At 57.6% G+C, this 115,343-nt stretch carries 79 protein-coding genes and 1 tRNA gene (2 of these 80 cut by a window edge); 42 read left to right on the top strand and 38 right to left on the bottom strand.

Annotated elements, in window-relative coordinates; all coding sequences use genetic code 11:
- Window positions 1–791: the start of a hypothetical protein gene (locus tag OHL16_RS01465; protein ID WP_263365296.1), read on the bottom strand. 1,039 nt of this gene lie to the left of the window's left edge; only the first 791 of its 1,830 coding nucleotides appear in the window; its start codon is at window positions 789–791; its stop codon lies off the left edge, out of view.
- 172 nt (window positions 792–963) lie between these two features.
- On the opposite strand from OHL16_RS01465, the gene OHL16_RS01460 reads away from it, so the two are divergent.
- Entirely contained in the window at window positions 964–3,231 is a 2,268-nt protein-coding gene (locus OHL16_RS01460) for a beta-N-acetylhexosaminidase (protein WP_263365295.1), read from the top strand.
- A 107-nt stretch (window positions 3,232–3,338) separates the two neighbouring features.
- Complete coding sequence (gene nagA, locus OHL16_RS01455; RefSeq protein ID WP_263365294.1) at window positions 3,339–4,502, top strand: N-acetylglucosamine-6-phosphate deacetylase; 1,164 nt, start codon at window positions 3,339–3,341, stop codon at window positions 4,500–4,502.
- A 19-nt stretch (window positions 4,503–4,521) separates the two neighbouring features.
- Here the strand turns inward: nagA and OHL16_RS01450 are convergent, their stop codons facing one another.
- Window positions 4,522–5,439: an N-acetylglucosamine kinase gene (locus tag OHL16_RS01450; RefSeq protein WP_263365293.1), complete on the bottom strand. Its 918-nt coding sequence runs from the start codon at window positions 5,437–5,439 to the stop codon at window positions 4,522–4,524.
- A gap of 21 nt (window positions 5,440–5,460) precedes the next feature.
- On the opposite strand from OHL16_RS01450, the gene OHL16_RS01445 reads away from it, so the two are divergent.
- From OHL16_RS01445 to OHL16_RS01415, 7 genes are all read left to right on the top strand, one after another.
- Window positions 5,461–9,804: a sodium:solute symporter family transporter gene (locus tag OHL16_RS01445; protein ID WP_317891015.1), complete on the top strand. Its 4,344-nt coding sequence runs from the start codon at window positions 5,461–5,463 to the stop codon at window positions 9,802–9,804.
- 112 nt (window positions 9,805–9,916) lie between these two features.
- Window positions 9,917–10,591: a phosphate signaling complex protein PhoU gene (gene phoU, locus OHL16_RS01440; protein ID WP_263365292.1), complete on the top strand. Its 675-nt coding sequence runs from the start codon at window positions 9,917–9,919 to the stop codon at window positions 10,589–10,591.
- Between the two features lie 345 nt (window positions 10,592–10,936).
- Window positions 10,937–12,676, top strand: a complete 1,740-nt coding sequence (locus OHL16_RS01435) for a nitrite/sulfite reductase (protein ID WP_263365291.1) — start codon at window positions 10,937–10,939, stop codon at window positions 12,674–12,676.
- Between the two features lie 12 nt (window positions 12,677–12,688).
- Window positions 12,689–13,339 carry a precorrin-2 dehydrogenase/sirohydrochlorin ferrochelatase family protein gene (locus tag OHL16_RS01430; protein WP_263365290.1) on the top strand — a complete coding sequence of 217 codons (651 nt, stop codon included), beginning with the start codon at window positions 12,689–12,691 and terminating at the stop codon, window positions 13,337–13,339.
- Entirely contained in the window at window positions 13,336–14,073 is a 738-nt protein-coding gene (cobA, locus tag OHL16_RS01425; protein WP_263365289.1) for a uroporphyrinogen-III C-methyltransferase, read from the top strand. The genes OHL16_RS01430 and cobA overlap by 4 nt, the downstream gene beginning before the upstream one ends.
- Window positions 14,074–14,089: 16 nt before the next feature.
- Window positions 14,090–14,581, top strand: coding sequence for a rhodanese-like domain-containing protein (locus OHL16_RS01420; RefSeq protein ID WP_263365288.1), 492 nt, complete (start codon window positions 14,090–14,092; stop codon window positions 14,579–14,581).
- Window positions 14,581–15,108, top strand: a complete 528-nt coding sequence (locus OHL16_RS01415) for a peroxiredoxin family protein (protein ID WP_263365287.1) — start codon at window positions 14,581–14,583, stop codon at window positions 15,106–15,108. Before OHL16_RS01420 ends, OHL16_RS01415 begins: the two co-directional genes overlap by 1 nt.
- Window positions 15,109–15,117: 9 nt before the next feature.
- On the opposite strand, the gene OHL16_RS01410 is transcribed toward OHL16_RS01415, so the two are convergent.
- Window positions 15,118–15,888, bottom strand: coding sequence for a phenylalanine 4-monooxygenase (locus OHL16_RS01410; RefSeq protein ID WP_263365286.1), 771 nt, complete (start codon window positions 15,886–15,888; stop codon window positions 15,118–15,120).
- A gap of 64 nt (window positions 15,889–15,952) precedes the next feature.
- Window positions 15,953–17,236, bottom strand: a complete 1,284-nt coding sequence (locus OHL16_RS01405; protein ID WP_263365285.1) for an MFS transporter — start codon at window positions 17,234–17,236, stop codon at window positions 15,953–15,955.
- A 221-nt stretch (window positions 17,237–17,457) separates the two neighbouring features.
- On the opposite strand from OHL16_RS01405, the gene OHL16_RS01400 reads away from it, so the two are divergent.
- The gene (locus OHL16_RS01400; RefSeq protein ID WP_263365284.1) at window positions 17,458–18,039 is read left to right on the top strand and encodes a YceI family protein; all 582 of its coding nucleotides are present in this window, start codon (window positions 17,458–17,460) and stop codon (window positions 18,037–18,039) included.
- 77 nt (window positions 18,040–18,116) lie between these two features.
- On the opposite strand, the gene OHL16_RS01395 is transcribed toward OHL16_RS01400, so the two are convergent.
- From OHL16_RS01395 to trmD, 6 genes are all read right to left on the bottom strand, one after another.
- The gene (locus OHL16_RS01395; protein ID WP_263365283.1) at window positions 18,117–18,899 is read right to left on the bottom strand and encodes a response regulator transcription factor; all 783 of its coding nucleotides are present in this window, start codon (window positions 18,897–18,899) and stop codon (window positions 18,117–18,119) included.
- Between the two features lie 2 nt (window positions 18,900–18,901).
- The gene (locus OHL16_RS01390; RefSeq protein ID WP_263365282.1) at window positions 18,902–19,228 is read right to left on the bottom strand and encodes a PilZ domain-containing protein; all 327 of its coding nucleotides are present in this window, start codon (window positions 19,226–19,228) and stop codon (window positions 18,902–18,904) included.
- Between the two features lie 423 nt (window positions 19,229–19,651).
- The gene (locus OHL16_RS01385; protein WP_263365281.1) at window positions 19,652–20,386 is read right to left on the bottom strand and encodes a PIG-L deacetylase family protein; all 735 of its coding nucleotides are present in this window, start codon (window positions 20,384–20,386) and stop codon (window positions 19,652–19,654) included.
- Window positions 20,371–21,123 carry a ribonuclease HII gene (locus OHL16_RS01380; protein ID WP_263365280.1) on the bottom strand — a complete coding sequence of 251 codons (753 nt, stop codon included), beginning with the start codon at window positions 21,121–21,123 and terminating at the stop codon, window positions 20,371–20,373. The genes OHL16_RS01385 and OHL16_RS01380 overlap by 16 nt, the downstream gene beginning before the upstream one ends.
- Window positions 21,124–21,206: 83 nt before the next feature.
- Window positions 21,207–21,563: a 50S ribosomal protein L19 gene (gene rplS / locus OHL16_RS01375; protein ID WP_396127124.1), complete on the bottom strand. Its 357-nt coding sequence runs from the start codon at window positions 21,561–21,563 to the stop codon at window positions 21,207–21,209.
- Between the two features lie 77 nt (window positions 21,564–21,640).
- Window positions 21,641–22,456 carry a tRNA (guanosine(37)-N1)-methyltransferase TrmD gene (gene trmD, locus OHL16_RS01370; protein WP_263365279.1) on the bottom strand — a complete coding sequence of 272 codons (816 nt, stop codon included), beginning with the start codon at window positions 22,454–22,456 and terminating at the stop codon, window positions 21,641–21,643.
- Window positions 22,457–22,538: 82 nt separating this feature from the next.
- Here trmD and OHL16_RS01365 point away from each other — a divergent pair, with 82 nt between their 5' ends.
- Window positions 22,539–23,405 carry a hypothetical protein gene (locus OHL16_RS01365; RefSeq protein ID WP_263365278.1) on the top strand — a complete coding sequence of 289 codons (867 nt, stop codon included), beginning with the start codon at window positions 22,539–22,541 and terminating at the stop codon, window positions 23,403–23,405.
- A 3-nt stretch (window positions 23,406–23,408) separates the two neighbouring features.
- Here OHL16_RS01365 and rimM read toward each other — a convergent pair whose 3' ends face one another.
- The 3 genes from rimM to rpsP form a co-directional block, all read right to left on the bottom strand.
- Window positions 23,409–24,011 carry a ribosome maturation factor RimM gene (gene rimM, locus OHL16_RS01360; protein ID WP_263365277.1) on the bottom strand — a complete coding sequence of 201 codons (603 nt, stop codon included), beginning with the start codon at window positions 24,009–24,011 and terminating at the stop codon, window positions 23,409–23,411.
- A 29-nt stretch (window positions 24,012–24,040) separates the two neighbouring features.
- Window positions 24,041–24,343, bottom strand: a complete 303-nt coding sequence (locus OHL16_RS01355; RefSeq protein WP_263366206.1) for a KH domain-containing protein — start codon at window positions 24,341–24,343, stop codon at window positions 24,041–24,043.
- Window positions 24,344–24,625: 282 nt separating this feature from the next.
- Entirely contained in the window at window positions 24,626–24,877 is a 252-nt protein-coding gene (gene rpsP, locus OHL16_RS01350) for a 30S ribosomal protein S16 (RefSeq protein WP_263366205.1), read from the bottom strand.
- Window positions 24,878–25,205: 328 nt separating this feature from the next.
- On the opposite strand from rpsP, the gene pdxH reads away from it, so the two are divergent.
- Window positions 25,206–25,802 (top strand): pyridoxamine 5'-phosphate oxidase, encoded by a 597-nt coding sequence (pdxH, locus tag OHL16_RS01345; RefSeq protein WP_263365276.1) that lies wholly within the window; start codon window positions 25,206–25,208, stop codon window positions 25,800–25,802.
- 105 nt (window positions 25,803–25,907) lie between these two features.
- On the top strand, window positions 25,908–27,104 hold the full coding sequence (locus OHL16_RS01340; protein WP_263365275.1) for a Gfo/Idh/MocA family protein: 1,197 nt from the start codon (window positions 25,908–25,910) through the stop codon (window positions 27,102–27,104).
- A 214-nt stretch (window positions 27,105–27,318) separates the two neighbouring features.
- Here OHL16_RS01340 and OHL16_RS01335 read toward each other — a convergent pair whose 3' ends face one another.
- From OHL16_RS01335 to msrP, 3 genes are all read right to left on the bottom strand, one after another.
- Complete coding sequence (locus tag OHL16_RS01335; RefSeq protein WP_263365274.1) at window positions 27,319–29,445, bottom strand: DUF1800 domain-containing protein; 2,127 nt, start codon at window positions 29,443–29,445, stop codon at window positions 27,319–27,321.
- Between the two features lie 61 nt (window positions 29,446–29,506).
- Window positions 29,507–30,214 (bottom strand): protein-methionine-sulfoxide reductase heme-binding subunit MsrQ, encoded by a 708-nt coding sequence (locus OHL16_RS01330; RefSeq protein ID WP_263365273.1) that lies wholly within the window; start codon window positions 30,212–30,214, stop codon window positions 29,507–29,509.
- 56 nt (window positions 30,215–30,270) lie between these two features.
- Window positions 30,271–31,260: a protein-methionine-sulfoxide reductase catalytic subunit MsrP gene (gene msrP, locus OHL16_RS01325; protein WP_263365272.1), complete on the bottom strand. Its 990-nt coding sequence runs from the start codon at window positions 31,258–31,260 to the stop codon at window positions 30,271–30,273.
- A gap of 160 nt (window positions 31,261–31,420) precedes the next feature.
- Here msrP and OHL16_RS01320 point away from each other — a divergent pair, with 160 nt between their 5' ends.
- From OHL16_RS01320 to ligD, 3 genes are all read left to right on the top strand, one after another.
- Window positions 31,421–32,206, top strand: a complete 786-nt coding sequence (locus OHL16_RS01320) for a 2-keto-4-pentenoate hydratase (RefSeq protein WP_317891014.1) — start codon at window positions 31,421–31,423, stop codon at window positions 32,204–32,206.
- A 186-nt stretch (window positions 32,207–32,392) separates the two neighbouring features.
- The gene (ku, locus tag OHL16_RS01315; protein ID WP_263365271.1) at window positions 32,393–33,334 is read left to right on the top strand and encodes a non-homologous end joining protein Ku; all 942 of its coding nucleotides are present in this window, start codon (window positions 32,393–32,395) and stop codon (window positions 33,332–33,334) included.
- A gap of 36 nt (window positions 33,335–33,370) precedes the next feature.
- A complete protein-coding gene (gene ligD / locus OHL16_RS01310; protein WP_263365270.1) occupies window positions 33,371–36,088 on the top strand; it encodes a DNA ligase D in 2,718 nt (905 codons plus the stop codon).
- Window positions 36,089–36,101: 13 nt separating this feature from the next.
- On the opposite strand, the gene OHL16_RS01305 is transcribed toward ligD, so the two are convergent.
- From OHL16_RS01305 to OHL16_RS01285, 5 genes are all read right to left on the bottom strand, one after another.
- On the bottom strand, window positions 36,102–36,974 hold the full coding sequence (locus tag OHL16_RS01305) for a dimethylarginine dimethylaminohydrolase family protein (protein ID WP_263365269.1): 873 nt from the start codon (window positions 36,972–36,974) through the stop codon (window positions 36,102–36,104).
- A gap of 128 nt (window positions 36,975–37,102) precedes the next feature.
- A complete protein-coding gene (gene hppD / locus OHL16_RS01300) occupies window positions 37,103–38,233 on the bottom strand; it encodes a 4-hydroxyphenylpyruvate dioxygenase (protein WP_263365268.1) in 1,131 nt (376 codons plus the stop codon).
- A gap of 68 nt (window positions 38,234–38,301) precedes the next feature.
- Window positions 38,302–39,600, bottom strand: coding sequence for a fumarylacetoacetase (gene fahA / locus OHL16_RS01295; protein ID WP_263365267.1), 1,299 nt, complete (start codon window positions 39,598–39,600; stop codon window positions 38,302–38,304).
- Window positions 39,601–39,703: 103 nt separating this feature from the next.
- Window positions 39,704–42,883 (bottom strand): efflux RND transporter permease subunit, encoded by a 3,180-nt coding sequence (locus tag OHL16_RS01290; protein WP_263365266.1) that lies wholly within the window; start codon window positions 42,881–42,883, stop codon window positions 39,704–39,706.
- Between the two features lie 94 nt (window positions 42,884–42,977).
- Window positions 42,978–44,072 (bottom strand): efflux RND transporter periplasmic adaptor subunit, encoded by a 1,095-nt coding sequence (locus OHL16_RS01285; RefSeq protein WP_263365265.1) that lies wholly within the window; start codon window positions 44,070–44,072, stop codon window positions 42,978–42,980.
- A gap of 601 nt (window positions 44,073–44,673) precedes the next feature.
- Between OHL16_RS01285 and OHL16_RS01280 the strand changes: the two genes are divergently transcribed.
- The 4 genes from OHL16_RS01280 (at window position 44,674) to OHL16_RS01265 (ending at window position 51,502) form a co-directional block, all read left to right on the top strand.
- A tRNA-Glu gene (locus tag OHL16_RS01280) sits at window positions 44,674–44,751 on the top strand.
- Window positions 44,752–45,856: 1,105 nt separating this feature from the next.
- Complete coding sequence (locus OHL16_RS01275; RefSeq protein ID WP_263365264.1) at window positions 45,857–46,876, top strand: efflux RND transporter periplasmic adaptor subunit; 1,020 nt, start codon at window positions 45,857–45,859, stop codon at window positions 46,874–46,876.
- A gap of 11 nt (window positions 46,877–46,887) precedes the next feature.
- Window positions 46,888–50,103, top strand: coding sequence for an efflux RND transporter permease subunit (locus OHL16_RS01270; RefSeq protein WP_263365263.1), 3,216 nt, complete (start codon window positions 46,888–46,890; stop codon window positions 50,101–50,103).
- Window positions 50,096–51,502 (top strand): efflux transporter outer membrane subunit, encoded by a 1,407-nt coding sequence (locus OHL16_RS01265; protein WP_263365262.1) that lies wholly within the window; start codon window positions 50,096–50,098, stop codon window positions 51,500–51,502. The genes OHL16_RS01270 and OHL16_RS01265 overlap by 8 nt, the downstream gene beginning before the upstream one ends.
- 300 nt (window positions 51,503–51,802) lie before the next feature.
- On the opposite strand, the gene OHL16_RS01255 is transcribed toward OHL16_RS01265, so the two are convergent.
- Entirely contained in the window at window positions 51,803–52,072 is a 270-nt protein-coding gene (locus tag OHL16_RS01255) for a hypothetical protein (RefSeq protein WP_263365261.1), read from the bottom strand.
- Between the two features lie 206 nt (window positions 52,073–52,278).
- On the opposite strand from OHL16_RS01255, the gene OHL16_RS01250 reads away from it, so the two are divergent.
- From OHL16_RS01250 to glgX, 9 genes are all read left to right on the top strand, one after another.
- Window positions 52,279–53,640: a TolC family protein gene (locus tag OHL16_RS01250; RefSeq protein ID WP_263365260.1), complete on the top strand. Its 1,362-nt coding sequence runs from the start codon at window positions 52,279–52,281 to the stop codon at window positions 53,638–53,640.
- Between the two features lie 16 nt (window positions 53,641–53,656).
- The gene (locus OHL16_RS01245) at window positions 53,657–54,718 is read left to right on the top strand and encodes an HlyD family secretion protein (RefSeq protein ID WP_317891013.1); all 1,062 of its coding nucleotides are present in this window, start codon (window positions 53,657–53,659) and stop codon (window positions 54,716–54,718) included.
- Window positions 54,718–56,619, top strand: coding sequence for an ATP-binding cassette domain-containing protein (locus OHL16_RS01240; protein WP_263365259.1), 1,902 nt, complete (start codon window positions 54,718–54,720; stop codon window positions 56,617–56,619). The genes OHL16_RS01245 and OHL16_RS01240 overlap by 1 nt, the downstream gene beginning before the upstream one ends.
- On the top strand, window positions 56,616–57,725 hold the full coding sequence (locus OHL16_RS01235) for an ABC transporter permease (protein ID WP_263365258.1): 1,110 nt from the start codon (window positions 56,616–56,618) through the stop codon (window positions 57,723–57,725). The genes OHL16_RS01240 and OHL16_RS01235 overlap by 4 nt, the downstream gene beginning before the upstream one ends.
- 8 nt (window positions 57,726–57,733) lie before the next feature.
- On the top strand, window positions 57,734–58,894 hold the full coding sequence (locus OHL16_RS01230; protein ID WP_263365257.1) for an ABC transporter permease: 1,161 nt from the start codon (window positions 57,734–57,736) through the stop codon (window positions 58,892–58,894).
- 11 nt (window positions 58,895–58,905) lie between these two features.
- Entirely contained in the window at window positions 58,906–59,718 is an 813-nt protein-coding gene (gene ppk2 / locus OHL16_RS01225) for a polyphosphate kinase 2 (RefSeq protein ID WP_263365256.1), read from the top strand.
- 20 nt (window positions 59,719–59,738) lie between these two features.
- The gene (locus OHL16_RS01220) at window positions 59,739–62,222 is read left to right on the top strand and encodes a phosphoketolase family protein (RefSeq protein ID WP_263365255.1); all 2,484 of its coding nucleotides are present in this window, start codon (window positions 59,739–59,741) and stop codon (window positions 62,220–62,222) included.
- A gap of 53 nt (window positions 62,223–62,275) precedes the next feature.
- Entirely contained in the window at window positions 62,276–64,783 is a 2,508-nt protein-coding gene (locus tag OHL16_RS01215; RefSeq protein ID WP_263365254.1) for a glycogen/starch/alpha-glucan phosphorylase, read from the top strand.
- Window positions 64,784–64,871: 88 nt separating this feature from the next.
- Window positions 64,872–67,001, top strand: a complete 2,130-nt coding sequence (gene glgX, locus OHL16_RS01210) for a glycogen debranching protein GlgX (protein ID WP_396127123.1) — start codon at window positions 64,872–64,874, stop codon at window positions 66,999–67,001.
- A gap of 253 nt (window positions 67,002–67,254) precedes the next feature.
- Here glgX and otsB read toward each other — a convergent pair whose 3' ends face one another.
- From otsB to OHL16_RS01190, 4 genes are all read right to left on the bottom strand, one after another.
- Entirely contained in the window at window positions 67,255–68,043 is a 789-nt protein-coding gene (otsB, locus tag OHL16_RS01205) for a trehalose-phosphatase (RefSeq protein WP_263365253.1), read from the bottom strand.
- A 1-nt stretch (window position 68,044) separates the two neighbouring features.
- The gene (locus tag OHL16_RS01200) at window positions 68,045–70,339 is read right to left on the bottom strand and encodes a trehalose-6-phosphate synthase (protein ID WP_263365252.1); all 2,295 of its coding nucleotides are present in this window, start codon (window positions 70,337–70,339) and stop codon (window positions 68,045–68,047) included.
- A 628-nt stretch (window positions 70,340–70,967) separates the two neighbouring features.
- Window positions 70,968–72,032: a tetratricopeptide repeat protein gene (locus tag OHL16_RS01195; RefSeq protein ID WP_263365251.1), complete on the bottom strand. Its 1,065-nt coding sequence runs from the start codon at window positions 72,030–72,032 to the stop codon at window positions 70,968–70,970.
- Between the two features lie 74 nt (window positions 72,033–72,106).
- Window positions 72,107–75,763, bottom strand: coding sequence for a TonB-dependent receptor (locus OHL16_RS01190; protein WP_263365250.1), 3,657 nt, complete (start codon window positions 75,761–75,763; stop codon window positions 72,107–72,109).
- Window positions 75,764–76,172: 409 nt separating this feature from the next.
- On the opposite strand from OHL16_RS01190, the gene OHL16_RS01185 reads away from it, so the two are divergent.
- Both OHL16_RS01185 and OHL16_RS01180 read left to right on the top strand, forming a co-directional pair.
- A complete protein-coding gene (locus OHL16_RS01185; protein ID WP_263365249.1) occupies window positions 76,173–77,369 on the top strand; it encodes a GntR family transcriptional regulator in 1,197 nt (398 codons plus the stop codon).
- A gap of 123 nt (window positions 77,370–77,492) precedes the next feature.
- Window positions 77,493–79,271 carry a glycoside hydrolase family 13 protein gene (locus tag OHL16_RS01180; RefSeq protein ID WP_263365248.1) on the top strand — a complete coding sequence of 593 codons (1,779 nt, stop codon included), beginning with the start codon at window positions 77,493–77,495 and terminating at the stop codon, window positions 79,269–79,271.
- 78 nt (window positions 79,272–79,349) lie between these two features.
- On the opposite strand, the gene OHL16_RS01175 is transcribed toward OHL16_RS01180, so the two are convergent.
- Window positions 79,350–81,836, bottom strand: a complete 2,487-nt coding sequence (locus tag OHL16_RS01175; RefSeq protein WP_263365247.1) for an amylo-alpha-1,6-glucosidase — start codon at window positions 81,834–81,836, stop codon at window positions 79,350–79,352.
- A 111-nt stretch (window positions 81,837–81,947) separates the two neighbouring features.
- On the opposite strand from OHL16_RS01175, the gene OHL16_RS01170 reads away from it, so the two are divergent.
- A complete protein-coding gene (locus OHL16_RS01170) occupies window positions 81,948–83,765 on the top strand; it encodes a tetratricopeptide repeat protein (protein WP_263365246.1) in 1,818 nt (605 codons plus the stop codon).
- An 88-nt stretch (window positions 83,766–83,853) separates the two neighbouring features.
- On the opposite strand, the gene OHL16_RS01165 is transcribed toward OHL16_RS01170, so the two are convergent.
- From OHL16_RS01165 to OHL16_RS01150, 4 genes are all read right to left on the bottom strand, one after another.
- Complete coding sequence (locus OHL16_RS01165; protein ID WP_263365245.1) at window positions 83,854–84,984, bottom strand: hypothetical protein; 1,131 nt, start codon at window positions 84,982–84,984, stop codon at window positions 83,854–83,856.
- A complete protein-coding gene (locus tag OHL16_RS01160; protein ID WP_263365244.1) occupies window positions 84,985–86,196 on the bottom strand; it encodes a septation ring formation regulator EzrA in 1,212 nt (403 codons plus the stop codon). It abuts the gene before it with no gap.
- Between the two features lie 116 nt (window positions 86,197–86,312).
- Entirely contained in the window at window positions 86,313–89,390 is a 3,078-nt protein-coding gene (locus tag OHL16_RS01155) for a DNA polymerase (RefSeq protein ID WP_263365243.1), read from the bottom strand.
- Window positions 89,391–89,912: 522 nt separating this feature from the next.
- Window positions 89,913–90,539, bottom strand: a complete 627-nt coding sequence (locus OHL16_RS01150) for a hypothetical protein (RefSeq protein WP_263365242.1) — start codon at window positions 90,537–90,539, stop codon at window positions 89,913–89,915.
- Window positions 90,540–90,742: 203 nt separating this feature from the next.
- On the opposite strand from OHL16_RS01150, the gene OHL16_RS01145 reads away from it, so the two are divergent.
- From OHL16_RS01145 to OHL16_RS01135, 3 genes are all read left to right on the top strand, one after another.
- Entirely contained in the window at window positions 90,743–91,288 is a 546-nt protein-coding gene (locus OHL16_RS01145) for a hypothetical protein (protein WP_263365241.1), read from the top strand.
- Complete coding sequence (gene cas1 / locus OHL16_RS01140; protein ID WP_263365240.1) at window positions 91,269–92,792, top strand: CRISPR-associated endonuclease Cas1; 1,524 nt, start codon at window positions 91,269–91,271, stop codon at window positions 92,790–92,792. The genes OHL16_RS01145 and cas1 overlap by 20 nt, the downstream gene beginning before the upstream one ends.
- Before the next feature lie 223 nt (window positions 92,793–93,015).
- Complete coding sequence (locus OHL16_RS01135) at window positions 93,016–96,582, top strand: N-6 DNA methylase (protein ID WP_263365239.1); 3,567 nt, start codon at window positions 93,016–93,018, stop codon at window positions 96,580–96,582.
- A 73-nt stretch (window positions 96,583–96,655) separates the two neighbouring features.
- Here OHL16_RS01135 and OHL16_RS01130 read toward each other — a convergent pair whose 3' ends face one another.
- On the bottom strand, window positions 96,656–98,590 hold the full coding sequence (locus tag OHL16_RS01130) for a DUF262 domain-containing protein (protein ID WP_263365238.1): 1,935 nt from the start codon (window positions 98,588–98,590) through the stop codon (window positions 96,656–96,658).
- Between the two features lie 390 nt (window positions 98,591–98,980).
- On the opposite strand from OHL16_RS01130, the gene OHL16_RS01125 reads away from it, so the two are divergent.
- The 6 genes from OHL16_RS01125 to OHL16_RS01100 all read left to right on the top strand — a co-directional run bounded on the left by OHL16_RS01125 (window position 98,981) and on the right by OHL16_RS01100 (window position 105,517).
- Window positions 98,981–100,831 carry a CRTAC1 family protein gene (locus OHL16_RS01125; RefSeq protein ID WP_263365237.1) on the top strand — a complete coding sequence of 617 codons (1,851 nt, stop codon included), beginning with the start codon at window positions 98,981–98,983 and terminating at the stop codon, window positions 100,829–100,831.
- 76 nt (window positions 100,832–100,907) lie between these two features.
- Entirely contained in the window at window positions 100,908–102,650 is a 1,743-nt protein-coding gene (locus OHL16_RS01120) for an alpha,alpha-trehalase (RefSeq protein ID WP_263365236.1), read from the top strand.
- Between the two features lie 86 nt (window positions 102,651–102,736).
- A complete protein-coding gene (locus OHL16_RS01115; protein WP_263365235.1) occupies window positions 102,737–103,285 on the top strand; it encodes a hypothetical protein in 549 nt (182 codons plus the stop codon).
- A gap of 193 nt (window positions 103,286–103,478) precedes the next feature.
- On the top strand, window positions 103,479–103,673 hold the full coding sequence (locus tag OHL16_RS01110) for an aroma-sacti cluster domain-containing protein (RefSeq protein ID WP_263365234.1): 195 nt from the start codon (window positions 103,479–103,481) through the stop codon (window positions 103,671–103,673).
- 131 nt (window positions 103,674–103,804) lie between these two features.
- Window positions 103,805–104,518: an iron-containing redox enzyme family protein gene (locus tag OHL16_RS01105; RefSeq protein ID WP_263365233.1), complete on the top strand. Its 714-nt coding sequence runs from the start codon at window positions 103,805–103,807 to the stop codon at window positions 104,516–104,518.
- 3 nt (window positions 104,519–104,521) lie between these two features.
- Window positions 104,522–105,517: a tetratricopeptide repeat protein gene (locus OHL16_RS01100; RefSeq protein ID WP_263365232.1), complete on the top strand. Its 996-nt coding sequence runs from the start codon at window positions 104,522–104,524 to the stop codon at window positions 105,515–105,517.
- A gap of 41 nt (window positions 105,518–105,558) precedes the next feature.
- On the opposite strand, the gene OHL16_RS01095 is transcribed toward OHL16_RS01100, so the two are convergent.
- Complete coding sequence (locus OHL16_RS01095) at window positions 105,559–106,716, bottom strand: acyl-CoA dehydrogenase (protein ID WP_263365231.1); 1,158 nt, start codon at window positions 106,714–106,716, stop codon at window positions 105,559–105,561.
- A gap of 284 nt (window positions 106,717–107,000) precedes the next feature.
- Between OHL16_RS01095 and OHL16_RS01090 the strand changes: the two genes are divergently transcribed.
- The gene (locus tag OHL16_RS01090) at window positions 107,001–109,280 is read left to right on the top strand and encodes a DUF4139 domain-containing protein (RefSeq protein ID WP_263365230.1); all 2,280 of its coding nucleotides are present in this window, start codon (window positions 107,001–107,003) and stop codon (window positions 109,278–109,280) included.
- Between the two features lie 132 nt (window positions 109,281–109,412).
- Here the strand turns inward: OHL16_RS01090 and OHL16_RS01085 are convergent, their stop codons facing one another.
- The 5 genes from OHL16_RS01085 to OHL16_RS01065 all read right to left on the bottom strand — a co-directional run.
- A complete protein-coding gene (locus OHL16_RS01085; RefSeq protein WP_263365229.1) occupies window positions 109,413–109,838 on the bottom strand; it encodes a hypothetical protein in 426 nt (141 codons plus the stop codon).
- A 701-nt stretch (window positions 109,839–110,539) separates the two neighbouring features.
- Window positions 110,540–110,806, bottom strand: a complete 267-nt coding sequence (locus OHL16_RS01080) for a hypothetical protein (protein ID WP_263365228.1) — start codon at window positions 110,804–110,806, stop codon at window positions 110,540–110,542.
- A gap of 335 nt (window positions 110,807–111,141) precedes the next feature.
- On the bottom strand, window positions 111,142–113,682 hold the full coding sequence (locus OHL16_RS01075; protein ID WP_263365227.1) for a glycoside hydrolase family 95 protein: 2,541 nt from the start codon (window positions 113,680–113,682) through the stop codon (window positions 111,142–111,144).
- Window positions 113,683–113,837: 155 nt separating this feature from the next.
- On the bottom strand, window positions 113,838–114,257 hold the full coding sequence (locus OHL16_RS01070) for a VOC family protein (protein ID WP_263365226.1): 420 nt from the start codon (window positions 114,255–114,257) through the stop codon (window positions 113,838–113,840).
- 140 nt (window positions 114,258–114,397) lie between these two features.
- On the bottom strand, window positions 114,398–115,343 hold the 3' portion of the coding sequence (locus OHL16_RS01065; RefSeq protein WP_263365225.1) for an ATP-binding protein. 518 nt of this gene lie beyond the right edge of the window; the window shows 946 of its 1,464 coding nt (coding positions 519–1,464); its start codon lies off the right edge, out of view; the stop codon is at window positions 114,398–114,400.

The following is a 115,343-nucleotide window of genomic DNA, read 5'->3' as shown; positions in this document are numbered from 1 at the left end:
ACGGTGAGCCCGCTGTTCAAAGCGACCTGAGCGAAGGCCTGGCGTTGACGAAGGGTGTAGCTGTTGCTCTGGTTGTCGTTGCTCGTGACGCCTGCGCTCTGGAAGTCAGCTTCGAGGTAGCCGAGCAGCTTGAACGGGCCCGCGTTGCCTTCAACAAGGACGGTGGGGCGAGTCGGACGCCCCGACAGGTTGAGCTCGCTTGTATGTGCCTGCCCAGCACCTTGGTAGGGGGTCGCGTTGAACGGAGTATTGATGTCTGCGTTCAGTGCGCGGGTGCGATATGCCGACTCCAACGCAAAGAATCCGCCCGGAGTGATGGTGACGCCCTTGTAATGGAGCGCTATCGGCGACTCCATAGCCGCAGTGATGTCCTTCTTGGTATCGCTGATAGTCTGGGCCAGCCCTGCATTGGAGTTCTTGAGGTCGGTAACGCTAGAGCTGAGCGCCGTAACCGCCTCGTTGTTCTGCTGCAGGCTGGAGCTGACGCTCTGGGCCTGCGCGGTTGCCGCTGCAGCCGACGCGTTGGCAGCCTGGGCATCGCTCGCAGCTGTCGCCAGCTTGGCGTCGCGGTCAGCGACCTGCTGCTTCAGCGCGTTGATCTGGCCCTGCTGGTTGAGCATCTGTTCGCGCAACTCCCGCAACTCGCGCTCTGTCGCTGATTCGACGGGCGCCTTCTTTTTGACGGCCTTCTTGGTGGTCGTCTTGGCGGGCGTTCCCGCCGTCTGAGCTTGCATCGATACGGTGCTGACAAGCAGCATCGCGGCGAGTGCCGCTTTTCGTTGGTTCGTCATGAATCCTCGCAAGTTATTTGGAAACTTAAGGCAGGCATTACCACTGGAAGGCACGAAAAGGCCTTCCACTGCGACACTTACCCTTTATCGTTTCGTAACTGATACTCCCAGAGTTGTGTGAATAGAAGAAGAATTCGCACGATCTTTTCTAGACAAAACAAGACCTTGCACGATGATGGTTAGTTTGCTCCTTGAGGTATGTAACTGGATTGGATCGCAAACTCCCCACGAAACCGCCAACTCGTTTACCGTGGTTTATATGCCATCGTTTCGTGCCGCAGGACGTGCAGCCCTTTTCCTTCCATTTGTCTCCCTCGTCTCCCTGGCCCAACCTGCTTCTCCGTCACTCAATCTGATCCCGATTCCACGCGAGGTTCGTGCCGGGGAGGTGCAGTCGCTGGCCTCCGGCGTGCGAATCAATTGCGCTGCTCCCTGTGCGGCCGAAGACGCCTTCGCCATCAACGACTTGAAGAGCTATCTCGCCTCGCAGGGCGTCGCGGCGAACACGACCTCGCCGGTGAATCTGCTGGTCGTGCGCTATGGCTCGCCGATGGCAAAGTCTATCTATAAAGAGGCAACGCCTCAGCCTGCCGACGCACCGTCAGAGTTTCCCGCGGAGATGAAGGCGGAGGGATACGTCATCCTCCCGGACGGCAAGGGCTTGGCTATTACGGCCGCGAGCGACGCGGGAATCTTCTATGCCCTGCAGACCGTCAAGCAGCTTGTGACCGGAACCGGCACAAATGCCGTGCTCCACACCGCGACGGTCCGCGATTGGCCGGCGATGCAGTATCGCGGCCTGCACGACGACCTCTCGCGGGGCCCGGTGCCAACGCTGGACTTCCAGAAGAAGCAAATTCGCATGCTGGCTGCCTACAAGCTGAACGTCTACTCGCCATACTTCGAGCACACGATGCAGTACACCGGTCACCCGCTGATGGCTCCGCCGGGGGGCACGCTGACGCAGGCGCAGGCGCGCAAGCTGGTAGCCTATGCGGCGAACTACCACGTCACCGTCATCCCGGAGCAGGAGGCCTTCGGGCACCTGCACTATCTTCTGACATGGGACAAGTATTCGCCGATCGGTGAGACGCCTCACGGACAGGTGCTTGCTCCGGGCCAGCCCGACGGACAGAAACTGACCCACGACATGTTCAACGAGCTCGCCGGAATCTATCCGGGACCGTTCCTGCATCTCGGCGCCGACGAGACCGTGGAGCTGGGCAAGGGACAGACCAAGGCGCAGGTGGATGCGGAGGGGCTCGGGCCGGTGTATCTGGGATACCTGCAGCGGATCGTCACCGATCTGAAGCCGCTGAACCGGAAGCTCCTCTTCTGGGGCGATATCGCGATGAAGGAGCCGGACCTCTTGAAGCAGCTTCCCGACAGCTTCAAGCAGGCGACCATCGCCGTGCCATGGGAGTACAACCCGCAGCCACGCGGGTTTGCGCGGTTCATCAAGCCATTCACCGACGCGGGCTTTCAGACATGGGTCTCACCCGGCGTCAACAACTGGTCGCGCGTTTATCCCAACTGGAACAACGCACTCGAAAACATCCAGCAGTTCACCCTCGAAGGCCAGCAGCTCGGAGCGACCGGACAGCTGAACACCATCTGGGACGACGACGGCGAAGCTCTCTTCAACGCGAACTGGTACGGCATCCTCTTTGGAGCTGAGGCCGCCTGGCACAAGGGCGAGGCATCGATTCCAGCCTTCCAGGCGAGCTATGGCATGAACTTCCACGGCGACGCGACCGGCAAGATCGACCAGGCCCAGAAGGAGTTGATGGCCGCGCACAAGCTCCTGAAGGACTCCCCCTACAAGACCGATGCGCAGGATCTGCTCTTCTGGCAGGACCCGTGGAACCCCGACGGGCAGCGCATGGCGGCTGAGATTCGGGCGATTCTCCCGGAGCTGCGTCTGCACACCGAGCGCGCCATCGCACTGGTCGCCGAGGCCAGGAACGCCAATCCGAACCTGCGTGAAACCGATGCTCTCGATGTGCTGGAGTTGGGAGCGCGGCGAATGGACCTGATCGGGCTGAAGTTCGAACTGACCGACGAGATCGCCACCAGCTACGCGCACGCCTTCGCTCTCCAGACCTCGACCGTCAAGGAGGACCGCGAGGACCTCGTGCGGGAGCTGGGCGGCATCAACAGCGTCAACGGCAAGCTGGAGGACCTGCGCAACAACTACTCGCTGCTGCGCGACCTGTACGAGCAGGCATGGCTCAAGAGCTACCGGCCATACTTCCTGCGCAACAACCTCGAGCGTTACGACCTGACGATTCAGTTGTGGCTCAGCCGCATGGATCGCGTAAGGATTGCGCAGCGCCAGTGGGTCAACTTGAAGACGCTGCCCCCGGCGGCAGACCTGGGGATTCCTGCTCCGCCCACTGCGACAACGGCGCCAGAGAATCAGTCTCCCGCGAGCCACTAAGATTCGTCTTCGCTTCAGCATGGCCGTGCCGACTTTCTCCACACCGGGAAGCCTCGGCACGGCTGCCAGCCATTCACCTTCTTCCCATGGACTAAACTGAACGCCTAATGCTTCAGACACTCGCAGCACGCCGTCTCATTACATCGTCGGAGACGATTGATCATCCGGTCATCCAGGTCGTCGACGGGGTGATCACGAGCATCCACTCGGACCCGCGAAATGGTGCAGCCGACACGACGCTCACCTCCACCTTCTTCGACGTCCACATGCATGGCGCGGCAAGCCACGACGTGATGGAGGGGACGCCCAAGGCCATCGGCGCGGTGAGCCGCTTTCTCGCCGCGCGCGGCGTAGGCCACTACCTCGCGACAACCGTGACAGCGCCGGTCGAGAAGACGTTGCGCTCCCTCGAAGGAATAGCGAATGCCATTGAGGCGGACGCGGCCCGGGGAGAAGCGCGGCCCATTGGGATTCACCTGGAGGGGCCATTCATCTCCCACGCCAAACGAGGCGTGCATCCGCCTGAAGATATCCATCCGCCCAGCATCGCTCTGCTCGATCGTTTCCATCAGGCGGCCCGCGGCCACATCCGCCTGATGACCGTCGCGCCGGAGATCCCCGGGTCGATCGATATGATTACGCACGCTGTTGCGCTCGGCATCAAGGTCAGCATTGGCCACACGAACGCGACCGCGCACGAGACGCAGCCCGCGATCGACGCCGGAGCCACCAGCGCCACCCACACCTACAACGCGATGCGTCCGCTCGACCATCGCGAACCGGGCGTTCTGGGCACGGTGCTTGATACCGAGCCTCTCTTCGCCGAACTGATCTGCGACGGCATTCACGTCGCTCCCGAACTGGTGCGATTGTGGCTGAAGGCCAAAGGCGAGCAGCGGGGCATCCTTATCACCGACTGCATGTCAGCGACGGGTATGCCAGACGGCATCTACATGCTCGGCAACTTCAAGGTGAAGCTCTCCGCCGGCCGCGCGCTCTCCGCCGACGATCTCGCGCATGGCAAGCAGACGCTTGCCGGCAGCGTGCTCACGCTCGACCGCGCCGTAGCTAATCTGCAACGGTTCGCCGGAGTTCCCCTGGGGACCGCAGTTCGCATGGCCTCGCACACCCCGGCCATGATGGTCGGCGTAACAGACACTGTCGCAAACATTGCTGCTGGCCAGCCGGCGAACTTTAACCTCTTCAACGCGGCAGGCGAGCTGACCCAGACGATCCTGAGCGGCAGCGTGGTTCCTGCGTTTACTTTTTGAGCGCCTGAGTCCGTCCGGATCAGGCGTTCCGTCCGCCCCCCCGCGCGCGCCACAGCGCGCCTTCAAGTGAGTCGACCGCTCCCTCCATCAACTTCACGCGCGGGGCCGACTGCTTGAGCGCACGCACCATCGATTCGCGCACGATGCCCACGTGCTCGATGACGCTGCCGGTATAGGCGAGGCCGACTTCACCGTTCGTTCCTGTTTCGAGCATCTTGACAGCGACCAGAGACACCTGTTCGGCAAGCTCTTCCCCGGCGCGTTCAAGAATCGCCTTGGCAAGGTCGTCCCCCTGCTCAGCGCACTTGACGACGACCGGAGTAAGCGCGGCGAAGTCCGGCCCGGGACGGAGATTGGCCTTCTCGACGATCTCGCCGATCGATTCCAGCTTCCAGAACTCGCTGATCTCTTCGAGCAGCACCGTCGGAATATTGCGGTCTCTCGCCCAGAAGCCCCCGCGCAGCGCCTCCTGCCCGATCCAGAAGCCCGAGCCCTCATCTCCCAGCGCCGGGCCCCAGCCTCCGGCGCTGTACCTGGTCCCGTCTGAGGCACGTCCGATGACATTGGAGCCCGTGCCGGCGATCACCAGAATGCCTTCGCCGCCCCGAAATGCGCCGTCGAGCGCGATCTCCTGGTCGCCGCACAACAGAAGCTCGCCGCCAACGACCTCGCCGATCTCCCGCTCAGCCCACTCACGTACCGCTTCGATGGAAAGGCCTGCCAGCCCGATGCACGTCCGCGTCAAATCAGCCAGGCTCACCTTCGCCTCAAGCGAGAGCTGCGACAGCAGGCCGCGCAGCCGCGATGTCGCCTCCCCCTCGCTCACTCGCATCAGCTTCACGGTTCCCGTAACGGCCCGCGCCAGGATGCGCGTCTCGTCGGCAAGCACGCCTGTCGTCTTCGTCCCACCTGCATCTATCGCCAGAAAAAAGCTCATAACCTAGCCATGATATGACACGTGAGCGCGCACAATCTGGGCAGCATTTCCCGCCTCTGCCGCTATACACTCGCTGGTATGCCCTCTGCAGTACCTTCACTTCACCTTCATACTCTGGACCTTGGCCTCATCGCCGCCTATCTGGTTGGGATTACCCTCTTCGGCCTGCGTTTTCGCAACGGCAAAAAGCCTGCCTCACGCTCGCTTGAGAGCTACTTCCTTGCCGACCGCTCCATCCCCTGGTGGGCCATCGCGCTCTCCATCGTCTCCGCCGAGACTAGCACCCTGACCATCATCAGCATTCCTGGCGTGGCCTTCGCAGGGGACTTCGGCTTTCTACAGGTTGTGCTGGGCTACCTGGTCGGACGCGTCGTCGTAGCGGCGCTGTTTCTGCCGCGATACTTCAAAGGCAGCATGCTGACGGCTTACCAACTCATCGATCAGCGCTTCGGCCACACCCTTCACAAGGTCACCGCAGGCCTGTTTCTCATCACGCGCGCCGCTGCCGAGGGAGTGCGCGTCTTCGCCGTCTCCATCGTGGTCAGCATCGCCATCGGAACCGGAGACGTCATCTCTATCGCGCTTATCTCCGCGCTCACGCTGCTCTACACCTTCGAGGGAGGCATGGCAGCCGTCATCTGGACCGACGTCGTGCAGATGTTCATCTATATCGCCGGCACAATCGTCGCCATCGCCACACTCGGCACGCACGTTCCCGGAGGATGGGGGCAGATCCACGAGGTCGCCGCAGCAGCGGGCAAGTTCCACCTCTTCAGCTTCGCCGTGAACCTCACCCAGTCCTATACCTTCTGGGCCGGGCTGCTCGGCGGAGCCTTCCTCACCATGGCGTCGCACGGTACAGACCAGCTCATGGTGCAGCGCATGCTGGCCGCGCGCAACCTGCGCGAGTCGCGCATTGCGCTGCTCAGCTCCGGCGCCGTGATCCTGCTGCAGTTCACGCTCTTCCTCTTCATCGGAGCTGGGCTATACGTCTTCTACGGCCTGCACCCTGCCAGCTTCACGAGCGCCGACCGCATCTTCCCCACCTTCATCGTGCGCGAGATGCCCGTCGGCGTAGCAGGCCTGCTCATCGCAGCGATTCTCGCGGCGGCGATGTCGAACCTCTCCGCCGCGCTCAACTCCCTCTCCTCCACTACCGTCGTAGACTTTTACATGCACTGGCGACCCAAGGCCGACGACCGCGAACGTATTATGATCTCCCGCTCCTCTACACTGCTCTGGGCGCTTGTCCTCTTTGCCATCGCCGTCTACAGCATTAAGGCCGGCGGCCACGGCCACGTCGTCGAGATCGGCCTCTCCATCGCCTCGGTCGCGTATGGCGCCCTCCTCGGAGTCTTCCTGCTGGGCACGCTCACGCGCTACGCCACGCAAGCCGGAGCGATCCTTGGCATGGTCGTGGGCTTTGCTCTGAATATGGCGCTGTGGCTGCAGCCCGCGCCCATCCACCTGGCCAACCTGCCGCTGCTTGGCGACACTACGCTCCCCCGCGTGGCCTTCACCTGGTATGTGCTCATCGGAGCAGCCGTCACCTTCGCCATCGGCTCCCTCGCCAGCCTCATCTTCCGCAAACAACCTGCCAGAAAGGCCGTCGCCGCTGCCATCATTGCCTGCCTTTCTTTGTTGTCATCCCGCACCCTGAGCGCAGCCGAAGGGGAGGAATCTGCTTCTCCCACGAGCACGCAAGTCTCCACGACGACAACGGCCCCTGATTTCACCCCCATCTCCGCGCTCATCAACGACGCCATCGAGCAGAAAAAGCTCCCCGGAGCAGTCGTGGTCGTCGGCCACGACAACCACATCGTCTTCGAAAAGGCTTACGGCAACCGCAAGCTCGCCGGCGAGCCCGGTCTCGACGGAAAGCCATCCGCTGCCGAACCCATGACCGAAGACACCATCTTCGACATGGCCTCGCTCACCAAGTGCCTCGCCACCGCGACCGCCATCATGCAGCTATACGAACAGGGCAAATTCCAGTTCGACGACCCCGTCGCCAAATACCTTCCCGAGTTCGCCGCCAACGGAAAAGAGAAGGTCACCATCCGCGAACTCCTCACCCACTATTCCGGCCTCCCGCCCGACGTCAGCCTCAAAGATTCGTGGGGCCTCGCCGCACCTGACAAGGCCGAAGGCATCAAGCGCGCGATGGAATCAACCCTCGCCAATCCCCCGGGCACGAAGTTCGTTTACTCCGACATCAACTTCATCACGCTTGGTGTGCTGGTGGAGAAGCTCAGCGGGCAGCCGCTCGATGTTTATGTAGAGCAGCAAATCTTCAAGCCCCTGGGGATGATGTCCACCTTCTACCACCCCTTCGACAAAACATGCGGTCCCGTCATTCGCACGGGGGCGGCGATACAACCCGGGCCTCATCCCCGCCTGCCGATGCACATGGTCTGCCCGCAGAATACCTGGAGCCCTACTGCCCTCGATCCTGAGACCGCCCCCACAGCGCACGACGATGAGTTGAACGCCGAGGTTAATCCCGACTTCGACCATCTCCTCCGCGGCACCGTCCACGACCCCACCACCCGCCGCATGGGCGGAGTAGCCGGCCACGCCGGAGTCTTCTCCACGGCGCACGACATCGCGCTCTACGCCGATGCCCTGCTCGAAAAATTCCTGCACAACAAGGGACCCTTCCCGCTCAAGCAGTCCACCCTACAGCTGATGGCGAAGCCTGAGCAGCCCGCAACCGCGCAGGAGGGCGCGACCATCTTCACTCCAGACGGCCAGCCCACCAAGGGCGTCGCCGCGCGTGGCTTCGGCTGGGACATCAACACTGCGTTCTCGCGCCCGCGCGGATCAGTCTTCCCAATCGGCAGCTTCGGCCACACCGGCTTCACCGGCACCACGCTCTGGATGGACCCGCAGTCCGACACCTACATCATCCTGCTCTCGAACGCTATCCACCCGCGCGGTAACCCGCCCATCTCTACTCTGCGCGGACAGGTCGCCACTGCTGCGGCGCAGGCGCTCCATCTTGAGGCTCTTTCTTTCTCTAAGCCAAATGGTGTGTGCACATGCACTCATTGCGCAGGCTGCCCGGGACTCTCCGTTGATTCGACGGTGTCTCTGATCAATTCGCATCTCAGCGCTGGCATTCAGGTCCTCACCGGTATCGACGCCCTCGAATCCACCCACTACCAGACCCTCACCGAAGTCTCCCACCGCCACGGCAACCACCTCCGCCTCGGCCTGCTCACCAATCAATCCGGCCTCGACTCCAATGGCCGCCGCACCATCGACTTGCTCGCCACCGAAGCAGCAAAACACGTTCCCGGCCTGGCCCTCACCACCCTCTTCTCCCCCGAACACGGCATCTTCGGCAAGCAGGACACCACCGACATCTCTGCCGAGACCGACCCCACCACCCACCTCCCCGTCGTCAGCCTCTACGGAGCCAAGCCCGAGCAGCGCCATCCTTCGCACGAGCAACTCAAAGACCTCGACGCTGTCGTCATCGACCTCCAGGACGCCGGCGTCCGCTTCTACACCTACGAGACCGTCACCGGCTACTTCCTCGAAGCCGCCGCGAACGAGAAAGCCCTCGGCCACTCGCTCGAAATCATCGTCCTCGACCGGCCCAACATCATCGGCGGCGAGCAGGTGCAGGGCCCCGTCTCCGACACTGGCCACGAGTCCTACACCAACTACATGCCGCTGCCCATCCGACACGGCATGACGCTCGGCGAGCTGGCCCGCTACATCAATGGCGAGCGCCGCCTCCCGTCACCGACTTCGCGCAACGTTCAGGTTCCGCTCGAAGCTCTACTCACCGTCGTTCCGCTGCAGAGTTGGTCACGCGCGCAGTATTTCGACGAGACGCATCTTCCGTGGACCAATCCCAGCCCCAACCTCCGCAACGTGACCGAGGCGACGCTCTACCCCGGCGTGGCACTGCTTGAGATGACCAACCTCTCCGTCGGCCGCGGTACCGACCACCCCTTCGAGCAGCTCGGCGCGCCCTACATCGACGCGGCCGCCCTCACCGCCTACCTCACCAGCCGCAAAATCCCCGGCGTCGCGTTCACCGCATCCACCATCACGGTCGCCGAGGACGCCAACCACTACCCCTACCACGGCCAGACCATCCCCGCGCTGCACATCACGCTCACCGACCGGCGCCAACTCGACTCCCCCGAGCTCGGCATCGAGCTTCTCACCGCGCTCAACCGCCTCTACCCTGCACAGTTCAATCTGTCTAAAGCCGAACGGCTGCTGGTCAGCGTCAACACCATGCTCGCGCTCGAGAACAAGGAAGACCCCCGCAAGATCGCGGCCTCATGGTCGGCCGAACTCGACGCATTCAAGCAGCGCCGCGAGCCTTATCTCCTTTATCACTGAGCACATCCCTTAAAGACGTACCCAGCTGGCAACCTCACAGCTACAAATTCACGCCATCGGTACGACAACTGCTGCACAATATAGAAACCCTGATCTAAGAGAGGGACTCCCCATGCCGCGCATTAACTTCCAACAGCAACTTGTCGCATTGAAAGACAAACTCCTCGCCATGGCTGCCTTGTCGCAGCAGGCCCTCTCGCTTGCGCTCGAAGCCTACCTCACCAACGACTTGAGCCTATGCGAGCACGTCAAGGAGATCGAGGCCGCCATCAACGCCGCCGAGCGCGAGGTCGATGAGATGGCCTACGACCTGCTCGCCAAAGAACAGCCCATGGCCATCGACCTGCGCTTCATCCTCTCCGTCATCAAGATCAACGGCGACCTCGAGCGTATCGGCGACCAGGCCTCCGGCATTGCGCATCGCGCCGGAGCACAGCGGGGACTGGAGCAGATCGAGCTTCCGATCGACATCCCCGACATGGGCGAGAAGGTCGGCATCATGATTCGCCGCGCCATTCAGTCTCTCCTCGAAGCTGACGCCAAGCTGGCCGAGTCGGTCCTCGCCATGGATGACGAGATCGACGACATGAACCGGATCGTCCAGGCCGAGTTGGTCGAAGTAATGCAGAAACATCCCGAGATCAGCGGCCAGGCGCTCAACGCCATCATCGTCTCGCGCAACCTCGAGCGCTCCGCCGACCACGCCACCAACATCGCCGAGGACGTCATCTTCTGGGTGCGAGGCTCCGACGTGCGCCATAAGTTCTCGCTCGCCCAGGCGGAATAAGCAGGGCAGAAAAGCGGTCCGAGACTAGTTATCTCTTTGCTTAAGAAGAGGATTAGAATTTCCTGCCGCACGGCGTTGAGTTCTTCCGCCGAAGAACACCCGGCCTTTTCCCTTGACGGCTTCCCTCCACACAAGTAACCTTCTAAGCATGGCGATTTCTCGCACGAACACCGCTATGTGTCGCATGTGTAGCTGTTGTTGCGACCTCGTGCGTTGTCGCCTTTGCTTCAGCATCTAAGACTGACTTCCCTCCACAGTCTTCCTAGATCACAGCAAAGTTACGCAGCGCCCACTTATCCAGTGGGCCTTTCTATTTTCCGGCTACTCCCAGCAAAGGAATCCATCATGTCTACTACCCCGGCGGCCCCAGCCATCAAAGAGACCAAGGCCCAGCGATCCGAGCGCCTCAAACTTGCAAAGAACCCCTGGGATGCCTGGGACGAGGTGCGTGAGTTCGCCCGTCAGGGCCGCGACTCCGTCCTGCCCGAGTGGACCGGACTCTACTTCAAGTGGTGGGGCGTCTACACCCAGGGTGACGGCAAGGGCGTCACCGGCGGGGCCAACGGCGAAGGCAAGGCCACCGACTTCTTCATGATGCGCATCGGCCTGCCCAATGGTCTGCTCACCAGTGCGCAGCTCCGCGTCATCGGCGAGATCGCGAAGAAGTACGCCCGCAACCTCGCCGACATCACCACGCGGCAGAACATCCAGCTCCACTGGCTCACGCTCTCCGGCCTCGTCGAGGTCGTTGACGCCCTCACCGCCGTCGGCCTCTCGCCCAAAGGAGCCTGCGGCGATGTCGTCCGCAACGTCACCGGCTGCCCGCTCGCAGGCCTCGATAATCACGAGATCGTCGATTCCAGCCCTTTAGCCGTTCAGATCGCACATCACCTAACCGCGAACCCAGAGTTCTACAACCTGCCGCGCAAGTTCAAGATCTCCGTCACCGGCTGCCCCATCTGGTGCACCTACCCCGAGATCAACGACCTCGCCCTGACGGCCATCAAGCGGTCTGTCATCGGAACCGATGGCAACGGAGCCGAAGAGATCGGCTACACCCTCCGCGTCGGCGGTGGCCTCTCCACCGAACCTCACATCGCCGAGCGCATCCCCGCCTTCATCCGCCAGGACCAGGCCCTCGCCGTCGTCGACGCGGCCGTCCGCATCTTCCGCGAGCAGACCGACCTCCGCGAAAACCGCACACGCGCGCGCATTAAGTACCTCTTCATGCGCCATGGCTGGACTGCCGAATCCTTCCTCGCAGCCCTCGAAGAAAAACTCGGCTACAAGCTCGACCCCAGCCCCGCAGCCGACCAGCCGCCCGCTGACATCTACCGCGACCACATCGGCATCACACCGCAGCGCCAACCCGGCCTATCGGCCGTCGGAGCCTCCGTGCTCAACGGCCGCCTCTCCGGTGACCAGCTCGTCGCTCTTGCCGACCTCGCAGACAAGTACGGCAACGGCCATCTCCGCGCCACCATCGGCCAGAATATTCTCATCGTCAACGTGCCCCACGTGCAGACCGCGGGCCTCGTCGTCGAGCTCAACACCCTCGGCCTCAACGTCGACGTCTCACCCTTCTGGCGCGGGGCCGTCGCCTGCACCGGCACCGAGTTCTGCAAGCTCGCCATCGCCGAAACCAAGGGTTTCAACACCTGGCTCGTCTCTGAGCTTGAGGAGCGCCTGCCCGGCTTCGACCAGCAGATTCGACTCCACGTCACCGGCTGCACCAACTCCTGCGGCCAGCACTGGATCGCCGACATCGGCCTTGAGGGCAAGAAGATCAAGAAAGACGGCCAGGTGGTCGACGCCTTCTTCTTCTGCGTCGGAGGCTCCGTCGGCAAGTACGCCCGTCCCGCACGCCCGCTCGGCTACCGCGCCGCCTCCGAGGACGTTCCCGCTGCCATCGAGCGCTTGCTCAATGTCTACCTCGCAGAACGCAACGAAGGCGAAGATCTGCGCTCCTACTTCGACCGCACCGACGACGACACTCTCCGCGCCCAACTCGCCGGCGAGATCATCGACCCAGTCGAGCGCGACGCTCCGCCAGTCGGAGCGGGCCGCTTCGCACCTGGAGAGTAGTAGCCTAATCGCATGTCCCTGTTCCCGATCTTCCTCAAACTCACCGGTCGGCCCTGCGTCGTCGTCGGCGCGGGGCACCTCGCCGAATCGAAGATCGAGTCGCTGCAGGCCGCCAGCGCACACATCAGCGTCATCGCGCCTGCGGCCAGCGAGCGCATTCGCAATCTCGCAGATGAGGGCGAGCTCACCTACCACGCCCGCCCCTACCAGCAAGGCGACCTCGCCGGAGCCTTCCTTGTCGTAGCCGCCACCAACGACCCCGCCGTCAACCGCGCCGTCTTCGCCGAAGCCGAATCCTCTGGCGTCCTCTGCAACGCCGTTGACGATCCTCCCTTCTGCGACTTCTACTTCCCCTCCGTCGTCCGCCGCGGCGATCTGCAGATTGCCATCTCAACCGCGGGCCACTCCCCCGCGCTCGCGCAGCAGCTTCGCAAGCAGCTCCACGAACAGCTCCCCCTCGACCTCGGCGACTGGCTCGCCGAACTCGGAAACCTCCGCCGCGAGGTCGTCGCCGCCGAGCCGCTCAACGAGGAACGCCGCCTCTTCCTGCACCAACTCGCCCAGCGCGAGGTCTGCGCCTACGACCAGTGCCCATCGCGCATCATGGCCCGCAACCACGCCCTCACCAATCCCAAGCCCGCACAAGGTGAGCCCAGCCGATGAACGGACGCGAGGCGCAACCCGGACACGTCTACCTCGCCGGAGCAGGCCCCGGCGACCCTGACCTTCTCACTCTGCGCGCCGTCCAGCTCCTTCAGACCGCCGACGTCATCCTCCCTGACGACCTCGTCACCGACGAGATCCTCGAGTTCGCCAGCCCCACTGCAAACATCATCCCCGTCGGGAAGCGCTGCGGCCAGCCGCGCATCACCCAGGCCGGGATTCACGCCCTCATGCTCGAACACGCGAGCGCGGGCAGCTCCGTATTGCGGCTCAAGTCCGGCGATCCGCTCGTCTTCGGCCGCGCCGGCGAGGAGATCGCCTTCCTCCGCGAGAACAACCTCCCCTTCGAGATCGTCCCCGGCATCACCACCGCCTTCGCCGTCGCCGCGTCGCTGCGCACGCCGCTCACCGACCGCGCCAGCTCCTCAAAGCTCATCCTCGCCACCGCACACCACGCCGCCGGCAAGGTCGAGCTGACTCCGAGCTGGCACGGCACGGTGCCTGCGGGAGCGACCCTTGTCATTTACATGCCCGGCCGCGATTTCGAAACTCTCGCCGCAGACCTCATCGCCTCAGGTGTTCCTCCCGAGACACCCTGTGCCGCCGTCTCCAAGGCCTCCACCGCCGAGGAACACATCCACACCGCCACCCTCGCCACACTCACCAGCGACCCCATCGGCCCGGCTCCCGTCATCCTGCTCATCGGCCCAGCTCTTCAGACAACCTCCAGGTAACGGATAAACTGAAGCAATGAAGCTTGTTCGCATGCAGCCGCACCGGCATCCTCTCCTCTTCGTCGCCGCCATCCTGATCGCCCTTCAGGCCCACCTCGGCCTCGCGCAAAACCAGCACATCTCGGCGTCGTCCATCCCCACGGCCGATCTCATCCAGCCCGCGGACCTCGCGGCAAGCCTGCAATCCGCCTCGCCGAAGCCGCTCATCCTCCAGGTCGGCTCGCACGTCCTCTTCGCCGAGGCCCACATCCCCGGCTCCGAATACGCCGGCCCCACCGGCCTGGACGCAGGCCTCCAGACCCTCAAAGACCGCGTCGCCAGCCTTCCCAAAAACACCGCCATCGTCCTCTACTGCGGCTGCTGCCCCTGGGAGCGCTGCCCCAACATCGCCCCCGCGTATAACCTGCTTCACTCCCAGGGCTTCACCCATCTCAAGGTCCTCTACATCGCCGACAACTTCGGCGCCAACTGGGTTAGCAAGGGCTACCCCGTCGCCAAGGGCCGCTGATGAAGATCCACCTCGCCAGTAAAGCTCTCCTCGCGGCAGCACTCCTCGCCGCTCCGTTCTCTGTGTCGGCGCAGCAGGCGCAGAAGCCCGCCACGCAGCCAGCGCTTCACAACGCCCCGGACTTCACCCGCACCAGCCTCGACGGCAAGACTATCCGCCTGAGCAGCTACCGCGGAAAGCTCGTTTTGCTCAACTTCTGGGCCACATGGTGCGGTCCCTGCATCGCGGAGATCCCACGCTTCTCCGGCTGGCAGACGAAGTACGGCCCGCAAGGCCTCGAGGTCATCGGCGTCTCGATGGACGACGACGCATCCCCAGTAAAAAAGTTCGTCGGCAAGCAACAACTCACCTATCCAGTCGTCATGGGAGACGAGCACCTCGGCGAGCTCTACGGCGGCGTCCTTGGCCTTCCCATCAGCTATCTCATCAGCCCTGAAGGCAAGATCCTCGCCCGCTACCAGGGCGAGACCGATCTGAACAAGATGGAGACGACTCTCACCAGTCTTCTGCCAAAAAAGAAGCTGTAACCGGCAGTCCTAGCCCAGCCGCTTCTCCGCCATCTTCGTCGCCTCGTAGACCTGCTCGAACGACTCGACAGCATAGAGCACAGGCTGCATCGCGCCGGTATCGAACTTCTGGTTCATCACTTCATCGAGATCGAAGTCCCTAATCTCGCACCCACCCGCGAGCACGCGAGTGCACTCGCCATGGGAGCTGATCAGCCCGCTGCCATACACCTTTAACTCGCCCTTCTGCCGGATCACCCCAAACTCCACCGTGAACCAGAACACCCGCCCCATCCGCTCCAGCGCCACAGGATCAGCCATCAACCCCGCGCAAACCTTGCCGTAGTGCTGCAGAAAGTCCCCGAAAACCGGATGCGCATGCATCGGCACGTGGCCGAAGACGTCGTGAAAGATGTCCGGCTCCGGCGTGTACTCCAGCGACTCCCTGCTCCGTAGCCAGGTCGTCGTCGGAAACATCCGCGCCGCAAGCATCTCGAAGAACGCATCCGGTGGCAGAAAACCGCTCACAGGCGTCGACTGCCACCCCGTCCTCGGGGCCAGCCGCGCGCTCACCGCCTTCAGATCGGGCAACTGATCTTCCTTGAGCCCAATCACGTCAAATCCATCCAGGTACTCCTGGCAGGCATGCTCCCTGAGCTGCGGCATCCGTCGGCTCACCAGCTCTGCCCACACCGCATGCTGCTCCGGCGTGTAGGCGTTCCAATCCTGCTCAATCAAAAACGGCGCTGCGACCGTAAGTCGTCTCTGTGCCGCAGTCAGACTCGATTCCACAATCCCCATACACCCTCGGCCAAACTACAAGCCAGCAGAAGAATACATCTTGTCCCTGTCCGCCGTCTTCTGCTCAGGCAACATGCTCCTTTTCAGCCTCATGCTGCCACGCCTCGCCGCGCGCCTCTCGCCCCAGAGCCGCCACCAGGGCCACCATGCACGCTGCCACCACCACCGTCGCCGACATCACCGCGTTCAGTGTCCCGCCCGAGAACCGGCTCGCAAGCTGCGCCTGAAAGACCCCGTTCCGCGACGAGCACAGATTCCCCAGCTGATACGCAAACCCCGGAAACACTGCCCGCACCGGCCCTGGCGACAGCTCACTCAGGTGAGCCGGAACCACGCCCCACGCTCCCTGAACCGCAAACTGCATCAGAAACCCTCCCACTGCCAGCAGTGGCGCCGAGTGCGACCACGCCCAAAGCGGGATCACCGGCATAGCTGCCAGCGCTGCGAACACAATCGCCCTCCGCCGGCCAAATCTCTCCGACGCCGCCCCACAGCAGACCCCTCCGGCAATCGCCCCAATGTTGCTGATCACTACGATCAGCCCAACCCGGCCCGGCGCCAGACCATGGTCCTTCTCGAGCAGCGTCGGATAAAGGTCCTGCGTTCCATGACTGAACGAGTTGAACGCCGTCATCAGAAGGACGAGAAACAGAAACGTCGGCAGATACGTCAGCAGAGTTCGCAGCGGAACTCCCCCTCTGCGCGTCGCACTCTCTTCGCGCCTCTTCTCAGCCTCCTTCCAGACCGGCGACTCCTCAACCTTGAATTGCATGTAAAACGCCAGCAGAGCCGGCAGCGCGCCGATCATGAACATCACCCGCCAGTTCGTCAGCATTCCCTGCCCATGCAGGTGCGGAAAGACCGCGCCGTAGAGCGCCGCCGCCAGCAGGTTGCCGAAAACATACCCCTGCTGCAGCAGACCCGAGAAGAACCCGCGCCCCGAGGCCGGCAACGACTCCAGCGCCAGCGCCGCTCCCACGCCCCATTCTCCTCCCATCGCAATCCCGAACAGCGCGCGGCACACCATGAAGCTCGTCAGCGTCGGCGCAAAGGCCGACGACAGTTCAAAGACTGAAAAGCACACGATGTTCAGCATCAGCGTCGGCCGCCTGCCGAACCGCTCCGCCATCATGCCGAAGATCAACGCCCCAAGCGGCCGCATCACCAGGGTCCAGAAGATCGCCTCGGCGATCTGTTTAATGCCGGTGTGAAAGTCCGCCGCGATCGCCTTCAGGCACACCGTCAGCAGGAAGAAATCGAACGCATCCAGCGTCCATCCAAGAAAGCATGCAGTGAAGGTACTTTTCTGGGCCGCGTTCAGCGATCGCAGTTCGCGCAGCAGTGCCATATCGCCAGATGCTAGCATCTGCCCACACTACACATAGGTTTTAAACTCGTTTTAACAAAGACATTTACCTTCTGACAAACCAGCCTTCCGTAAATTACTGTGATGATTCGAGTTAGATCGGAGCAGATTGTTTGCATCGGCTCCAGAAACAGGAGCATCCAATCCTACTGCAAACTCCCATTGCAATCTCACATCGAAATAGAAAGCACGAGGAATATCAAATGAGAAAGCTTTTGTTGGCTGTAACTGCGGCTGCCCTCTCCGTGGCCAGCGCAGGGGCCTTTGCACAGACCTCCACCTGGACCATCGATCCCGCACATTCCAGCGTCAACTTCACGACGCGTCACATGGGAGTCTCCAACGTCCACGGCTCGCTCGCCGGAGTCAAGGGAACGATCAGCCTTAACGACAAGGACATCACCAAGTCCTCCGTCACGGCTACGGTCGATACCACCACTGTCTCCACCGGCGTCGACGCCCGCGACAAGCACCTCAAGTCGCCCGACTTCTTTGAGGTCGACAAGTTCCCCACCCTCTCCTTCAAGTCCACTTCACTCACCAACAACGGTGGCAAGCTGCAGCTCAACGGTGAACTCACCCTTCACGGTGTCACGAAGCCGGTCACGCTCGATGTCGACGGCCCGGCGCCTGCGCAGACAGACGACAAGGGTCAGACACGCAGCGGCTTCTCCGCCGAGGGAATCGTCAAGCGCTCTGACTTCAACTTCGGCTCCAAGTTCGGCTCCGCTATCGTCGGCGACGACGTCAAGTTCTCCATCGACGTCGAAATCGACAAGCAGTAACAAACAACGCAAAAAAGATAAGAGCCGGAGAAGATTCTCCGGCTCTTATCATTTCGGACCTCGTTACAAGTCCACAGCTACATCTTCGCCCGCAATGGCTGCGTGGGTTCTGTATTCGGAACCATCGCCGCCTCTGTCTCCTGCCCATACTTCTTCAGCAACTCATGGTGCAGACAATAGAGCGCCAGCTCCAGGCGGTCCGAGACTCCCAGCTTGTCGTAGACCTTGCGCAGATAATTCTTGATCACCTGCTCCGTCGTGCCGATCTGGTAGGCGATCTCCTTGTTGCGCATGCCTCGAGTAATGCAGCTGATGATCGCCAGCTCCTTCTTCGAGAGCTTCGGCTGCACGCGAGGATCGGTCAGCGTCGTAGCCTGCGCCCGGTAGGCCTCAATCACCCAGTTGATCGACTTGTTGTCGATCCACGTCTCGCCCTCGGCGATCTTGCGAACGCACTTCACCAGCAGGTCCGGAGAGATCGAACGCGGAACTACGCCGCGCACGCCGCGCCGGTACATCTCCACCGTGTTCGCCTCGTCGGTCTCCGTCACCTGCACGATCAGCTTGGCGTCCGGGGCCTGCCGCACCAGCGACGGAATCGCGTCGATCGTACCGGCGATCAGCTGGCCCTCCAGCACGACAACGTCGGTCGGATAGCGCTCCAGGGCCGCGTAGAGATTGCTCAACGTCTCCACCTGCGCCACCACGCGGATGTCGTCTTCCAGCGCAAAGACCTTCTTCATTCCAACGCGGTAGATCGCCTGCGAATCCGCCAGAATCACGCGGATATTCGGCGTCGTGGAACTCTCTTCCTGCGCTTCTTCATTGCCACGAGAGTGATCGAAATGCACAACAGTCATATTCAGGCCTTTAGAAAATATTCGTCGATTACAGCAGCCGCCTTCTTCTCTCCGCCTTCCAGATAGTGCCGGACCACGCGGCCAATACAGTGGATCGTCACATCCGTCGCCGACCCCATCACTGAAGATGGCATCTCGATTGTGAACTCGATCCTGCTGTCTACAGCCGGCAGGCTATCACTTACGAACAGCAGGCCATTGGCAGAGATATTTTCCGTAACAGCCTCCAGAACGCCTTGCTCGGTCTGCAGATGAAGATTCAGTCTCATCGGAAAACGCACAGCAGTGCGAACCGGATTGTCTCCGTTCGACTTCACCACCTGGCCCACAAATCCTCCTCATGCCACCAGCCTTGGCAACCTTCAAGTTAGGCTGCTGTTACTTCACAGGAGTCTACCGCAATAAGGTAACCACTTTCCGTATATATTTTGATACTACCGGCATTGACACGACTGTTAGATTACCTTCGAGAGTTCTCCACAGAAATCCTGTCAAGCCCCCAAATGCCGTAAACTATTCAAAACAGACCAAATATAGCTGGCAGAGTAGTTTCTATCCTTTGGTAAAATGGATTCAGGCGTAACGAAAGCTCCGGACCTCCGGGGCTTTCTCTTTTCTTGGAAGATAACCCTTTTGTTTTCAATTTTTTATCTGTAAGTCATTTGAATAGAATATTTTACGAGAGAAAATCTAGCTAAATATATAAATATAAATGACTTACCGGAAATTGGAGGGGGGGGTACCCGCCTGAGTCAATCCCCGGAGAGTCCATCGAATAGGCTGTCTCTTAACACAGCTGGTTGTGGTTCCACCGCGGCCGCCAGAGCATAAAACTCCTTCGCGCCGAGCTTCTCGAAAAAGGCCCGTGTCTGATCCATCAACGGAGCTTGCGAGACATGCTGGCGGAAGGCGTCGAACTTTCTCTCGAGCACGCCGCTGATGTCCAGCTCGACCGACCACGGCATCGGCTTCGGAGCGTGTCTGCCGGGCAGAAACACACTTGTCGTCGCGTAGAACAGCCGGCTGGGCTGGTGCACGGCGCCAAGCTCAGGAAAGCGCTTCGCCTGACCGCACCAGTGGAACGCGGCCGTTGTCAGCGCAGAAACCACCATGTGGTCAGCGTGAGCATTCGCGCCGCCATCGCCCCCGAAGGTGATCACCACCTGCGGGCGAAAGCGGCGCATTCGCTCGACCAGTCGACTGGCCGCGCGAGAAAACTCGACGAACTCGAGCCTGCCATCGTCGTAATCGAGCAGTTCATGATGCGTCACGCCCAGCACCTTGCACGAGGCGGCAAACTCCTCGCGGCGCATTCTTCCCAGCTCCTCGGCTGACGCCGCGCCGCCGCGATTTCTCGCTGCCTGGCCGTCGGTCATACACACCACAGACGTCTCAACGCCGCTGTCGGCCGCCAGCGCCAGCGCGCCGCCGAACGCGTAGCACTCATCATCCGGATGCGCGATGACACACATTAGTCGCTGGCCCACTCGGCTTCCTCCTCGAGTCCTCGGCCGAATAACTCGCCGGAGACTGTCTCCTCGATCGCCGCAGCGGGATCGGCCGCACGCACTGGAGCAAACGACCGCCGGTGCAGCGTCGAAGGCCCCTGCGCAGCCAGCGCGCGTCGGTGAGCGGGCGTGGCATAGCCCTTGTGGCTGGCCAGCCCATAGCCAGGATGCACCTCATCGAGCTCTCGCATCAGAGCGTCGCGATGCACCTTGGCAACCACGGAGGCCGCCGCGATCGAGAGGCTCAGCGAGTCGCCGTAGATCAGCTTCGTCTGCGCGCAGGGATGATCGAGCCGCATCGCATCGATGAGGAGATGATCGGGCGCAATCGCAAGGCTCTGAACCGCCTCGAGCATGGCCAGTCGCGTCGCCTGGTAGATGTTGACGCGATCAATCGTCTCCGCATCGACCTCGGCCACGCTCACCGCGAGCGCCATGCGCCGAATCTTGCGATCCAACTTCTCGCGCTGCTTGCGGTCGAGTTGTTTGGAGTCCCTCAGGCCCGCACGAGCCAGGCTGTTCATCCGCTCCGGCAGAATCACCGCTGCAGCGACGACAGGCCCGAACAGCGCACCGCGCCCGACCTCGTCAACGCCGGCGATAACGCGGAAGCCGTTGTAGCGCAGCGCCTGCTCGGGAGCATCGCTGCAGACAAGCTGCTTCAGCATGCGCTGTTTGGCCGTAGCGGCAGTAACGGTTCCTGGAACGCGGGGCATACTCTCTCAAACAAGAGTGTATCGCCTCGCGGGCAGAGAAAAAGCCACAGCCGAAGCTGTGGCCTCTGTGGAAAGAAGTGTGGTTAGCTTGTGCGCTCGACCTCGCGCAGACGGGCGGCCTTGCCGCGCAGACCACGCAGGTAGAACAGCTTCGCACGACGAACCTCGTAGGAGCGAACCTTCTCGACCTTGTCGACGACCTTGGAGTTGTAAGGGAAGATGCGCTCGACGCCCTGGCCGAAGCTCATCTTGCGGACCGTGAAGGTGCCCTGCGCGCCCTTGCGCGTCGCAATAACCATACCTTCGAAGGCCTGCAAACGCTCCTTCTCGCCCTCGCGGATCTTGACCTGCACGCGGACAGTGTCGCCGGGACCGAACTCGGGAATATCAGTCCGCTGCAACTTGGCGGACAACTTCTGCATGATGGGATGAATAGACATGACTGCTTTCCTGATGATGAACTCAATTACTGATTGTACACGAAATAAGGCACTTTTGCGGCAGCAAGGCCTAAGTGCTACTCGTCGGCTACGCTCAACTCGGCGAGCACCTCGCGGTCCTCGTCGCTAAGCGCAGCCCGCTGGAGCAGATCGGGACGGTTCCGTAGCGTCTTTTCAAGGGCCATCCTGCGCCGCCACCGGCGGATCTCCTCATGGTTGCCTCCGCGAAGCGCCTCCGGGATCGGAAGCCCCAGAAACTCCGCTGGCCGCGTGTAGTGCGGGTAGTCGAGAATTCCTCCGGCCCCGTGCGTCGTTCGCGGCGGGGCATCCTCCGGCTCATGCGGCTCGGCCGTATCGTGTGAGCCAAAGCTCTCAAACCGCGAGGAGTCAGGATGCCCAAGCGCCCCCGGCAACAGGCGCACAACGGCATCCACTATGACTGCTGCAGCCAGTTCTCCGCCAGAGAGGACATAATCGCCGATTGAGATCTCGCGGTCGCAGAGCAACTCATTCACACGCTCGTCAACGCCTTCGTAGCGTCCGCAGATCAGCACAACCCGCTCGATCGTCGATAACTCCTGGGCAAGCTGCTGCGTGAAGGGCTTGCCCTGCGCCGACAGGAGAATCACTGTCTCGCGCGCGGGCACCCGTTCCGCCTTCGGAGTGACGTTCAACGCAGCGACCGCGTCATAGATCGGCTGCGCCTTGAGCACCATGCCCTCGCCACCGCCAAACGGGCGGTCATCGACGGTCCGGTGCCGGTCCGAAGTGAAGCTGCGGAGGTCGTGAGTCGCAATCTCAACCAACCCCGCGGCGCGAGCGCGGCTCAGGACACCATACTCGAAAGTGCTATGGAAGAAATCCGGAAAAATCGTAATGATATCGAAACGCATCGTTTTTATCTGATTCACGGGCCTCAGGTTAGCTCGACAAACTGAGGCCCGGCGGTTTGCCGGACGAGCGAAGGAACCCATCATGCTGTCGAAAAAACTCGTTCTTGCACAGGTAATGTTACTCCCCGCGCTCTGCTTGCCCAATTGGGCCCGGGCCCAGCAGAACCTCGCCCTGGCCGCGAACGAGGCAAATACGACAAGCGTTGCTTCCTCTTCCAGCCTCGATGGTGCCGAAGGAGCGATGCGCGAAGGATCGTACATCCGGTCTGCGATCGCGCCGACGAAGAAGACTTTCAAGATCAGGCCCTTTAGGACTTACGCCCTCGGGGTTCGATCGGACACGCGTGGCCCGGGAATCGACATCGCGACTCCCCTCTTGCGCGTGTTCAATCTGCGCGCCGGCGCCAATTTCCTCAACGTCGGCTTCGGATTCAGCATTGATCACGTCAACTATGATTCGCGGCTCCATCTTCGCTCCGGGCAACTGAACCTCGACTGGTTTCCAACCGGGAGATCGTTCCATATAAGCCCGGGTGTTCTCTATGGCGGGAACAGCCTTTCGGCCATCTCAAGCGTTCCGGCCGGGCACTATTTTGAGCTTGGGTCGCAGGGTTTCATCAACAGCGTAGACGATCCGATGAACGGAACGGCGCGGTCAGACTTCCCGAAGAAGTATGCACCGATGCTGACGATTGGCTTCGGCAACCTCATTCCCCGGAGCGGCCGGCACTTCTCCGTTCCGATCGAGATCGGAGCCGCCTACACCGGCGCCGCGCAGATCAACGTCATCCTCGACGGGACCGCGTGCACGAGCCAGGGTTGCTTTGCGTTCTCTCAGAATCCTGAAGCACAGGCGAGCCTGAAGCAGGAGATCCAGAAGTTGAACAACAAGCTGAAGGTATTCCCGGTCTATCCCATCCTCTCGACAGGCATCTCGTACCGGTTCTAGGAACTACGACTCCTCCGCTGGACGATTGACCTCTAGCAGGCCGGCGGGAAGCATCATCTCAATGCGCTTCGCCTTCGTATCGACATTCCTGAGAAACGCCTTTGCGAAGGGAATCAGAACCTCGTCGCCTTTCTCGGCCCTCACCACGAGCAAGGGCGCCGCTTCATCAAGGCGTCGGCTGCCATCCGGAGTGGCTGGGAACTGCACCTCCTCGATGAGCCCTACAGGCGAAGAGCCGTTGTAGACAACGCACCCAACAAGATCGCTGATATAGACCGATTCCTCGTCCAGGGGAAGCCGCTCTTCCAATGGCACGATGACATCGAGTCCCGCCACGGACTCAGCGTCCGTGATGGAATCGATCCCTGCGAAGTGCAGCACAACCCGTCCCTGGTTCCTGCCCACCGGAAGCCATGACGATATCACCTCAACCTCCCGCGCCTCGCTTCGGGAGCCTTTGAACCCCTGCGGCGCGAGAAAGACACTGGCCCTCTGGCTGAAGCGCTCGGGAAAGTCTGTTAGCAGATCGGCCAGGAGCTCCCCTTTGCGGCCCTGCGGCCGTAGAAGGTGCGCCAGAACGATCCATGAAGGGAGGTCATTCAGCATGGAAATTCAGCTAGGTCCCGGCCGCGAGATCATGGCTGCGAGGGAGGTTGGTTCTCTTCGACGATATCCAGCGCGAAGCGGTGCTTCATCTTCATGCTGGCTGCGGCGAGAATGGTCCGCAACGATCGGGCAGTTCTTCCCTGCTTTCCAATTACTTTGCCCACATCGCTCTGTGCAACATGAAGGCGCAGAACTGTACCTTCATTCTCATCGATCGCTTCAACTGAGACGCTCTCTGGATTGTCTACCAAGGCACAGGCGATCTCGGTTACGAGGTCCATCATGCTCTTCACGTAGTCGTTCCCGGTCGCTGCTTGCGTGGCCTGTACCATCACACATACCTCCTGGGAGTCACGATGCCGGCTCACGCTCAACCTTAGGCCTCGTCTAGAGCGAGATCTTTCAGGAGTGTGCTGAAACGAGCTTAGCAACGGTTCGGATAAAGCAGGGGCCCAAACCCGCATAGCTTTACCTATGCGACACCGAGTCTAATTCCCGATGGCGCAATATGCGAAGTTTACGTGAGCAGTTTGCAGGAAGCGATAGCTGGAATACGTCGCGTCAGTATATCTTTGGGAACCTGATGGCGTTCCCAAAGATACGCAAAGCAGTGACTAGGCGGCAGGTGCAGTCTCGACTGCGGGAGCCTTGGTGAGCAATTTGCCAACGCGCTCTGACAGCTGAGCCCCTTTGCTGGTCCAATAGTCGATCCGGTCGCGCTTCAACTCAACGGAAGCCGGGTTCGTGCGCGGGTTGTAGGTTCCCACGACCTCGACGGAACGGCCATTGCGTGCGCGATCCTTCTCAATTACGACGATACGGTAGTGGGGCTGCTTGCGCGCTCCAACGCGCGCCAAACGAATCATCAACACTTGGAATGCCTCTCAAAAACGATTTTAGATTTTCGGGGTGACATGACACGGACGTCCGCACCCGAATGGACAGGAGACCGTTGTAAGAACCCAACAACTAAGTATCGCGGAATTTGCAGGTTTTCGCAATGCAGTAGTCTGCCTTCCTGTAGAACGGGGTGAAGAAAAGGTGCAAGAAATACACGGTTACTATAGTTACCTTCTTCGAGAGCCTGGTCGATCAGAAATTGAGCTCTGTGTTACCTGGAATCTCCCCAAGACCGACGGCGAACTGGTCGCGGGTGGGACGGCAAGGAAGATCTGAACTCAGTAGACTTGTCGCATGAACGTGAAGGCGGTTGAAGCGGCAGCAGAACCGATTGCAGTGTTTCGCGATTGGCTTAAAGAGGCACGGAAGCAGGAGATCAATGATCCTAATGCCGCGGCACTGGCTACGGCGAGCCGTGACGGCGCTCCCAGCGTGCGCATGGTGCTGGTGAAGGGTGTTGATGACCGGGGGTTTAGCTTCTTCACCAATGCCCAGAGCCGTAAAGGCATTGAGCTCGCCGAAAACCCGCGGGCGGCTATGTGCTTCCATTGGAAGACGTTGCGGCGACAGGTGAGGGTTGAGGGTTCTGTGACGGAGCTGCCCCCCTCGGAGACGGACGCCTACTTCCATAGCCGATCACGGCAGAGCCAGCTTGGCGCAGCGGTCTCCAAACAGAGCCGGGTTCTGGGGAGCCCAGAGACCTTAGTGGCGATGGTGCGGGACCTGGAGGTCAGGACTCCCGGCGAGATTCAGCGTCCGGAGTGGTGGAAAGGCTACGTGCTCAAGCCCGAGCGCGTGGAGTTCTGGATCGATGGGAAGGACCGGCTTCATGACCGGATTCTGTTTGAGCGCAGCGGGACCGTGTGGATCAAGCATCGGCTGTATCCGTAGATCCTGAGGCGAGTCAACCGGCGCTTGTAACTGTTAACGAAACCCAAAAGTCACTGCAAGTTGATATAGTTCGGAGTGCAGAGAAATTGGCTGCAAGGAGAGAGCATGGCTTTTGAGACGTTTGGACGGCGGAACTTTTTGCGTGGCGTGGGTTCGGCGGGGTTGATGGCAGGGATGCCGGGGTTTGCAAGCATCGATCCCTCACGGATCGTGCATGAAGTGGCTGAGCCGGGGCAGGATGCGGACGCGAAGCCGAAGTACTCGATCAAGTTTGCCGTTTGCGGGATGAGCCATGACCACATCTATGGAATGGTGGGCGCGGTGCAGCGCGGCGGCGGAGTGTTGGTCGCGGCGTACGGAGCGGAGCCGGACAAGGTGGCCGCATTTGCAAAGAGATTTCCGGACGCAAAGATGGTGAAGTCGGAGGAAGAGATTCTGGACGATCCTTCGATTCAGCTGGTACTGAGCTCGACAGTCCCGAATGAGCGGGCTCCGCTGGGAATCAAGGTGATGAAGCGCGGCAAGGACTACCTGAGCGACAAACCAGGCGCGACGACGCTTGAGCAGATCGACGAGATTCGCAAGACGATTGCGGAGACGAAGCGGATTTACGCGATTCTCTACAGCGAGCGGCTGGAGGTGAAGGCCGCGGTGAAGGCGGGCGAGCTGGTTCAGGCAGGCGCGATCGGAAGAGTGATCCAGACAATTAACATCGCACCGCACCAGATCGTGCAGCATGGTGTGGACCCGTATGCGGGTGGCGCGGGAGGCAGGCCGGATTGGTTCTGGGAGCCGGTGAAGTATGGCGGGATTCTCTGCGATATCGGATCGCACCAGGTAGACCAGTTCCTCTTCTACACGGGCTCGAAGGAGGCCGAGGTCGTGGCCTCGCAGGTGGCGAATGTCGCGCACCCGCAGCGGCCAAAGTTCCAGGACTTTGGCGACATGATGCTAAGGGGCGACAGGGGCTTTGGCTATGTGCGGCTGGACTGGTTCACTCCTGACGGCCTCGGAACATGGGGCGATGGGAGGCTGTTCATCCTGGGGACCGAGGGCTATATCGAGGTCCGCAAGTACACCGATGTCGCGCGGTCGAAGCAGGGGAACAATCTGTTCATCGTAGACAAGAACCAGGCGCGGTATATCGACTGCAATAACGTGACGCTTCCCTTCGGTCCGCAGTTCGTCTCGGACATCGTGAACCGCACGCATACGGCTCAGGACCAGACGCAGTGTCTGCTGGCGGCTGAGCTTGTGGTGCGGGCGCAGATGAAGGCGACGCATGTGCAGTTGAAGGCATAGTTCGAAGAAGGGGCAGGACATGGTGGACGCCCAGAAGGTGTCTCTCGCGGCGGCAGGTTCTGAAGCCGCCGCGGGAGCCGCAGCACGAGCGGTTCAAGGATGACGATGCAGCGAACGCGGTGCTGCCCTGGCCGCAGCATATACGTTTGAACAGAGCAGCTGGGGTGTAGAAGGCCGAGGGGGGTGCTTCGCAGATGGGCGCGGATTCAATGCGCTAGCGGAGCTGGAATTCGGGGCTGCCCATGACGAGAGCTGTGATCAGATTGAGGATGTCGGTGGGTGGAGCGGTCGGTGTGGTGAGCTGCGTGATCTGTGCGTGGATGAGATCGTTGGTCTTTGGCGAGACGTCGCCGCCAACGAGCGAGGCCTCGAGGATGCGCAAGGCGAAGTCCTGACCGGAAGAGTTCGTGACGGGCACGGCTGAGGTGGAATCGGTGGTCAGTCGGGTCTCGGCGTAGCGAGACGCCGCGGGCGTTGTTGTGGCGGGCATCACGGTGGGTTGGCTCATCAGTCCGATGGCGAGGACGTGGGCGGAGTCAAACTTCTGATTCGCGAACTTGTTTCCCGTAAGCGCGTAGGCGAAGTTGAGGCGATCGACGAGCGCAGTGGAGTTCATCCAGTGGTCGGCCGTGATGTAGTAGCCGGTGGGCGGGAGCGCGAAATACAGCGGCATGCCCATGGTCTTGATGGTGTTGACTAGCGCGCCGGGGTTGGTGGGATCAGTCGCCGTTGTGCGGAAGGCCGAGGCGAGGAACTCCATGGGGGTTTTGACTTTGTTGCGGAAGTACTTTTTCGAGTTGAACTCGGGCGACTGAACGAGAGTGCGGAGGATAGCTTTAATCTCGCCATCGGTAGACATGTAGGTCGTGGCCATGCGATCGACGAGGGCGGGCGGCGGATCGTCGGCCACGAAGCGCTGGACGAGTTTGTAGCTGATGAAGTGCGCGGTCTTTGGGCTGGCCGCAAGGATGGTGAGGGCTTCGACGCCTTCGTCCATACCTGCGTTAGGCGATGAGAATGCCGAACCTGGGGCACCCGCAGTGGTGGCGACCCCGATGGTGTGACCGAACCATTGCTTCAGACCGGGCTCGTGGCGTTTGGCGTCGTATTGGAACGCGCCGGCAAGATTGGGGCGATCGACGGTCCAGCCAGTGAGGATGGCGGAGAGCGCGGTGACGTCGGCCTGTGTGTAGCCGCCGTTGACGCCGACGGTGTGCAGTTCCATCACTTCTCTGCCGTAGTTTTCGTTGAGGCCTCGGTTGCCCTTTTTGGAGTTCGGATTGGCCGTGTTGACGCCGTTGGCGAGCGAGTCGGGGCCGATGGAGAGCCAGTTGTCGAGGTAGACCATCATCGCCGGGCTTGTGGCGGTGGCAAGCAGCAGATCGCGAAACTTGCCGAGGGCGTGTTTACGGATAACGTCGCGCTCGTAGCTGGTGGTATACCACTGGTCGGAGTCTTTGCCGATGTAGATGTTGAAGTGATTGAACCAGAAGTCGGTCATGACCTCCTGAAGCTGGCGCTCGGAGAGGATGGATCGGAGAAACCTGGCCTGCGAGAGCTCGTTGATGATCTGGTACGAGGTTCCGACGCCGGACGACATCGCGTAGAAGGCTTCGCGCTCACGCGGGTTGAACTCGGAGAGCAGAAGATTGCGCTGGTCGCCGCTGACATACGACGTGAAGGCGACGCGGTCTTCGACGGGAAGCTTGATGAGCGCGGCCATGCGCTGATTCTTCGGCAGGCTGAAAAGATCGCCGGCGATGTGGGAGGCAGCGGTCTGGTCTAGTTTCTTCTGTTCGGCAACTTCAGCTTCGGTCAGCTGGGTGATGGCTGGAGTGCCGTCCGCGTTGATCTTTTTGCTTTCAATATCTTTCTTCAGCTTGAAGATCTGCACCTCGTAGACCGCAGCAAGGTTGGGGTCCGTGGGATAGGCGCGCTTGCCGTCCGCTACGGCCTGGAGGGTGCCGCGATCAGGAAAGACCGTAAGCGCCTGTTCGGGAGTCATGTTGAGGGTGGGGTAGTCGTTGAGGCGGCGGTTGAGGGCGTCGTCGTTGATTGCTCCGGGGCTGAGTTGCTGCTCGAACCAGTTGCCCGTACCCTGCGCGAGAACACGCTCGACCTCACCGGGACGAGGGCCGAAGGTGAAGCGGTTGAGAAGCTGAACCGCGCGCTCGCGCTCCGTGAGATGGGCGAACTTAGACTCTATTGGCGTTGTGGGGTGATGTGATCTTGCTGCCTTCGCGTGAGAGGACGACTTTGCCGCAGGCTGCATGGGTCCATCATCCTGCGCGTAAAGCGGAGTGAGGGCTGCGGCCAGAAGGAGGATGGCAGAGACGCGCATAAAGTCCTGTCCATATTAGACAGACTTTTGCGATGGGAAGTTGTGGTTTGCGATCGGATCGCTAATTTCTTGTTGGCTGGAGAGCTGGGACGGGCCTGCGGAGACGTTTGTATGCGCTATAGAGCGCTCGTGCCACCAGAAGCACGGTGAGGACGGCGGTGTCCTTCCAGGGAGTGCGGACGCCGGTCTTGACGAGCCACCAATAGTGGATCATCGCGGCGGCGCCAGCGACGTAGATGAGACGGTGGAGGCGTTGCCAGTTCTTGCCTCCCATGGCTCGCATGATGAAGGCTGGCGAGGTGACGGCGAGCGCCAGCAGGATGAGCCAGGCAACGAATCCGACCTGAATGAAGCGCCTCTTGAGGACGTCGCCCAGAATTGTGGGCCAGATCTGCTTCCACTCCTCGACAGCGATTCCGGGATGACCGGCGCGGATACCAGTCAGCACAGTGGGAAGATCGTAGCCGGAGAACAGAAAGATGTAGGTCGCAAGATGCAGCGACGCGTAAAAGAAGGCATAGAGGCCGATGAGCCTGCGAAACCGAATGAACCAGGCTATCTTTGGCGAGAGACGGCGCAGAGGCGTGATGATGAGGCAGGCAAGCAGGGTGTAGACGGCCCAGTCGCCGGTAAAGTGCGTGATGTAGTTGACGGGGTCGGGATTGAGCGCAAGGGCCCCGGAGGTATAGAAGTGCAGCAGCCAGACGAAAGGCAGCAGGCAGAGGACGTGCGTTAGAAATTTGAGGGCAATGATGGTAGATCGAGACATGGTCTTGACTGGTCGTGTCACCTGATGGATCGTTGAGCGTTGCTTCGCGGAAGACGTCAGTAGTATCTCTTGAGATCCATACCGTTGTAGAGGCTGGCGACCTGATCGCCGTACCCGTTGAACATCAGCGTTGGGACGGTGCGGGGGAAGGCGGAGCTGTCGATGCGGCGCTCGTGGGCCTGGCTCCAGCGGGGATGATCGACCTTCGGATTAACGTTGGAGTAGAAGCCATACTCATCGGCGTTGATCTGGTTCCACGTGGTCTTCGGCTGCTTGTCGGTGAAGTGAACCCGGACGATGGACTTGGCGTTCTTGAAGCCGTACTTCCATGGCATAACAACTCGGATGGGCGCGCCGTTCTGGTTGGGCAGCGTCTGTCCGTAGCAGCCAAAGGTCAGAAGCGCGAGCGGGTTCATGGCCTCGTCAAGGCGAAGCCCCTCGGTGTAAGGCCAGTCGTAGCCGCCTGGAAGGTCGGGCATCTGCTTGCGGTTAACATTGGAGACGAACTGAACATACTTGGCGCTGGGCAGCGGCTCGCAGAAGTTGATGAAATCGGAGAGCGAGTATCCGTCCCAGGGGATGACCATGGACCAGGCCTCGACACAGCGGTGACGGTAGACGCGGCTCTCGATGGGGCGATATTTGAGGATGCCGTCGACGTCGAGGGTGAGGGGCTTTTTGACCATGCCAGTGACCTGGACCGTCCAAGGGCGGGTCTGGAGGGTGTGGGCGTGCTTCGCCGGATCCCCCTTGTCGACGCCAAACTCGTAGAAGTTGTTGTAGTTCGTGGCCTTAGCAAAGGGGGTCTGGGTCTCGGACGTGGTGTACTTGCTTGGGACGGCCTGAAGCTGCTCGCCCGCGTGGACGGTCGTGGAAGGCATCAAGACTCCGGGGATCCGAGTGGCGGCGATTGCCCCGACCCCGACAACGGCAGCGCCCGTGAGCAGCCGGCGGCGATCCTGATTGAACTGCTCAAATGCGTGTTGCGGAGTGATCTCTGAGGAGCTGACCTTTGACTCAAGGCTTTCTGACTTGCGGAGAAGCATGAATGTAGTTCCCTCCTTTGTTGCCGCCGCGCGGCCTGTTCTCTATTGGATGGAGTACGCCCTTCGAAGGTAACAGAATCGCGGTAATTTTCCTGCAAATGACCGCGTTTCATGCAAATACACGAGACAGAGACCGTCAGGTTGGTGCAAACTGTCTGGCATGATGACCGGAGCGCGGAGAAAAGACCTGATCAATGCGGCGGATTTGTTGCTGGATGCTCGCAGGACAAACCGGCCGATTGTAGACCTCCCGAAGGAGGTTCGTCCGACAACACTCGAAGAAGCTTACTTCATCCAGGACCGGATGTCGTGGGCCTACGAGGCGATCGGAGGCTGGAAGGTTGGAGCTCCCACCCCCGACGCGACGCCATCGTTTGCGCCGATGCCCGCGGCGTGGATGTCGTGCAGCGGATGCGAACTGCGCGGGCTGATGCACCGGTACCGGGGAGTGGAGGCAGAGATCGCGTTCCACCTTGGCGCCGATCTGCCGCCACGCGAGACACCCTACTCACGCGAAGAGGTTGTTGCGGCGATTGCGAGTATGCACCCGGCGATTGAGATACTAGAGACGGCGCTAATCGATCCCTCGAAGGCCACAAAGCTGACGAACGTCGCTGATATGTCGTTGCATGGCGGCTTCGTTTACGGTGAGGCAGTTCCGAACTGGCTGAGCATCGACTTCACCAAAGAGTCGGTAACGCTGGCGGTCGATGGCTCGGTGCGCGTGGAGCGGACGGGTTCGAACACGGCAGGCGACCTGATGCGGCTGCTACCGTGGCTTGCCAACGAGGGAGCGAGCCGGACCGAAGGGTTGAAGAAAGGCGACTGGATCACGACGGGAAGCTGGACCGGGATAACGCAATGCTCCGCGGGATCGGCAGTCGAGATCCAGTTCTCGACCGCCGGACAGGCCTTTCTGCGTTTTGCCCAGATTCCACTACCCTAGATTCGCCTCAACCTGTTCAGAACGCCCGACATCTGCACCCACCTGCATTGGCAGGTTTGCTAACAACAATCTTGTCATCTATTCAGCCGAGGCGCCGTTCAGCGAAAATAAGGGCATCCCTGCAGGCAGGGTGCCGAATCTGATTTCTGAAAGACGGCTTTTTCAGCCGCTCGTGAGGTTACATCGATGGCACGCCCTTACTGGTCTGGTCACATCCAGATATCCCTTGTGTCGTTTGGAGTGAAGCTCTACGTAGCAACTGAGTCCAAGAGCGAGATCCGCTTCCACCAGGTCAGCCGAACGACCGGTGAGCGTGTGCGTCACCAGAAGGTGCTGGCCTCGGCTCTTGAGGACAATCCAGGCGAAGCAGCAAACCCCGTGGAGAAGGACGAAATCGTCAAAGGCTACGAGTACAGCAAAGGCCAGTACGTGATCATCGAGCCCAAGGAGCTTGAAGAGCTTCGCGTGCCCTCGAAGCATGCCATTGAGGTATCGCAGTTTGTCTCCCTCGATGAGCTGACGCCGAAGTACATGGAGAAGCCTTACTTTATCGTGCCGGAGGATGATGTGCAGGCAGAGGCGTTCGCTGTCGTTCGCGCCGCACTGAAGAAGACAAAGAAGGCAGCGCTGGGCAAGATTGCCTTTGGCGGGCGAGAGCATGTCTTCGCCGTCACCGCCGACGAGGACGACAAGCTGGGCGGCATGATGGGTTATACGATGCGCTATCAGGAGGAGCTGCGCGATCCAGCCGAGTACTTCAGAGAGGTCAAGAAGGCGGCGGTGAACGCGGACTCGCTGGAGCTGGCGATGGAGTTAATCAAGCGCAAGGCGGCGAAGTTCGATCCGGGTAGGTTCAAGGACGGCTATGAGGCCGCGGTGAAGGAACTCGTAGAGGCGAAGATCAAGCATCTTCCTGTTCCGAAGGATGAGGTATCTGCTCCGCGCCGCGCCCAGGTAGTGAACCTGATGGATGCTCTGCGCAAGAGTGTCGGCGGCAAAGAGGCGGAGGCAGCAGCCCCAGGCAAGAAGAAGCCCGCAGCTTCGGTAAAGGCAGAGGGAGCGAAGGCCGAAACGAAGAAGGGCATCTCGCTGGTGAAGTCTCCGACGAGCAAACGGAGGTCCGCGTAACAGGCCTTCGCCCGGAGCGAGGCGGAGGAATCGGCGATGGCGACAGCCAGGGCGGCGAAAAAGTCCTCAAAGAAGACGGCAGGGCGCGAAGCTTCGGAAGCTGCCGACGCTGTCGACGAGCAGCTTGAACGCTATCGCTCAATGCGGAACTTCGACGTGACGGCTGAGCCTAGTGGGGGTTCGTCCAAACGGCAGCGTAAAAGCGAAGGACTTCCCTTCTGTGTCCAGAAGCACGCAGCCTCGCATCTGCACTATGACTTCAGGCTGGGATGGAATGGGGTTCTAAAGAGCTGGGCAGTTGCGAAGGGGCCAAGCTACGTCGTCGCAGACAAGAGGCTCGCGGTGCAGGTGGAGGACCACCCCATCGAGTATGGAGGATTCGAGGGGATCATCCCGCGAGGGCAGTATGGCGGCGGCACAGTGATGCTGTGGGACCAGGGAACATGGGAGCCACAGCAAGGGCACACCGACATCGAAGCGGGACTGCACGACGGCAGCCTCAAATTTGTCCTGCACGGCACGAAGCTCAAGGGAAAGTGGGCGCTGATCCGGATGGGCGGCAAGTGGGCGAATGAGAAGAAGCCCAACTGGCTGCTGATCAAGGAGCATGACGACTTCGAACGCCGCCCCCATGATCCTCCCATCACAGAGGACGCCCCTGACTCCGCGATTACCGGAAGGACGATGGAGGAGATCGCCCGCAACGAAGACCATGTATGGAACTCAAAGGACACGGCGAAGGGTGGGAAGGCGTGGTTTCGTCAAGAGACGAAGGCTGCCACGCCCTCGGTAAGTCTGAACCTCGAGAAAAACCTGAAGGGGTTGCCCATAGAGGCGCAGCCGAAGTTTGTGCCTCCTGAACTGGCGAAGATGGCGACAGTGCCACCCTCGGGCAAAGGATGGCTGCACGAGCTGAAGCTGGACGGATACAGGATGCAGGCACGCAAAGATGGCGAGCGCGTGCAGATGCTGACACGCACCGGGTTCGACTGGACATCGCGGATGCGGGCGATCGCAAGCGAAGTGGGAAAGCTTCCCGTGGACAACGTAACTCTGGACGGCGAGGTTGTCGTGGTGAGGCCGGATGGGACGACAAGCTTCGCGGACCTGCAGGCCTCGATGCAGGAAGGTGCCCGGCATACGCTGACGTATTTCTGCTTCGATCTACTGCATGTTAATGGACGGAACACGAGGGGGCTTCCGTTACGTGAGCGGAAGAGGTTGCTGTCCGCGATTCTTGAGAACTCCGAGGTAGATACCCTTCGGGTGAGTGAGCATATGGAGCAGGGTGGGCCGGAGCTGTTAAAAGAGGCCTGCAAGCTGGGCGCGGAAGGAATCATCTCAAAGCGAGCCGATAGCCTCTACACCGCAGGTCGCGGTAGCGACTGGCTGAAGATGAAGTGCCTGCACGAACAGGAGCTTGTTGTCGGCGGCTACACTCTGCCGACGAGCGGGATTCATGGTGTGGGCGCGCTGGTGCTGGGCTACTACAAGGACGGCGACCTGATCTATGCAGGCCGTACCGGGACGGGGTTCACGCAGAAGACGCATAGCATGCTGCGCGACAGGCTGGAGAAGCTGGAACGAGCGACCAGCCCTTTCGCCAGCGTGCCTGACGATGCGCGGAAGGGCGTGCATTGGGTGAAGCCGGAGATAGTGGTGGAGGTACGATTCTCGACCTGGACTGCGGACAATCTTGTGCGACAGTCTGCGTTTCTTGGGGTTCGCGAGGACAAGCCTGCTGCTGAGGTCGTTCGCGAGACGGCCGGTCCGCAACCCAAGGAGGCGCGACACAGGAAGAAGGCATCCAAAGTGAGTGTGAAGGAGCTGATGCCCATGAGAGAGGATTGCGAGCATGCGCCTGTGCGGTTGACGCACCCGAGCAAGCTGCTCGATGCAGAGTCCGGCCTGACAAAACAGATGCTCGCTGACTATTACTGGGCAATCGCAGCGTGGATGTTGCCGCATCTCACCGGCAGACCGCTGAGCCTTGTGCGTTGCCCAGATGGCGCCGGGCATCCGTGCTTCTTTCAGAAGCATGTCACTGCAACTCTTCCTGAAGGAATCGGCGGTGTGGAGGTTGCCGACAAGAACGGCAAGGTTGAGCCTTACATCACACTGGATTCAGCAGAAGCGCTGGCGGGACTCGCGCAGATGGGTGTGCTCGAAGTCCACCCATGGGGGTCGCGCAACGACGATCTGGAGCGGCCTGACCGGTTGATCTTCGATCTCGATCCGGATGAGGCTTTGCCTTGGCGCAGAGTGACCGAGGCGGCGCTGGAGCTGAAGGATCGCCTGAAACAGATGGGGTTGGAGAACTTTGTGAAGACTACTGGCGGCAAGGGTCTGCACGTAGTCGTTCCGGTTGATCCCGAGATGGAATGGCCCGCAGCCAAAGAGTTTGCCCATAGCGTGGTACTTGGCATGGAGAAAGCAAGCCCTTCGCTGTACCTGACGAAGATGACGAAGGCGGCGCGGAAGGGAAAGATCTATCTCGACTACCTGAGAAACGAGCGAGGCGCAACGGCGGTAGCGGCCTATTCTCCGCGGGCCCGGCTTGGGGCTGCGGTGTCAATGCCGTTGAGCTGGGATGAGTTGAAGGCAGCTGACGAACGCCCTGTGTTTCGAGCAGCAGACTTTCCTAAGTGGAAGACACGACTAAAGAAAGACCCGTGGAAAGAGATTGAGCGCGTGCGGCAACGCGTGCGCCTGGAACCCGAAACTGGCGCCGGCCGTCTGCGGGCCAGCGCCTGATCTCTGAACGTCGTCAGCGCTCTATTTGTGGACCCAGGCGCATGACGAGGCACTTCGCCGCGCCTCCTGCCTTGAGGAACTCGCTGAGTGTTATCTGGATGACCTCGAAGCCCTTAGTCTGAAGCTCTGCGACCAGTTCCCTGCTGATGTCGTTGACCAGGATTGTGCGATCAATGTTGATGGCGTTGCATGCGAAGCGAACCGCATCGGCCTCGGAGACGACGATGCGCTTCTCCGACGGATAGAAGGCTTCGATCTTCACAAGCGAGGGCGCGTCGAAGGCCTGCGGATAGTACATGACGAAGCCATCTTCGAGCGGCGCGAAGCAGGTGTCGAGGTGATAAAAGCGCGGATCGACGAGATGAAGCGCAATGACTTCGACTCCCCAGGCGCGCACGAGATGAGTATGGCTCGCCATTACGCTACGCGGGCCGTGAGCGGCCCAGAGGCGTGTGCCCTCAGAGGAGAACAGCGCGTCCCCCTCGCCCTCAAAGGGGATCTCGCGCGGCACCTCGAGAACGTTGTAGCCGGATGACTGAAACCAGGAGCGGAAGTGGTGCTCTTCGGCCTGGCGCTCAGGATGAAAGAAGCCGCTGAGGACGACTGTGCCGTTGCGTTCGAGGCCGGCATTGGCAGTAAAGACCATGTCGGGCGATCCGGACTGCGGCTGGATCAATTCAACGTCGGCGATCGCGGTGAGTTCACGATAGAGATGGTTCCACTGCTCGATGGCGCGCTCTCGTGAGCTCAAGTGGACGTTGCCGCTCATCCACGGATTGATGACGTAATCGACGTCATAGAGTGTCGGCGGGCACATGAGGTATGTCCGGCGAGCGGTAACAAGAGGAGGAAGCGCAGAGGTGATTTCGATGGGCCGCGTGCTCATACTGGGGGTCTCCATGATGAGCTTGACCCATCGATAGAACCCGCGTCAATGCTAATGATTATGCACTATATGAGTGCATAATCATGCATCGAGCGCGGGCTCTGGAGTGTCACACCGAACGTGAAGAATCAAAGGTTGCCGCGAAGCGCCTGTTCCCTTTCGATTGCTTCAAAGAGCGCCTTGAAGTTGCCCTTGCCGAAGCTGCGCGATCCCTTGCGCTGGATGATCTCGAAGAAGACCGTGGGGCGGTCTTCAACTGGGCGCGTGAAGATCTGTAGCATGTAACCCTCGTTGTCGCGGTCAACGAGGATGCCAAGACGCTCAAGCTCTTCGATGGGCTCGTCGATGCGCCCGACCCGGTTCTGCAGCTCGGTGTAGTAGGCATGGGGGATCGTCAGGAAGTCGACTCCCTGCTGCTGCATCTTCGAGACAGTGGAGAGAATGTCGGCCGTGGCGAGCGCAATGTGCTGCACGCCGGGCCCCTGGTAGAAGTCGAGGTACTCTTCGATCTGCGATTTGCGGCGGCCTTCTGCGGGCTCATTGATGGGAAATTTGACGTATCCATTGCCGTTGGCCATGACTTTCGACATAAGCGCGGAATACTCCGTGGAGATGTCATTGTCATCAAAGTGCTGGTAGAGCGAGAAGCCCATGACGCGAGAATAAAAGTCGACCCATTCGTTCATGGAGTGCCAGCCGACGTTGCCCACCATGTGGTCGATGTGAAGCAGGCCAACAGGACGCGCGACAATATCCTGTTCAACGGGGCGATAGCCGGGAAAGAACGGGCCGTTGTAGTGGCTGCGATCGACGAAAGTGTGGATAGTGTCGCCGTAGACAGCGATGCTTGAGGTGGTAACGCTGCCGTGTTCGTCGGAGAACTCTGTCGGCTCCTGGACGCTGCGTGCGCCGCGGCTGGTGGTTTCGATCCAGGCCTGACGGGCGTCATCGACCCAGAGCGCAATGGCATGTACTCCGTCGCCATGCGTGTGGACGTGGCGTGCGATGGCGCTGTCAGCACGAAGGGCCGTGGTGAGGACAAAGCGGACCTTGCCCTGCTGCAGGACGTAAGACGCGCGATCGCGAAGGCCTGTCTCGGGACCAGCGTAGGCGACAAGAGTCATGCCCAGGGCGGCCCGATAGAAGTAAGCGGATTGGCGCGCGTTGCCGACGTAGAACTCGACGTGGTCGGTACCCTTGAGCGGAAGAAAGTCTGTTGTGGGGAGTTGCGTGTTCTGAACTGTCGCGTGTGTTGCCATGGGGAGATCTCCAGTGCTGTTTTACCAGGGAAGAGGATATGCCGCCGACGATAGCGTTGGCTAGTGGATTAGTGGCGGGCTGGAAGGATCGTTGCCCGGCAATCCCCGAGCCCAATTCGGGGCTGTCCGGGAACTTCGCCGTAGCCGCTGAGGATGATCTCGTCGCCGTCTTCGAGGAAGGCGCGCATCTCGCCGGTAGGCAGCTTTAGGGGCTCTGCACCGTTGCGCGTGAGTTCGAGCAGGCAGCCGGCAGAGGAGACGGCTGGGCCCGAGATTGTTCCCGTGGCGAGAATATCGCCGACCTGAAGGTTGCAGCCATTGCTGGTGTGATGTGCAACGAACTGCGCGGGAGTCCAGTAAAGATCGCGCGTGCTGCTCTGGCTGATCCTGAACGGAGCAAGTCCGTTCTCTCGAGAGATCTGTGTAGAGAGGAAGACCTCAAACTGGAGGTCGAGGGCTCCTTGTCGTTGATCGACTGCATTGCGCAGATACGGGAGAGGGCGTGGATCGCCCTTAGGGCGCGACGCCGCGGGTGCACGAAAAGGCTCAAGCGCGGCCATGGGGGTGACCCAGGGCGAGAGGGTCGTTGCGAAGTTCTTGCCGAGGAAAGGGCCCAGGGGTTGATACTCCCATGCCTGGATATCGCGCGCTGACCAGTCATTGAGCAGGCTGACGCCGAAGAGATGTTCCGCGGCGCGGGCGATGGGGACAGGCGTGCCGAGCGGGTTGGACTGGCCAACGTAGAAGGCAAGCTCGAGTTCGAAGTCGAGCGTCCTCGAAGGGCCGAAGCTCGGCTCTTTACCCGGATGAGAAGGTCGCGTCTGTCCGTGCGGGCGTAACACGGGTGCGCCGCTGGGCACGACGGATGAGGCGCGTCCGTGGTAGCCAATCGGGACGTGTTTGTAGTTCGGGAGAAGCGGGCTGTCTGGGCGAAACAGGCTGCCTACGCGGGTTGCGTGATGGATAGAGGCATAGAAGTCGGTGTAGTTGGGAATCTCAACGGGTTTGTAAAGCGTTGCACCAGCGATGGAATGGAGGGCCTCTTCGACGCGCGCGCGCTTAGCGGGTTTCGCTGAATTATGGAGAAGGTCCGTAAGGGTCTGGCGCAGCAATGTCCACTCGCGAGGGCCAAGAGACATGAGCGGATTCAGGACGGGTGCTTTGCATGGGGCAACTAGCGAAGCTGGAAGAAGGCCGGATTCAGCGCAGTGGTGAAGGTCTAGCAGGTGCGCGCCGATAGCGACGCAGAGGTGGCGCTGGCCGTCGGCTTCAAAGGCTCCATAGGGAAGATGCGTCAGGGGGAAACTCGTGGCGGGATCATTGGCCTCAGGGAGCCAGCTTTTGTGCGCAACGCTTCGCTTGGCCATGCGGAATGATAGCTCCATTTTGGAGAGAGAGCGAGACTCGCGGCTCTTCCCTTCCCTTGCGATTGTGTTCGCAAAGGAAGAGAAGAGCGTCGCTGAGAGCAGACTAGTGAGTCAGTTGCTGTTCTACGGGTGCTACCGCCTCAGGCTCTTCGCAACCTACAGGAAGCGGCTTCGGCCTGCTGGAAATCCGCACCAGGATGCCTTTGACCACGACGTACAGTACTGGAATGAAGAAGAGGTTGAGGAACGTGGAGAGCACCATGCCGCCGACGATTGCCGTACCGACCGAGTGACGGCCAAGCGCACCGGCGCCGGAGGCGAAATAGAGCGGCATCACGCCGAGGATGAAGGCGATCGACGTCATCAGGATGGGGCGGAGGCGCAGCTCTGCCGCGATGACGGCTGCCTCGACGACGCCCTTGCCATGTTCAATCTGCTGCTCGGCGAACTCGACGATGAGGATGGAGTTCTTGGCCGACAGACCGATCAGCATGACGAGGCCGATCTGCACGTAGACGTCGTCAACCATGCCTCGCGCAGAGACCAGGCCAAGGGCGCCGAGCACGGCCATCGGCACAGCGAGCAGGATGATGAACGGCAGGATGAAGCTCTCATATTGCGCCGAGAGTGTGAGATAGACAACGAGCAGGCCGAGACCGAAGATGATGACCGCCTTGCCAGCCGATTCGACCTCTTCCAGGGCGAGGCCGGTCCAGGAGTACATCATGCCCTGGATCTTGTTCTTCTCGAAGAGCTGCTGCATCTTCTCGAGGCCCTGGCCGGAACTGAGCCCCGGAGCGGCGGCACCGTCGATCTCTGCGGCACGGAAGATGTTGTAGTGGTAGATGACCTGCGGGCCCGAAGTCTCCGTGATGGTAACGAGGTTGTCGAGCGGAATCAACTGACCACTGTCGGAGCGGACGTAGAACTGCCGCATGTCCTTGGAGGTGCGGCGGAAGCTCTGATCGGCCTGCACGTAGACGCGATAGGAGCGGTTGTTGAAGTCGAAGTCGTTGACGTAACTGGAACCCATGTAAGTGCTGAGCGCGGCGTTGATCTGCGCCAGCGGGACACCGATACTCTTGGCCTTCTCGCGGTCGATTGCAACGAATAACTGCGGATCATTTGAAGTGTACGGGGTGTAGAGGCCGACGAGGCCAGAGCGGGGATCTCGGCTCTGTCCCACCATCGTGTGCGCGACGCGGTCGATGTCGCCGAACGTGTTGCGGCCCTGGTCCTGCAGCATAAATTGGAAGCCGCCAACCGAGCCAATGCCCTGAATGGCTGGTGGCTCAAAGGCTGCGACGATGCCTCCTGGAACTTGGAAGAGCTTGGGCGCGATCTTAGCGACGATATCGTGCGCCGAGTGACCAGGCCCTTTCTTTTTGCGCTCGTCGATGGGCTTGAGCGGAGCAAAGATGATGCCGGCGTTCGGTGAGCTTCCGCCAGTGAGGGAGAAGCCCATGACCGAGAAGGTGCCGAAGACGTCTTCGTCTTGCTGGATGATCGCGGCCGCGCGGTCGGCAACCTCAGTTGTGTAGGCCAACGATGCACCTGGCGGCGTCTGCACGATGTTGATGAAGTAGTTCTGATCCTCGGAGGGGACGAAGGCCGTCGGCACGTGGTTGTACATGTAGACCGTTCCTGCCAGTCCGGCGACGAAGAGCACCAGCATAATGACACGGAGCTTGACCACGTGTGTGACCAGATAGGCGTACCACTTGATGACCTTCTGAAGACCCTTCTCAAACAGGCCGAGCGGACCGCCATGCTGCCGCTCCTGACGAAGGAGGATGGCAGCGAGCGCAGGGGACAAGGTAAGCGCGTTGAAGGCAGAAATGGCGATGGAGAACGCAATCGTAAGCGAGAACTGCTTATAGAGAATTCCGGTGGTTCCGGGGAAGAAGCTGACTGGGATGAAGACGGAGATAAGCACGAGCGATGTGGCGATGACAGCGCTGGTGACCTCGGCCATGGCCTCGGACGTAGCCCGACGGCTGTCGCAATGCTCCTCGTGAATGTGACGCTGGACATTCTCGATGACGACGATGGCATCGTCGACAACGAGGCCCGTCGCGAGCGTGATGCCGAACATCGTGAGTGAATTGACTGAAAAGCCGAAGATCTTGACGAAGGCAAAGGTGCCGATGAGGGAGACTGGAATGGTCACAGCCGGGATGACCGTTGCACGCCAGTCCTGCAGGAAGAAGAAGATGACGACGATCACGATGATGATGGCTTCGATGATCGTCTGGACCACCTCTTTGATGGAATCACCTACGACAGTAGTGGTGTCGAAGGCGATGACATACTCGAGGCCAGGCGGAAAGGATTTCGCCAGATCTCTGAGAACCGCTTTGCACTGCTTGTCGACCTCAAGCGCGTTGGCGTTCGAGAGCTGCTGCACGCCGAGACCGACGGCGTCACCGCCGGAGAACTTGAGGCTGGTGTCGTAGTTCTCCGCTCCGACCTCGGCGCGCCCGACGTCCCTAAGCAGAACGAGTCCGCCGTAGTTCGGCGAGTTCTTGAGAATGATGTTCTCAAACTGGCGCGGGTCGGAAAGACGGCCGACGACTCGGACGGCCATCTGATAACTCTGCTTCGAGTCTGAAGGAGGACGGCCTAGCTGGCCGGCGGCGATCTCCACGTTCTGCTCAGAGAGCGCGTTCGTGACGTCGAGGGCAGTGAGGCCACGGGCGGCCAGACGCGAGGGGTCTAGCCAGATGCGCATGGCGTACTTGCGCTCGCCAAAGATAAGGACGTCGCCGACGCCAGGAACGCGCTTGAGTGCGTCCTTGACGTAGACATCAAGATAGTTGGAGATGAAAGCCTGGGAGTAGCGCTTATCGCGCGAGAAGACGCCGGCCGCAAAGACGAAGTTGCTGTTCGCCTTAGTGATGGTGATGCCGGTGGTATTGACCGTGGCAGGCAAGCGGCCCTGTGCGGAGGCCACACGGTTCTGCACATCGACCGCTGCGATCGAGAGATCGTAGCCAGTGCGGAACGTGATCGTGATCGAGGATGTACCGTCGTTCGAGCTCGTGGAGCTCATGTAACGCATTCCCTCGACGCCGTTGATTGCCGTCTCCAGTGGGATCGTAACGGCCGACTCGACGATCTGCGAATTGGCGCCGATGTAGTTGCTGGTGACAACAACCTGCGGCGGAGCAAGCTGCGGATAGAGGGAGATCGGCAGCGTCGGGATGCAGACCGCTCCGGCAAGGATGATAAGCAACGCGCATACCGTAGCGAAGATCGGGCGATGAATGAAGAAGTCTACCAATTGAACCTCTGGCCGGGACAAACAGTCCAACGGAGAAACACGAGATTGTGCGGCGCACGTTACGCCGCAGAAATGTTATCCGCTCCGTACGCCGCTAACTAAGCGGCTGAACGGGTACACCGTCCTGCAGAAACTGTAGACCTGAGAGGATGACCCGGTCATCCGACTTAAGGCCGCTGATTACGGGATAATCGTTGCCAACGGTCTCGCCGAGTGTAACGGGAACCTGATGCGCGACGTATCCATCCCCCTTGCGCTGAGCAACGTAGACGAAGGTCTGGCCGCCGATCAGCGTGACTGCAAGGACAGGAACCACAGGGGCGGGCTCGGTGGTCCAAGTAATGCGAGCACGTACAAGCTGCGCGTTACGAAGCACTTCGGCTGAGCGTGGAATCTTTGCCTTAGCGAGGATGCTCTGAAGGCCATTGTCTACCTGCGGCGAGAGGAAGCTGATCGTCGACTTCGCCAAAACCTTGCCGCCGGCATCAAGCAACTCGACGGCAAGCCCGGTGCGGACCTGGCTCGCCCGCTCTGTGGGGATGTAGATGTAGGCTTCGAGGTCAGCGATATCGTCAACGGTCGTAAGCACAGTGCCGGACGAGACGTAGTCCCCGACGTGGACCGGGACATCGCCGACGATTCCGTTGAATGGGGCGCAAATCTGGTAGTAACGCAACTGCTCCTTCTCCGAGTTGGTCAGCGCGGCGTTAGCTTCATAGTCGGCCTTGGAGTTCTCGTAGGCCTGAATCGCCTGATCGTATGCATCGCGAGAGACGACCCCGGCCTCGAAGAGCTTGCGCTGCCGCTCGACTTGAATCTGGTTATAGTCGTAGAGGGCTTTCTTCTGGGCCTGAGTCCCTTTCTGCGACTGCACGGTCGCCGCCTGCTTGAGCGGATCGATCTGCATGAGAATCTGACCGGCTTTCACGGCGTCACCTGACTTGACGTAGATACGGGTGATATTGCCGTCGACCTGTGGCTGCATGGTAGCCGAGCGGCGGCTCTTGATCGTCGAAACATACGTATCGGAGCGCGGAACAGGACTCAGCGCAACCTCAGCGACTTTGACTGGCATCGCCTGCATAGGCGGAGCGGGCGGCTGCGCCTGCTTACATCCAACAGCCAGAACCAACAAAACCGCGGAGCTTAGAAGCGGCATCACTCGACGGGCACTCATATTGACAGACACGATGGGTCTCCTTCAGCGGGCACAATTCCGACGTATTGCAATCCCTTTGCCAGGTGGGACGAGCATCACAGGGGCAAGATTCGCAAAGTATCGACTCAAAAACAACAAGTTACAGACAGGTTCCCTCTTAGATGCCTTACCCCAAGGAAGGTTTCGGATTAATGCGAGGAAACACAACTTCGTGGTCTGACCGGGGGCGAGACCTTCGAGGCGGATGTCGGGCGCCCTACGCGTCCGCTCCGGTGTCTTGCGAAAACGAGAAGGGATTGAAGTCTTCGAAGCGGTCGAAGGCGTCGTACTGCTCAGCCTTTTTCAGCCAATTGATGACAAGGTAAGTCAATGGAGTAGCACATACTTCATAGCCAACCTTAAGTGCATAGCCTGTTGCAATTATATTCCCCAGCGTCGCAGCGGGGCCCGATCAGACAGACCTTCTGTGCGATGAGATTCGAGACGAGCAGGACGACAACAAAATCGTGGTGAGAACATCGAGATACTTATTAAGTATGCCCTCACCGTAGAAGCTGCACGAAATTTTGACTGCAGGTATCCTATTGTTGGCGCGAAAGTGTGGTGGTGCGGCTTTTTGCGCTCGCAAAGCGTCCCTGTCGTCTAGCCCGGCCCAGGACACCGCCCTTTCACGGCGATAACACGGGTTCGAATCCCGTCGGGGACGCCAAATATAATCAATTACTTAGCGTTGAAATACGTTTGCAGAGAAAACCCTTTGGTGACGCTATGGTGACGCCAGGGGCTTATTTTCGCCCTTTATTAGCCCACTTGCCCATGGAGCGTACGGCTCGCATACGCGAAGCGCAAGGATTAATTAGGAAGAAGCGGCAGAGCGGTGCGGGCTGCATCGGACGTATTGCATTACAGTAGGCACACAGTGTGGAGTGAGGAACGTCGAAACCTGCCCCGCGTACAGGCAGTGGTGTTGGGCTCTCCCTCAAGCGGAGACTCAGGCCGCCAACTTGCCCGAATAGGGAGGTCTGGCGGCCTGGATGGCAAAGAGGCACGCAATAGTATGCAAAATCAATAGTATTCAGACCGCCAGTCTGTTTTTCATAAAGAAGGGCGGTTTGGCGGCCTGTGGAATCTCTCCAACGGTTGGACTTCGTTGTCGTCGCTCCCATCTGCTAAGGAACCTGAAGAACTCGCCCGTCCACAGCCTAAGCGGGTAGGTTTGCAGGTGTAGGCGGGAGGGCACGTGCGACAGCAGACACTAATCATAGGAGGCCGAGCGCTCGCAACGTTGGTCTTTGTCGCTTTAAGAATCAATCACTTCCAATGACAGCACAAGGAATGACCCGGAAATGACTGGGGATGAATTTACTTATTATTCCGCCAACCGTTATTAATGGACTAAGATTGACTGCCTTGAAAAAAAAGGAGTCCCATATGAGTGACGCAATCATTCCGGCTGACGACCTCAAACGGCGGCTTGTCATCGCCAATGCTGAGGAGACCTTGCGGGTGGGACGAGAGTATTGCCCCATCAAGTCTAACGAACGCTGACTGAATTCCCATTCCAGCCGGTGGTTCGCCACTCGCTTTTGCATCGCTGAAGTTGCAATGGCAAAGGGGGTTCCATGTGGGGTCAATCATCCTGTTCTAACCACACGCTCTTCCAAGCGGAGCACAACGACGGTGCCGATTCCCTGGCAATGATCTGTCGCAGGAATCGATGGCTCTCTTGTTTATTGGTAGGCCTTCTCCTGGTTTCTGAAGCCTGTGGAAACAAGAGGGTCTCCGGAGCACCTGCCCCGCCTCCAACCGTCCAGGTGGTTGAGGTCGCTCAACGTGATGTCCCGGTCTATGAGGAATGGATTGCAACGCTGGATGGCTTTGTAAACGCTGTCATCCAACCGCAAGTCTCGGGATACCTCATTCACCAGAATTACCGTGAAGGCGAGTTGGTCCGCAAAAACGACGTGCTTTTCAAAATCGATCCGCGTCCTTTTCAGGCGATCCTCGATCAAGCGAAGGCACAGCTTGCGCAAGCGGAAGCACAACAGGGGAAAACGCAGCTCGACGTGCAACGCGATACCCCTCTGGCGAAAGAGCAGGCAATCGCCCAGAGCCAACTCGATAACGACACACAGGCGAACCTGGCGGCGAAAGCGCTCATCCAAGCGGACAAGGCGGCTATCGAACAGGCAGAAATCAATCTTGAGTTCACGAACGTACGCTCGCTCGTCGACGGCGTCGCCGGAATCGCTCAAGGACAGGTGGGAAATCTGGTTAGCCCACAAGCCGTCCTGACCACCGTCTCACAACTCGACCCCATTAAGGCTTATTTCGTTGCCAGTGAGCAGCAGTACCTCGCTTTTGTTCAGCGCAATCCTACGGCCGCATCGCGAGAAAAATCTGCAAGCGAGCTCGTACTGGAACTTGTCCTGGCTGATGGTTCGACCTACCCGAAAAAAGGAAAATTCTATGCTGCCGATCGCCAGGTCGATGCACAAACAGGAGCTATCCGTCTGTGTGGGATCTTTCCTAATCCCGAAAACGCCCTGCGCCCTGGTCAATACGGTCGGGTGCGCTTCGTCAGCTATATCAGACCGGCAGCGCTGCTGGTGCCGCAAAAGGCAGTCACGGAACTCCAGGGTATGTATCAGGTGGCGGTCGTCGGTAGTGACAATAAGGTCAGCATTAGGACGGTGCAGGTGGGAGAGCGGAGCGGCCCCATGTGGATTATTGAGCAAGGAGTCAAGCCGGGAGAGCGAGTCGTGGTCGAAGGCCTCCAAAAAGTCAGAGACGGCATGCCGGTAAAGATTGCGACTGCTACGGCTTCGATGTAGCCAATTGAGCCATGTCAAAGTTCTTTATCAACCGCCCCATTGTCGCGATGGTAATTGCGATCATCACGGTGATTGTTGGAGTCGTGACGATTGTGGGGTTACCTATCGCCCAGTTCCCCAATATCGCGCCTCCTGAAATTCAGGTACTTGCCACGTACGTGGGCGCGGACGCGCAAACTCTCGAGCAATCGGTTGCCACCCCCATCGAGCAGCAGATGAATGGGGTAGACAACATGAATTACATGTACTCGTTGAATGCAACCGGAAACTCCCAGACGCTTCTGGTTGTCAATTTCGACGTGAAGACTGATCCCAACAACGACCTGATTCTCGCCCAATCCAGAGAGACGCAGGCCGCATCGCAGCTTCCCGTCGACGTTACGAACTATGGAATTACTGTTCGCAAATCCGTTACCGCGCCGCTCATGCTTATTGCCTTGTATTCGCCGCACGGCACGTACGATGCAGAGTTCCTCTCCAACTACGCATACATCAATCTGGTCGATCCCGTTTCGCGATCGTATGGGATCGGTCAGGTGCAAGTGTTCGGCGCGGGACAGTATGCCATGCGGCTCTGGGTTAAGCCGGACCAGCTCGCCAAGCTGGGGATCACGGTTCCGGAGATCGTCAATGCAATCCAAACCCAGAACACTGTTAATCCTGCCGGAAAAATCGGTGGAGAACCAATACCTTCCGGACAGCAGTTCGCGTACGCAGTTCTCGCCCAGGGACGGCTAGTTTCGCCGGAGCAGTTCGGGCAGATTGTGGTCCGTGAATCTCTGCAAGGCGGCGTCGTGCGGGTGAAAGACGTCGCCCGCATTGAACTGGGGGCACAGGACTATTCGACAGTCGGCCGCCGAAATGGAAAACCCGCCGCCATAGTCGCCGTCTATCAGCTTCCTGGATCTAACGCGGTCGATGCCGCAAACGGCGTAAAGAAACTGATGGGGGAACTGAAGGCTCGTTTTCCTGGCGATATTGACTTTGCGATTACGCTGGACACCACCCGATCGGTCGTTCAGGGAATAAAGGAGATCCTTCTTACTCTAGTAATTGCGATCCTATTGGTGGTTCTCGTCATCTATCTCTTCTTGCAGGGGTGGCGCGCGACGCTGATTCCTCTGGCGGCAGTGCCCGTCTCTCTGATAGGCGCCTTCATTTTCTTTCCGCTGTTTGGCTTCTCTGTTAATACCCTCTCTCTATTTGGTCTGGTTCTGGCCATTGGCTTAGTAGTAGACGATGCCATCGTGGTGGTCGAGGGCGTGGAAAGGCACATCGAGGATGGTCTGTCTCCGAAGGCTGCGGCCTTGAAAGCGATGGAGGAGCTCTCTGGACCTGTCGTAGGCATCGCTCTGGTGCTGTCTGCGGTGTTTGTTCCGACCGCTTTCATCCCCGGGATTACCGGGAAGTTATATCAGCAGTTCGCTATAACCATCGCGATATCGGTCCTCCTATCCGCCTTCAATGCTCTTACGCTCAGCCCTGCCCTCGCCTCGTTGCTGCTGCGGCCGAGAAAAAAGGGCGGCGGTTTGTTGCGAAAGTTCTTTGATTGGTTCAATCGGACATTCGAGCGCACGACGAACGGCTACGTCAGAATTTGCGGCGGACTGGTTCGCAAGTCCGCAATCGTCGTAGTCATCCTGGCGGTCTTTGGGGCTGGGGCGGCTTTCTTTAGCAACAGAGTCCCATCCAGCTTTCTGCCGGACGAAGATCAGGGATATCTCTACATCAATCTGCAGTTGCCCAGTGCTGCTTCTCTCGAGCGCACGGACAACGTTGCAAAGAAAATCGAAAACATCCTGGCGCACTCGCCGGGAGTGGAATCGGCGACCAGCGTCATTGGCTTCAGTTTGCTCAGTTTGATCCGCACAAGCTACAACGCTTTCTTTTTCGTCACGCTTAAGCCGTGGGACGATCGAAAGAGCAGGCAGGAGCAGTTTCAGGAAATCAAAGCCCGGTTGAACCGCCAACTTAGCCAACTTCCGGAAGGCATAGCTTTTGATTTCTCCCCTCCCGCCATCCCTGGCGTGGGTACTTCCGGAGGGTTCACCTTCGTTCTCGAAGATCGGGCCGGCAGGGATGTCCAATTCCTTACCTCGAACCTGAATACATTTCTCGCGGCTGCCCGTAAACGTCCCGAAATCGCCACCGTGAGTACGACTTTTCTGGGCAGCGTACCGCAGCAATTCGCATATGTTGACCGCGACAAAGTCATCAAGCAGGGTGTCGCGATCAACGACGTGTATCGGACCATTCAAGCGTTTATGGGAGGGTTGTTCATCAACTACTTCAATCGCTTTGGCCGGCAGTGGCAGGTCTATATCGAGGCGGAAGGCGAATACCGTACCAATGTGGAGAACCTAGGCCAGTTCTACGTGAAGAATGGAAGTGGAGTCAGTGTGCCGCTCTCTACGCTTATAAGATTTGAACCTCGGCCCGGCCCGGAATTCACGATGCGCTATAACCTTTTCCGCTCTGCGCAAATCAACGGCAGCGCCGCCCCGGGATACAGTTCCAATCAGGCCATGGCGGCCTTGGAGCAAGTCTTTGCTCAGACGATGCCGCCCGAAATGGGCTACGACTACCTTGGGATCTCTTATCAGGAAAAAAAGGCACAACAGGGGGTACCGCCAGCCGTGGTATTTGGGCTCTCACTGCTCTTCGTGTTTCTGATACTGGCGGCGCTCTACGAGAGTTGGACCTTGCCATTCAGTGTGTTGCTGAGTACGCCCATTGCCGTGTTTGGCGCCTTCTTCGTTCTCTGGCTTCGGCGCGTGCTGGTCAGCGCGATTTATCCCCCTTACATGGTGCAGATCGAAGCCGACGTTTACTCGCAAATTGGATTGATCATGCTGATCGGTCTGGCGGCAAAAAATGCCATTCTCATTGTCGAATTCGCCAAGGAGGAATACGAGAAAGGGAGAGATCTGGTTGATGCCGCGCTTGAAGGAGCAAGGCTTCGCCTTCGTCCGATTCTGATGACCTCATTGGCGTTCATCGCCGGCTGCATTCCCCTGTGGACGGCAACAGGCGCCGGATCGGTGGCGCGCCAGATTATGGGCACGACCGTCATTGGAGGCATGCTGTTGGCGAGTGCGGTGGGCATTTTCTTCGTTCCAGCGGTTTTCTACTTAGTCGAGAGGTTTATGACGCGTAAGGCCACGGCAGCTGCGCCCTTGAGTGCAGTGCCGACTTCCTCTCCGAGCCAGGGGGCGGGTGATGACTAGGACACGAGTTCGAGCCACCGTTCTATTAGCATCGATGATGGGCGCGTGTGGGTGCACAGTCGGGCCCAATTACAAAAGGCCCAAAGTCGACACTCCGGCAGTCTATCGAGGCTTGACGCCCGAAGAAGCGGCCAAGGGCGAAACCAAGTCGTTCGCTGAAGAGAAATGGTGGGACGTCTTTCAAGATGAACAACTGAAGGAACTGATCAAGACTGCCCTTCAACAGAACTATGATCTTCGCCGCGCCGGCACAAGAATTCTCGAGGCGCAAGCCTCATTGGGCATCACGCGAGCCAACCAGTTCCCCACAATTTCAGCCGACGCTTCTGCCCTCAATCAGCGCACGGCAAGGCAAAAGTCTTTTCCTGCAGTCGAGACGAATACGAACCGAGTCGGACTCGATTTCAATTGGGAAGTGGACTTCTGGGGGAAGTTTCGCCGCGCAACGGAAGCGGCACGCGCCAACCTTGCGGCAACCGAGTGGGGACAGCGGGAGATCGTTACGGAGCTGGTGGCGAACGTGGCTAGTGCTTACTTTACCCTGCGGGCTCTTGACCTGCAGCTCGAAATCACGCGCCGCACGCTGACATCGCGTCAGGACTCGCTCCGTCTGACGCAAATTCTGGTCAAAGGCGGTTCGACATCTCTGCTTGATGTCCGCCAGGCTGAGCAATTGGTCTTCACCGCGGGCTCGGTAATTCCGAGCCTGGAACAACAAATTGACCAGCAAGAAAATTTCATCAGCATTCTTTTAGGGAACAATCCTGCACCGGTACCGCGTGGTCGATCGTTAACCGATCAGCCCCATCGACCGACGGTCCCGGCTGGCCTGCCGTCCGCGCTGTTAGAACGACGCCCCGACATACAGCAGGCAGAACAACAGTTGATCGCCGCCAATGCCCAGATCGGAGTGGCCAGGTCTCAATACTTCCCTCAGATCTCGTTGACCGCGAATGCGGGATATCAGAGTTCGGCGCTCACATCACTATTCACAGGCCCGGCGGGAGCATGGACGTTTGGTTCGACTCTCGCTCAGCCCATCTTTACTGGCGGGAGACTCCGATCGAACGTTCGCCTTGCAGAAGCCCAACAGCAGGAAGCCGTGCTCTTTTATCAGGAGACGATCCAAGGCGCATTCCGTAGTGTCTCCGACCAGCTGGTCGCGTACCGCAAGACACAGGAATTTCGGGTACAGCAACAGTTTCTGGTGAACTCGGCGCAAGATGCGACGCGCCTGTCCCGCATGAGGTACAGCGGCGGCGTGACTAGCTATCTGGAAGTGCTCACAAACGATACGAACTACTTTTCTGCCGAGCTCAACCTGGTCCAGGCGCAATTGAACGAGCTATTGGCGCTCGTACAACTCTACCGGGCTTTGGGTGGGGGTTGGGAACCATAAAAACAAATCCGACCGCAACCGGAGATGGAATTATGCCGACTTTGTTTTATATCAGCGTCAGCTCCCGTGGAGATTACTCGATCGCGCGCTAGAGGGGTAACCAGTGGTACTTCGGGATGAAGGCGCACGTCGGCGCGGATGCGAAGCATGGCATCAACGAGCTCGAGCGCAGCAGGAATCGGAGTAAGTCGCGGGTAAGAGCCAAGGTCGAGTATCCGTTCCGGGTACTGAAGCGCGTGTTCGGCTTCGCCGCAGCTAGAAACCCGTCTCGAATGTTCTGCTGCGGTGTTTTGAGATCGTTCAGTGACCTGACAACTGCAGGTATGATTCCCGCGGATTCGGATGAGCGAAATCCCCTTTGGTGGCGTCGAAGATGATGTCCTTCAGCGTGAGATTCAGGGTCGTCGGGCCAATCGTAACCTTATGTGTCTCGTCGGGATTGGCGGCCAGCCCATCGAGGAACTCAGGAGGGCATGTCGCCGGAGCTTTGCCGAGCAGGCCGGCAAGCGATGCGCTCCTTTCGGGCGGCCGCCCGCACATTCGTAAAGGCGTCTCCGTGGTCTGCAGCAAGATAACTTCAGAGCGAGTAACAGATGAGAATTATCAGTTCTGCAAGTGCATTTTGCTTTTGTCATGAGTGGACGCGAAACTAGGGAAATCCCTACTTTCGCGTTTCGGGGTGACGCCTCTACAATTCGTCGGTACTGGAGTCTAATCCGGGCGAAACGCCTCCGTCGATCCCTGGAGGTAGTGGCCACTTCAGCGGTGTCAGACTTATGGATATCGTCCATCCAACACGCGGCAAGCTGGTCACCGGCATCAGGAACTCGCTCGCGGGGATGCTTTTCGTCCTTACTGCGATCCGGGTGAATGCGGCTGACCAAAACCTGCCCAATCCGCTAACTCTTGCGGAATCAGTATCGATTGCGCTCTCTAACAGCAGCATCATCAGGACAGCACAGAGCCGACTTGACCAGGCTTCAGCGCGGTACGTACAGTCACGTTCGGCATTGCTGCCTCAGATTGATGTATTTGTGAACCAGGCCTATCTGACCATGAATCTGAAGGGTCTCGGAATCGACATCCCCACTGTGCCGCAGGGGAAGCAAGGGCCTTTCCCTTCGATGAACGCCCGCGTTCGCCTCAGCTGGGACTTGCTGAACCTCGCAAACAGGGACGCCTGGAAGAGTTTTCGTTCCAGAGAAGACTCCTCCCGCCTGCAGGTTGATAATGCGCGCGAGGTGGTGGTACTGGATGTTGTCTCGGCTTACCTGCAAGCGTTGAGGGCCAAGGCATCCCGGGATACGCTGACGGATCAGACAAAGCTGGCAACCGACCTTTACCAACTCACGCGAGACCGGGTCAAGGAAGGCGTTTCGGCTCCCTTGGAGGCCAATCGGGCGCTACAGCAGGTGAATTCACTCGAGCAGCAGCGGCAGGAAGCCGAACAGAATTACATCGATGCAAAACTGAACCTTGCCAACACGCTTCAGATCCAGATCACTTCGGACTTCGAACTTTCTGATGCCCCCGAGGCTTACGGGGTCGACACCACAATTGACCCTGCTACCGCGGTCAAAGCGGCACTCGCCTCGCGACCAGACTATCGAGCGTTGGAAGCCAGCGTCCGAGCTGCACAGCAACAGGTCCAGTCCACCAAGGCTTCGCGTTGGCCGACTCTCAACGCCAGTTTCAGCGACGGGCAAAGCGGGGAAACGCCGGATAAGAATGTGAACACATACCGGCTGGCAGGAACGCTCGAGGTCCCTATCTTCACAGGCGGCCGGATTCGCGGGCAGATCGAAGAGGCGCAGGGTGCGCTAGCTGAGACCCAGGCGGCTCACGATCAACTGAGGTCCCAGATCGAAACGGATGTGCTGACGGCGGTCGCGGGAGTCGAGTGGGCTCGTAAGGAAGTTGAAACCAGCGCCGCGAACGTAAAGCTGTCGCGAGAGGAAGTGCAATTATCGCGGCAGCGGTTTACGCAGGGCGTAACGGACAACACTGAGGTGGTGAACGCGCAAGACCGGGTTTCACGAGCCGATGACGCACGCGTGAGAGCCATGTACACCCTGGGGCTGGCACGGGCCAATCTAGCTCGGGCGATGGACGCCGCCGAGAAGACTTACCGCAAGTAAGGCTCAGGAGGAATTCATGAATCGAAGATGGATATTTCCAGCCATGCTATTGCTGCTAGTCCTTGTGGAATGCTCGCGGATGCGGAAGGGACCCGAGCAAGAAGGCAAGCTCTTTGTAAGCGGCCGCATCGACGGAGACACGGTTGATATTTCCTCCAAGAGGGACGGCAAGATTGTAGAGATCCTCGTACGAGAGGGCGACACCGTGAAGGCCGGCCAGGTTGTTGCGCGCATTTCGAGCCCGCAAGACGAGGCACAGGTCGCCGCGCAGAAAGCCAGTGTTGCTGCGCAGAAGGCCAGTGTTGTCGAGGACCAGCACCGGCTGGAAGAGGCACAATCGGCTGCGCCCGCGCGAGTGGCATTAGCCGAAGCGAATCTAGCTGCCAGCCAGGCAGAGCTTGTTCGTTGGCAAGCGGAACTGCAGCAGGCCGAGTTAGACGACAAGCGATATCTCCCGCTGGTTGAGACAGGCGCCACTGCTAAGCAAGTGTCAGATCAGCAACACACCAGGGTGAAGGTCGCGCAGGCATCCTTCGATGCAAGCAATAAGCAGGTATTGGCGGCCGAGGCTTCTCTGCAGCAGGCAAAAGCACAACTCGCACAGATTCCGACGATTATTGCACAGATTGACACAATTAAAGCGAATCTTGCTTCAAGCCAGGCTATGCTGCAACGTTTTGAGGCGAATGTGGACGACTTGACGATCACAGCTCCGATCGCCGGCACGATCCTGACGCGCTCCGCTGAGCCGGGTCGAGTCATTGCTGCGGGTCAAACAATCCTCACTATGGTGGATTTGGACAAACTTTATCTGCGTGGATTCGTTCCTGAAGGGGATGTCGGGAAATTGAAGGTGGGACAGCAGGCAGAAGTTTACCTGGACTCCAGCCCAAAGGAAAAGATCCCCGCGGAGGTGATCCGCATTGACCCGCAGGTGATGTTTACCCCGGAGAACACCTATTTCCAGAGTGACCGAGTGAAACAGGTAATGGGCGTGAAGCTTGGGCTAAAGGGCGCCTCCGGATATGCGAAGCCGGGCATGCCGGCTGACGGCCAGATTGACATTGGAAAACTCTGATGAGTACGAGTCTCATAGTTGAATCGCGCGCTCTCAGCAAGAGCTACGGCGACATCAAAGCTCTCGACGCCGCCAGCTTTCAAGTCAAGCCCGGGGAAATCTTCGGGTTCATCGGCGCAGATGGTGCCGGCAAGACCACCGCTTTCCGGATCATCGCCGGTGTGCTGGAGCCTGGAGGCGGAGAAATCCGAGTCTTGAACACGACGCCCCGCAAGGCGCGGCCCGGCGTGGGATATCTCACGCAGCCGTTCAGCCTCTATATGGACCTGAGCATAGATGAAAACCTCAACTATGCCGGCGGCCTACGCGAAGTCGCACCGAAAGATTTCGCTGAACGCAGAGAACGATATTTCAAGTTGTTCGATCTGACTAGGTTCTCCGATCGGCTCGCGGGTCGCTTGAGTGGCGGTATGAAGCAGAAGCTGGCGTTGAGCTGCGCACTGATTCCCGACCCGCAGTTGCTGTTGTTAGACGAACCGACCACCGGCGTCGATCCGGTGACGCGCCGCGATTTCTGGGATGCCTTGACCTCGCTCGCCACGGCCGGAATGTCCATTGTGGTAGCGACTCCTTATCTGGACGAGGCCGAGCGTTGCCATCGAGTGGCGCTGATGGAGCGCGGAAAAATCTACGATATCGACACACCGGCCCACTTCCGTTCCAAGATGGGCGTCACACGACTTGAGGTTAAGGCAGAGCCACTGGCCAAGGCAGAGGAGGTACTGGCTGCATCCCCGGAAGCACAGGATGTGCAGAGGTTCGGCGACCGTTTGGACGTGATGGCTGCACATCCTGACGAAGCCGAATCTGATTTGCGTCAGCGTGCGGAAAGCGCCGGCCTGAGGATAACCGAGATAATCCGCTCGCAGCCGACTCTCGAAAACGCCTTCGTGGGTCAGTTGCGGAAGATGCGTGGCGTTCACGTGGTTCCGCATTTCCCAAAACCGTCTGCTGCGTTGACCCGAAAAGACGTAATCATCGGAGCAAAGGACCTAAACAAGCATTTTGGATCGTTCAAGGCTGTGAAGAACTTTCAGTTGGAGATCCGCAATGGAGAGATATACGGGCTACTGGGAGCTAACGGAGCAGGAAAGACCACTGCCATCAAGATTATCTGTGGGCTGCTCGGTCCAAGTTCCGGCAGCGTCACACTATTAGGAAAATCCAAGGGGCTGCGTGCGGCTGCGGTGCGCTCCAGGATTGGTTACATGTCGCAGAAATTCGCGCTTTACGACGACCTCACCATCGGAGAGAACCTGGATTTCTACGCCCGGCTCTACGGCGTGCATGAAAGCGTGCGCGAGGAACGCAAGAAATGGGTGCTCGAATCGGCGGAGTTGAGCACCGAAGCGGGGATGCTGACCAAATCTCTGCCCGGCGGCTGGAAACAGCGTGTGGCTTTTGGCGCTGCCGTGATGCACGAACCCGAGGCGATCTTTCTGGATGAGCCAACTTCCGGCGTGGACCCGCTGGCGCGCCGCGCAATGTGGCGGATGATCAACGAATTTGCGGACCGTGGGGCAGGTGTTTTGGTCGTAACCCATTACCTCGAGGAAGCGGAGCAGTGCAATCGGCTCGGTTTCATGGTCGCCGGCGAAATCATCGCCCAGGGTTCTCCCAGCGAAGTGAAGGCCAACATGAAGGGATCGCTTTATGAAATGGAAGTAGACCATCCAGATCGAGCCTTAGGAGTTTTGAAGAAGCAGTTCGGTGCTTCACGTGTTTCGCTGTTCGGCGACCGGCTGCACGTTGTGGTGGAAAATGACGAGCAAAAACGTCAGGCAGCGACTGTCTTAAAGGAGGCCACAGTCCGCATTGATACCCAGAAACAAGTGCCGTTTTCGCTGGAAGACGTATTCATTTCGCTCATTGAATCTCGGAGATCGGAGATCCCTCAGTGAAAAAGATCCTGGCCCAGGCATGGAAGGAATTCAGTTTGTTCCGGCGCGATAAGCTGCTCGTCCTGCTGGCGGTGTTGATGCCAATCGTGCTGATGACGCTCGCTGGCGTAACGGGGTCCCTGCGGCTTCGCAACGTATCTATACTCGTGTTCGACTACGACAACACGCCGCTCAGCCGCACTTACCTAGAGACGTATGGAGCGGCTCTCACGTTCCGGATGGTGCCGCGTCAACCCGGCGAATCAGCGGAGCGGGCGCTCGCCAGTTGGCGCGGGCGCGCGGCGCTCATCATTCCCCAGAATTTCGAGCGCGACTTCCGGCGCGGAAGCGAGCCTGTCGTCCAGTTGCTGATCGATGCCACGGATTCCAACGCAGCGACCGCTCTGGGCAACTATGCACAATCGTTGAATATAGCCTTTGTCTTGAAGAACAAGCTCGGCGCGCCTCCCGCGAAAGGCGTCAATCTACAGTCGCGGTTTTGGTATAACCCCGGACTCTCGGAGCGTATCTACTTCGGAACCGGCGGGCTAGGCTTGATGCTGATCATCTTTCCTGCGCTGCTCGGAGCCTTGACTACCGCTAAGGAATACGAGACGGGAACCATCATCCAGGCCTATGCTTCCAGTCTGACCGCCGTCCAGTGGATTTTGGGCAAGGCCCTAATTTACGTTCTCGTCGGGATTGTGGAATTTGTCCTCTGCTTTGCACTGGGCTTATTCATATTCGAATTCCGATTCCCGACGGACCCAACCGTCCTGCTGATCGCCACCGTTCTCTACCTCCTGTCGGGAGTGTTCTTCGGAATGATGTGCGGCAACGCCACCCAGAACCAAAGCGCTGCGATCCAGGCCGTTCAGATGGGTTCGTTCCTGCTTTCTCTTCTGCTTGCGGGATACATCTTCGCAATTCGGAATATTCCGATTCAAATTCGTTGGTTGTCCAGCTTTCTGCCCGCGACCCACTATATTCAGATTGTTCGAAACTCCATCTTGCGCAATGTGGGATGGGGCACTTCGCTGAGGCCTCTGCTGATGCTGCTAGCCCTGACGTTCAGCTTTTTCCTTCTGAATGTGATTCAGATGCGCAAGATGCAGTTCAAGGGATAGGTGCTCCCATGCCGGCATTCATACGACGCTACCTCGCTCTTCTAGCAAAGGAAGTCGACCAGTTGAGGCGCAATCGCGTTTTGCTGATTCAGCTGATGCTGCCCCCCACGATCGTGTTGGTCATTTTTGGCTACGCGCTGAACCCAAAGGTCCGTGATCTGCGTATGGGCATCGTGGATGAAAGCTTCACGACTGAAAGCCGCGACTTCGTTGATTCTCTTACCGAGAACGTGAACTTCAATGTGGCTCGCCGATACACACGCGTGGAAGAAGCAGAAGATGCTCTCAAAAGTCTGGACCTGGATCTTTTCATCGTTATTCCAACTGATTTCGCGCGCACCTTACAGCGTGGGCAGGCCGCCGACGTGCAAGTAGTGATCGATGCAGTGGACGCCAACACTGCGCAGATTGCCAAGGGTTATTTGCAATTGGCGTTGGAAGACTACAACTCCGGGCACCTTAGTCCAGCCGATGTCGGACCGCGGCGTCGAATCATGCTCGTGAACGCCGGGCATCCTGCTGCTCCACCAGGGGCGCCTGACGTACAGGCAGCCTACCTCTACAATCCGGGCCTGGTGGCGTCGTGGCACTATGTCACCGGTGTTATGAGCATCATCATGTTTATCAACGCGTCTCTCGTCGCCTCGGCATTGGCCGTCAAGGAAAAAGAGACTGGCACCATCGAACAGTTGCTGATGACACCCGCGCAGACTGGCGAAATGTTGTTCGCCAAGACCACACCGGTGTTCGTGGTAATGATGGTGGTCCTGTTCCTTTCGCTGGGTGTTGGGATGCTTGTCTTCGACCTTCCAGTCCGAGGTGCGGTATGGTTGTTTGCTCTGGCCGGTGGCCTGGCGGCGCTAGCAGGCATCGGAATCGGCGTAACAATTGCAACGGTCTCGCAATCGCAGCAACAGGCACAGTTACTGACGTTCTTCGTCAACCCGCCGTTGACCTTGCTTTCGGGAGCAACTTCGCCGCTCGAGAACATGCCGGATTTCTTCCAGAAGCTCTCGTATCTTGATCCGTTGCGCTACATGGTGATGATCGTCCGAGGCGTCACATTGAAGAATGCACCGTGGGAGGCACTGTGGCCGAATCTGCTCGCGCTGGTCGTGTTTGCGATTGTGCTGTTCTCGTTTAGCGCCTGGCGCTTCCGCAAGCATTAGAGGAGATTCTTATGGCAACGAAGAAACAGACCGGCAATCAGAATTCGAAGCTGAAACGAAAAGAATACGAGAAAGAATTGCGCCGTCTCCAGGCTCAACTCTGCCTGCTGCAGGAATCGGTGAAACACCAGGGGCAACGTATTGTCATCATCTTTGAAGGACGCGACGGCGCAGGCAAAGGCGGCACGATACGGGCCATTACAGAGCGAGTAAGCCCGCGTATCTTCCGTGTTGTAGCCCTTCCCGCCCCCTCAGATCGCGAGAAGACTCAACTCTATATGCAGCGCTATATCACGCATTTTCCGGCGGCTGGTGAAATTGTGATCTTTGACCGCAGTTGGTACAACCGTGCCGGTGTGGAATATGTGATGGGCTTCTGTACTAAGGAGCAGCACAGCCGATTTCTCGAAGTTTGCCCACTTGCTGAAAAGTATCTTGTAGAAACCGGACTTATATTAATCAAGTTCTGGTTAGAAGTGAGCAACGAGGAGCAGGAGCGACGGTTTGAGGCTCGCATAGAGGATCCGTTGCGTCAATGGAAGCTCAGCCCGGTGGATTTACCTTCCCGTGAGCGCTGGTATGACTACTCGCGGGCGCGCGATCAGATGCTGGAAGCCACCGATACCCGGGATGCACCCTGGTACATTGCGCGATCCGACGACAAGAAACGGGTGCGCCTCAACTGCATCGCACACCTCCTAAGCCTGATCCCGTATAAGAGGGTCCCACGGGAGAAGGTCAAACTACCTAAGCGCTCTATGAAGCGAGCATACGATGATCAGGCGACACTCCAAGGAAGAAGATTCGTACCCGAAAAGTTTTGAAAAAGGAGACATATATCTATATGACGCCCGTCGCAGAAGTGAAAACTGCAAAGAAAACCATCAAGAGCGAAACCGTGAGCAAGCCTCTGAGCGCATACGGCCCTGCCAGAGCCACGGTGTCAGGAAAGCCGCTCAGCGCCGACGAATTGCGCAAGATACATGCCTATTGGAATGCTTGTAACTACCTGACGCTCGGCATGATATATCTCCAGGACAATCCCCTTCTCATGGAACCCCTAAAGGCAGAGCACATCAAGAATAGACTTCTGGGCCATTGGGGCTCGAGTCCGGGATTGGCGTTCACCTACGTTCACCTCAACCGGGTCATCAAAAAGCACGATTTAGACATGATTTTTCTTGCCGGGCCCGGACACGGCGCACCTGGGGTTCTCGGTCCGGTCTATCTGGAAGGCTCCTATTCCGAGATCTATACCGACAAGAGCGAAGACGAGCAAGGCATGCGTGCGTTTTTAAAGCAATTCTCGTTTCCTGGCGGCATCGGTAGTCACTGCACACCTGAGACTCCCGGCTCGATCCACGAAGGGGGCGAACTCGGATATGTCCTTTCGCATGCTTGTGGCGCCGCGTTTGACAATCCAGATCTGATTGTCGCTGCTGTCGTAGGGGACGGTGAAGCAGAAACCGGAGCACTCGCGACATCGTGGCACATCAACAAATTTCTGAACCCGATCCGGGACGGAGCTGTGCTGCCGGTGCTGCATCTTAACGGTTACAAGATCAACAATCCAACCTTGCTTGCGCGAATCAGTCACCAGGAACTGGAAGAATTTTTCCGCGGCTGCGGTTGGACACCGTACTTTGTGGAAGGGTCGGAACCGGAGAGCATGCACCAGGCGATGGCGGCCACTGTGGAGCACTGCGTTTCAGAGATTCGCAAGCATCAGCAGACGGCCCGAAAGACGGGAAAGGCTGAGCGTTTCCGGTGGCCGATGATTGTTTTGCGCAGCCCCAAAGGATGGACTGCCCCTGGGGAAGTTAGTGGGCACAAGCTCGAGGGCTTCTGGCGTTCGCATCAGGTGCCGATGGCGGACGTCAAGAGCAATCCCAAGCGGTTGCATGACCTCGAGGCGTGGATGCGTAGCTACAAGCCAGAGGAGCTTTTTGATCAAAACGGAACCCTCATCCCGGAGCTCAAGGAACTTGCACCGACAGGAGCCAGGCGCATGGGAGCTAACCCTCACACTAACGGAGGGCATATCAAAAAGGCTCTGCGTCTTCCAGACTTCCGGGACTACGCGCTAAAGTTCGATGCCCCCGGAACCATCGAAGCAGAGAACACTCGTCCGTTGGGCGCGTTCCTTCGGGATGTAGTGAAGTTCAACATGAAAAACTTCCGGGTCTTCGGGCCGGATGAGAATTCGTCGAATAGGTTGCAGGATATCTACGAGGTAAGCAAGAAATTCTGGATTGAAGACTACTTCCCCGAAGATGCGGACGGCGGCGAGCTCAGTCCCGACGGCCGGGTCTTAGAAATGCTGAGTGAGCACACCGTAGAGGGAATGCTCGAGGGCTATCTTCTTACAGGACGCCATGGTTTTATTTCGTCCTACGAAGCGTTTATCCATGTCATCGATTCCATGTTCAATCAGCACGCCAAGTGGCTTACCATTACCAACCATCTCCCATGGCGCGACAAGATTGCATCTCTGAACATCCTGGTCACCTCCACCGTGTGGCGGCAAGACCATAATGGTTTCACACATCAGGATCCCGGATTCCTGGACGTGGTCCTGAACAAGAGCTCCGAAGTGACGCGAATTTACCTGCCTCCTGACGTCAACAGTCTCTTGTCGGTCGCCGACCATTGCCTGAGGAGCGAGAACTACGTCAACGTCATCGTCTGCGACAAGCAAAAGCACCTTCAATTCCTCAGCATGGATCAAGCCATTACTCATTGCACAAAAGGAATCGGCAGGTGGGAACCGGCGTGCAATGACCAAGGCGTCGAGCCGGACGTGGTAATGGCCTCAGCCGGCGACATCCCCACGCAGGAAACTCTGGCAGCCATCATGATGCTGCGTGAAGCGTTTCCTGACCTCAAGATCCGATACATCAATGTGGTTGATCTTTTTAAGTTGCAACCCACAACAGACCATCCTCACGGGTTGTCGGATATAGATTTCGATCTGCTCTTCACAATGGATAAGCCAATTATTTTCAATTTTCACGGGTATCCCTGGCTCATTCATCGCCTGACTTACAGCCGGACCAACCATCAAGACCTGCACGTCCACGGCTATAGGGAGAAAGGCAACATCAATACTCCTCTGGAGCTGGCGATCGAGAATGAGATCGACCGCTTTACCCTGGCCATGGACGTGATCAAATACGTTCCCAAGCTTCAGCGTATCGGAAGCGCGGCGTCGGATAGATTCCGCAACGAGCAGATCGCTTGCCGGAACTACGCGTTCAAGCACGGTACTGACAGACCCGATATTGCCGATTGGAGATGGCCGCACGAAAAAGCACGCAAAACCGCTTAGTTGAAAGCGGTTGGACAAAGGATCCAATCGACGCTTTGGAAGGAGAGATTCCAATGAGTACGAGACGCATCGTTCCCATGGAGACAACAGCCGAGCAGCAAGACGTGTCGAGACTCCTTAAGCAATACGGGTGTGGGCCCATTCAGTTTGCGGGGACGGATGGATTGTACGATCGGCATCTCCTCTTCGACAACGTAAAGGATCTTGATACAGTCGGCGTCCGTCAGCAATACGAAGCATTCGCGCGCTCAGTTCGAGACGTCCTCTCCCAACGGTGGCTGCTCACGGAGAAAACCTATGAACGCGAAAATCCCAAACGCGTCTACTACCTTTCCATGGAGTTTCTCCTTGGCCGCTCGCTGGCCAACAATGTCATGAACCTTGGACTGGACCCACTCGTGAGCCAGGCCGCGAAGCAAAATAAGGTTGATCTGCTTTCGCTGCTGGAGCAGGAGCCGGATGCAGGTTTGGGAAATGGGGGACTCGGTCGGCTTGCCGCTTGCTTCCTTGATTCGCTGGCCACCTTGCAACTTCCGGCAATGGGCTACGGTTTGCAGTATGAATATGGCATGTTTAAGCAATCTATTGAGGATGGGTGGCAGCACGAACAGGGGGATAATTGGCTCCGTCATCCTGACCCCTGGGAGGTGATTCGTCCTGGTGAAGCGGTAGAAGTAAAACTGAATTGCTCTTTTCGATTGCATGGAGGGACGTTCCAGTTGGTGCGTGGCCAGGCGTCGACCTTACTTGGTATTCCCCACGACCGACCTGTTGTCGCCTACGGCGGGAACACGGTCAATACCCTCCGGCTTTGGTCCGCGTCCGCGTCAAATTATTTCGATTTTCAGGAATTCAGCAGCGGCGCCTTCGCAGAGGCTCTGGCCGACACACTCGCAGCAGAGTCTCTAACACGAGTTCTTTACCCGGACGACTCCACAAGCGAAGGTCAGGTCTTGCGTTTCCTGCAGGAGTATTTCCTCGTTGCCTGCTCGCTGGCCGATCTGGTCCGCCGCTTCCGGCGCGCTAATACTGAGTGGGTCACGTTCGCTGATAAAGTGGCTATCCAGCTCAACGATACCCACCCGGCGATGTCGGTGCCCGAACTGATGCGAATCTTGCTTGACGAAGCGCACTTGGGATGGGATCAGGCCTGGGACCTGACGCAACGAGCCTTGGCGTATACCAATCACACGTTGCTCCCGGAAGCTCTTGAAAAATGGCCGCTCGATTGGTTCGAAGCGATCATTCCGCGCAATCTGGAGATCATATTCGAGATTAACCGCCGTTTTCATCTTGACGTCCAGGGACGCATCCCTGGCGACAGACAGTATTTCGAGCGAGTCAGCTTGATCGAAGAGGGCGGCCAGCGAAAGATTCGCATGGCAAACCTGGCCATCGTAGGATCGCACAGCACCAATGGGGTGGCGGGAATTCATTCCGAGCTATTGCGGACAACGACAGTCAGAGAGCTTGCTGAGCTGTTTCCCGAGCGTTTCAACAACAAGACCAACGGCGTCACGCCTCGACGCTGGCTGCTGCTCGCGAATCCGGCGCTAGCTCACGTGATTACTGAGGCCATCGGCAACACATGGATCCGTGATCTTGATCAACTCAAGAGACTAAAGCCTCTGGCAGAGGACAAGGGTTTTCGTGACTCCTTTCAAGAGGCAAAGCGCAAAGCTAAGTCTCAGTTTGCCGACTGGCTCAAGACCCAGTCCGGCCAAGTGGTAGATCCGGATAGCATCTTCGATTCGCAAGTGAAACGCATTCACGAATACAAGCGGCAACTGCTCAACGCGCTGCGTGTGGTACTGCTTTACAACCGACTGCGGGAAAAGCCGGATATTGAGATGGAGCCGCGCACATTCTTCTTCGCGGGCAAGGCGGCACCCGCGTACCAGCTGGCCAAGCTGATCATTAAGTTCATCAACAACCTTGCCGGAACGATCGATGGCGATCCGATTGTGCGCGGTCGTCTCAAAGTGCTGTTTCTGACCGATTACTGCGTTTCTCTTGCCGAGCGGTTGATTCCGGCGAGCGATGTCTCGAATCAGATTTCCACCGCGGGTTACGAAGCCAGCGGGACCAGCAACATGAAGTTCATGATGAACGGTGCTCTGACAATCGGCACGCGCGATGGCGCGACCATCGAAATGGCAGAAGAAGCAGGTGAGGATAATTTCTTCCTCTTCGGTCTGACGGCCGACCAGGTGGCAAGCAACCGGGCATGGTATAGCCCGTACTGGCACTATGAACATGAGCCGGAGACGCGTGCAGCCCTGGATTTGATCTTCTCGGACTACTTTAGCCGTAACGAGCCACATGTCTTCGAGCCTCTTCGCGACGTCCTCTTGACGCACGGAGACTTCTACATGCACCTCGCGGACTTGAAGCCTTACCTCGAAGCTGACCGGCGAATGATGGACCTCTATGCCCGTCCGGACGACTGGGTACGCAAGACCATTTTGAATGTTGCTGGTTCGGGGAAATTTTCAAGCGATCGAACCATCCGGGAATATGCGTCCGAAATATGGAATGCCAAACCGTGTCCCGTGGAGTAAGCCAGCAAAGTGGCAGCCAAGTTACCATCACGCGGCGTCGCCATGAGTGGAAGATGGTCGAAGACCAGCATGACAATGGAGCAGGCCTATGTCGCGAACAGACTTTGAAGAAGAGCCCGCATCTGCCCGTCAGCACAGTCAGCCTAATGTTATAAGTCTCTCCCCCAATGCAGGTCGAAGCGCGCCTCTCGGAGCTACGGTGGGGTCGGGAGGCGTGAATTTCAGCTTGTACTCACACGATGCTTCGGGGGTAGAGCTACTGCTCTTCGACCGGGACGACGACCCGCGGCCTTCTCGTGTGATCGCTTTGGACCCGATTATCAACCGGACTTACCACTATTGGCACACATTCGTTCCCGGGCTCAAGGCAGGACAGATCTATGGCTATCGCGTTTATGGAGCGTTTGAGCCGAACAAGGGGATGCGCTTCGATGGGGCCAAGGTCCTACTCGACCCCTATGGACGCGGCGTCGCTGTGCCCAGGAACTACTCGCGTGAAGCGGCTTGCAAAGAGGGCGACACCGCCTCGACGGCAATGAAGAGCGTAGTTGTAGACCCACGATTGTATGACTGGGAAGGAGATGCTCCACTCCACCGTCCATCCTCGCAGTCGGTCATCTACGAAATGCATGTCAAGGGATTTACCATGCATCCCAGTTCAGGTGTTCCCGAAGGGACGCGCGGCACTTTCCGTGGGGTCATCGAGAAAATTTCATATCTTCAGGATCTGGGAATCTCAGCCGTTGAACTGCTTCCTGTTTTTCAATTCGATTCACAGGATTCCCCAAAGGGCCTCGTCAACTACTGGGGCTATGCACCTATCTCTTTCTTCGCGCCCCACCAGGCTTATAGCTCTCGGCAAGATCGCAGTGATCCCGTGGATGAGTTTCGCGACATGGTCAAAGCGCTCCACCGAGCAGGGATCGAGGTCATCCTGGATGTCGTGTTCAATCACACGGCCGAAGGCGGCGACGGCGGACCAACACTCTGTTTTCGGGGAATTGATAACAGCGCTTACTACATTCTCGAACCGGACCAATCACGGTATGCCAACTACGCTGGCACTGGAAACACCCTCAACGCCAATCACCCCATCGTCAGGCGAATGATCGTGGACAGTTTGCGCTATTGGGTTGAAGAGATGCACGTGGATGGTTTCAGGTTTGATCTCGCGTCAATCCTTGCGCGCGATTCAAGCGGCCGTGTCATGTCAAGTCCTCCTGTTCTTTGGGATATTGAATCGGATCCAGCTTTGGCAGGGGTCAAACTGATTGCTGAAGCTTGGGACGCGGCAGGGCTCTATCAGGTCGGCAGCTTCGTTGGTGATAGCTGGAAGGAATGGAATGGGCGCTTCCGCGACGATGTGCGAAGCTTCTTACGTAGTGACAATGGTTCAGTAAGCAATTTCGCAGACCGCCTGGTCGGCAGCCACGAGGTCTATCAACACAAGGAGCGCGAAGCTGAGCAAAGCGTGAATTTCGTGACCTGTCACGACGGATTCACACTCCATGATCTGGTTACTTACAATCAGAAGCACAACGACGCCAATAAGGAGCAGAACCGCGACGGCGCGAACGACAATCGAAGCTGGAACTGTGGTGTCGAAGGTCCTTCCAATGATTCTGACGTTGAGAGACTCCGAAACCGTCAAGTAAAGAATTTCCTGACTACAACTCTCATATCGTTAGGTCTGCCCATGTTTGCGATGGGAGATGAAGCGCGGCGAACGCAGTACGGTAACAACAACGCCTATTGTCTTGACGATGATAGTAATTGGTTTGATTGGTCTCTGCCGGTGGAGCATGCCGATGTGCATCGCTTTGTGAAACTGCTGATCGCCAGACGAGTGCTGCGAGACGTTGGTCCGGAACAGAAGCGGATGACCTTAACTCAGCTGATCAGAGCGGGGATCAAAGGCTGGCACGGAGTAAAACTTAACCAGCCAGATTGGAGCGATTACTCCCACAGCATCGCTCTAAGCGTCGAACTTCCCCATCAGGCCATGTATGTCTACTTAATCTTCAATGCCTATTGGGAGCCGCTGGAATTCGAACTCCCGCGTTCAGAAGATGGGTCCGAAGTGTCATGGAGGCGATGGATCGACACCTTCTTAGAAGCGCCCCAGGACATAGGGTCGTGGGAAGAAGCACCCGCTGTTGCTGGGTATAGCTATCGAACGGGGCCTCGGTCTGTGATTGTGCTTTGGCGCAGACGCTAAAAAGGCACGCCATATTGGCAACCCCACGGACCTTAGAGTTTAAAGGCGGCGTGACGGCCGTAGCTGCAGCCTCATGCGGTAGCGGCTTGTTCTTCGCTTTCTTCATCAATTGTCCTCGTCGTTGGAGTTCCATCGCGGCGTCGTCGTAATTGATCGTCCAGACAAACGAACGCGGAGGAAGCTGTCCGGTATGCCAACGAGATGGCAACCATGAGTGGAGCGCGGCAGGAACGAATCTATATATCCAACCAGACTATCCGGAAATATTAATTAGCCATCGTTCGAGAAGGTCGATCAATTCATGCGGAGGCCTGATCCGGACGTCCGCGATGGACTCACGATAATCAGCTTTCACAAGCACTGTAAGTCCATGCCCGCTTAGAACATGGAAAGCGTCTTCATCCGTAAGGTCGTCCCCCAAATATGCGATGGGCACGCTCGGCTCCAAGTCCGCAAGTATCGACCTGACTGCATCACCCTTGTCAGGATGTGATACACGCAGCTCCAAACCCGCTTCAAAGTGGAGCAGTTTGAGTCCTGATCGCTTGGCGAACTCCGTCCAGCCATCCCGAGTCAGTACTTGCACACTCCTCGCCTCGGCAGGGGGCAATCCCCGCCAGTGGACAGCGATGCCACCAAGTTTGATCTCCGCCCTAGATGCTAGCCCCGCCGCAGTAATCCACTCCTCGGCCTCGGCCAAGGACGTTGCGTTTTCGTCGCTGACCTGGCCACGACTGTAACTTCCATCGCTCAACTGACGCTCCAGGCCATGCGTTCCCCACATCTCGAGGTTGTTCATCGGAGCGAGGAGGGTCCGCAGTTCGAGGATGGGCCGTCCCGAAATGATGATGACTTTTGTTCTGCCGGACCGCACGATTCTTTCCAGGATCGAAACAGCTCCAGGGTAGGGGTAGGCACGGCTCCGGTCCACGTGAAACGGTGCCAACGTGCCGTCATAATCGAGCAGCAGCACCGATGACGGCGCTGCCTTGATCTGTTGCAGAAAAGCTTCGAGCACACTTGTCGTCAATCTGTTCTGCAAGCTATCTCTCCACCTGCGCTTTACGAATCACAGAGATATTTGTATATCCCTTTTGTTTTAGGCGGAGTTCACAGAGCTCGCGGATCAGACTACCAGCCCACCAATATATGTTTCGCTCCCTAACGGACCTTCTCATTCGCCTCATTCGATCGACCATCTCGCTCACATTCATTTCGAGTGCCTGTGCAATTGCTTCGGCGGTGGACTCAATGTCATAGGGATTCACGATGATCGCGTCATGCAACTCTCTCGCGGCTCCAGTGAAACGACTCAGGATTAATACCCCACGCTCGTCCTGCCGCGCTGCCACGTACTCCTTTGCTACCAGGTTCATCCCGTCATGCAGGGACGTGACCATGCACAAATGAGCGGCTCGATAATAGCGCTGGACTTCCTCATGTGTGTGCTCCCGGTTCTTGAAGACGATAGCTTTCCACTTCCCCCGCTTGAAGCGGTCATTGATCCTTTCGGCCTCAGCTCTGACCTCGGCCTGAAAGTCAGCGTAGCGCTTGATACGGCTGCGGGTCGGTGCACCAATCTGAATGAACGTAAATTTGCCTTGATACTTGGGATACCGCTCCAGAAGTGACTCAACAGCCTGGAATCGTTCCAGTATCCCCTTGGTATAGTCCACACGGTCGACGCCTACACCGAGGTATGTCGCCTCGATGCCCAGTTCCAGAAGCAGCGCGCTACGCTCCTCTTCGGCATTCATTCCTGTCTGGGCCTCAGAACGATCCTCGACGAATTCAACACTGATCGGAAATGGGAGTACAGACGATCGATGTTGGTTGCGCTCGATAGAAAAGTGTTCCCAGTCAACCTTGGATTCGAGTACGTTGTCCACCGTATTCAGGAAATTGTTGCAGTGTGCCTGCGTATGAAAGCCGATCAGGTCCGCTCCCAGCAGACCATCAAGCAGTTCCCGCTGCCAGGGACAGATGCTGAACGATTCGGCATTGGGCCAGGGAATATGCCAGAAGATAGCGACCCTCGCATGGGGCAACCGGTCCTTTAGCAGGCGGGGCAAGAGAGCGAAGTGGTAGTCCTGGATCAGCACCACAGGGTGCTCCTCGCCCGCTATCTCTTCTACTACGGCATCGGCGAACTTCTGGTTGACCGTGTTGTAGTATTCCCAGTCTGACGTGCGGAAGGTCGGCCGCGTGTGAGCGATGTGGCAGAGTGGCCACAAACCTTCGTTCGCGAACCCGTTGTAGTAACCATCTTCCTCTTCACTGCTGAGCCAGACGCGACGAAGCGTATAACGTGGATCGTCTGGTGGAACCTGTAGCCGGTCATGTATATCCACAGTGTCTGCGTCCGCATTACCGCTTCCATGAGCCACCCAGGTTCCGTGGCATGCACGAAGAATCGGCTCAATTGCCGTAACAAGACCACTGGCCGGAACTGTGACTTTTACCTTTTTGTCCTGCCGGATGTGCCTGTAGGGCTCGCGATTTGAGACCACAAAAAGGTTGCTGCCATTGAGCCTGTTGCGCACATGATCCGCGAGCCGCTGGGCGGTCCACAGAGATTCGTTGATGTTGCGCAATCTGGCTTCTGCCTCCGCCGCTGCACGTGCCTGTTGCATGCTTTCCGCCAGCGGAGCTAGCTCATTCGCGAAGGGCGATAGAAGATTTAGATCCTGTGCTGTGGGTTGAACGGCGTGGCGTCCTGTACGAAGCGCCTTCATCCACAGCGAAATGCGCGCAATCGGCCCCGTTAGACTCCAGCGCAAAACTAGAAGAGTGATACTTGCGATCACCAGTACCTGGATCGCGATACGAAGGAAGAATCGGCTCCAGGCACGAATAATCTCAGTACGTATGTAGGTCGCATCCTGGACGACAATGACTTCCCCGATTACTTTATTGTCTGCTGTGCGAATGGGGGCGACTAGCATATGGGTTCGCTTCAAGTGCGAACGCACAAATTCGCTTACAGTGCGATTACCGTGAAGTGCGTCCGACATGAGCTTCGGCGCGCCCGATATCAGAGAACCCAGACCTGGGGTTACAACCAGCGGAATACCATCGCGACCGTAGATACCAATTCCCAGCACGTGGTCGTGGTTGGTGGAGCGCTGGATCATCAGCTCCAACCTGGCAGTGTCTCCGGCTTGTAAGGGCGCCTCTGCACCAGTGGCTAAGCTCTGGCCGAGCGTTTCAGCCTTGCTTTCAAGCTCACGGCGTAGTGCATCCTTAGTCGTCCTCACTTCGTACCAGGACGAAGCCAGCGAAACCAAAGTCACACCAACAATCAACGCGATAATCAATCGCAAGCTCAGGATCTTCATAAGATACGCGCCAGTCTTTCTGCAGAAAACTAAGAAAACCAATAACGCAGAATTGGCGGGAGCCTTTCGAAAGTACCCGTCGTAAATCTCTCTACATACTCATTCAATCGTTAGCCGAGAAGCTCCGTAGATCAACTCGTCTGAATCATTATCGCTTGATGCGAGAAAGTTTGCAGGCGTGCTCCAAAATTGATCAGCCGAGATCACAATGAGATTTTCTGGGTTTGCTTGTGTTTACTGATCGTGTCGGAATTCTCGCCGCTTTCCGCCTCTTTGACACAAACTGAAGCCTGCATCGCATCATCGCGCCTAAAGGTCAGTCTTCACTAGGCTTATGACCGTCACTGAGTCAATAGGCGATTTTGCATAAACCGAGCCAAAGAGCAGCAAAGTTGGCGAGGAAGTGAGCAACACTATGACTTAAAATTGTTGAAATACTTCCCAAGCGGCCCGTTCGACTCGGTTGCGAAGCAGTTTCCCATCGTTGCGGACGTCCCAGATCGCCGTGCCTGTGAAGTAATCGGCTTCTGATCTGGCACGAAGGTGAGCCACCCAATATGCAACTCGAACATCTTCAAACGCGGTGACGCTGTATTGATCCCTTGGGACCTCGGTAGTGCCGGCGAAGCTAATGGGACGGCTCTGATTGAGCTTCCTTTGTTGAAAGCTTCTGAACGATCTGCATCTCGCGGCTCGCGTCTTCAGCGCGTCCCATGGCTCGATACGACTGCCCCAACAGAGAGTGGGTCATCGTATTCCCCGGATCCATCTTTTCAGCTCGCTCAAGATACATCGCTGCGCTGACCGGGTCCTTCTGGCGCAGCAAAACTTTGCCCAGCAGGATATAAGGGCCCGTCGCGTTCGGTTCAAGGAGAAGTGCTTGTTGCAACGCCCGCTCGGCTTTGATGTAGTCGCCGGAGCGGGTATATGCGTCTCCTAGTCGATCGTAGATCCCTCCCTCAAGTGGGTTTCGCGCGCGTTCCTTTTCGAATTCCGCAATCGCCACATCCAGGTGCTCTCCGGCAAGCGCGATCTCGCCCAACAGTCCGTGAGCGAGCGGAAGTTGAGGGTCAAGTTCCAGAGCCTTGGCAGCATAGTCCTGCGCTGTCGACAGATACCCTCGGCGGAAGAATAGCCGCGCAGCCAGTAGGTAGGCCGATGCGGAGTCTGGCGCAAAGCCATACTGAGCGGCGAAGGCATGACGGGCATCGTCGTAGCGGTGCGTGTCCGAGTAGCAAAGAGCGAGCACGTAGTTTGGATCGTACTTCGTTTGCGGGTTCCAACTGTGCGCCGCTTCAAACAAAGGGATTGCTTCGTCCGGCTTTCCGAGACGGAAGAGCGTGAGACCGCGCATCTGCATCGCTTCCTCATCGTGGGGGTCAGCCTTAATCGCCGCACCAAAGGCGGCATCAGCTTCCGCAAAACGATTCTGTGCATACAGTGCAACCCCCCGCAGGCGGTCGACGCCAGGAGGCGTGGGACGCTGCAGCTTGAGTTGATCAAGGCGTAGGAGGGCCTCTGCAGGGTGGCCGCGATCAATCAGTTGCCTGAGTTGAGCAACGCTTTCGACGATGCCTGAGGGAGCCTCCACTTGAGCTGGATTGGCCGCTGATTGCCACCCCCTTGCAGGGGAAGATGCACCAGCAACGAGCATCAACACCACAACTGCCTTGAACCTGCAAATGCGAACCATGCGGGCAACCTGCAACAAGTGTATAAGCGAAGGGGGAGCCGAAGCTCCCCCTCTATGGTGTTTCATACTGACCGTTAGAACTGCACTCGGAATACGAGTTGGATCTGCCGTGGATTGCTTGAGCCGTTGATACCTGGGCCACCACTGATGGTCCCGGCCTGCTCGATATTAGCATTAGAGTTAGCACCACTACCGCCCGGATTGCCGAAGTTGATGTGGTTGAAGACGTTATACGCATCCATGCGGAACTGGAGCGTCACGTACTCTTTAACCGGGAAGTTCTTCATAACCGCAAGATCCGTATTGAAGAAGTGCGGCCCGAAGACGCTGTTCCTTCCGACCGTACCTATCTGGTCGAGCCCAGGTGCGGTGAAGGTCGTGCCCAGCGTCTGCGCGTCGTAGTAGGTCAACCCTGCACCAGGATAGCCTCTGATGCGATTGTGAAAATCGCTTGGCCTTCCATTGACATAGCACGGTGCTGAACTAGGCACTGCGTTGGCGCATTCACCGTAGCCGAGCGTGAACGGGAGTCCGCTCGAGTAATTGAGCACCGGGCTGAGTTGCCATCCTCCTATCAGATAATTTGCCCAGGGCCTCACATCACCGCCTATGGGTTTATTTCGTCCGAACGGCAATTCATATAGGCCGTAAACGATTATCTGCTGTTGCCTGAGTAAACTGTTTCGTCCTTTGGCAGCACGCTTATCCCAGGTAGAAAAATTGTTCTGCCAACTGGTGGAACGCTGCCACGCGTAGTTTGCGTTCAGGGACAGGCCCTTTGTAAACTGCTTGGTCACGGTTACCTGCGCCGCGTTGTAGTGCGAGTCAAAGTTATTGCTGTAATTCGTGAGACCGTTCGTCCAGCCGCATTGGCCGGGGCTGATCAATGGGTCGGATACCTGATACGCCGGGTCCGAGCAGGCCGGGAGCTTTCCTCCGTAGTAGCGTTGCAGATACGTCAGATTATTGGTTCCACCGCTAGGTGAGATGCCAAGGACCGGCTGACCGTTCAACGCCTTCACGCCATAGTTCGTGGTGGTGCTTACTGAATGGTCGTAGTGAAGGGCCTGGCCAGTGATACTGTACGACGCTGGCAGAAAGATAGCTCCCTCGTTGGGGTTGTTTGTGTTGCTGTCGTAATCGGCGAGCGTATGTGTGCCCTTGTTCCCTACATATGTCATGGTCACCGAGACCGTCGGTGACAGAGACTGCTGCACACCTAGGTTCCATGCATCCAGGTTTGGAAGGCGCAGCGGGCTGGGACGAGACCTTGACTGGACTGCATAACCCGGGTTGGGAAGGAGGCCGTTGGCGGGGACCGCAATCGGTGTCGGGGCCGGGGGGCCCTGGGCTAATGTGAATGCATGCCCCAGCACGCCGGTAGTCGTTGTGACTATCTGGTTGGAGAGAACAGGGAGATTCTGCGTTGCAGCATGCCCGAAGATGGAGCCGAACACTCCGATGTCGTAACTGCGGCCATAACCACCGCGGATGACGGTCTTCGGGAGGATTTGATAATTAATGCCGAACCGCGGGCTCCAGGCGTTGGGCCTGCCCCAGTTCATATTGCTGGCGACGGTGCCCACGCCTGCAACCCTCAGGTAGCCGGTCTTCAGGTCCAGAAGAGCTCCATTCCCAGATTTATTGATGGTTTCGGGGAAAAAGACCTCGTAGCGAACACCGTAGTTCAGAGTCAGCTTCTGGGTAACGCGCCACGTGTCCTGTGCGTAGAAGAATGTGCGCTTCTGAAACTCCTTCGCGTTGGTCGAGGTGCTCACATAACGGTTAAACTGCGTTACTAAGCCCAGGGCGAAGGTCGCAAAACCAAGGCCCCCCTGCACCGCCGCGTTAGGATTGGAGGTCGGTTGATTGCTGAAGTACAGAATTCCTGTGCGGTCGTTATCGCTGGGTACGCGGAGGTTCCGCGCGTAACGAAGGTCAGCGCCTACCTTGAATGAGTGGGTGCCACGAATCTTCGTCCAGTTGTTGACAATCTGGTACTGATCCTCCTTCTCAATGAGCGGACAGTTGCAGCGATCTACGTTCAGTCCACCGCCGTACTGCGGTCCGATACTTTGCCCATTAGCGGGCGACGGTCCGGTCTGCGAACCCACTTCGGCTAGCTGGAAGCTCGGCGCGCCGCCTGTGATAGTCGTCCCGAGGTTCATTCCGGGAATGCCTAGTTGGTTAGCGAGTTCGGTGGTCTGGTCGTATTTTGAAGTGTTGATGTTGTATCGGTAGTAGCCGAAGCGGATATCGGTCAGGAGCGTTGCGTTGATGGCGATGTCAGTGCCGATCGCTAAGCTGTCATTCGCTCCTTGGGATGTGCCGCCGTAACCGCCTAAACCAAACCCGGCTCCTCCAGCCGCACCGAACATCACCTTTCCGGAAAGAACGTCGGTGAAGCGGCTGAATCGGGTAAAGAAGTGAACCTTGTCGCTCATCGAGTAGTCGCCGCGTACATCCCACTGGTCGCTGTTCAAGCCGCCCGTACCACCGGCGGCATAGTTTGCCTGCAGGCCGCCGAATTGGCTGCCTGGGATATTCGGAGCGTAGGGCTCGAGGAGAGTAAGAAGATTCTTGGCCTGCGTTGAGACCTGAGAGGCGGGAATAACATTGCCTGGATAGGCGACGCCGTTGGGCTGATAGATAATTCCCGAGCCGATAGGAGTGACTTTGGCTGCATATTCGCTAAAGTCGCACCCCGGAATTCCGCTCGGCCCTACCTGTTTTCCGAGACAGGTCTCTACCAGAAGGTGGGACGGGACGGTTTGGACGTTTGATACACCAACCTTCTGACGAACCCCCTGGTAGTCCACGAAGAAGAAGAGTTTATCCTTGAGAGCGGGCCCGCCGAGCGAACCACCAAATTGGTTCTTAAGTGCTTGGGGAACTGGACGGCCTGGTCCCTGACTGAAAGGATCTCTTGCGACATTGGCCGCGCTTATACGATACTCGAAGGCCGAGCCATGAAACTTGTTCGAGCCCGACTTGGTCTGCGCCGTCACAACCGACGCGACGGCTTTGCCAAACTCCGCGTCGAAGTTCTGCGTTGTAATCTTCGACTCTGAGACCGAGTCCAGATTCGGATTGACGACGATAATGCCCAGGATCGGATCCTGATTGTCGGTTCCATCGAGTTCATAGGCGACACCTGCGAACGCTTGGCCGTCGACCTCGATCTGCTGGCTGCCCTGCGGGTTTTCGCTGGCGGCGTGGCTCCAGCCCAACTGCTGCGCGCCCGGCAGTAGCAACTGCAGACTTGTAAAGTTGCGCCCCGCCAAGGGAAGATCCACAACCTCCTTCTGCGCGAAGACCGTTGCCACGTCGGCGCGGTCAGTCTTCAATAGAGGCACCGTATCCGCGTTTACCTCGACGGTTTGCTCCGAAGCCCCGACCACCATGCTTATCTGGGCTTTAACTGCGGTGTCAGCGTAGACGTGGATTCCCTTCTGCTCATAGGCTTGGAATCCCGCAGCCGTCACCTTCAGGTCGTACTCGTCTGGAATGAGGTGATCCGCAGCGAATTCGCCGCTGGCGTTCGATTGCATAGTACTCGAGGTGCCCTTGGAAACATCCGTAACGACAACAGTCGCACCGGGCACAACCGCACCCGAGGCATCTGCGACGGTTCCATAGATCGATCCGTAAACGGCTTGTGCAAGAACACTTGGTGAAGAGATGAGCAGCGTGACCGCTGCAAGCGCGATGATTCTGGTAGCGACTCGCATAACAGGCTCTCCTGATAAATGCTGCACCTGCCTCTATCGCTATGGAGATTATGCGAACTGTCGGCGTGCTCGTCGGTCGCTGCAATCCCCTTGCTAAGACAGGAACGCTTTGAACTAGTCGACTCTCTAAACTTCCGACCCAGAACTTCCGAAACAAATTTGCCAGCAAGGTACTCGCGTCCCGCAATAAATGTCAATGGGACAGCATGTCATTTTTAGGTCACATCATCTGCATTGATATATCATTTACAGTTACCCCTATAGCTAGCGCATCGCCTGCAAGGCTCGGATATCCAACCAAGCGTCGGTCGTGGGATTTGAAAAAGGTCTACAATCCTCCCAGGTTCGTTCATTCCGATAAAGTAGGAATCTATGCTTGCGCCCGCCACGGGCCAGTACTGGAGACCACATGAAAATCAGACAAGCTGCGCAAGTAGCGGCACGTCTGTCGGAATCACAGGCGAAGCAACACCGCCCGCCTGGTCCAGCCCCTTCAACCTCGGCCGGTATTCCAAGGTATCGCCAGGTCTATGAGGATCTGTTTTCCGCCATCAAGTCAGGTCAATTTAAGCCTGGAGACCGTTTGCCCAGCGAGGCTGAACTCGGCAAACACTACGATACGTCGCGTATCACTGTTGCAAAGGCCGTCAATGAACTTCAAATGCACGGAATGGTTTCGCGACGGGCAGGCTCTGGGACGCATGTCCTGGCACCCTCCACTCAAAACGGCCGCGTTTTTGGCCTCCTGATCCCCGACCTGGGACGTACAGAGATCTTCGAGCCAATCTGTCATGGGATGATGCAATCCCCGCTATCGAAACCTCACTCCCTGCTCTGGGGGCACGCCATGGGAGAGGCCGCTCAGCAGGAGAAGGAAGCTGAGCACCTGTGCCAGCACTATATTTCACAAAAGGTCTCCGGTGTCTTCTTTGCGCCGTTGGAATTTACGCCAGCCAAGGATGCAGTCAACAATCGCATCGTCTCTGCGCTTGATCATGCGGGGATTCAGATTGTCCTGCTCGACCGCTGCTACTCGCCCTATCCCATGCGATCAAAGTATGACCTTGTGGGTATCGACAATCGCCGCGCCGGTTTCTTGATCACACAGCATCTGCTCGAGCACGGCGTAAAGCGTGTCGCATTTATTGCAAGACCACTCTCGGCCTCCACGGTAACGGCGCGCATCGCGGGATATCGCGAGGCCTTACTCGCACACGGAATCAAGCCTCAACAGGACCTTGTGCGGCGGGGAGATCCGGATGACGCAAGCTTTCTGCAAAAGGTACTCAAAGAGTGCCGGCCGGATGCGATCGTCTGCGCCAACGACTTCACAGCAGCACGCGTAATGGCTGGTCTGTCAGGTTGTGGCATTCAGGTGCCTGACCAGATGCGTGTCGTCGGCATTGATGACGTTAAGTACGCAAGCCTTCTGCCTGTGCCGCTAACCACGCAGCACCAGAACTGCGCAGACATAGGAGCGATGGCCATTGCGACAATGTTGCAGAGGCTGGAGAGACCCGATTTCCCTACGCGTGATGTTCTCCTGCAAACCCACACGGCAGTCCGCAAATCGTGCGGCTCCCACCGGCACGAAAAACACTCCTGACAACAATCCCATCACAACACTCTACTTCGACGTGGTCAAAACAGCTTCGCTATGTCAATCAAACGCACTGCGTCGACGCGATGCTATAGTGTTGCCGAATTCGCAGAACTCTGGAGCCAACCGATGATTCGACTCGTCAATGTTTGCCTCTGCCTCGTTGCGCTGGCGGTCGGCGCAGCCGCAGGCCCATATGGCAGCATCTCTTTTGCACAGAGCAACAATAGGGCGGCCATCGCGAAAGACACGACGAAGCCAACCGATGACCCGTGGTGGAAGCATGCTGTCATCTATGAGATCTATCCCCGCAGCTTTCAGGACTCCAACGGAGACGGCATCGGCGACCTGAACGGAATCACCCAGAGGCTTGACTATCTGCAATCACTAGGAGTCGACGCCCTGTGGCTCTCCCCCATCTACCCCTCGCCCCAGGTCGACTTCGGATACGACATCTCAGACTACGAGAACATCGATCCGCAGTACGGCACACTTGCCGACTTCGACCGTCTCGTCGCTGAGGCGAAGAAGCGCAATATCCGCATCATCATGGATATGGTGATGAACCACACCTCGGACAAGCACCCATGGTTCATCGAGTCTGCCAGCTCAAAGTCCAATCCGAAGCGTGACTGGTATGTCTGGCGCGATGGAAAAGCAGGCGGAACGCCTCCCAACAATCCTCCGAACAACTGGATCAGCATCTTCGGCCACTCCGCGTGGCAGTACGATCCGAAGACCAGCCAGTACTACTATCACCGCTTCTATATTCAGCAGCCGGACCTGAACTGGAGAAATCCGGCAGTCGAGCGGGCCATGTTCGGCTCCGTCCGCTTCTGGCTTGACCGCGGAGTCGCCGGCTTCCGGCTCGATGCAATTCCTACCCTCTTTGAAGATCCGCAACTCCGTGATGCTGAAGAGCTTGAGGGAACCAATGCCTATGGAGATCGGCGTCAAAAGGACGACCGTTACGAGAATCTTCCTGAAGTACACGACGTGATGCGGCGCCTCCGCGCCATGACCGATAAATATCCCGGCGATCGCGTGCTGATCGGGGAGACCTATCTGCCCAATATCCAGGAGCTCGACAAGTGGTACGGCGGCGCAAAGCACGACGAGCTCGAACTGCCTATGGACATGCAGGTGGGTTTCTCCAACAGGCTCGATGCAAACCTGCTTCGTCAACGCATCAACGACGCAGAAACCAAGATCAATGGCAATCAGCCCCTCTTCGTCTTCGACAATCACGACAACATTCGCAGTTGGGATCGCTATGGCGATGGCGTTCACAATGACGCGATTGCCCGAATCCTTGCGACGATCTTATTCACCTCGCGGTCCACTGCGATGATGTACTACGGCGAAGAGATCGGCATGGTTACAACGCCTCCAACCCGCAAGGAAGAAGTCAAGGATCCCATCGGCATAACGGGCTGGCCGCGCGAAAAGGGCCGTGATGGCGAACGCACTCCAATGCAGTGGGACAATTCGAAAAACGCCGGCTTCAGCATGGCCGACTCCACCTGGCTGCCCGTAGCGGCGAATTACGAGACAAAAAATGTGAAAGCCGAGGAGAGCAACCCCGATTCACTCCTCAATTGGCACAAGCAGCTCATCACGATGCGGAGGAACGATCCGGCTTTGCGTCACGGCAATATGATCATGCTGGACGAGACGAACCCATCGGTTCTTTCGTACATCCGAAGTGACGTCGCCGGACACCATTCGATACTCGTCGCGCTGAACTGCACCGCCCAACAGCAGACCGTCACGTTGGATCCAGGCCGGGCAGGAGTTCACGGCGCCAAGGTAAGCACTCTGCTAACAGATGCTCCCTCGCTCAATCAGCAGTCCAGCCTGACAATCACTCTGCCTCCTTATGCCTCCTGGGTAGGCAGCCTGCAATAACGCACGAGCAAGATTGAGCAACGTCGTGGGCTTCGGCTGGACGACGGTGTTTACCTGCAGAGGAACGAGATGATCGCGCTACCAGCTCAAGACCAGCTTGGCGCGTTGATAACCACTCCCGTCAGGGAACTTTACCTCTAGCCCGTCCGTGCCCGAGAGTGTCCCTCCCTGAACATGAAGGTTGAGTTTCGGCTGATTCCTGCGAAGCTTCAGCGTGACCGTGGAACCTCCGGCACCCTCGAGTTCCAGCGTCAGGCTCCTCCCTTCCCCACGTTCATTCAGGACCTTCATCTGTGCAGTACGTGAGCCCGGTAGCGGTAGCTCATGTGGGATCGTCACCTCTACCCGCGGCAGATTCAATTCAACGGCACTTCCACCTGATGCTGAACTTGCAGTATGCCCATCTGTCAGATGAACCGCCGGACCAGAAGTAGTCTTCACACGCACCAGGAGCTTTCCTCCCATGCGAGCGTATTCGAGAGAGCAAACAGAATCTCCCACATGCAGCCTGTCCACTACTGCGTGATCCCAATCCGCAGGCAAGTGCGGAGCCAGCCGAACGGCGTGTGAAAGCCCATCAACCTCGATCCCAAACAGGCCTCGCAACGCAGGAATAATGACCATAGCCGAAGACCACAGCTGATGACTCGTACTGCGGCCGAAAGGTTGGAAATAGTCCCCTGACAACAACTCCGTGACTGCCCCCAAGTCCTGTGTCGTCGTTTGATCGGCGTTCTGCATCAGGTGTGCGTAGCCTGAGAGAACATGGCCAGTGCGATACTCTGCCACCGAAGCCCAGCCCGTGAACAGCGGCCACACGGAGCCCTGGTGATAGCTGATTGGATCGTAAAGCGGATCGCTCTGGGCAATATCCCGCAACCCCCAGTCGGTCGAGAAGTCATGCGAAGCCCATCGACTGAAGCTGGCATCCGCGTGCGCAAGGCCTTGACCACCACCCCACCACGCGATCATCGGATAGACCGTCTCGGTCTTATCAACCGACCCGTCGGAATTGCGACTGAACGCATAGGCATCCTTCGCCGACTGGTAGTACTCCTCCTCGATTCGCGCTCCAATCGTCTCTGCTCGCTTTCCTGCAGCCTGCGCGGTGTTCGTATCGTCCATCAGACTCGCAAGCTTCGCCATCGCAATCGATGCCTGTCGATCAAGCAAAGCAAGGTATATCTCCTGATGCGGCATACCCGGAGGCCAACTCTCCACCCATCCGGTTCCCTGCGAATTGTCATAGATGCCATCGCCATCGGAGTCGTGCGTTGTCTCGAAGCGCCACGCCTTTTCCACCGCATCCCGGTGGGCGTTCAGAAACTTGAGGTCGCCGCTGTTCTGCACGTAGTCGAGCATGGCCATCAGAAACAAAGGCGTGGCGTCAGCCGCCGCGTACAGGTAAGGCAGCGACCGCCAGTCGACAAACGCTGCTGTCTGTGAGTACTCGTGCATCATCTTGCCGTCGTCACGTTGCCTCCGGACAAGAAACTCGAGTTCCTCACGCGACAGCGCAAAATCGCCAAAGCCGTTGACCGCATACAGCGTGTAAAGAGCATCACGCCCAAAGAACCAGCCAAATCCAGGCCGTGCCGAGTCACCCGATGAGTAGTACCCAGCCACCAGGCCAGTCTCACCACCAGGCTGCGCCTTGGCACGCAGTTGCTCAATCGAAAGTGCTGCCCACGCAAAGTCCTCATTGAGTCCTTCGTCTGGCGTGTGGATCGCAGTCACCTGCTCCAGCAGGTGCTCGTACCGCTCACGATGTGCATCGTATGTCTTCTCGATCGACTGATTCAGCCGATCGATCTTCGCCTCAAGTGCGGCTCTCGTCGCTGTCGCAGAAGTCGTCCCCACCGCCATTAGCAATGGGAAGTAGCGATTCCCATCACGTTTGGGCTCATAACGCAGCTTCAGCTCCAGAGGGTAGAAGTGCGGCTTCTCCTGATACGGGGCCATGATTCCTGGCCGAGTGTTTGGCATCGCCACCGCCGCGGCGAGATTCGCAAAATCCGTGTGGAGCACGTAGAACCCGCTTCTCTCACGCTGTACCCACTCTGCGGACGGCACTCCCTGCCCTGGCTGGGGCCACATCGGTCTCACGTCAGGTGTAAAGCTGAAGGTCAGCTCGACAGGGCGCGCGGCATCTATCTGGAACAGCACAACCGCACCAGTGCCATCCTCCGAGGCATCGGGGGTAAAGATAACCTGGCGCACCGTGAACGCGATATGCGAGTACGTGATTGTTGTGTGGTCTGGAAAGACTTCAATCTCAGCGGCATGTGGCTTCAGGTCGATGGGGACCGGATATCCATCGACCTCAGCACGGATGCTGAAATTGCTCAGCACCTTCACCGGCAGAATCCAGGCCTCGAAGCCTCCTTCCTGCTGGCCTGCAACGACTCCCTGAAGCCCCGCCACAGTAAAAGGCTTGCCGGCCTCAACGTGACGTCGAATCGCCAGACCGTCTTCTTTCAATGGGAAGAACTTGACGGGAATCAAAGGACTCGTCTGTGCAGCCGCGACTCCACTGAGCATCCAGGCAACCAACCCTAAGCGCATCTCGCCTCCGTAACCGTAAGATTCACCAGTCTACCGTTCCGGAAACCATTCGAGACAATCGTGTTGCGGGGCTTCTTCTCTCTTCAAGTCCTAGCTACAATCACCACTGAGATGAACCGCCTACCCCGGGCCTCGTCGCTGGCGCAACGCTTGCTGATCGCGACACTCTGCCTGTCCTCAATACAACTCGCTTCACAGACCAGAGCAAAGGCTCCCGCAATTCCCGACAACGTGAAGACTGCAGACGCTGCCTTCCGCGCGGGCTCCGCCGCCTATCAGCAGGGCGATTTACGCACTGCACACGAACAGTTTGCAAAAGTCGTGCGCCTCGCCCCGCGTATCGCCGCAGGCCACGCTGCCTTCGGAACCGTTTTGCTCGCCGAAGGAGATGCCCATGCCGCTTCGGTAGAACTCGAACAGGCACGCCGACTTGACCCGCATGACGTCAACGCCTCTCTTAACCTCGCACTCGCTTATGCTCAATTGGGCGAAAGCGCAAAGGCTGTGCCTCTCTTCGAGTTCGTCGATCAGACCTCTTCGCAGACTCTAACCCCAAACGCAATCATCTCTTACGCGGGCGTTCTTGCAGCTACTTCACATCGTGATGCGGCGCAACAACGACTTGAGCAAGCCCTCTCCACCTCTCCGGATGATGCATCCCTCCACGACGCCCTTGGCACGCTCCTGGCACAGCAAGAGCGATACAGCGACGCAACGATGCAATTTCAGCAAGCCATTGTGCTAGCGCCCTCACTGGCCTCACCGCACTATCATCTCGGTTCCGTCTATCTTGCCCAACTTGATCCTGTGAGCGCCGTGCGCGAGCTAGCTCAGGCCAATGAATTGGCAAAAGACAACCTCGAGTACACTCTGCAACTGGGGCGAGCACTGCGAGCAGCAAATCAGGATGAACAGGCAATCGCTGTACTCCGGCGTGCGCTTCAACTCGCACCAGGCTCTGTTGATGCCAAATACGAGCTCGCCCTTACATTGCAGGCGAGCGGCAACGCGAAGGAATCTCTTCCGCTCTTTGAACAATCGGCTGCCGCGCGTCCCCAGGACCCTGCCGTTCTCACTAATTTTGCTCTCGCGCTCGTGCAGCTCGGCGACGCTAAACGAGCCCTCCCGATTTACCTGCGCGCTTTAAAGATCACTCCAAACAGCGCATCCCTCCGCGAAGATCTCGGAGTCGCCTATCTCCAGCAAGCCGATCTCGACCACGCGATCGAGCAGTACCGCGCCGGACTTGCCCTTGAGCCAAACAATCCGCAGCTACACTACGACCTCGGCCTCGCCTTCAAGCTGAAAGATGACGTCAACGACGCCATCGCCGAGCTGGAACAAGCCGCAATGCTCGACCCGACATTGCCCGATCCTCCCTACACTCTTGGCGTTCTCTATATGCAGCTCGCGCGCTTTACCGAAGCGCAGACGTCACTCGAACGGGCCACTGCGCTGCAACCTGACCATGGCGACGCCTGGGCGATGCTCGGCAACGTTTACAAGCAGAATGAAGCCTGGGACAAGGCAGCAGCAGCGCTTCGCCGCGCCATCGAACTCCAGCCTGACCAGCCCAGTCCCCACATCACTCTTGCAACCGTCCTCATCCGTCAGGGAGATGTAGCGGGCGCTGCCGAAGAGCGCAAAAAGGCCGCCCAGCTAAGCAGAGTCGCAGTGAACCGACAGCGTGCCAACTTCGCTCTCGACAGCGGCCTCCTTCTCCTGAAGCGAGGCCAGATTGCCGAGGCCGTCACCCAGCTTCAGGCGGCCGTCGCTGCTGATCCCAGCTACCCCGACGCCCATCGCGCCCTTGCCGACGCGCTCATGCGACAAGGTCACAACGCTGATGCTGCAATCGAACGCCAACAAGCTGAACGCCTCTCGCAGACTCAGTCAGACCACAGCACCTCGACCGCGCCTCAGCCATAAGACGGCGAGATTGCGGGGTAGGGGGATAGGAAGCCGGAAAAGTGCACCCCCGTCCAGGTGGAGTCGGTGATAGTGCCTCAGAAACAAACTAAGGTTTTCGTGGTAGCGGAAGCTTTTGATCTGAGTCTGGAATCTTGATTCCGTTGTTCTCAAACGATTTAACGAGTTGATCGTTCACCTGCTGAAGCGATTCGCCGCGCAACTCTATTTTCTGTCCCCACTCGTAAATGTCCCCTGTTAGCGAATCAATCCGCTTCTCGTGGTACTCAATCATGACCTTAGTGGCATCCTGACCGACACTAGGCGGTGCGCTGACACCAGCGTTATTCTGACTTGCAGACGCAAGTTCGCCCGCCCGAATAGCACTCGAAACTAGGTTCCCAATGCGCGAAATCATTTGCAAGGTTTGAAGACGCTGTTGCTCATCTCTCAATTCCTCCTCTTTCTGCAAGAACTGCTCATACGCCATGTTAAAGCGGCGGTGAGCCTCCGCAAACTCCTGCACGAGATTTTTCACTTTTCGACGTTCTTCGTCGTTTCGAAGCTTGGCAAGCTCCCTCTGCGCCATGTCACTCCAGTATTTGTCCTTTGCGACGGTGCTAATCCCCGACGATTCCATCGCTTCGTAGGCTTTAGCCATGGCTAAGCGTCGCTGGACCTCCTCGTCAGCGGTTTTCTCAAAAGCATCCCTCTGCTCGCGGCGAATAATTCCACCTTTCAACACCCCTTTTTCCTTTTTGATCCACAGATAGTAGGTTTGATTTTCAAAGGGGGGATCAATGGGTTCGCCTGCAACTATGCCTCCGGCTATTCCAAGCTTCGCTAGCGCATCTATCGGAGTCTTTCCTATCCCTTCAAATGCGATGAGTTGGTCTCCGGGCACGGCGATTGCGCCCTGCGGACTAACGTACATTCTAATTTTCAACAAGCATCCGACATTCGAATCCGAAAGGCTCTGTTCAATGCTTCGCTGTAGGCTTTGAAATTCTTCACTGAACTGCGTCTTTAGTCGCGATTCCTGAACCGAAAGCGCCTTACGACTCAACAGGTCGATCGCTAGTGGGGTTTTCGCGAGATCAATTGCGCTTGATGTATCGGCCGGATCAAATAAATAATCGGGGTTTTGAGCTAAAGAGAGTACCGTGGCTAAAATCAGAAAGCCAGACAGTACACAACTCGAAGCTGTGAATCGCAGCACACTTTGGGTTGCTGATGGCACTTATGTCACCGATTCCTGTTTCAATGATGGTTCGAGCTTATCTATGAACGCAATGGCGCGCTCGGCCGCATGTTGCAGCGCGTGAAACGAGACTAGCCGGAGCCCATTCGAGGTTAGCCTTTCGGAAAGTGCCGCAGCGTTAGCACGCGCCGAAGTATCATTGGTCGAACACGCGAGTGTCCTTCCTGTTCCGGGACAGAGATCTTGTGATCTATTGGGTATGGGGTGTAACGGGTTGCCTGTATAGGCTTGCGCCCATGCGCCGGAAAGTTGCGGCGAAATGCTAACTTGAATTGGCTGCTCATCCGGCTGCAACAAACGCTTTTTGATCATCTCATCCACGGTTTTCGAAATGTTTGCGTCGGGAAACGGTGTAGCAGCGGTAGAGATTCGGTCATTCGAACAGTGTTTTACCCACCACATAAGCCCATGTTGTCTTACTTCTTCGTCAGACGTATAGCACATGGTGGTAGTCGGGGCAGCGACGGCGTCATGGGCTGTCTTAGCATCTTCGAGTTGTGTTCGTTTCAGCATGCTAATCGTCCCTTCTAAACTGGATTGCGATTTGCCTCGTGAAACATGAACAAACCACTCCCGATATCTGCGGAGGGCGTTCTTTGGGCGCTTAGGATCACTGCCGGAAGTGTTGGCCAAGGCCATAGCAAAGGATTCTACAAAGCACGCAGTGCAGATAGTCGGTACGAGAAAGAATTGGGCCTGGGGCTCAGGGTAGCTCATTAGTTTGCCTCGGGCAGCCCGTAGCGGGCTTATTAGATCACGGTCCAATTCGTTGGCAAGCTGAGGCGTCAAGACTCCTCCATCCTCCTCGTATGTGCCCCTTATTTCTCGGTATCGTGCGAGTAAACTCTCGACGGTATTGCGATTATCTTCGATGACGACTTGTTTAGGGAGTTCTCCAAGAATTTCCTTCAGTTCTGCCAAATTAGCGAGGATTCGCTGAATTTGCTGCTCAATGACGCCTAACTCGGATTCGATGTGATTGAGCATTGCAACTTGGAGCTGTAGCAGAGATTCAATTCCACTCCCACCATGCGAAAACAAACTAGCCACGCTGATAGCAGCTTGTGCGATCGCAACTACGACGAGAGGCGCAATGGCGTTAGCTTGAGGAACAAATGGCGATATCCCGAGGGCTGCTGCTCCCAGAAGAACGCGACTAAGCTGAGCGAGAAAGAGGCGTCTGCTGTTCATTTTTGCACCGGGGTGTGAGAACGGGGAAGAATACGGATATCAGAATCTTGAGAATCTGTAAAGAAGATTTCGACCGCGCCTCCTCCTGATACATGGCAGCATCTCGCGGTGAACACCTAAGACCGCCCATGGCGCACAGACTTGGCACTATCAAAGCTGAGTGACCTTCCTACGAGTGTTTTACGCACCGCCCGTGCAAGCAGGACTTGATTTCGGGAATGTGGCCTTACCTGGCCCCTCCTAGTTTTTATCAGCATTCTCCGAGACAATCCCGTTTCGCGCATCAGAACCGACAAAGGAATCGCCCGCAGTTTCGGTACGACGTCTCGAGTCCAAGAATCCCGTCTCGGGTCGGGGTACGTCGTATAGACGCTATCGGCTGAATGCATCAACCCGGCATCAACCTCTTCCAGCTTGTTCGATTCTTTCCCAATGCAAATGAATTCGCCGATCCGAACGTGTCGTCGATACAGCAATCCCTTGGTTTGTTTATCGCAAACATCTCCGAATTCGTCTGCGCATTTCGACTCGGGATGATGCTCATAATCAACTGCAACATCCCCGTAAGTTTTGACTCGCGCAGTTGAGCGACTGCTGTAATTGTTTTGTGTGGTTATTCCAAATTTCATACCGGAATATTGAGCGATCCATTTCATCCGCAACCATTCTCTAGGATCTTGTTCGTATGGCGCGATCAAATGAAATTTCTCGGGATTTGCGCTTAGCGGATGTCCGAATGGGCTGACATGACAAGTCAATAAGAAATTGAACGGCTTGATTTGATCCTGATAGTTTTTGCCGAAATTCAAACTGCTAAATGGTTCAAGAATTTTGGGGCTCGTAACGGTCAATCGTCCAATCGCAGGAACTCGTTCGAAATTTATTTTTGGCGAGGGAACACCCAGGCAATTGCAAATAATCGAATGCCATATTTGCGCGATCCATTCACGGTCCTCACTTTCCAGGTCAATCGGATTCAATAAATGCCCAAGACCGTGTTCTGACCAATGATTTTCTTCACTGTTGACGCCTCTTCGTAGCAGTGACGGATTGTTGCTCTTCTCTTTTGTGAAGAGTACATATCGCTTCGCTGAGATTGCAATGCACCAGATTTTCCGCTGCTTCTTTGCTTTGGGATCGAAATTGCAGTCTTCAATCTTCAAGACTGAGCCACGGACCGCGTCACGGTCATAAGGATTTAACGCTTCGAAACGTTTCACGATTTCCCGAATCTGTGCCCAGCTCAGGGCGTAAATAGCCTGTGAGCCATTCTTTAACTTGAGCGGCCCACCCGAACACGGCACCAGTCCGCCGCGTTCCGTTGCAACGATCGCCATCGAATCCGTGTCTTCCATTGCGTACGTACCGCCTAATCGCGTCACGGATTGTTCCAGCAAAGCGAGCATCAATCGTGCGGCACTCGTGATCAGCGATGCAAGCGGAGAGAAGCAGAATTCTCCTGGTACCTCGGGATTCAGAACATTGCAGAAGTAGGGATGCTCATCGATGCCATGGCATTTCACCTCTACTTTGTCTGGAGTTTCGCGGCGATCCATTTGACCGTAAATTCCATAGCTAGTGGAATTCGCGAGCACTTTTAAGAATTTGCTGAGTTGCTTCTTTTCCTGCGCGGCCAAATGGGTACTGGAATCGACCCGTTTCCGTTCTTCGATCACAACTTTAAAGAAATCCTGTTTTCTGGGATCTATTGTGATTTGGCCTCGAAGCTTTATCGGGGTGAGACCGTCGAGCAACTCTTTTGACGGTTCGATGCGAAAAGCATCGATGATCTTCGGAATCTTGCCAGTAAGAATTACGGACGCGACGACATCTGGAAGTGCGAACCATAGCGAATCGTCCGGTGTATTAGCGTGCAGATAGTTCACCGCGACTTGCCAGTCCTTACTCACATCACTGTATTGCCCGCGTGTTGGCAGGATGTCGCCATCCGGAACGACGCGAACGAATGCCGTCAACTGCTTCCAGGTCTCGGGTTTGAACAGACTATCTTCCGTCAGTTGCTCAAGAAATTGAATGATCTCCTGATGGCAGTGATCGACAAATCTAATTTCTTTTGCGATAACGAACGGCCACAGGTTCATTAAGCTATTCACTGTCGGATACATCGAAAGAAAATCTGTATACACCACAGGAACCGCTACTTTACGGACGTGCGCACTCGTCCGACCACCGAAGTACGCGGTTTGTGCGTACCCGACATAAGGTTGAAAGTTCTGCTGACGCTGCAAAATCGGCGTTATGCCCATTGCGCGCAAATAGGCTTTTCCAATCGATGCAGGAGAAAAAGCTTTTGTTTCTTGAAGTGAAATCGGATGGCGGTCAAATTCTTGAGTCAGTTTTTGAGCTAACTGAGCAGTTGCTTCGACGTCTCGTCGGTTGTAGTGAATGTATTCTTCGGTAAGCTTCCCGTGTTCCGACACCTCCATCTTGCCACGTTTCACGCCAAAGGCTTCACACCCCGATTTGAGGGAATGTCCTCGATCGGTTAGAGCAAATGCGAGAGTCTTTAGATCGAGAAAGTGCCCCCTGAACTTGTAGCCTTTCCGTGGCTTGCCGTCTGCAGAGTCATCCGGGATGAGATCATCGTGGTCTGTGGTCTTCCGTCCAGTAAAGCTCATTAGGGCTCGTTTTGAGTCGATGTGCTTGACCGTGACTCGTGGACGATTAGGGTCTAAGCGCTCCTGGCCACTTTGATCCTCATACGTCCACAATCCAAGGGAGAAACCGCCAACAAACTCCTGACGAGCAGCGCTGACATCGAACCCGAGTCTCGAGAGATCGAACGGAAGGTTGAAACCGACTACAAGAGAGCGTACTTTGTAAGCAGCTTTGAAGAGCTTTTTCAAGAACTCACGACAGCTAATGAGCTTGAGTTCTAATTCGTCCGCAGTGTCGGCTTTGTGCTGTCTGATATAACGCCGAAGAATCTCCAGTTTGTCTTCAGGAAGATCCTCATCATAGAAAAGGCCCTCCTCGCGACATTCGCCTTGATCGATGAAGCGATAGCAGCCGAATACCAGTTTCTGCATAGCATCGACAGTAGTTTCAGTGTCGAAGACAAGCATGCTCTCTGGTCGATACGACTGTTGCACTGACTTGGTTTTCTTCTGGGATTTGGCTTCCGGAAAAACTCGAATCGCCAAAGGCAGTGGAACTGAATTATGCATTGTCATGCTCAGTCTCCTGATCGTTGAAATTGAGAAAGTCAAAACGGGTCCACCATTGGGAACCCAGGTGCAATTCGAGAAATTTGTCCAGTTTTTCCAGAGTCTCTGGGATCCAAAGCAGCAAATTGTTTAACACATCCCTGATTTTGTTCAGGAAATAGATGATCGTGTCATAAGCCCCGCGAACGCAGGCGGCTATTCGTATTAACGGGCTTCGCTTCGAATTTCTAATTGTTGACTGAGGCCAATTTTGCTGTGCGTCGCTTAGGATGGCCCGGTGATCGTTTGCCAAGATGGGAACGGTAAAGCTGTGATTATTTCGCCCGGCTGGGTGGTGCTTGTCAAAGATGCACTGATCTTTTTCTTTCCGACTGCATTCAGTGCAAATCAACGGCGTCGATCCTGGGATCAGAGCAAGCGGGCGATTTTCTCCGCATGAACAACTCCTTCCTTTAGCAACACGACGAGCCGAAGTACTCTTCCGCTTAGCAACTCCAATAGGATCAGGTTGACGGGGCTTGTTTGGCATCAGGCTACCCTCGCGTACAGCGATTCGAACGAGAGCACACCTGCCGAACCCAGACGAGTCAACTGTTTTGGATCCGTAAGAATCGTGACCGAATTTCCTGTCGCGTCCTTGAACTGAAGACGTCGAAAAGGTTTCAGCTTTGACTCGTCGCCAGTTTGCAGAAATTTATGGACGGCATCGCTGTACGCAGCGATCTTGGAAGCGGTTCGCGAATCTCGAATGGCTACTTCTTTCATTCCATCCGGTGAGGGTAGAACCAAGAATCTAATCAGCCGGTCATGGGGCTTCGCTTCGTATCGACCGTTCTTCCGTTTGCGAAGTGCACGTCCGCCGAGTTCGATCACTTCTTTCCGATCCAAGGCAAAGTCTTTAGCAGCTTGAGTAACCGAAATACCTTCCTTCCGAACCTTTTGGATTACATGTGCAACCCGATTCCACCTTTCTCTCGCGTCTTCACTCATCGCGTGGAAGTCTTCCACTGTTCGCGGAGCCTGCCGTTTTACGATCTGTTTCTTAATTCGGCGTTGTGAGATACCACTTCGCTCTGCCTTGGTTTTAGTCGTTTGGCGTCCGCCACTTAGCGCATGGGGGTTTGCTTTCTTAGGACCGCGTCTTTGGTTCTGCATGCCTTTAGGCCTCTCTGAAATTTGCTGGGTTCAAGTGCCCGCGAGGCTTAAATTACCGTTTCGGTATATGGAATCAACTCTTTTTGTTTCTTGCATATACTAGGCATTTTGGATATATTTATGCGTATTCTTAGCAAGAATGATTTGCATATATTTTGCGTAGTATAAGCAATAATGATTCGGATGTTTGTTGCTAAGGACACATGACAAAACAGAAATCAGTAACCCGCGAAGAAGTGAATGAGCGAATCAAAGCCGCTCTACAACCGGTGTTCCAAAAGTTGGGATTCAAAGCTGACGTGTCGGAAGCTAGAGAGTTTCTCGCTGCAAACGACAGACTCCCGTCTGAAGAACGAATGCCAAAAGCAATGGAGCTAGTTATCCGACTCGCCTTCGGGCTATTAGCAAACGAACGCTCAACAGGTATTGAAACCGAAGAACAGCTTGAGAAGGTATTGCAAACAATCGGTGAAGCAGGCGAACAAGCACCAACAGAGGCTCGGAGAGTATTCACGCAAGCTCTGAAAAGCTTGCCGAGGCGAGGTGGCCCAGGACGCATCCCCAAGCTCAGTTTTCAGGAGTCCGTCACGGTCTGCAACCAGATTCTGAGATTTATTGGACAGAAGAATTCAGCTAAAGAGGCGATCCGCAAGACATCTGAGATGTGCCCCAAACTGTTGGGCAAGACAGTTGGTCCGAGAACACTACAAAAGGCATGGGACAAAAGAGATGAGTTTATCGGCAGCTAGTGTGAGTCGGAGTCAAACTAATGCGTCGTTGCCACGTGACGGTGTCATAACGCTCTCTGGTTACGGAATCAACGTGCGTGTAGATCGAGGACACCTGCTGTACGAAGATGGCATTGGATCGGAGCGTCGGCGTGGTCGACTTGCTAGGGTTGGACATGGTCTTAAGCGATTGGTCGTAATTGGATCAGATGGCATGATTTCTCTGGCGGCCCTTCGCTGGCTTGCCGATCAGAACGCCTCATTCAGCATGTTGGACCGGGATGGATCGGTGTTGGCAGCCACAGGCACCGTTCGTGCTTCTGATGTAAAACTTCGACGAGCTCAGGCCGTCGCGTTGCAAAATGGAACAGCGTTTCGTATCAGCCGTGAGCTGATTGACCGCAAACTCGCTGGCCAAGAAAGCGTAGCAAAGAATAGTCTTTGCGATGAAGCAACAGCTCTAAAGATCAGGCAATTCCGATCTGAGCTTGCCGAAATCGAGAGTATCGATGCTGTTCGGCTCATCGAATCGCATGCAGCAAAGGCCTATTGGACGGCTTGGCGAGCCGTAACAATCACATTTCCGCGGAAAGACTTGCCGCGTGCGCCGGAACATTGGCTTACGTTCGGATCGCGGGTTTCATCGCTTACGGGTTCACCGCGCCTTGCTACGAATCCAGCTAACGCCATCCTGAATTACCTCTATGCATTGCTTGAAGCAGAAGCGAGGCTCGCGGCTTCAACATTAGGGCTCGATCCTGGAATTGGCGTCTTACATGTCGACGCGCCATATCGCGATAGCTTGGCGTGCGATTTGATGGAAGCGATCAGGCCGGAGGTAGATGCATTTGTGCTGGATTGGCTGAAACGTGAGCCGCTGTCTCGTAATTTCTTCTTTGAAGAGCGAAATGGAAATTGCCGGTTAATGGGTCCGTTCGCATCAAACCTTGCGCAAACTGCGCCGACATGGGCACGCTTGGTTGCGCCCGTTGCCGAGTGGTTTGCGCAGGAAATTCACAACTCAAGGAACACTTGCCAGAACAATCTTCCAGCCCGACTGACCCAACGCTACCGACGAGTGGCGCAAGGCGGATCTCCCATTCCTAAGGCGAAGCCCGCAACCAGACCAGCAAGAGTATGCCGAGGATGTGGGAAGGAAATCGAACGGCCTTATGCTCATTGCAATGAGTGTATGAAGGGGATAAACGCCGAACAGATAAAGGAAGTTGCGCTTCTTGGACGCGTGGCAAAGCTTGGTCCCGATGCACAGGCTAAAAGGGGCGCGACGCAAAGCATCAGACGACAGGCAGAGATAGATTGGAATCCCTCGAATCAGCCCACGTGGCTAACCAGTGAGTTCTATTCAACGAAGATTCAGCCCCGTCTTACCTCAATGTCTTGCACCTTGATCGCGAAACGCCTGAATGTGTCGTACAGCTATGCGGATCACATTCGCAAGGCACGAGTTCCGCATCCGAGGCATTGGCTAGCGCTGGCCGAGCTCACTGGATTGAAACGTAGCTAGCTGTCCTGCCTCCCGCACCGCTGCCAGGCATATGGCGAAGCTAACTTTCACACCAACTTTCGCTGGTCCTCGCCAGCGTTAGGACGTTTGGGGGACTCGTGAATTGTGGAACAAGAATGAGGTGCTGGTAGGCTATACTCTGTGCAAATTTGCCTTCGCATAATCAAGGTTTGATTGCGTTGAGAGTTGTGCATTACCTAATTAGGTCACCCGGAATGTAGGCATGTCGAGACTTAGATCTAACGAGTGGAATTTCTCTGGAAACGCGGCAGCTCTGATATCTGAACTTCTCAAAGATGAGTCGTTTGCAGATTCTGATTTGGGGCATGCCGAGCCTGAATTGACCGAATATCGCGGTGCTCGCCGACTTGATCTTGTGATCTTTTCTCGAAACGATCCAAGTCGGGCGATGGTGACCGGTGAACTGAAGGTGCCATGGGATCGCCAGGGTCGAACACCATACAACACTTCAGTTGTTGAAGATGCCTACAAGAAGGCAGGCACTGCAGGCGCAGAATACTTCATTACTTGGAATGTTCGTCGCATTGTGCTTTGGAAAACGGATCAACCGGGAACGCCTCTATCTGACAGAGTCGTTTACGATCGTGAATTATTTACGCAAGAGATCAAGGACCAGAAAGATTTAAGAAGGCAGGCTGTTCAAGAGGCCTTGAAGTCGGCGTTAGAAGACCTCTTGCGATTCATTTCTAGTCTGTTTGCAGGTCAACGCGAACTCCACTTTTTGCCGATCGATCGCATATTCATCGCGCGGCTAGAGTCAGCGCTCGATCATCCGATTGCGGCTACTGAGATGGCCATCACCGAACGTATGGTGAGCGAACGGGCTTTCAAACTACAGCTTAATAAGTGGATGAGAGACGCTCAGGGTTGGCCTGTAACGGAAGCTAACGAAGCCGAGAATGTTCAACGCGCAGCGAGATTCACCTGCTACGTTCTCGTAAATCGTCTGTGCTTTTACAATGCGTTACGTCGCAAATATTCAGCGTTACCGAGATTAACCGTCGCAAACAATGTGACGACTGGGCCGATGCTAGAGCGAAAGCTAATCTCTGCGTTCGCGGATGCTCGACGGTTCACAGGCGACTACGAAACGGTATTTGAAGGCGACTTTGGCGACCGATTACCCGTGTTAAGCGATGACGCTATAGGAGATTGGCGAGACCTGATCCGGCTGCTTGACAATTATGATTTCGCACACATCGACGTTGACGTCATAGGCTCAATGTATGAACGGCTAATAACGCCAGCAGAACGACATAGGTATGGGCAGCATTACACGCAACCGTTGGTCGTTGACTTGATGGCAGCACTTAGCATCGAAGGTGGCGAAGATAAGGTGCTTGATCCGGGATGCGGGGGAGGAACGTTCCTTGTAGGAGCTTACAAGAGGAAGGCAAAGCTGGATCCCGATCTTGACCATTCCGAGCTTTTGGCGAGTCTCTACGGTTGTGACGTCCTGCAGTACGCTTGCCACTTGACAACAATTAATCTAGCGATTCGTGACCTAATTGACGATGATAATTTCCCAAGAGTCCACTGTGGTGATTTCTTAGATTATAACTTTGGCGACGTATTTTCGTCGCAACCGTATCGTGTCCAAGCTGGAGGATTACCAGTTGGAAGAGTGGATACCTCCATCGCTCCTGATTCACTGGACGTCGTTATTGGAAACCCTCCATACATAAATGCCCGATTGATCCCGACGGATGCCAAAAAGAAGTACTTGGCTTACGCACAGCAAGCTTGGCCAACATTCGAGTGGAAGCCTTCATCTGATATCTTTTTGTATTTCTGGCTCCACGCAGCGAAATCTATTAGGCAAGGCGGCAGATTGGCATTGCTCACTCAAGCTGCATGGTTGGATGTGGATTTCGGCATTCCGCTTCAAGATTGGATGCTCTCGAACTTCGAGATTGAGGCAATCATCGAAAGCGATGCGGAACCCTGGTTTACCGGCGCACGAGTAGCGACGACAATCACCGTCCTGAAGCGAACCAGCGTAGTGTCGCGTAACCACAGCGTCCGTTTCGTCCAGCTAAACAAACCTTTGCGTTCAATAGTTGCTCATCCAGAACTTGGTTCTCCTGAAGCTGTTGCAGAGGCGATTCTTGGTGGTCGGAGCTTTGAATCCTACTACAGGAATCGCGCTGTGCCTCAGCAGCAACTCAGAACCGAGGGATTATCTGAAGGTGGAGTCTATGTCGGTTCACGATGGGGCCGACATCTGAGGACCCCAGATACCTTGTATGAACTCTATGGTCGATTTTCTGATTCATTCGTGAAGCTTGCCGATCTCGGAAGCCTACGTCGTGGAATCACCACTAATTGCGATGACTTCTTTCTTGTGGAAGATGTGTCCGCGGATTCTTTAGAGAGGCTCACTATCCCGCAGGAATTCAAAGAGCTTCACGGAGTACCCCGTAACGCGGTCGTGAGTGGGGACATCAAGATCGTTGCCAGAAAGGATGGCGTTCAATTCGCATTGCCAGCGGCATCCCTGCAGCCAGTCATGAAGACTGCCCGAGACTTTCGTGCGCTATCCACTGGATGTATCGAGAACAAGTCATACGTTGTTAGGTTAGGGGCCAATCGACGGGCACACTCGCCGTTGGAACGTTCTTATATCTTGGCGGGTGAACGCGAGAGATGGCATTTGAGCCCTAGCTTTGCGGAACACCGCAATGAATGGTTCGTGTTGCGTGAGACGCAGCCAGCACCGTTGCTTTTTCCAAAAACAAGTCAATACTTTCCATCGGTTCTTTGGAATGACGCCTCTCTTCTTGCGAACCAGAGGCTCTATGAGATTCTTCCTGATGAAGCTGTTGACGCCTTGGCACTTTGGGCATTATTGAATTCAACACTCTTTGCGTTCGAGAGGTACACCGCTGCCAAGGCCTTGGGCATTGAAGCCGCAATTGACATTGAGGTATTCACGGCTGAGCAATTGCGGGTTCCAAATCTGCTTACTATGAGCAGGGACCATCGTATCCGGCTAAGAAGAGCCGCTAAACAGTTGTTGAGATCAGAGCCGGAACCGGCGCTAGATGTGGAATTGATGAGCCTAGGGAAAGGGGCAGCATTGGATTTCGTGGCACGTACGCCAATATGTAAGGAATCATGGCCACCCTTCATGACGAATGATGCGAGGGAGGAAATCGATCTGATTCTGTTGGAGAGCTTAGGGCTGAAGGAGAATGAGACCCGTTCGATGCGTGAACGAATCTGCGATGAACTCATGCAATATACCCGAAAGCTCAAGCTTCTCGAGTTTCAAGGACAGGAAAACAGGCGCGGCATCAACGGTGCGACTAGAACCTCTCCTAAAGAGATGGCACAGTATCTCCTTCCCGGAATTCTGGCTGAAAAGCAACTTACTCTAATGGCGATTCCTAACGGCTTTATCTCTGAGAATATTGCTTGCAGGCCGTTCCACATCCCCGCACCGGGTGAACTAATTATCAGTCCACCTGATCTTTTCAGTGGCGGTGACATTCGGGGAAAGATTAAAGGACGCACTCTCTCTTTCTCCTCCGAAGAACAAGCGCGTTTGGTAGGCCTGCTTTCTGGGGTCGGGCTCTCAGGTACGTACAACCTACCTTTCGAACCTGAGGACTGCCATTTGGTTTTTGCAAGGATCAATGATTACTTGGCCACCTTCCAGCGAGAGCTAACTGGCGTAGCCGAAGCTGTGACGTCTGACACTCATGTTCAGGCGCAGATCCTCAGCGAAGCGATGAAGGCCGTTGTTCATACGCGTGACAACAACTAATCATAAAAGCGCGCGCAGCCTCCAGATGTGAATCTCACGCAAATCATTCTAAAGTAGAAGGAGAGTCAGGTTTTCATCCAAGAGTCCCAACTGCCGAGACCTCTTTGGGGTTCCCAACTGTCGAGCCCGCTCGCGGATTCTCGGGTTTTGGCCAAAGCTTAAGTGCCCTCTTGAAAAGGTCGTTTCCTCTTGCGCGGATTCCATCCTCGTCCCAGATCTTGTAAGCATGAAAGACTTGGTTAAGCGGAAGAAGAGAGGTCGTTAGAATCGTCGACCGCTTAGTATCCCAAGGACCATTACTCACACTGCTGTTGAGTGGAGAGGTTAGAATCGTTAGATTCCCCAATGTCTGGAGCAACGCATTTCTTGTGCTTGTCTGAACGGATCGCGCGTCGTTAGTCGGTGTTGTGAGGATCTCGTTGTAGGTCAGACCGATGCTTCCGTCTAGCAATGGCCAGTTGTTGACCCAAGCCTGCGGCAGCAGATGCTCGATAGTCAATTGACCTCCAAACGCTACATCTTCGTGCTTATTTGTTAGGTAGGTCTCATTCAGCCGCTTGAAAATATATACAAGCTTCGGATTATTCAGGGTCATGTATGCGTGAGCAGCATCCCAAAATTTCTGGAACTCCGCGTCTGTTGGCCACGCTGCACTGTCACCCGTTAGCCCGAGCAAGTGTGCTGTCACAGCCGACGGCGATGTGCCCTCTTTCTGCAGAACGCGTGTGAGGTTCAGGAAAATCTTGTTGTAATTTTTCGTGGTCAGTCCGCATACGGCGCGTCGTAGAAGATAGCTTTCGAGGGTCGCAGCATAATGGCTTAGATCTTCCTCACTCGGATCGGTGTTCAGGATGTGCAGCAGCAAAGGGTAGACGGTACTTGTGTCAAACGCATCCAGAAATCGGGCAAGATGACTAAGGGGGTCACCATCCTTGACTTGGATAACGCGACGATAATCGAGCCCCTGAGAGACGAGGGTCTTTAGTTCGTCCGTCACCGACTCGAAGGGGTGTCTCCGATCAATCCAATACTTATATTCGACAAACAAGTGTTTGATGGGAATGTCGAAGCCTTGTTTGCTAGCCAGGTAGTGTTGAATAAAAAGATCGCTGCGAGGCCGACGCAATCTGCCCTGCCGAACTTCTTGCCTCCAGAAGAAGTCGTCAAACTTCTGCCAGTAATCTGCATATAGCGCCTCTTGGTTGAGTTGTGCCCGTCCCGCGCGGAGAAAGATGTAGTTGCGCAGGAGGTCCGCTGGTAGGAGCGGTTCGCCTCGGGCATTCAGTGTTTCGAAAATAACTTGAGCATCGTCATCTTTCTCGAGATCGATCACCACTACACGAAGACTGTTCTTTAAAGCCGTAAACGCAATCTCCAAGCGGTCAGCAAGTGAGCGATCGGATGCTAGAGGCAAGTCATCCGGCGTCCCTAGGAAGAACTCGGCAAGCGCGCTACTGAAATATAAGTAGGCTTCAACCATTCGGGGACGTGGATCGAAAGCACGAGCATATTTCTTCTTTGTCAAAGGAAAGGATTTTTCGACACTTGAGCGCGATTCCGCACTCATCACCTTTGTGAACTGGTCGCGATCTGTCTGCGTCGGCCATACTTTGAACCTGTCTACTGTCGGGTCTGCCATCATCCCGCTGTTCAGCGTGAACCCACGACACTCAACTGCAAGTTCTTCACACCCATGAGACGAGCAAAAATCGCGGAATGCCGCCAGGAACAACTGTAGGGTTGTCAAGCGTTGTTGTCCGTCGATGATCTGGCGTCTCTCAACATGTGTTGTTGGAGTCGCCTTTTGATCCAGCACCATTGCGCCTAAGAAGTGGACAGGGGCATCTAACCTGTCTTGCAAGTGCTCGGTAAATTTTCTGGCGATGTCCTCCCAGAGCGGTTCCCATTGATGTTCTTGGTTCCAAACATAAGCCCGCTGAAATAGCGGCACTTCGAGACGTACTTTCTTTTCAAAGATCGCTAGGATCGGAACCGCATTCGCGTTCACTCTGACTTCACCCCTGATTTGGTCGTAGATCTGATTTCGATGGTTGCGAGACCGTTGATTAGTTCTCTATCGCATCATGCCATGATCAAACCCATTGTCCGAGACCCGGGAACCTCATCTGCAAACCGGCGAATCATGCGAAGGGAGTGTATCGATTGGATCCCGGACCTCCCGAAGGATATTATTTTTTTTCTTTTTATGGTGTGAATAAGGCTAAAAGCTCTTTTGGGGTTAAGCCCGGAGGGGGTGCACTTTTCCGGCTCCCTATCCCCCTACCCACGGCGAGATTGCGTCCGCTCGGTCGGTTATCTATACTCGCTCCAACGCGGAAGTGACATGCCGCCCACACTGTGAATTGAGATGGCATCCTGAACCGCAGGGGGCTCCTGCTTGACCTGGTCTCGCCGTACATTTCTCAACTCCCTCTCGCGGACAGCTCTCGTCCTTTCGCTCGAAGACGTCCTCGCCCTTGCATCGCCACAACAAGCTCCCGCCCCGCCTCAGATCGGCTCTCGCCCCACTTATGACGCCAAACCACGCCCTGCTCCCAAGGGTCCTCCGTCACCCGTAGCCGGAACTCCGCTTGGTGTTAAATTTTTCGATGTCGCTCGTGAGGCTGGGCTGAACGCCAAGACCATCTATGGCGGCGAACACAAAAATCGCTACCTCCTCGAAACGACAGGCTGCGGTGTAGCCTTCTTCGACTACGACCAGGACGATTGGATCGATATCTTTCTCGTCAATGGCTCCCGCATTGATGGCTTTCCCAAGGGGCAGGAACCTGTATCGCATCTCTTCAAGAGCAATCGCGACGGCACATTCACCGACGTCACTGCCAAAGCAGGCCTCGCCCGCAGCGGCTGGGGGCAAGGCTGCTGCGTCGGCGACTATAACAATGACGGCTGGAACGACCTCTTCGTCAGCTATTACGGACAGAGCGTCCTCTATCGCAACAACGGCGACGGCACATTCACCGATGTCACCGCCAAAGCCGGCCTCCTCCAGCCAAAGACGCGCTGGAACACAGGCTGCGCCTTCCTCGACTACGATCGCGACGGACACCTCGATCTCTTCGTCGCCAACTACATCGAGTTTGACATCAAGACAACGCCCTTGCCCGAAGCTGCCGGATGCGCCTACAAAGGTATCCAAGTCGCCTGTGGACCACCCGGCCTTCAAGGCGGCAAGAACATCCTGTATCACAACAACGGCGACGGCACATTCACCGACGTCTCCGAAAAAAGCGGCATGTGGGACACCATCGGCACCTACGCTCTCTCCGTCGCCGTCGCGGACCTCGACAACGACGGTTGGCCCGACATCTACGTGGCCAACGACTCCACCGCCGCAACCTTCTACCAGAACCAGAAGGACGGGACATTTAAAGATGTGGCGATCGAGGCAGGCATTGCCTACTCCCCTGACGGCAAGCCACAAGCCGGAATGGGTGTCTCCATCGGCGATTTCAACCGCGACGGCCTCCTCGACATCGTCAAAACCAACTTCGCCGGGGACGTCGACTCCCTCTACCTCAACCTCGGCGGTGGCAACTTCGACGACCACACCTATCTCTCCGGTCTGGGCGTAAACACTCGCTTTCTCGGCTGGGGAGTCGGCTTCTTCGACATGGACAACGACGGCTGGCCCGACCTGCTTATGTCCAACGGCCATGTTTACCCTGAGGTCGAAGGCACAAATGTCGACGCGCCCTACGCCCAGCACAAGTACCTCTACCGCAACCTGCGCAACGGCCAGTTCGAGGAGGTCACCTCGCAGGCTGGTCCCGGCATCACCACCCCGGCCCCCGCGCGCGGCACCGCCTTCGGCGACTACGATAACGACGGAGACATCGACATCGTCGTCAATTGTGTCAACAGCCTGCCCCAGCTCATACGCTGCGATTCGACAACCGGCCGCAACTGGATCAAGATTCGTACCGTCGGCACCAAATCAAACCGCACCGGTATCGGCGCGCGTGTTGCCGTTACAATCCATCTAGCCGAAGGCAAACCCTTCGTCCAGATCGATGAGGTTCGCAGCGGCGGCAGCTACTTCTCCCAGAACGACCTCCGCATGCACTTCGGTCTCGATAAGGCCACGAACGCAGACGTCGAAATTCGCTGGCCGTCAGGCGCAATCGATAAACTCCCCAACCTCGCCGCGAACCATCTTTACGTGGTGCAGGAGGGTGGCAAGGTGCTCAAGACCGTCGCGATGGGGCCATCGCATCCCATGCTTTAGCCATTGAGCAGAGTTGCTTTCGTGGGCAGCGAGCTTAGAATAGTCTCCGGCAACTGCCACGCATGACAGACGACCGATGATACGAACAGCCAGTCGCTCCGCCCTTCTGCTCCTCTCGGTTTGCTGCACCGCAGCGCGCTTTGCGTTCGCGCAGCCGTCGCACTCTGAGGCCACCGACAAAGCAAAGATCCTCCGTTACATCGACAACGGCTGGGAGACGCTCTCCCGCTCGATGACAGACTGCAAGTCGCTGGTCGATCCCAAGGTCACGACGGCGCCCGTGCTGTACCTGCCGGCCGGAATGCTCACGCCGCCTGAGGTTACAGCCATGCAGCAGCAATGCAAGGTTGAGGTACGCAGTCTGCCTCGCAGGATCACGCACATGGGCGATGTCCGCGTCTCCGACGTTCCGGACGAAGGCCTCCTCTACCTGCCCAACCGTTACGTCGTCCCCGGCGGTCGCTTCAACGAGATGTACGGCTGGGACAGCTACTTCATTATCCTGGGGCTGGTTGCCGACCATCATAGCGATCTTGCCCGCGGCATCGTCGAAAACTTCTTCTTCGAGATCGAAAACTACGGCTCCATCCTCAACGCAAACCGCAACTACTACCTCACCCGTTCGCAGCCGCCCTTCCTTACCTCAATGATTCGCGCAGTGTACGAGCATCCTGCAGGCGCTGACATCTCGAACACTTGGCTTGCAAGCGCATACCGGTATGCGAAGCTCGACTACAACACATGGACCAGTGCGCCGCACCTGGCAGGTGACACTGGCCTCGCGCGCTACTCCGATCTCGGCGGTGGCCCCGTTCCCGAAATGGCCGACGACAGCTCGTACTATACGGACGTCATCCGCTGGCTGCTCTCGCACCCCGATCTCCACGCCGACTATCTCATCGAAGCCCCCGACGACCCAACTCCAACACAGGCCGCAGAGCTTGCGACAACCAGTTGCGATATCGCCGCGTCGAAGGTCTGTGCCGCCGCTCACGTCAGTGGCCACCGTCTCAGCGCGGGCTTTTATCACGGTGATCGTGCCATGCGCGAGTCAGGGTTCGACACCAGCTTCCGTTTCGGTCCCTTCAGCGGATCCACGGATCACTACGCTCCCGTTTGCCTCAACAGCCTCCTCTACAAATACGAGCGCGACATGGAGCGCATCGCGAATCTGCTCGGCCTCAGGGCCGAGGCTGCGCAGTGGCGCCAGCGTGCTGCAGCCCGGCGCGCCGCAATCAACAAATATATGTGGGACCCCGCACGGGGCATGTTCTACGACTACGACTTCACCACACACCGCCTCTCCAACTACAACTACCTCACGGCCTTCTATCCTCTGTGGGCTGGTCTAGCCACGCCGCAGCAGGCCGCAGCGTTGGAGAAGCACTTGCCCCTGATGGAGCGCAATGCTGGCCTCGCCATGAGCGATTTCGACTCCGGCACACAGTGGGATCTTCCCTTCGGATGGGCTCCCACTACATGGATTGCGATCGACGGGCTCGCCCGATACGGCTTCAACAAAGACGCAGACCGCATCGCTGCAAAGTTTTCCGACACCATCCTCAAGAACTTCCTCAACGACGGCACCATCCGCGAAAAATATAACGTCGTCGGCGGGTCGAGCAACGTCGATGTCGCAACCGGCTACAAGACCAACGTCGTCGGCTTCGGTTGGACGAACGGCGTCTATCTGCAGATGAACAATCTGCTGATGCGCTCAGCGCAGCATCGTGCCACGGCGGCGCGGCGCGAACGCGAGCGCGAGCGCCAGGACCCCTTACCCGTCAGCTATCAGCATCGCATCAGCTTCAGCCGCTGAGAATCATCCTCCGCTTCCCATTGCAGCATCCCCATTGCAGCATCATGGATGAGCCGTTACGATGATCTGCACTTATGAGAAATCCGATGCTCCGTCACCTGCGAATTGCCACGCTCCTCCTGATTGCTTCTACCGTCCCTGTCTTCGCAAAGGCCCAGGCCGCTCCGATTCCCGCGGCGACCGTCACCTCCCCCAAGGTGCTCAACGCAACTGAGGCGGGATCGGTCCTCCCACCTGCCGTATTCTTTCGCGGTCAGAGCGCGTCCACCCAGGCCCGCAACTCAGGCGGTGTGCAGTTCTCCAAAGACGCTCTCATGCTCGCAGTGCTCGTCGACACCTCCGGCTACTCCAGTTCACTCCAGCAGAAATATCAGGCCTATCTCATCACCGAAGTGCCGGTCGTCTTCGAGGATCACCGCCTGCCCCCCGGAGCCTACGGCTGCGGCTTCATCGCCGGCGACAACTTTATCGTCATGGACATCGGCGGGCACGACCTCTTCACCGTGAAGTCCACACACGACGCAACCCTCCATCGCCCCACCCCGCTGCAGGTGTTGGCCTCTCCGGCCAATCCGCAGCGATACCGCCTGTACGCCGGACGCAACTTCGTTGAGTTCGCCGCGGCTGGCCAGTAGCAGGATTGCAAGGTTTCTCTCCAGCGTTTTCGCTAGAGTACACGTTTTCCTTGCCTTTTGTTGCACTTCGGCGCACTTTTGCAATCCACAACATATACAATTGTGCGAACTTCGATGAAGATGGAGACCCTATGGCGGGAAACCCCGTGAGGCGACCATCGAGAAACTGTCAGGTCACAAAAGGGAGAAAGCCGTGTCTGCTGCCAAATCGAATTTTGAACGCCTCAACGAAGCTGGAGCCTTAGACCCCAAACATTTCACGGAAGACGATAAGAAGGTTATCGAGAGCCTCACGACAGACGAGACAGAGGCGCTCATCAAACTACGCAAGAAGATGGGACAGGTCGCGACCGGCAAAGATCACATGCGTCCCAACTTCCCTGTCTAGCTCTGCGCTGCACCGGGATCCCTGCGTTGCATTCACCTTCGTGGCTAAGTGGCCATCGAACCTTCTTCGATGGCCTCCCGGCCCCACACACAAAAAATCACGGTCAACGTAGACGAGGGGGAGTTCGTGCCATGCGTACGGCCACACACAGTGAGGCGTTGTGGAGCAGAATTCATCTCGCAGAAGGCCGTCTCGTCTCGGCCAGCGATCGCTTCTGGACCCACCCTGATCTCGCCGAATTGCTGCCCGGCTTCCTCGTTCAGCTTCATCGCGTGATGCAGGGCGGGATCTCGCTGATGCGCGTCGCACGCGAGCGCGCACTAGGGCTCACCAATGACGAGGTTGCGCAAATCGCAGCCGCCTACCTCGAAACCCACATCGACGAAGAAAAAGACCACGACGCCTGGCTCCTGAACGATATCTCCACGCTCGGCATCGCTGCGGCCGAAGTGCAGCAGGCCACGCCGCTGCCATCGGTCGTCTCACTCCTCGGGGCGCAATACTTCTGGGGACTCAACATCCACCCGGTAGCGGTCTTCGGCTACCTCATCGTGCTTGAAGGCTATCCGCCCCTCTCCAGCCAGCTTGAGGAGATTCGCGTCCGCACCGGCCTCCCCGAAACTGCCTTCCGTTGCCTGCATGCGCACGCCGACAACGACCCGCACCACATCGCCGACCTCAATCGAACGCTCGACAGCATGCCGCTGACGCCCCAGCAGCAGAAGTTCATCGCTCTGAGCGCATTCCACACCATCGACGCCGTCGCATCCATCTTCGACGAGATGCTCGAAGAGCACGCAGCGCGGCATGATACAACTCAGATACTCTCGTACGCCCGAGGATAAAGAATGCTTGAGCGTCCCATCCCCGACATCGAAGCCTATCGCTATTACCTGATGGCGAAGCACGAGATCCTGAACTACTCCGAGGATGGCCTGGCCCGTGCTCTCGAATACCTCGAGACCGGCGAGCGGGCCGTCGGCAAGAACGTGCTTCTGCTCTCAGCCCGAGGACAGGTCTACTGGCAGTACGTCAACGCCGGCATCTCCTCCGACTCCCAATACCTCATCAAAGCAAAGCATTGCGCCGACGAGGCGCTCTCCATCGATCCCAACTCAGCCCACGCCTTCCGTCTGCTCGGCCTCATCAGCGTGCACGAAGGCGAGAGCCAGAAGGCCGTCCAGCTTCTCAAGCGCGCCATCCTCTCCGAGCCCAACGACTCCGACACGTTGAGTTGGTACTCCGCCATCTGCGGCCTCAGCGGCAAGGCCCACGCCGCCATGCCGCTCGCACGACGCATCCTTGAGATGGACCCCCTCACCCCGGTCTACCGCTTCGTCCCTGGACTCCTCTCCCTCATGGGGGGCGAGTTCGCCGATGCTCTGCCGTCGTTCGATGAAGCCATCCGGCTCGATCCCGGCAACGCCATGCTGCTCTGGTGCCGCGGTCAGGTGCTCACCCTCCTACAGCGCAACGAGGACGCCATCGCTCAGTTCCAGCAGATCGAAGCCGACTGTCCCGGGCACTTCTTCGCACAGCTCGGCGCACTCATGCAGGCCGCCATTAACGGCGATAGCAAAGCCGTCGAACAGGCCGCATCCAAGGAACTCAAAGAGATCGCCAGCTGTGATCCCCACTACTCCTGGAGCATGGCTCAGGCCTACGCTCTGCTCGGCGACACAAAAACCTCGATCACCTGGCTTGAATGCGCCATGCAGAAGGGCTTCATTAACTACCCGATGATCAGCCGCTGGGACCCCCTGCTTGCACCCGTCCGTCACACGCCCGCGTTCGACGACCTGGTCGACCGCGTGCGCGAGATGTGGGAGAACTTTGAGGTCTGACGTCCCAGGCCAAGGGAGACAATCGCGCAAAGCGCGGTCCCTCACCCCCGGCTAGGAGCCTTCCCCAGCAACTCCCGCGCGATCACCATCCGCTGAATCTCGCTCGTCCCCTCGCCAATCGGACACAGCCTCACATCGCGATAAAACTTCTCCGCCGGATAGTCCTTGATGAACCCATACCCTCCATGAATCTGCACGCCCTCATCGCAGATCCTGCACGCTGCCTCGCTCGCATACAGCTTCGCCATCGCCGACTCCAGCGTCACCTTCTCACCCGCGTCCTTCATCTTCGCCGCGCGCATCGTCAGCAGCCACGCCGCATCCAGCTCCGTCGCCATATCGGCCAGCTTGAACTGGATCGCCTGAAACTCGCTGATCGTCTTCCCAAACTGCTTCCTCTGCTGCGCATACTTCATCGCCGAATCCAGCGCCCCGCGCCCCATCCCCAAACCCAGTGCCGCAATCGAAATTCTCCCTCCATCCAGCACCCGCATAGCGTCCTTGAAACCATCGCCAATCTTGCCGATCTGATTCTCCTCCGGAATCTCGCAATCCTCGAAGATCAACTCCGCCGTATCGCTCGCCCGCAGCCCCAGCTTGTTCTCCTTCTTCCCAGGCCGGAACCCTTTCGTTCCCTTCTCCACCACAAACGCCGAGATTCCCCCCCGCGTCCCCTTCTCCTTGTCCGTCACCGCCAGCACCACCGCACAGTTCGCATACGTCCCGTTCGTGATGAAGGTCTTGGACCCATTCAGCACCCACTTGTCCCCGCGCTTCACCGCCGTCGTGCGCGCACCACCTGCATCCGAGCCCGACCCCGGCTCCGTCAGCCCCCACGCGCCCAGCCACTCCCCACTCGCCAGCTTCGGAATCCATCGCTTGCGCTGTTCATCGTTCGCCGCCAGCATGATGTGGTTCGTACACAGCGAATTATGCGCGGCCACGATAATCCCCACGCTCCCATCCACGCGCGACAACTCCTCGATCGCCAGCACATATTCGACATAACCCATCCCAGCCCCACCCAGCGACTCCGGAAAGATCACGCCCATCAGCCCCATCTCACCCAGCTTCTTCACCACAGCATGAGGAAACTCACTCTTCTCGTCCCACTCCATCACATGTGGAGCCACCTCCCGCTCCGCAAACGCCCGTACTTCCTTCCTCAGCTGCTCCTGCTCTTCATTCAATCCAAACATCCCATCCCTCCGGCTTTATAACTAAGACTAATAACCCTATCACAAAAATGCATACTAATTCTTGCGCTCCAGCCATCTCTTATCTGCCCTTTGTGTTACCCTTCGCGTCCTTCGCGTTTGCATTTGCATTTGCCTTCTTGTGTTGTCCTCCCGCAGGGATCTGATTTGCCTTTGCCTCTCCTTAGGAGTCCCCGCAAAACTTTCCCCACCCTGACGGGAACCTTTTCCACCTCGCCGGAGTCTACCCATCCAGCATCAAAGCTCCGCCGGACGAAAGGCCTCCCTTGCGAACCCTGGCTTCCTCTTCCCTGCTCTCCTCTGCCCTCGCCCTCACCCTTACCCTCAGTGCCCAGACTCCCAAGCCACCGCACGCGGCCATCAAGCCCACACTCAAGCCTCCCGTCACCGAAAAGGCCACACTCCTCCCCGTCACCCGCGTCGCGCTCTATAAAAACGGCGTCGGCTACTTCGAGCACTCCGGCTCCGTCACTGGCAACCAGTCCGTCACCATCGACTTCACCACCGCCCAGCTCAACGACGTCCTCCAGTCCCTCACCGCCATCGACCTCAACGGCGGCCGCATCTCCGGCGCCGGCTACAACTCCACCACGCCCCTCGACCAGCAGCTCCAGGCGCTCCCTCTCGCCCTCGGCAACGACGCCTCCGCCGCCGACCTCTACGCCGCCATCCGTGGCGCGCACGTCGAGGTCACCGGTTCCGGAGCCGCCTTCACCGGCCGCATCCTCAACATGGAGATTCGCTCCATCCCCGGCCCCACCGAAAACACTCCTCCAACCGAGAAGCGCTTCCTCACCGTCATCTCCGACTCTGGCACCGTTCGCACCTTCGAGCTCACCTCCGCAACTCAGGTTCGCCTCCTCGACTCCACCCTCCACGCCGACCTCGCCCGCTACCTCGAACTTATCGCCAGCAACCGCAGCCAGGGCCTCCGCCACCTCACCCTGCGAGACAATGCTCCAGCCAACGGCAGCGGCACCCGCACGCTCCGCGTCTCCTACATCTCCGAAGTCCCCATCTGGAAGTCCACCTACCGCATCCTCCTCACCGACTCGCCCTCAGGCACCACGCCCCAAACCGCCACCCTCCAGGGCTGGGCCGTCGTCGACAACACCGTAGGCACCGACTGGAACAACGTCCAGCTCTCCCTCATCGCCGGCTCCCCGCAGAGCTTCCTCCAGCCCATCTCACAGCCCATCTACTCCCACCGCCCCGAGATCCCCATCGCCGAGGAAGCCCAGCTCACCCCGCAGACGCATCTCTCTGGTGATACAAACGCAGCGCCAGCAAAGATCTCTGCAGGAGTCGCAGGCATGTCCGGCATGGGTTCTGGCTCTGGAGTTGCCGGCGGAGTGATGGGAGGCATCGGCGCCGCTCCATCACCAGTCCTCAAGTCGCCGGCCATGGGTGGACCTATGGCCCGCAGCGCCGCCCAATCCGTCAACTTCAACAGCGCCGCCCCCATGATCGAGTACGAGGCCGCAGCCGCCGACTCCCTTGTTCCCAACACCACCACCGCCGCCTACGACGACTACTTCGAGTACAAGCTCACCGACCCAGTCACCATCCGCAAAAACGAGTCCGCCCTCGTCCCCATCCTCCAGACCAAAATCCCCGTCGAGCGAGTCACCCTCTGGTCGCCCTCGCGAACGGGGTCCCCGGCCAGCTCGCTGGCTGAGGCAGAGCCCCGCGCCCTCCGCGCTCTCTGGATCACCAACTCGAGTTCCCTCACCCTCGACCGCGGCAGCTTCTCCATCGTCGAAAATGGCAACTTCGGCGGCGAGGGCCTCCTCGATCCCATCCACCCCAGCGAGCGCCGTCTCCTCTCCTATGCCGCCGACCAGGCCGTTCGCGTCACCATAGACAACTCGCACGACACCCAGCACGTCCAGAGCATCACCGTCAGCCGCGGCATCCTCCGCGAGAACCGCGCCGAGGTCTCCGAGATCGAATACCTCGTCCACAACGCCGCCCCCGACGCCCGCACCGTCATCGTCGAGCAGCCCGTCCGCCCCGGCTGGAAGCTCGACAGCGGCAGCGGCAACAACAACGACCCACAGCCCGCCGAGACCACCCCCAGCGCCTATCGCTTCCGCGTCGCCAACCAGCCCGGTGAGACAGTCCGCCTCCACATCGGCCAGCGCCGCACCTTCGCTCAGGTCTACCACCTCGTCAACACCTCTGACGAGCAGCTCACCCTCATCCTGCGCAACGCAAACGCCAGCCCGGCCCTCACCCAGCAGCTCGAACCCGTCTTCGCCGCCAAGCGCGCCGTCTCCGGCCTCGACCGCCAGATTCAGATCAAGCAATCCGACATCAACCAGATCACCGAAGACCAGAAGCGCCTCCGCGAAAACCTCTCCGCCCTTAAAGGCTCCGCCGAAGAGCGCTCCCTCGCCAGACGCTACACCGAAGAGCTCAATCAACAGGAGGACAAGCTCGCCACACTACGCAAAGACCTCGACGGGCTCCACCAGCAGCGCGAGACCGCCCAACAAGACCTCACCAACAAAATCGAATCCCTCAACATCGAGGAAAAACTCTAGAACCCATCTCATAAATGCCTCTGGTCGGCGAAGCTTGGCAGAATTACTTCCGGATTGCCGACAATGCAGACATGACGGCAGCTACACTTGATTTTCCCGCCTACGCGGTGTCCGGCTGGATGCGCTAATGTTCTATGGTTGCCTCATTCGGTTGCGGTAAAAGTAGTAGACGAGGCGCTGCCATTTGGCATGTGAGTACCCAGGCGTGCGGCGGATATCTCCATAAAGTGCGATGAGGACTGAGCCCGAAAATACCACCAACAACGCTGGGAGGACGAAGATGAATGACATGTATAACCAGCCCGTCATCATCGACGCCGTTACCCAGAGCAGCCCATCGCTAAAGCGCATGCGGTCACTGGAACACCGTCGCTGCGCGTAACCCCACAAAACGGCAATCACAGCAGGCCACATTAGCGATGCTAGCCAATAAGCTGGCATGGCTGCTGCCCGGCCAATGGTTGCCGTAAGGCAGATCGGCAGAAAACCAAGCAGTAAAAAGAATGTCACAAGGTAAAAATAGACAAGTAGCGAAAATCGCGGGCGTTCAGCGTTCATTTAATCAGGCCCCCTAGCGTTCGACCTCACCCCAATTAATCGCCTCCAATCATAAACTGGTCGCGTCACTCACGAACTCGTTCTGGACGTATCACCGGCAATACGGAACTACTAAAAGTGGGCTGGATCGAATAGACCCGGCGCGTTGGGAGGGTCTGTGAGCCTCTGCTTAAAGCAGGCCGCGTGACAGAACCACGTCTGCCACTTTCCACTCTTGGGCGTGACTACGACATGACAAGGATCGCAGTCCGAATCTTGAATGCCCTTCCCACAAAAACAACACGGACCCCATTGAATGTTCACCGGCGGTTCGCTCATGCCAGCCATGCTCTCACGCATACAGCAGGCCTACAAGCTCTTCCAAGCTCCATACGTGGTCGCTGAGGCCAGCAAACTTGACCATTACCCGAGATTCTTCCGTTTGCCCCGATTAAGAGCACGGTTATTGACGAGTGACCGGCAATACGGAAGTTATGCCGAGGGCGGGCAAACCCGGCTCGTCGATTTATGAGATAGGTTCTAAGCTGTTTCGCAGTTGCCCCCCGTTGCCTTTCTTGTTGTCATCCCGGAGGGATCCGCTTCCGAGCGGGTGCCCCACAGCCTGCCCTGAGCTTGCCGAAGGGTCTCGCTTCTGAGACGTGGATTTCCAGGCTGTCCATCGCTTCTCAACTCTGAACGTAGCACTTGGGTGGGCTGCGGCCTTAGTAGCCGATCTTCCGGCGCACAACAATATCCGTACCGGGCCAGAGGAGCTCCTTGATTTCTTCGATCTTATGTGGCGGCACTTCCAGCCGGATCAGCACTCTTTCTACCTGAGGCCAATCCCTGCAGAAAACTGCACCGTCGCCATCCGGATCGCTGAGTTCATATCCCTCATTGGAATGCCTGATGGTGAACGAGTGCGCCCATCCAAGAATGGAGCGTATCGCCACCGCGCGTACTGCCGTTTCTCCACGATCAGCAGACATGTCTCTGACTCCTCGTCCCCCGAGGCTATTGGAATCGATCATGGCGCGCCATCCCCCAACCGAGCTACCGGATTTCCACAGAAATCTTGTCAAGCCCTCAAACCAACTAACTCAATCAGAATAAACAATTTATGAGTGGCAGAGCAGTTTCCCCAACTTGCTACAATAGAAATAGATCCAAGCCCCGGGCCTTCCGGGGCTTTCTCACTTAGCCACAACCCATTTGTTTGGAATACTTTACAAGTAAACCGTTTGAATGGAAGACCTTACAACGGAAGTACTACATCAAACCACATAGAATGAAGACTTGCACAATAACCGGGGGGGAGGGTACCTCACGCGAAGTTCAGCCGATACGACACTCCCGCCTTCACCGGTAGCACAATCTCATCCGGAGTATCCGCCGGCATGGGAGACATTGTCGGTGGAAAGACCGCGGCGACCCTCTGTCCCTTGGGAGCAATAATGCGATGCGTAAGATCCAGCTTGGCCCTAAGGGTCGCGGTCGTCGCCTTGCCGTTCTCCCACGCGAGGTCGACCTCAAGCCCGCCCCGGGCGCGCAGTCCGCGGAACGATCCGGTCGGCCACGCCTTCGGCAGCGCCGGCAGCAGGCGGATGACGTTCCCGGTCGCACTGGGCCCGCGAGTGTGAGCCGGATCAGCGTTCGACCCGCTCGCATGGGACTGTAGCAGCATCTCCACCATGCCGGTCGGGCCGCCAAGGTTGCCGTCCATCTGGTACGGCGAGTCCTCTTTGACGCCGCAGATGTCGAAGAGATTAGCCCGGGTCGAGTCCCGCAGCAGCGCAAGCAGATTCTGGTAAGCAGCGTCGCCGTCGTCCAGCCGCGCCATGCAGCAGACGATCCACGCACGCGACCAGCCCGTGCTGCCGCCGCCCGCGGCCAGCCGCCGGTCGAGCGTCACACGTGCCGCTTTCGCGTAGTGCGGCGTGCGGTGCGGTGAAATCTGGTCGTCCGGAAAGAGCGCGAAGAGATGCGAGATGTGACGATGCCCCGGTTCGTGATCGGCATAGTCCTGCTGCCACTCCTGCAGATTGCCTGCCTTGCCGATCTGAAACGCCGGCAGCCGAATCAATGCCGTCCGCGCGCGGGTATAGAGGTCGGCATCGGCCGTAGCGTCCCAGTCCGCAGACGCCGCCAGCAGATCCGAAGACTGCAGCAGCCTGGACAGAACAGCGCGTGTGATCTCGATGTCCATCGTCGGAGCCATGCACAGGTTCCACGAACTGCCGTCGGGAAGCTGATACTTGTTCTCCGGCGAGCACGAAGGCCCCGTGAACAGATGTCCGCTCTCCGGGTCTTCGACAAGGTAGTCCAGCAGAAACAGCGCATTCTCGCGCAGCCGAGGATATGCACGATCGCGCAGAAAGGCGTAGTCGCCCGAGTAGTCGTAGTGGTCCCACAGATGCAGCGAGAGCCACGCAGCTCCCATCGGCCAAACGCCGCCGCCGATCCCATCGACCGGCACAGAGTCGCCCCAGATGTCCGTGTTGTGATGGACGACGTAGCCGCGCCCGTCGTAGTAGCGCTGAGCAGTAAGGTAACCGGGAGTGCGAGTGCGATCGATCAGATCGAACAGCGGCACGTGGAACGCAGGCAGATTCGCGCGCTCGGCCAGCCAGTAGATCATCTGGATGTTAATGTTGATGGTGTACTTCGATCCCCAAGGAGGATCGACCGCCTCGTTCCAGATGCCCTGCAGGTTCGCCGCAAGCGTGCCCGGCCGCGAGCTCGAGATGAGCAGATAGCGGCCGAACTGGAAGTAGATGTTGAGCAGACCGAGATCTTCGCCGCCCTGCTTCACCCGATGAAGCCGCTGGTCCGTCGGCACGTTGGCATTCGCGTCCCGCGCTGGGCCAAGCGAGATCTCGGCTCGACGGAAGTAAATCCGATGATCGACAACATGTCGGTTGCGCAGATCGAGGTACGGACGCGAAGACGCGGCAAGCAGATTCGCCGCCACAGCAGCGCGCATGGCGCTGTCTCCCTCGGGATAGCGATAGCTTGTCGCGCAGTCGAGCAGCAGCGTCACCGCCGTCGCGTTGGAAACTGAGAGCGCATCGCCATGCGTGGAGACCGAGCCGTCGGTGATCGAAGCCAGCAGCTCAGCGTAGTAGCGTACCCCAATCTGGCGCTCCTTCACTTGCTGCCCAGGATTGTCATTCACCGGCAGCGCCTCGCCGAAGAGCGTGATGCGGTTCTGCGCCGCAGCCGCAGTCTTGAAGTTCGCTGGACGGTCTAGCGTCGCTGTGAAGCTCAGCTTGCCCGGCTGGCTCGCGGTGAAGCGCATCACGATCACCTGATCGGGAGCCGAGCTGAAGACCTCGCGCGTGTAAAGAACGCCCTGGTGGGTGAAGGTGGTCGCGACGATCGCTGTATCCAGATTGAGTTCGAGCCTATAGTCGGTGACCCCTTCCATCGTGCCGAAGTCCAGATGCAGATCGCCGAGTGTCTGATAGCAGGGCATGCGGCGTGGGATGGCAAGGAAGTCCGTGAGCGCCAATACCTCAGCCTCGCCGAGCTGCCCGGCGAAGAGCAGCTCGCGCATCTTCTTGACCGCTGCGCCCGCATTGGGGTTGTTGCGGTCACGCACCTCACCATCCCAGATCGAGTCCTCGTTGAGCTGGATGCGCTCCTTCGCCGGATTGCCAAAGACGCAGGCTCCAAGCCGGCCATTGCCGACCGGCAGCGAATCAGCCCAGTTCGCCGCCGGCTGACCGAAGAAGAGTTTGTAAGGTGTCGCGTCGTCGGCAGGCGAGGGCTCCTGCGCCGCCGCGAAGACGCCCCCCTGAGACAGTACAGTGGCGGCAGCAGCAGAAGTAGCAAGAAATCGACGGCGGGTGGTGCGGTTGCTCATTCCATATCCCCTTGAATCTGTGATGCAATCCATGCCGCCCGAGCCAACTCATTATGGACGAGCGCAGGCATCGAAATGGCCGATCCGAAAGGAACCGGCCACCAGAACCACACAGGGATGATTCTAGAAGGAAGGAGGCGGCGGCCAGCTCACGACTATGTCGCGAAGAGCTGACCGATATCAGCAAATGCCTTGAACTCAAGCGCGTTGCCCGCCGGGTCAAGAAAGAACATCGTGGCCTGCTCGCCGACCTCGCCTTTGAAGCGAATGTAGGGTTCGATGATGAAGGTGATGCCTGCGCGACGCAGCCGGTCCGCGAGCGCCTCCCACTGGTCCATCGTAAGCACGACACCGAAGTGAGGTACAGGAACGTCACATCCATCTACGGGATTATGGTGCGTCTTCTCGCGGCTGGATGACGGTTTCAGATGAGCGACGATCTGGTGGCCGAAGAGATCAAAGTCGATCCACTGGGAGGAGCTGCGGCCTTCAGGACAACCGAGCGTGGATCCATAGAAGTGTCTGGCAGCGTCGAGATCATCGACAGGAAAGGCGATATGGAATGGGTTGGGCATGCGCGGCCGAATCTCCTCCAGCCAAATGATAGCGTGCAGAAGCCTCGCCAACGTGTTTGGTTCATCGCGCTGATTAACTCGCGGCGGAGTCAGCGGCGAGAAAAGCTCTCGTCGTAACCACGGAGTCTGCGGAGGCAAGCCTACTTTTCTGGTGTGGCGCTGGGGATGCGAACGACGAACTCCGTATTCCCCGGCATGGAAGAGAAGTGAATGGAGCCGTGGTACTGCTCGACGATGCGATGGACGATTCCGAGTCCGATGCCGGTGCCAACGCCGATGGGCTTGGTTGTATAGAAAGGATCGAAGATATGCGCCTGGCACTCGATGGGGATGCCTAGGCCGTTGTCGCTGATGCTGATGCATATGTCCGTACGCGAATGGGCAGGTTCGGCGGACGCCTTCTCTGCCCAGGTGCGTACGCCGATGCGGCCGCCCTGAGGAAGAGCGTCGATGGCATTATCAAGCAGGTTGGTCCAGATCTGGTTGAGCCCGGTGCCGTCGCTGAGAAGCGGAGGAAGGTCGGCCGCAAAGTCCTTTTCGAGCACAATCTCCTTCTCGCGCAGCTTGTGGCCGAGAATGACGAGCGTGGCGTGGATGCTCTTGTTTACGTCGACGGCCTGGTTTTTGGCTTTCCCCTCATAGGCGTAAGACTTAACGGCGTAGATGAGGTCGGAGACGCGGCCAATGCTCTCTTCGATGGTGCCGACGAGCTGCATGCTGGAGACGAGAGCGTCAAGCCAGCTGAGAGCGTCGGAGAGCGTGGAGCCGGAAAACGCATGCTGGGCGCACTCGAGCTGGTGCGCACTGAGCCCTGCGGAGACCAGCGTCGGAGCCATCTTCCATGCATTCTCAATGTTGTGTGCTTCGAGCCACTCGGCCAACGCCTCTTCGGCATCGCTCTGCTCGATGGAGTTCATGAGAACAGGATGGCCTCCAGCTAGGGCATGCTCCTGAAGGTCAAACATGCACTCCTTCTGCTCATGCGTCATCTCTGTCTTGCTGAAGCGAGCGGAGATTTCGTGTAGCCGGAGCAGATTCTCACGAAGCTGCGAGGCGGCGCGGCGCGCGGCAGTACCGGGGTTATTG

The sequence above is a fragment of the Edaphobacter bradus genome (assembly GCF_025685645.1).
GTDB classification, from domain to species: Bacteria; Acidobacteriota; Terriglobia; order Terriglobales; family Acidobacteriaceae; genus Edaphobacter; species Edaphobacter bradus.
This window is presented reverse-complemented; position numbering and strand designations above follow the sequence as displayed.

Coding starts and splice junctions, on each gene's coding strand:
- ppk2 (WP_263365256.1), top strand. CDS start 58,906: ATGGCAACGAAGAAACAGACCGGCAATCAGAATTCGAAGCTGAAACGA.
- ligD (WP_263365270.1), top strand. CDS start 33,371: ATGGCGACAGCCAGGGCGGCGAAAAAGTCCTCAAAGAAGACGGCAGGG.
- OHL16_RS01240 (WP_263365259.1), top strand. CDS start 54,718: ATGAGTACGAGTCTCATAGTTGAATCGCGCGCTCTCAGCAAGAGCTAC.
- glgX (WP_396127123.1), top strand. CDS start 64,872: ATGTCGCGAACAGACTTTGAAGAAGAGCCCGCATCTGCCCGTCAGCAC.
- OHL16_RS01400 (WP_263365284.1), top strand. CDS start 17,458: ATGAGAAAGCTTTTGTTGGCTGTAACTGCGGCTGCCCTCTCCGTGGCC.
- fahA (WP_263365267.1), bottom strand. CDS start 39,600: ATGGCCAAGCGAAGCGTTGCGCACAAAAGCTGGCTCCCTGAGGCCAAT.
- OHL16_RS01185 (WP_263365249.1), top strand. CDS start 76,173: ATGAAAATCAGACAAGCTGCGCAAGTAGCGGCACGTCTGTCGGAATCA.
- nagA (WP_263365294.1), top strand. CDS start 3,339: ATGCTTCAGACACTCGCAGCACGCCGTCTCATTACATCGTCGGAGACG.
- OHL16_RS01180 (WP_263365248.1), top strand. CDS start 77,493: ATGATTCGACTCGTCAATGTTTGCCTCTGCCTCGTTGCGCTGGCGGTC.
- OHL16_RS01335 (WP_263365274.1), bottom strand. CDS start 29,445: ATGCGCGTCTCTGCCATCCTCCTTCTGGCCGCAGCCCTCACTCCGCTT.
- OHL16_RS01245 (WP_317891013.1), top strand. CDS start 53,657: ATGAATCGAAGATGGATATTTCCAGCCATGCTATTGCTGCTAGTCCTT.
- OHL16_RS01085 (WP_263365229.1), bottom strand. CDS start 109,838: ATGAACGCTGAACGCCCGCGATTTTCGCTACTTGTCTATTTTTACCTT.
- OHL16_RS01200 (WP_263365252.1), bottom strand. CDS start 70,339: ATGAAGATCCTGAGCTTGCGATTGATTATCGCGTTGATTGTTGGTGTG.
- OHL16_RS01460 (WP_263365295.1), top strand. CDS start 964: ATGATGGTTAGTTTGCTCCTTGAGGTATGTAACTGGATTGGATCGCAA.
- OHL16_RS01170 (WP_263365246.1), top strand. CDS start 81,948: ATGAACCGCCTACCCCGGGCCTCGTCGCTGGCGCAACGCTTGCTGATC.
- OHL16_RS01095 (WP_263365231.1), bottom strand. CDS start 106,716: ATGTTTGGATTGAATGAAGAGCAGGAGCAGCTGAGGAAGGAAGTACGG.
- cas1 (WP_263365240.1), top strand. CDS start 91,269: ATGAGTTTATCGGCAGCTAGTGTGAGTCGGAGTCAAACTAATGCGTCG.
- OHL16_RS01145 (WP_263365241.1), top strand. CDS start 90,743: ATGACAAAACAGAAATCAGTAACCCGCGAAGAAGTGAATGAGCGAATC.
- cobA (WP_263365289.1), top strand. CDS start 13,336: ATGAACGGACGCGAGGCGCAACCCGGACACGTCTACCTCGCCGGAGCA.
- ku (WP_263365271.1), top strand. CDS start 32,393: ATGGCACGCCCTTACTGGTCTGGTCACATCCAGATATCCCTTGTGTCG.
- hppD (WP_263365268.1), bottom strand. CDS start 38,233: ATGGCAACACACGCGACAGTTCAGAACACGCAACTCCCCACAACAGAC.
- OHL16_RS01120 (WP_263365236.1), top strand. CDS start 100,908: ATGATACGAACAGCCAGTCGCTCCGCCCTTCTGCTCCTCTCGGTTTGC.
- OHL16_RS01450 (WP_263365293.1), bottom strand. CDS start 5,439: ATGAGCTTTTTTCTGGCGATAGATGCAGGTGGGACGAAGACGACAGGC.
- rpsP (WP_263366205.1), bottom strand. CDS start 24,877: ATGATTCGTTTGGCGCGCGTTGGAGCGCGCAAGCAGCCCCACTACCGT.
- OHL16_RS01320 (WP_317891014.1), top strand. CDS start 31,421: ATGATGACCGGAGCGCGGAGAAAAGACCTGATCAATGCGGCGGATTTG.
- OHL16_RS01080 (WP_263365228.1), bottom strand. CDS start 110,806: ATGTCTGCTGATCGTGGAGAAACGGCAGTACGCGCGGTGGCGATACGC.
- msrP (WP_263365272.1), bottom strand. CDS start 31,260: ATGCTTCTCCGCAAGTCAGAAAGCCTTGAGTCAAAGGTCAGCTCCTCA.
- rplS (WP_396127124.1), bottom strand. CDS start 21,563: ATGTCTATTCATCCCATCATGCAGAAGTTGTCCGCCAAGTTGCAGCGG.
- pdxH (WP_263365276.1), top strand. CDS start 25,206: ATGAACGTGAAGGCGGTTGAAGCGGCAGCAGAACCGATTGCAGTGTTT.
- OHL16_RS01250 (WP_263365260.1), top strand. CDS start 52,279: ATGGATATCGTCCATCCAACACGCGGCAAGCTGGTCACCGGCATCAGG.
- OHL16_RS01380 (WP_263365280.1), bottom strand. CDS start 21,123: ATGCCCCGCGTTCCAGGAACCGTTACTGCCGCTACGGCCAAACAGCGC.
- OHL16_RS01195 (WP_263365251.1), bottom strand. CDS start 72,032: ATGGTTCGCATTTGCAGGTTCAAGGCAGTTGTGGTGTTGATGCTCGTT.
- OHL16_RS01365 (WP_263365278.1), top strand. CDS start 22,539: ATGCTGTCGAAAAAACTCGTTCTTGCACAGGTAATGTTACTCCCCGCG.
- OHL16_RS01270 (WP_263365263.1), top strand. CDS start 46,888: ATGTCAAAGTTCTTTATCAACCGCCCCATTGTCGCGATGGTAATTGCG.
- OHL16_RS01105 (WP_263365233.1), top strand. CDS start 103,805: ATGCGTACGGCCACACACAGTGAGGCGTTGTGGAGCAGAATTCATCTC.
- OHL16_RS01190 (WP_263365250.1), bottom strand. CDS start 75,763: ATGCGAGTCGCTACCAGAATCATCGCGCTTGCAGCGGTCACGCTGCTC.
- OHL16_RS01420 (WP_263365288.1), top strand. CDS start 14,090: ATGAAGCTTGTTCGCATGCAGCCGCACCGGCATCCTCTCCTCTTCGTC.
- OHL16_RS01395 (WP_263365283.1), bottom strand. CDS start 18,899: ATGACTGTTGTGCATTTCGATCACTCTCGTGGCAATGAAGAAGCGCAG.
- OHL16_RS01175 (WP_263365247.1), bottom strand. CDS start 81,836: ATGCGCTTAGGGTTGGTTGCCTGGATGCTCAGTGGAGTCGCGGCTGCA.
- rimM (WP_263365277.1), bottom strand. CDS start 24,011: ATGCTGAATGACCTCCCTTCATGGATCGTTCTGGCGCACCTTCTACGG.
- OHL16_RS01160 (WP_263365244.1), bottom strand. CDS start 86,196: ATGAACAGCAGACGCCTCTTTCTCGCTCAGCTTAGTCGCGTTCTTCTG.
- OHL16_RS01305 (WP_263365269.1), bottom strand. CDS start 36,974: ATGAGCACGCGGCCCATCGAAATCACCTCTGCGCTTCCTCCTCTTGTT.
- trmD (WP_263365279.1), bottom strand. CDS start 22,456: ATGCGTTTCGATATCATTACGATTTTTCCGGATTTCTTCCATAGCACT.
- OHL16_RS01100 (WP_263365232.1), top strand. CDS start 104,522: ATGCTTGAGCGTCCCATCCCCGACATCGAAGCCTATCGCTATTACCTG.
- OHL16_RS01215 (WP_263365254.1), top strand. CDS start 62,276: ATGAGTACGAGACGCATCGTTCCCATGGAGACAACAGCCGAGCAGCAA.
- OHL16_RS01410 (WP_263365286.1), bottom strand. CDS start 15,888: ATGGGGATTGTGGAATCGAGTCTGACTGCGGCACAGAGACGACTTACG.
- OHL16_RS01075 (WP_263365227.1), bottom strand. CDS start 113,682: ATGAGCAACCGCACCACCCGCCGTCGATTTCTTGCTACTTCTGCTGCT.
- OHL16_RS01230 (WP_263365257.1), top strand. CDS start 57,734: ATGCCGGCATTCATACGACGCTACCTCGCTCTTCTAGCAAAGGAAGTC.
- OHL16_RS01150 (WP_263365242.1), bottom strand. CDS start 90,539: ATGCAGAACCAAAGACGCGGTCCTAAGAAAGCAAACCCCCATGCGCTA.
- OHL16_RS01135 (WP_263365239.1), top strand. CDS start 93,016: ATGTCGAGACTTAGATCTAACGAGTGGAATTTCTCTGGAAACGCGGCA.
- OHL16_RS01330 (WP_263365273.1), bottom strand. CDS start 30,214: ATGTCTCGATCTACCATCATTGCCCTCAAATTTCTAACGCACGTCCTC.
- phoU (WP_263365292.1), top strand. CDS start 9,917: ATGCCGCGCATTAACTTCCAACAGCAACTTGTCGCATTGAAAGACAAA.
- OHL16_RS01265 (WP_263365262.1), top strand. CDS start 50,096: ATGACTAGGACACGAGTTCGAGCCACCGTTCTATTAGCATCGATGATG.
- OHL16_RS01340 (WP_263365275.1), top strand. CDS start 25,908: ATGGCTTTTGAGACGTTTGGACGGCGGAACTTTTTGCGTGGCGTGGGT.
- OHL16_RS01070 (WP_263365226.1), bottom strand. CDS start 114,257: ATGCCCAACCCATTCCATATCGCCTTTCCTGTCGATGATCTCGACGCT.
- OHL16_RS01405 (WP_263365285.1), bottom strand. CDS start 17,236: ATGGCACTGCTGCGCGAACTGCGATCGCTGAACGCGGCCCAGAAAAGT.
- OHL16_RS01220 (WP_263365255.1), top strand. CDS start 59,739: ATGACGCCCGTCGCAGAAGTGAAAACTGCAAAGAAAACCATCAAGAGC.
- OHL16_RS01430 (WP_263365290.1), top strand. CDS start 12,689: ATGTCCCTGTTCCCGATCTTCCTCAAACTCACCGGTCGGCCCTGCGTC.
- OHL16_RS01355 (WP_263366206.1), bottom strand. CDS start 24,343: ATGGTACAGGCCACGCAAGCAGCGACCGGGAACGACTACGTGAAGAGC.
- OHL16_RS01415 (WP_263365287.1), top strand. CDS start 14,581: ATGAAGATCCACCTCGCCAGTAAAGCTCTCCTCGCGGCAGCACTCCTC.
- OHL16_RS01115 (WP_263365235.1), top strand. CDS start 102,737: ATGCTCCGTCACCTGCGAATTGCCACGCTCCTCCTGATTGCTTCTACC.
- OHL16_RS01155 (WP_263365243.1), bottom strand. CDS start 89,390: ATGACAATGCATAATTCAGTTCCACTGCCTTTGGCGATTCGAGTTTTT.
- OHL16_RS01435 (WP_263365291.1), top strand. CDS start 10,937: ATGTCTACTACCCCGGCGGCCCCAGCCATCAAAGAGACCAAGGCCCAG.